Annotated in this window: 115 protein-coding genes, 1 tRNA gene and 4 pseudogenes (1 of these 120 cut by a window edge); 46 read left to right on the top strand and 74 right to left on the bottom strand. The window is 50.8% G+C overall.

Annotation, left to right across the window (positions count from 1 at the left end; all coding sequences use genetic code 11):
* Positions 1–993 carry the 3' portion of a LamG domain-containing protein gene (locus tag MCON_RS13750; RefSeq protein WP_232844295.1) on the top strand. The gene continues 315 nt to the left of window position 1, outside the view, so 993 of the gene's 1,308 nt are visible here — the last part of the coding sequence; the start codon falls outside the window, past its left edge; its stop codon occupies positions 991–993.
* On the opposite strand, the gene MCON_RS13745 is transcribed toward MCON_RS13750, so the two are convergent.
* The gene (locus MCON_RS13745) at positions 950–2,548 is read right to left on the bottom strand and encodes an IS1634 family transposase (RefSeq protein ID WP_083804763.1); all 1,599 of its coding nucleotides are present in this window, start codon (positions 2,546–2,548) and stop codon (positions 950–952) included. The two genes, MCON_RS13750 and MCON_RS13745, sit on opposite strands and share 44 nt — an antisense overlap.
* Positions 2,549–2,616: 68 nt before the next feature.
* Here MCON_RS13745 and MCON_RS13740 point away from each other — a divergent pair, with 68 nt between their 5' ends.
* Entirely contained in the window at positions 2,617–2,814 is a 198-nt protein-coding gene (locus MCON_RS13740) for a hypothetical protein (RefSeq protein WP_048132551.1), read from the top strand.
* 226 nt (positions 2,815–3,040) lie between these two features.
* On the opposite strand, the gene MCON_RS16425 is transcribed toward MCON_RS13740, so the two are convergent.
* From MCON_RS16425 to MCON_RS13700, 9 genes are all read right to left on the bottom strand, one after another.
* Positions 3,041–3,214 carry a hypothetical protein gene (locus MCON_RS16425; protein WP_162145025.1) on the bottom strand — a complete coding sequence of 58 codons (174 nt, stop codon included), beginning with the start codon at positions 3,212–3,214 and terminating at the stop codon, positions 3,041–3,043.
* 147 nt (positions 3,215–3,361) lie between these two features.
* The gene (locus MCON_RS13735) at positions 3,362–6,541 is read right to left on the bottom strand and encodes an AAA family ATPase (protein WP_013720542.1); all 3,180 of its coding nucleotides are present in this window, start codon (positions 6,539–6,541) and stop codon (positions 3,362–3,364) included.
* Positions 6,528–7,676: a metallophosphoesterase family protein gene (locus MCON_RS13730; RefSeq protein WP_013720541.1), complete on the bottom strand. Its 1,149-nt coding sequence runs from the start codon at positions 7,674–7,676 to the stop codon at positions 6,528–6,530. The genes MCON_RS13735 and MCON_RS13730 overlap by 14 nt, the downstream gene beginning before the upstream one ends.
* Before the next feature lie 20 nt (positions 7,677–7,696).
* Positions 7,697–9,319, bottom strand: a complete 1,623-nt coding sequence (locus tag MCON_RS13725; protein ID WP_013720540.1) for an ATP-binding protein — start codon at positions 9,317–9,319, stop codon at positions 7,697–7,699.
* On the bottom strand, positions 9,316–10,353 hold the full coding sequence (locus MCON_RS13720; RefSeq protein ID WP_013720539.1) for a DNA double-strand break repair nuclease NurA: 1,038 nt from the start codon (positions 10,351–10,353) through the stop codon (positions 9,316–9,318). The genes MCON_RS13725 and MCON_RS13720 overlap by 4 nt, the downstream gene beginning before the upstream one ends.
* Positions 10,354–10,403: 50 nt before the next feature.
* Complete coding sequence (locus tag MCON_RS13715; protein WP_013720538.1) at positions 10,404–11,123, bottom strand: DNA double-strand break repair nuclease NurA; 720 nt, start codon at positions 11,121–11,123, stop codon at positions 10,404–10,406.
* 325 nt (positions 11,124–11,448) lie between these two features.
* Positions 11,449–12,519, bottom strand: coding sequence for an AI-2E family transporter (locus MCON_RS13710; RefSeq protein WP_013720537.1), 1,071 nt, complete (start codon positions 12,517–12,519; stop codon positions 11,449–11,451).
* A 69-nt stretch (positions 12,520–12,588) separates the two neighbouring features.
* A complete protein-coding gene (locus MCON_RS13705; protein ID WP_013720536.1) occupies positions 12,589–13,815 on the bottom strand; it encodes an AI-2E family transporter in 1,227 nt (408 codons plus the stop codon).
* 51 nt (positions 13,816–13,866) lie between these two features.
* Entirely contained in the window at positions 13,867–14,910 is a 1,044-nt protein-coding gene (locus tag MCON_RS13700) for a YihY/virulence factor BrkB family protein (RefSeq protein WP_013720535.1), read from the bottom strand.
* 86 nt (positions 14,911–14,996) lie between these two features.
* On the opposite strand from MCON_RS13700, the gene MCON_RS13695 reads away from it, so the two are divergent.
* Complete coding sequence (locus MCON_RS13695) at positions 14,997–16,307, top strand: APC family permease (protein WP_013720534.1); 1,311 nt, start codon at positions 14,997–14,999, stop codon at positions 16,305–16,307.
* 139 nt (positions 16,308–16,446) lie between these two features.
* On the opposite strand, the gene MCON_RS13690 is transcribed toward MCON_RS13695, so the two are convergent.
* Together MCON_RS13690 and MCON_RS13685 are read right to left on the bottom strand one after the other, a co-directional pair.
* Positions 16,447–17,529, bottom strand: a complete 1,083-nt coding sequence (locus MCON_RS13690; RefSeq protein WP_013720533.1) for a COG1361 S-layer family protein — start codon at positions 17,527–17,529, stop codon at positions 16,447–16,449.
* A gap of 77 nt (positions 17,530–17,606) precedes the next feature.
* Positions 17,607–18,410, bottom strand: coding sequence for a 2-amino-3,7-dideoxy-D-threo-hept-6-ulosonate synthase (locus MCON_RS13685; protein ID WP_269798817.1), 804 nt, complete (start codon positions 18,408–18,410; stop codon positions 17,607–17,609).
* 251 nt (positions 18,411–18,661) lie between these two features.
* Here MCON_RS13685 and MCON_RS13680 point away from each other — a divergent pair, with 251 nt between their 5' ends.
* The gene (locus tag MCON_RS13680; RefSeq protein WP_013720531.1) at positions 18,662–19,690 is read left to right on the top strand and encodes a sulfurtransferase; all 1,029 of its coding nucleotides are present in this window, start codon (positions 18,662–18,664) and stop codon (positions 19,688–19,690) included.
* Between the two features lie 53 nt (positions 19,691–19,743).
* On the opposite strand, the gene MCON_RS13675 is transcribed toward MCON_RS13680, so the two are convergent.
* Together MCON_RS13675 and MCON_RS13670 are read right to left on the bottom strand one after the other, a co-directional pair.
* Complete coding sequence (locus tag MCON_RS13675) at positions 19,744–20,700, bottom strand: NAD-dependent epimerase/dehydratase family protein (RefSeq protein ID WP_013720530.1); 957 nt, start codon at positions 20,698–20,700, stop codon at positions 19,744–19,746.
* Positions 20,701–20,762: 62 nt separating this feature from the next.
* Positions 20,763–21,542, bottom strand: coding sequence for a sulfide-dependent adenosine diphosphate thiazole synthase (locus MCON_RS13670; RefSeq protein WP_013720529.1), 780 nt, complete (start codon positions 21,540–21,542; stop codon positions 20,763–20,765).
* Positions 21,543–21,804: 262 nt separating this feature from the next.
* On the opposite strand from MCON_RS13670, the gene MCON_RS13665 reads away from it, so the two are divergent.
* Complete coding sequence (locus tag MCON_RS13665; protein ID WP_013720528.1) at positions 21,805–22,290, top strand: Tfx family DNA-binding protein; 486 nt, start codon at positions 21,805–21,807, stop codon at positions 22,288–22,290.
* Between the two features lie 12 nt (positions 22,291–22,302).
* Here the strand turns inward: MCON_RS13665 and MCON_RS15760 are convergent.
* From MCON_RS15760 to MCON_RS17205, 6 genes and pseudogenes are all read right to left on the bottom strand, one after another.
* Positions 22,303–22,551, bottom strand: a pseudogene (locus tag MCON_RS15760) (zinc ribbon domain-containing protein); the annotation flags it as partial.
* A 24-nt stretch (positions 22,552–22,575) separates the two neighbouring features.
* Positions 22,576–23,196 carry a transposase gene (locus MCON_RS13660; protein ID WP_202795792.1) on the bottom strand — a complete coding sequence of 207 codons (621 nt, stop codon included), beginning with the start codon at positions 23,194–23,196 and terminating at the stop codon, positions 22,576–22,578.
* A 110-nt stretch (positions 23,197–23,306) separates the two neighbouring features.
* Entirely contained in the window at positions 23,307–23,756 is a 450-nt protein-coding gene (locus tag MCON_RS13655) for a helix-turn-helix domain-containing protein (RefSeq protein ID WP_157863667.1), read from the bottom strand.
* Positions 23,757–23,863: 107 nt separating this feature from the next.
* Positions 23,864–24,721, bottom strand: a pseudogene (locus MCON_RS13650) (RNA-guided endonuclease InsQ/TnpB family protein); the annotation flags it as partial.
* 32 nt (positions 24,722–24,753) lie between these two features.
* Entirely contained in the window at positions 24,754–26,007 is a 1,254-nt protein-coding gene (locus MCON_RS13645; RefSeq protein ID WP_013719824.1) for an IS110 family RNA-guided transposase, read from the bottom strand.
* 211 nt (positions 26,008–26,218) lie between these two features.
* Entirely contained in the window at positions 26,219–26,266 is a 48-nt protein-coding gene (locus tag MCON_RS17205; RefSeq protein ID WP_157863879.1) for a helix-turn-helix domain-containing protein, read from the bottom strand.
* 502 nt (positions 26,267–26,768) lie between these two features.
* Here MCON_RS17205 and MCON_RS13640 point away from each other — a divergent pair.
* Positions 26,769–27,395 carry a hypothetical protein gene (locus tag MCON_RS13640; protein WP_013720525.1) on the top strand — a complete coding sequence of 209 codons (627 nt, stop codon included), beginning with the start codon at positions 26,769–26,771 and terminating at the stop codon, positions 27,393–27,395.
* On the opposite strand, the gene MCON_RS13635 is transcribed toward MCON_RS13640, so the two are convergent.
* Together MCON_RS13635 and MCON_RS15385 are read right to left on the bottom strand one after the other, a co-directional pair.
* Positions 27,388–28,149 (bottom strand): histone deacetylase family protein, encoded by a 762-nt coding sequence (locus tag MCON_RS13635; RefSeq protein ID WP_048132547.1) that lies wholly within the window; start codon positions 28,147–28,149, stop codon positions 27,388–27,390. The two genes, MCON_RS13640 and MCON_RS13635, sit on opposite strands and share 8 nt — an antisense overlap.
* A gap of 594 nt (positions 28,150–28,743) precedes the next feature.
* Positions 28,744–31,311 (bottom strand): hybrid sensor histidine kinase/response regulator, encoded by a 2,568-nt coding sequence (locus tag MCON_RS15385; RefSeq protein WP_162145024.1) that lies wholly within the window; start codon positions 31,309–31,311, stop codon positions 28,744–28,746.
* A 508-nt stretch (positions 31,312–31,819) separates the two neighbouring features.
* On the opposite strand from MCON_RS15385, the gene MCON_RS13625 reads away from it, so the two are divergent.
* A complete protein-coding gene (locus tag MCON_RS13625; RefSeq protein WP_048132545.1) occupies positions 31,820–32,455 on the top strand; it encodes a hypothetical protein in 636 nt (211 codons plus the stop codon).
* Positions 32,456–32,499: 44 nt separating this feature from the next.
* Here the strand turns inward: MCON_RS13625 and MCON_RS13620 are convergent, their stop codons facing one another.
* Both MCON_RS13620 and MCON_RS13615 read right to left on the bottom strand, forming a co-directional pair.
* Positions 32,500–33,417 (bottom strand): ribonuclease Z, encoded by a 918-nt coding sequence (locus tag MCON_RS13620; protein ID WP_013720521.1) that lies wholly within the window; start codon positions 33,415–33,417, stop codon positions 32,500–32,502.
* Positions 33,418–33,507: 90 nt separating this feature from the next.
* Positions 33,508–34,716, bottom strand: coding sequence for a transposase (locus tag MCON_RS13615; RefSeq protein WP_013720520.1), 1,209 nt, complete (start codon positions 34,714–34,716; stop codon positions 33,508–33,510).
* An 88-nt stretch (positions 34,717–34,804) separates the two neighbouring features.
* On the opposite strand from MCON_RS13615, the gene MCON_RS13610 reads away from it, so the two are divergent.
* Positions 34,805–34,990, top strand: a complete 186-nt coding sequence (locus MCON_RS13610) for a ribbon-helix-helix domain-containing protein (RefSeq protein WP_013720519.1) — start codon at positions 34,805–34,807, stop codon at positions 34,988–34,990.
* On the opposite strand, the gene MCON_RS13605 is transcribed toward MCON_RS13610, so the two are convergent.
* The 5 genes from MCON_RS13605 to MCON_RS13585 all read right to left on the bottom strand — a co-directional run bounded on the left by MCON_RS13605 (position 34,987) and on the right by MCON_RS13585 (position 38,822).
* Positions 34,987–35,235 carry a hypothetical protein gene (locus MCON_RS13605; protein ID WP_048132543.1) on the bottom strand — a complete coding sequence of 83 codons (249 nt, stop codon included), beginning with the start codon at positions 35,233–35,235 and terminating at the stop codon, positions 34,987–34,989. The two genes, MCON_RS13610 and MCON_RS13605, sit on opposite strands and share 4 nt — an antisense overlap.
* The gene (locus tag MCON_RS13600) at positions 35,222–36,163 is read right to left on the bottom strand and encodes an SDH family Clp fold serine proteinase (RefSeq protein ID WP_013720518.1); all 942 of its coding nucleotides are present in this window, start codon (positions 36,161–36,163) and stop codon (positions 35,222–35,224) included. Before MCON_RS13600 ends, MCON_RS13605 begins: the two co-directional genes overlap by 14 nt.
* A 156-nt stretch (positions 36,164–36,319) precedes the next feature.
* Positions 36,320–36,925 (bottom strand): hypothetical protein, encoded by a 606-nt coding sequence (locus MCON_RS13595; RefSeq protein ID WP_048132542.1) that lies wholly within the window; start codon positions 36,923–36,925, stop codon positions 36,320–36,322.
* Positions 36,922–37,458: a hypothetical protein gene (locus MCON_RS13590; RefSeq protein ID WP_048132540.1), complete on the bottom strand. Its 537-nt coding sequence runs from the start codon at positions 37,456–37,458 to the stop codon at positions 36,922–36,924. Before MCON_RS13590 ends, MCON_RS13595 begins: the two co-directional genes overlap by 4 nt.
* Before the next feature lie 422 nt (positions 37,459–37,880).
* Positions 37,881–38,822, bottom strand: coding sequence for an EamA family transporter (locus MCON_RS13585; protein ID WP_013720516.1), 942 nt, complete (start codon positions 38,820–38,822; stop codon positions 37,881–37,883).
* A 415-nt stretch (positions 38,823–39,237) separates the two neighbouring features.
* Here MCON_RS13585 and MCON_RS13580 point away from each other — a divergent pair, with 415 nt between their 5' ends.
* The 4 genes and pseudogenes from MCON_RS13580 (at position 39,238) to MCON_RS13565 (ending at position 43,432) form a co-directional block, all read left to right on the top strand.
* Entirely contained in the window at positions 39,238–40,308 is a 1,071-nt protein-coding gene (locus tag MCON_RS13580; protein ID WP_013720515.1) for a formate--phosphoribosylaminoimidazolecarboxamide ligase, read from the top strand.
* 95 nt (positions 40,309–40,403) lie between these two features.
* Positions 40,404–41,575 (top strand): annotated as a pseudogene (locus MCON_RS13575) (RNA-guided endonuclease InsQ/TnpB family protein).
* Between the two features lie 64 nt (positions 41,576–41,639).
* On the top strand, positions 41,640–42,830 hold the full coding sequence (locus MCON_RS13570) for a phosphoheptose isomerase family protein (protein ID WP_013720513.1): 1,191 nt from the start codon (positions 41,640–41,642) through the stop codon (positions 42,828–42,830).
* 56 nt (positions 42,831–42,886) lie between these two features.
* The gene (locus MCON_RS13565; RefSeq protein ID WP_013720512.1) at positions 42,887–43,432 is read left to right on the top strand and encodes a metallophosphoesterase; all 546 of its coding nucleotides are present in this window, start codon (positions 42,887–42,889) and stop codon (positions 43,430–43,432) included.
* A 115-nt stretch (positions 43,433–43,547) separates the two neighbouring features.
* Here MCON_RS13565 and MCON_RS16340 read toward each other — a convergent pair whose 3' ends face one another.
* The 7 genes from MCON_RS16340 to MCON_RS13530 form a co-directional block, all read right to left on the bottom strand.
* Positions 43,548–44,417 carry a hypothetical protein gene (locus MCON_RS16340; protein ID WP_157863835.1) on the bottom strand — a complete coding sequence of 290 codons (870 nt, stop codon included), beginning with the start codon at positions 44,415–44,417 and terminating at the stop codon, positions 43,548–43,550.
* A 754-nt stretch (positions 44,418–45,171) separates the two neighbouring features.
* Positions 45,172–45,714: a GtrA family protein gene (locus MCON_RS13555; protein WP_083804735.1), complete on the bottom strand. Its 543-nt coding sequence runs from the start codon at positions 45,712–45,714 to the stop codon at positions 45,172–45,174.
* Positions 45,708–46,373 carry a glycosyltransferase gene (locus tag MCON_RS13550; RefSeq protein ID WP_048132538.1) on the bottom strand — a complete coding sequence of 222 codons (666 nt, stop codon included), beginning with the start codon at positions 46,371–46,373 and terminating at the stop codon, positions 45,708–45,710. The genes MCON_RS13555 and MCON_RS13550 overlap by 7 nt, the downstream gene beginning before the upstream one ends.
* Before the next feature lie 129 nt (positions 46,374–46,502).
* A complete protein-coding gene (locus MCON_RS13545; protein WP_013720510.1) occupies positions 46,503–48,182 on the bottom strand; it encodes a sulfurtransferase in 1,680 nt (559 codons plus the stop codon).
* Complete coding sequence (locus MCON_RS13540; RefSeq protein ID WP_157863834.1) at positions 48,166–49,335, bottom strand: sulfurtransferase; 1,170 nt, start codon at positions 49,333–49,335, stop codon at positions 48,166–48,168. Before MCON_RS13540 ends, MCON_RS13545 begins: the two co-directional genes overlap by 17 nt.
* Before the next feature lie 16 nt (positions 49,336–49,351).
* Positions 49,352–49,732, bottom strand: a complete 381-nt coding sequence (locus tag MCON_RS13535) for a putative zinc-binding protein (RefSeq protein ID WP_013720508.1) — start codon at positions 49,730–49,732, stop codon at positions 49,352–49,354.
* Positions 49,733–49,766: 34 nt separating this feature from the next.
* Positions 49,767–50,003, bottom strand: a complete 237-nt coding sequence (locus MCON_RS13530) for a thioredoxin family protein (RefSeq protein WP_013720507.1) — start codon at positions 50,001–50,003, stop codon at positions 49,767–49,769.
* A 578-nt stretch (positions 50,004–50,581) separates the two neighbouring features.
* Here MCON_RS13530 and MCON_RS13525 point away from each other — a divergent pair.
* The 4 genes and pseudogenes from MCON_RS13525 (at position 50,582) to MCON_RS13510 (ending at position 54,175) form a co-directional block, all read left to right on the top strand.
* Positions 50,582–52,081 (top strand): DUF2193 domain-containing protein, encoded by a 1,500-nt coding sequence (locus tag MCON_RS13525; protein WP_013720506.1) that lies wholly within the window; start codon positions 50,582–50,584, stop codon positions 52,079–52,081.
* Between the two features lie 62 nt (positions 52,082–52,143).
* Positions 52,144–52,353: a DUF2180 family protein gene (locus tag MCON_RS13520; RefSeq protein ID WP_013720505.1), complete on the top strand. Its 210-nt coding sequence runs from the start codon at positions 52,144–52,146 to the stop codon at positions 52,351–52,353.
* Complete coding sequence (locus MCON_RS13515) at positions 52,350–53,093, top strand: MIP family channel protein (protein ID WP_157863833.1); 744 nt, start codon at positions 52,350–52,352, stop codon at positions 53,091–53,093. The genes MCON_RS13520 and MCON_RS13515 overlap by 4 nt, the downstream gene beginning before the upstream one ends.
* A 138-nt stretch (positions 53,094–53,231) precedes the next feature.
* Positions 53,232–54,175, top strand: a pseudogene (locus MCON_RS13510) (RNA-guided endonuclease InsQ/TnpB family protein).
* A gap of 13 nt (positions 54,176–54,188) precedes the next feature.
* On the opposite strand, the gene thiL reads toward MCON_RS13510, so the two are convergent.
* Positions 54,189–55,118, bottom strand: coding sequence for a thiamine-phosphate kinase (gene thiL, locus MCON_RS13505; protein WP_013720501.1), 930 nt, complete (start codon positions 55,116–55,118; stop codon positions 54,189–54,191).
* Between the two features lie 78 nt (positions 55,119–55,196).
* Between thiL and MCON_RS15380 the strand changes: the two genes are divergently transcribed.
* The 16 genes from MCON_RS15380 to truD all read left to right on the top strand — a co-directional run bounded on the left by MCON_RS15380 (position 55,197) and on the right by truD (position 69,263).
* Positions 55,197–56,159 (top strand): protease inhibitor I42 family protein, encoded by a 963-nt coding sequence (locus tag MCON_RS15380; RefSeq protein WP_013720500.1) that lies wholly within the window; start codon positions 55,197–55,199, stop codon positions 56,157–56,159.
* Between the two features lie 85 nt (positions 56,160–56,244).
* The gene (locus MCON_RS13495; RefSeq protein ID WP_276621075.1) at positions 56,245–57,525 is read left to right on the top strand and encodes a translation initiation factor IF-2 subunit gamma; all 1,281 of its coding nucleotides are present in this window, start codon (positions 56,245–56,247) and stop codon (positions 57,523–57,525) included.
* A 9-nt stretch (positions 57,526–57,534) separates the two neighbouring features.
* The gene (locus tag MCON_RS13490) at positions 57,535–57,942 is read left to right on the top strand and encodes a type II toxin-antitoxin system VapC family toxin (protein ID WP_013720498.1); all 408 of its coding nucleotides are present in this window, start codon (positions 57,535–57,537) and stop codon (positions 57,940–57,942) included.
* Positions 57,942–58,526, top strand: a complete 585-nt coding sequence (locus tag MCON_RS13485; RefSeq protein WP_013720497.1) for a DNA-directed RNA polymerase — start codon at positions 57,942–57,944, stop codon at positions 58,524–58,526. Before MCON_RS13490 ends, MCON_RS13485 begins: the two co-directional genes overlap by 1 nt.
* Positions 58,523–58,708 (top strand): transcription elongation factor subunit Spt4, encoded by a 186-nt coding sequence (gene spt4 / locus MCON_RS13480; RefSeq protein ID WP_013720496.1) that lies wholly within the window; start codon positions 58,523–58,525, stop codon positions 58,706–58,708. Before MCON_RS13485 ends, spt4 begins: the two co-directional genes overlap by 4 nt.
* 37 nt (positions 58,709–58,745) lie before the next feature.
* Positions 58,746–59,240 carry a GTP-dependent dephospho-CoA kinase family protein gene (locus MCON_RS13475; protein ID WP_013720495.1) on the top strand — a complete coding sequence of 165 codons (495 nt, stop codon included), beginning with the start codon at positions 58,746–58,748 and terminating at the stop codon, positions 59,238–59,240.
* Positions 59,241–59,242: 2 nt separating this feature from the next.
* Positions 59,243–59,551, top strand: coding sequence for a 30S ribosomal protein S24e (locus MCON_RS13470; RefSeq protein ID WP_013720494.1), 309 nt, complete (start codon positions 59,243–59,245; stop codon positions 59,549–59,551).
* Entirely contained in the window at positions 59,552–59,734 is a 183-nt protein-coding gene (locus MCON_RS13465) for a 30S ribosomal protein S27ae (protein ID WP_013720493.1), read from the top strand. It begins immediately after the preceding gene.
* A gap of 297 nt (positions 59,735–60,031) precedes the next feature.
* Complete coding sequence (locus MCON_RS13460) at positions 60,032–60,883, top strand: slipin family protein (RefSeq protein WP_013720492.1); 852 nt, start codon at positions 60,032–60,034, stop codon at positions 60,881–60,883.
* A 76-nt stretch (positions 60,884–60,959) separates the two neighbouring features.
* Positions 60,960–62,261, top strand: coding sequence for an NfeD family protein (locus tag MCON_RS13455; protein WP_232844293.1), 1,302 nt, complete (start codon positions 60,960–60,962; stop codon positions 62,259–62,261).
* A 62-nt stretch (positions 62,262–62,323) separates the two neighbouring features.
* Positions 62,324–64,408 (top strand): minichromosome maintenance protein MCM, encoded by a 2,085-nt coding sequence (locus MCON_RS13450; RefSeq protein ID WP_013720490.1) that lies wholly within the window; start codon positions 62,324–62,326, stop codon positions 64,406–64,408.
* Positions 64,409–64,418: 10 nt separating this feature from the next.
* Positions 64,419–64,784: a DUF424 domain-containing protein gene (locus tag MCON_RS13445; protein ID WP_013720489.1), complete on the top strand. Its 366-nt coding sequence runs from the start codon at positions 64,419–64,421 to the stop codon at positions 64,782–64,784.
* Positions 64,784–65,821, top strand: coding sequence for a 60S ribosomal export protein NMD3 (locus MCON_RS13440; protein WP_013720488.1), 1,038 nt, complete (start codon positions 64,784–64,786; stop codon positions 65,819–65,821). Before MCON_RS13445 ends, MCON_RS13440 begins: the two co-directional genes overlap by 1 nt.
* Before the next feature lie 424 nt (positions 65,822–66,245).
* Complete coding sequence (gene dnaG / locus MCON_RS13435) at positions 66,246–67,568, top strand: DNA primase DnaG (protein ID WP_013720487.1); 1,323 nt, start codon at positions 66,246–66,248, stop codon at positions 67,566–67,568.
* Positions 67,569–67,625: 57 nt separating this feature from the next.
* Positions 67,626–67,979 carry a peptidyl-tRNA hydrolase Pth2 gene (gene pth2 / locus MCON_RS13430; RefSeq protein ID WP_013720486.1) on the top strand — a complete coding sequence of 118 codons (354 nt, stop codon included), beginning with the start codon at positions 67,626–67,628 and terminating at the stop codon, positions 67,977–67,979.
* Between the two features lie 6 nt (positions 67,980–67,985).
* Positions 67,986–69,263: a tRNA pseudouridine(13) synthase TruD gene (gene truD / locus MCON_RS13425; protein ID WP_013720485.1), complete on the top strand. Its 1,278-nt coding sequence runs from the start codon at positions 67,986–67,988 to the stop codon at positions 69,261–69,263.
* A 58-nt stretch (positions 69,264–69,321) separates the two neighbouring features.
* Here truD and MCON_RS13420 read toward each other — a convergent pair whose 3' ends face one another.
* A complete protein-coding gene (locus tag MCON_RS13420) occupies positions 69,322–69,651 on the bottom strand; it encodes a type II toxin-antitoxin system PemK/MazF family toxin (protein ID WP_013720484.1) in 330 nt (109 codons plus the stop codon).
* Positions 69,648–69,836: a hypothetical protein gene (locus MCON_RS13415; protein WP_013720483.1), complete on the bottom strand. Its 189-nt coding sequence runs from the start codon at positions 69,834–69,836 to the stop codon at positions 69,648–69,650. The genes MCON_RS13420 and MCON_RS13415 overlap by 4 nt, the downstream gene beginning before the upstream one ends.
* 863 nt (positions 69,837–70,699) lie before the next feature.
* Here MCON_RS13415 and mmp11 point away from each other — a divergent pair.
* On the top strand, positions 70,700–71,599 hold the full coding sequence (gene mmp11 / locus MCON_RS13410) for a methanogenesis marker protein 11 (RefSeq protein WP_013720482.1): 900 nt from the start codon (positions 70,700–70,702) through the stop codon (positions 71,597–71,599).
* A complete protein-coding gene (locus MCON_RS13405) occupies positions 71,596–73,152 on the top strand; it encodes a thiamine pyrophosphate-dependent enzyme (protein WP_013720481.1) in 1,557 nt (518 codons plus the stop codon). The genes mmp11 and MCON_RS13405 overlap by 4 nt, the downstream gene beginning before the upstream one ends.
* On the opposite strand, the gene MCON_RS13400 is transcribed toward MCON_RS13405, so the two are convergent.
* Both MCON_RS13400 and speA read right to left on the bottom strand, forming a co-directional pair.
* Entirely contained in the window at positions 73,091–74,974 is a 1,884-nt protein-coding gene (locus MCON_RS13400; RefSeq protein ID WP_048132532.1) for a hypothetical protein, read from the bottom strand. The two genes, MCON_RS13405 and MCON_RS13400, sit on opposite strands and share 62 nt — an antisense overlap.
* Positions 74,975–75,038: 64 nt before the next feature.
* On the bottom strand, positions 75,039–76,997 hold the full coding sequence (speA, locus tag MCON_RS13395; protein WP_013720479.1) for a biosynthetic arginine decarboxylase: 1,959 nt from the start codon (positions 76,995–76,997) through the stop codon (positions 75,039–75,041).
* A 267-nt stretch (positions 76,998–77,264) separates the two neighbouring features.
* On the opposite strand from speA, the gene MCON_RS13390 reads away from it, so the two are divergent.
* Entirely contained in the window at positions 77,265–78,374 is a 1,110-nt protein-coding gene (locus MCON_RS13390; RefSeq protein WP_048132530.1) for an RNA-guided endonuclease InsQ/TnpB family protein, read from the top strand.
* A 66-nt stretch (positions 78,375–78,440) separates the two neighbouring features.
* Complete coding sequence (locus MCON_RS13385; protein WP_013720477.1) at positions 78,441–79,466, top strand: deoxyhypusine synthase; 1,026 nt, start codon at positions 78,441–78,443, stop codon at positions 79,464–79,466.
* A gap of 10 nt (positions 79,467–79,476) precedes the next feature.
* Here the strand turns inward: MCON_RS13385 and MCON_RS13380 are convergent, their stop codons facing one another.
* From MCON_RS13380 to MCON_RS13285, 20 genes are all read right to left on the bottom strand, one after another.
* Positions 79,477–80,046, bottom strand: coding sequence for a hypothetical protein (locus MCON_RS13380; RefSeq protein ID WP_013720476.1), 570 nt, complete (start codon positions 80,044–80,046; stop codon positions 79,477–79,479).
* A gap of 54 nt (positions 80,047–80,100) precedes the next feature.
* Positions 80,101–80,286, bottom strand: coding sequence for a CooT family nickel-binding protein (locus MCON_RS13375; RefSeq protein WP_013720475.1), 186 nt, complete (start codon positions 80,284–80,286; stop codon positions 80,101–80,103).
* Positions 80,287–80,307: 21 nt separating this feature from the next.
* Positions 80,308–80,382 (bottom strand) — tRNA-Arg (locus tag MCON_RS13370).
* A 10-nt stretch (positions 80,383–80,392) separates the two neighbouring features.
* Positions 80,393–80,755, bottom strand: coding sequence for a prefoldin subunit beta (locus MCON_RS13365; RefSeq protein ID WP_013720474.1), 363 nt, complete (start codon positions 80,753–80,755; stop codon positions 80,393–80,395).
* Positions 80,752–80,979: a KEOPS complex subunit Pcc1 gene (locus tag MCON_RS13360; protein ID WP_013720473.1), complete on the bottom strand. Its 228-nt coding sequence runs from the start codon at positions 80,977–80,979 to the stop codon at positions 80,752–80,754. Before MCON_RS13360 ends, MCON_RS13365 begins: the two co-directional genes overlap by 4 nt.
* Positions 80,976–81,386 (bottom strand): Brix domain-containing protein, encoded by a 411-nt coding sequence (locus MCON_RS13355; protein WP_013720472.1) that lies wholly within the window; start codon positions 81,384–81,386, stop codon positions 80,976–80,978. The genes MCON_RS13360 and MCON_RS13355 overlap by 4 nt, the downstream gene beginning before the upstream one ends.
* A complete protein-coding gene (locus MCON_RS13350) occupies positions 81,386–81,523 on the bottom strand; it encodes a DNA-directed RNA polymerase subunit P (protein WP_013720471.1) in 138 nt (45 codons plus the stop codon). The genes MCON_RS13355 and MCON_RS13350 overlap by 1 nt, the downstream gene beginning before the upstream one ends.
* Positions 81,524–81,526: 3 nt before the next feature.
* On the bottom strand, positions 81,527–81,808 hold the full coding sequence (locus MCON_RS13345; protein ID WP_013720470.1) for a 50S ribosomal protein L37ae: 282 nt from the start codon (positions 81,806–81,808) through the stop codon (positions 81,527–81,529).
* 15 nt (positions 81,809–81,823) lie between these two features.
* Positions 81,824–82,600 carry an exosome complex protein Rrp42 gene (gene rrp42, locus MCON_RS13340; protein WP_013720469.1) on the bottom strand — a complete coding sequence of 259 codons (777 nt, stop codon included), beginning with the start codon at positions 82,598–82,600 and terminating at the stop codon, positions 81,824–81,826.
* Complete coding sequence (gene rrp41, locus MCON_RS13335) at positions 82,593–83,345, bottom strand: exosome complex exonuclease Rrp41 (RefSeq protein ID WP_048133357.1); 753 nt, start codon at positions 83,343–83,345, stop codon at positions 82,593–82,595. The genes rrp42 and rrp41 overlap by 8 nt, the downstream gene beginning before the upstream one ends.
* Positions 83,346–83,350: 5 nt before the next feature.
* A complete protein-coding gene (gene rrp4 / locus MCON_RS13330; RefSeq protein ID WP_013720467.1) occupies positions 83,351–84,016 on the bottom strand; it encodes an exosome complex RNA-binding protein Rrp4 in 666 nt (221 codons plus the stop codon).
* An 18-nt stretch (positions 84,017–84,034) separates the two neighbouring features.
* Positions 84,035–84,733 carry a ribosome assembly factor SBDS gene (locus MCON_RS13325; protein ID WP_048132528.1) on the bottom strand — a complete coding sequence of 233 codons (699 nt, stop codon included), beginning with the start codon at positions 84,731–84,733 and terminating at the stop codon, positions 84,035–84,037.
* Between the two features lie 2 nt (positions 84,734–84,735).
* The gene (gene psmA, locus MCON_RS13320; RefSeq protein WP_048132526.1) at positions 84,736–85,509 is read right to left on the bottom strand and encodes an archaeal proteasome endopeptidase complex subunit alpha; all 774 of its coding nucleotides are present in this window, start codon (positions 85,507–85,509) and stop codon (positions 84,736–84,738) included.
* Positions 85,481–86,020: an Rpp14/Pop5 family protein gene (locus MCON_RS13315; protein WP_013720466.1), complete on the bottom strand. Its 540-nt coding sequence runs from the start codon at positions 86,018–86,020 to the stop codon at positions 85,481–85,483. The genes psmA and MCON_RS13315 overlap by 29 nt, the downstream gene beginning before the upstream one ends.
* Positions 86,017–86,694, bottom strand: a complete 678-nt coding sequence (locus tag MCON_RS15375) for an RNase P subunit p30 family protein (protein WP_013720465.1) — start codon at positions 86,692–86,694, stop codon at positions 86,017–86,019. The genes MCON_RS13315 and MCON_RS15375 overlap by 4 nt, the downstream gene beginning before the upstream one ends.
* Positions 86,691–87,107 carry an RNA-binding domain-containing protein gene (locus tag MCON_RS13305; RefSeq protein WP_013720464.1) on the bottom strand — a complete coding sequence of 139 codons (417 nt, stop codon included), beginning with the start codon at positions 87,105–87,107 and terminating at the stop codon, positions 86,691–86,693. Before MCON_RS13305 ends, MCON_RS15375 begins: the two co-directional genes overlap by 4 nt.
* A complete protein-coding gene (locus tag MCON_RS13300; protein WP_013720463.1) occupies positions 87,104–87,691 on the bottom strand; it encodes a 50S ribosomal protein L15e in 588 nt (195 codons plus the stop codon). Before MCON_RS13300 ends, MCON_RS13305 begins: the two co-directional genes overlap by 4 nt.
* Positions 87,692–87,808: 117 nt before the next feature.
* The gene (locus MCON_RS13295) at positions 87,809–88,651 is read right to left on the bottom strand and encodes a hypothetical protein (RefSeq protein ID WP_013720462.1); all 843 of its coding nucleotides are present in this window, start codon (positions 88,649–88,651) and stop codon (positions 87,809–87,811) included.
* Between the two features lie 43 nt (positions 88,652–88,694).
* On the bottom strand, positions 88,695–88,967 hold the full coding sequence (locus MCON_RS13290; RefSeq protein WP_013720461.1) for a winged helix-turn-helix domain-containing protein: 273 nt from the start codon (positions 88,965–88,967) through the stop codon (positions 88,695–88,697).
* Positions 88,968–89,363: 396 nt separating this feature from the next.
* Entirely contained in the window at positions 89,364–89,828 is a 465-nt protein-coding gene (locus tag MCON_RS13285) for a hypothetical protein (RefSeq protein ID WP_013720460.1), read from the bottom strand.
* A gap of 142 nt (positions 89,829–89,970) precedes the next feature.
* On the opposite strand from MCON_RS13285, the gene MCON_RS13280 reads away from it, so the two are divergent.
* Positions 89,971–90,645: a YkgJ family cysteine cluster protein gene (locus MCON_RS13280; protein ID WP_013720459.1), complete on the top strand. Its 675-nt coding sequence runs from the start codon at positions 89,971–89,973 to the stop codon at positions 90,643–90,645.
* On the opposite strand, the gene MCON_RS13275 is transcribed toward MCON_RS13280, so the two are convergent.
* The 9 genes from MCON_RS13275 to prf1 all read right to left on the bottom strand — a co-directional run bounded on the left by MCON_RS13275 (position 90,642) and on the right by prf1 (position 98,801).
* Positions 90,642–91,337 carry a phosphoglycolate phosphatase gene (locus MCON_RS13275; protein ID WP_013720458.1) on the bottom strand — a complete coding sequence of 232 codons (696 nt, stop codon included), beginning with the start codon at positions 91,335–91,337 and terminating at the stop codon, positions 90,642–90,644. The genes MCON_RS13280 and MCON_RS13275 overlap by 4 nt on opposite strands.
* A gap of 16 nt (positions 91,338–91,353) precedes the next feature.
* Entirely contained in the window at positions 91,354–92,097 is a 744-nt protein-coding gene (locus tag MCON_RS13270) for an MBL fold metallo-hydrolase (RefSeq protein ID WP_013720457.1), read from the bottom strand.
* 24 nt (positions 92,098–92,121) lie between these two features.
* Entirely contained in the window at positions 92,122–92,457 is a 336-nt protein-coding gene (locus tag MCON_RS13265; RefSeq protein WP_013720456.1) for a cupin domain-containing protein, read from the bottom strand.
* A 767-nt stretch (positions 92,458–93,224) separates the two neighbouring features.
* Positions 93,225–93,923 (bottom strand): ribose-5-phosphate isomerase RpiA, encoded by a 699-nt coding sequence (gene rpiA / locus MCON_RS13260; protein ID WP_013720455.1) that lies wholly within the window; start codon positions 93,921–93,923, stop codon positions 93,225–93,227.
* A gap of 52 nt (positions 93,924–93,975) precedes the next feature.
* Positions 93,976–95,586, bottom strand: a complete 1,611-nt coding sequence (sepS, locus tag MCON_RS13255; RefSeq protein WP_013720454.1) for an O-phosphoserine--tRNA ligase — start codon at positions 95,584–95,586, stop codon at positions 93,976–93,978.
* A gap of 41 nt (positions 95,587–95,627) precedes the next feature.
* Positions 95,628–96,254, bottom strand: a complete 627-nt coding sequence (locus MCON_RS13250) for a translin family protein (protein ID WP_013720453.1) — start codon at positions 96,252–96,254, stop codon at positions 95,628–95,630.
* A 30-nt stretch (positions 96,255–96,284) separates the two neighbouring features.
* A complete protein-coding gene (locus MCON_RS13245; RefSeq protein ID WP_013720452.1) occupies positions 96,285–97,061 on the bottom strand; it encodes a sugar phosphate isomerase/epimerase family protein in 777 nt (258 codons plus the stop codon).
* Positions 97,054–97,554: an RNA-binding domain-containing protein gene (locus MCON_RS13240; protein ID WP_013720451.1), complete on the bottom strand. Its 501-nt coding sequence runs from the start codon at positions 97,552–97,554 to the stop codon at positions 97,054–97,056. Before MCON_RS13240 ends, MCON_RS13245 begins: the two co-directional genes overlap by 8 nt.
* 5 nt (positions 97,555–97,559) lie before the next feature.
* The gene (prf1, locus tag MCON_RS13235) at positions 97,560–98,801 is read right to left on the bottom strand and encodes a peptide chain release factor aRF-1 (protein WP_013720450.1); all 1,242 of its coding nucleotides are present in this window, start codon (positions 98,799–98,801) and stop codon (positions 97,560–97,562) included.
* 285 nt (positions 98,802–99,086) lie between these two features.
* Between prf1 and MCON_RS13230 the strand changes: the two genes are divergently transcribed.
* The 4 genes from MCON_RS13230 (at position 99,087) to MCON_RS13215 (ending at position 103,043) form a co-directional block, all read left to right on the top strand.
* The gene (locus MCON_RS13230) at positions 99,087–101,447 is read left to right on the top strand and encodes a tetratricopeptide repeat protein (protein ID WP_013720449.1); all 2,361 of its coding nucleotides are present in this window, start codon (positions 99,087–99,089) and stop codon (positions 101,445–101,447) included.
* A gap of 24 nt (positions 101,448–101,471) precedes the next feature.
* Positions 101,472–102,068: an METTL5 family protein gene (locus MCON_RS13225; RefSeq protein WP_013720448.1), complete on the top strand. Its 597-nt coding sequence runs from the start codon at positions 101,472–101,474 to the stop codon at positions 102,066–102,068.
* A gap of 138 nt (positions 102,069–102,206) precedes the next feature.
* Positions 102,207–102,767, top strand: coding sequence for an exosome complex RNA-binding protein Csl4 (locus MCON_RS13220; protein ID WP_013720447.1), 561 nt, complete (start codon positions 102,207–102,209; stop codon positions 102,765–102,767).
* On the top strand, positions 102,768–103,043 hold the full coding sequence (locus MCON_RS13215) for a DNA-directed RNA polymerase subunit L (RefSeq protein ID WP_013720446.1): 276 nt from the start codon (positions 102,768–102,770) through the stop codon (positions 103,041–103,043). It begins immediately after the preceding gene.
* 12 nt (positions 103,044–103,055) lie between these two features.
* Here MCON_RS13215 and MCON_RS13210 read toward each other — a convergent pair whose 3' ends face one another.
* From MCON_RS13210 to ypfJ, 3 genes are all read right to left on the bottom strand, one after another.
* A complete protein-coding gene (locus MCON_RS13210) occupies positions 103,056–104,186 on the bottom strand; it encodes an RNA-guided endonuclease InsQ/TnpB family protein (protein ID WP_013720445.1) in 1,131 nt (376 codons plus the stop codon).
* 40 nt (positions 104,187–104,226) lie between these two features.
* Positions 104,227–104,358 carry a hypothetical protein gene (locus MCON_RS16980; RefSeq protein WP_269798816.1) on the bottom strand — a complete coding sequence of 44 codons (132 nt, stop codon included), beginning with the start codon at positions 104,356–104,358 and terminating at the stop codon, positions 104,227–104,229.
* A gap of 171 nt (positions 104,359–104,529) precedes the next feature.
* A complete protein-coding gene (gene ypfJ, locus MCON_RS13205; RefSeq protein ID WP_013720444.1) occupies positions 104,530–105,390 on the bottom strand; it encodes a KPN_02809 family neutral zinc metallopeptidase in 861 nt (286 codons plus the stop codon).
* A 181-nt stretch (positions 105,391–105,571) separates the two neighbouring features.
* Here ypfJ and MCON_RS13200 point away from each other — a divergent pair, with 181 nt between their 5' ends.
* From MCON_RS13200 to MCON_RS13180, 5 genes are all read left to right on the top strand, one after another.
* Positions 105,572–105,964: a TM2 domain-containing protein gene (locus MCON_RS13200; protein ID WP_202795804.1), complete on the top strand. Its 393-nt coding sequence runs from the start codon at positions 105,572–105,574 to the stop codon at positions 105,962–105,964.
* A gap of 689 nt (positions 105,965–106,653) precedes the next feature.
* Entirely contained in the window at positions 106,654–107,061 is a 408-nt protein-coding gene (locus tag MCON_RS13195; RefSeq protein WP_013720442.1) for a hypothetical protein, read from the top strand.
* Between the two features lie 203 nt (positions 107,062–107,264).
* Complete coding sequence (locus tag MCON_RS13190; RefSeq protein WP_013720441.1) at positions 107,265–108,872, top strand: TrkH family potassium uptake protein; 1,608 nt, start codon at positions 107,265–107,267, stop codon at positions 108,870–108,872.
* Between the two features lie 354 nt (positions 108,873–109,226).
* Positions 109,227–109,967 carry a mechanosensitive ion channel family protein gene (locus tag MCON_RS13185; protein WP_232844292.1) on the top strand — a complete coding sequence of 247 codons (741 nt, stop codon included), beginning with the start codon at positions 109,227–109,229 and terminating at the stop codon, positions 109,965–109,967.
* 347 nt (positions 109,968–110,314) lie between these two features.
* A complete protein-coding gene (locus tag MCON_RS13180; RefSeq protein WP_048132522.1) occupies positions 110,315–112,111 on the top strand; it encodes a KamA family radical SAM protein in 1,797 nt (598 codons plus the stop codon).
* Between the two features lie 48 nt (positions 112,112–112,159).
* Here the strand turns inward: MCON_RS13180 and MCON_RS13175 are convergent, their stop codons facing one another.
* Complete coding sequence (locus tag MCON_RS13175) at positions 112,160–113,452, bottom strand: pyridoxal phosphate-dependent aminotransferase (RefSeq protein WP_013720438.1); 1,293 nt, start codon at positions 113,450–113,452, stop codon at positions 112,160–112,162.
* Between the last annotated feature and the right edge of the window lie 162 nt (positions 113,453–113,614).

Below are 113,614 nucleotides of genomic sequence, written 5' to 3'. Positions count from 1 at the left end.
ACCTTCTCTGTGGTGCGGAGGGAGGCTTCCCCCGCCGCAAACGGAGAGATCGAAGAAACCGTCGTTGCCCTTTACTACTTCGATGGGGATGCCGACGATGCGACCGGACAGCATCCCGGAGAATTATTTGGTAACGTATCCATCGTCGCAGAAGAGGGATACGCTCCTGCCCTGAAGCTGGACGGGAGCGGAGATTATGTGAGGGTAGGGAACGTCCACCAGAACCCGACGAGGGACCTCAAGCAAGGGTCTATAGAGATGTGGGTCAGACTTGAGTCGGCCCCTAAGGACTTCGTCCTAGCGGCGTCAGGGAGGGAGTACGGCGGAAGCTATGATGACGGATTCTACCTGGGTACGCACAGCAGGTACTCCAAAAACCTGGTCTTCATGATATGGGCTGGCGGATGGAAGGTGGCAGATAGCGGCATACCTCCAGAAGATCTTATCGGAGAATGGCGACATGTCATGGGGACCTGGGGGCCCCGGGGGGTGGAGATCTGGGTCGATGGGATCCTGAAGGGAACTAATCCCCACACTGGCGGGCTTCCAAACCCGAATTATGCGACGGTCCTCATCGGAACAGACTCTTGGAGATCTGACACTCATGGGCTGATAGGAAGCGTAGTAATATGGGATGATCAGAGATCCTTATCTGATGGGGACTTCGACAGGTCGGAAGAGGTGGGGCTCGTTGAAGGAAGGCCGAAGTGTGCCGACTTCGATTGCAGGGAGGGTGCACCATGCCAGAGCCTCGACCTTCTACCCTGGCCGGCGGTCGATTATACCGATCTCGGGGCCAGCTCCACTGATAGGAACACAGCAGGATGCCTCTTAGACCCCGGGAGATACATAATCTGGAGCGGAAAGAGAGTCTCCGGATACATCGGGGTATCCGACGATTGGAAGGCCTATGGACCGTTTACCCTGAAGCCCACATCCCGCATGTCTCTCATCCGATATAGCATTTTTCACATCCTAGGCCGAACAACTTGATAATTTTAATTTGTTCTTCATTTAGATTAATGACCTCTCGATGAACCGATCCCTTCAGTTCAATAATTGCCTCATTTATATTCCTGAACTTTTGGAATATCCATTTCAACGTAGGACATTGCGTGGGTTTCCCTAGCTGGTTTAACACAGTTTCTCCTGATTCTTTCAGCCTCTTCCGAATCATCCATTCTGCAATCGAATAGATCAACAGAGATAGAACCATTATCATGGATAGAGCTTCGATCCTTTCCTCTTTCTTGAGATAGACTTCTGCCACTCGGAAGCTTTTGTCTTTTAGGAATCGAAAGCCTTTCTCGACAGCGTTTTGGCCTTTGTAATATTGAAGCATCAATTCCCCCTCGAGAGTCTTATCGTTACTCGCCAGGACGAATCTGCCAAGTCTAGATCTCTCGTTAGCGATCGTTGCCTCATTTCGCTGAACTTCTCCTTCAATGAGATAGCCTTTCTCAAGCTGCTCATCCTTCTTTGGACGGCCTCTCTTTGAGTCGATGCGTTTGGAGATTTCACATATACTTAAGCCAGTTAGTGTGAAATGAGGATTTTCCGATATCCATCGATCTGCAGCCTTTCTGGCATCAGCTTCACACGCAAAAACTATATATCCCAGTTTCTTAAGCGATTTTCGCGCTTCAGTGAACTCTTTGCCGATCCGTCTATCGAAAGTCTTTGCCTTACTAGCATGCATTTCTCTGGAATCGACCACAACCCACTTCTGATCTATTCCACCATAGTTAATTTCCGTCTCAAAGATACTATATCGATCATCAGAGCATGTTTTCATCTCTAGATCTAGTCTCTGAAGATCTTTAACCTCACGAACGGTTGTTGGAACGCGAGTTATCCATAGAGTGCTATCGCCAAGAAGACGAATATTCTCGGAACTGAAGAGGGCGCTATCTGCCGCAAAGTAGTTCTTTCCGGAGAAGTCCAGATTAGACTTGAACATCTGAATCGTCTCAATAAGAGTTTTCTTATCCGATTTATTTCCTGAATGGGCCTGGACAAAGAGAGGAATACCGCATTGATTGGTCACCATGCTCACAATGAACTGTTTTAGATCCCAGCGACCGTCTTTAGGATGACCAAGAGTTATCTCCATAGCAGGATTGCAGTCCAGTCCTTCGTAATCGCCATGAACACCAAAACTCGTGGTATCAACATGGTAGATATTAGTGCCAAAAGCGAGCTGTTGCATGCATTTCATGGCTATATTATTGAAAAGAGCCGTCGAGCCAAATTTATTGATCCGGTCGAGGGTTCTGCCGACAACATCCTCGTTAAAATCTTCTGGGACAACACCAGGATTAAAAAGACGTTCTAGCGCTAAATTTTCAAAGTAGCTGGGAAATATATACAGTCTGCGTTCCGCGAAACCCAATCCGTTGATCACCATTGCTTTTATTATCGCAGAATGGCTCAGTTTGCAGTTACGAGTCTTAGGAATCGATTCATCAATCACCTCTGAAATTCCCAAAGCATCGAATATCGCGGCAACTAAACCTAAGTGGTCAAGCGATAGCGTTGATAATTTCATTTCAAGCCCCTTCATATCCCTTTTCCACTTAAAAGATCATGTCAACATAAAAATGTTTCATAAAAGAAATGCCACCTGCGGGATGTGGGCTGAAGGGAGGGACAAGCTACCTCTTCGACGTCAGCGCCGGAACGCTGAAGCCGGTGGCACCGGAGGAGCTGAACTCCATGCTGAAGGAGGTGGGACTCAGTCAGGCGAGGCTCTGGTACAAGCGCTCTACGGCGGATCCCCATGTCCTCTGTGTCGAGATGGGCGATGCCCCTTGAGGAATTGGCAGCCATCCATAAACAGACCCAAACCTATCTTGGATGGGGTGTCTGACACCCCCCCAGATTTTATTTAAAAAAATCCGCCTTGCATCGGGGATAAAGGGAGTACGTGATCAACATTACATGTCTCCGGATCAGTTCGAATTGGAGGTTGCTTTAAATACTGTTGCTTAACTACCTGTCTACTATCAGGGGTTCACTCCTGGCTCTAGGGCTATCTTAATTATTTTTGAAGTTTAATGCCTGCTTTCCTGCAAAACTCCTCAAAAGGCATAGGCTCTTCATCACCGCCTTCATCGGCGTTCAACTCATCAATCTCTTTGTCGGTCAAGGAGTCTATGAAGGCATCAAGCTTTCGGGAACTTTTGTTCTTTATGATTTCAACTGACGAAGCCATCTTTTATAAACTCACATCGATGTCTTGGGATCATTTTTTAGCTCAAATATATCCATTACTACTTCTGACGCTGCATCCGGATTTTTCTTTTTTAGCTTCTTAAGGAACCGCTGTGCTTTCAGCTGGATGGTGAGTTGATAGATCAAATCAAATTGCCTCTACCCGGCTGTTGCCCAGCTCGTCCTCCACCACCAGCAATGTATTGTCGAACTGCCCCTGCACGTCGCTGATGTGGCTGATGGCGATTATCTGGGGAAAACGCTCTTCTAAGCTTCTTAACATCTGGATCATCTTCTCCCGGTGCTCGATATCCTGGCTGCCGAAGACCTCGTCTAAGATCAGGAAGGAGTAGCTCTCACCATCCGGGCCGAAGCGCATCAAGTACTCGCTTATGGCCACCCGCACCGATACGGCGATCATATCGATCTCCCCGCCGGAGTAGCGGGAGATGGGGTAGTAATTGCCGCCGTCCTCCACCTGAATGTTGAAGTCGTCGTCGATCTTCAGCAGGCTGTACTTGCCTGAGACCTCCTCCAGGATTTCGCTGGCCGCTTTGGCGATATCGTTTTTCACCCTGATCAGAACCTGATCCATAAAATCGTTGACAAGGCCTCGGGTCATCTCCACCACCTCCAGCCTCCTCGAGGTCTCTTCCAGCCTCTTTTGGTGCTCCTTCTTTCTCTTCTCCTCTTCTTTCAGCCTTGCCAGTTCCGCTTCCAGGACGCCAAGGCGAATCCTTTTGTCGGACAGTTCCTTTTGCGATGCCACGAGATTCCTCTCCGCCTCGGCCAGGGCAAGTTTTGCCATCTCATGGGTCCTCTGGCTGTAGGCCAATGACTCCATCTCCGCCCTTATCCGGGCGATATCCAATTGCCTGGCTTCCAGGGCACCTTGAGACTCGGCCAGCTTTTCTTTGACCTCGGGCTCAAGAGCCAGCCGGATTTTTATTTTATTGGCTTCTTCCTCCGCCTGGGCCAGCCTCTTTCTCTCTGCCAGTAAAGAGCTGTACTCTTCCGGATCAAAGCCCAGATCCTTGACAGATCTCTCCAGCTCCACCAGGGACCGGGAGGCTTTTTCTATCTCGCTCCTCTGAAGAGCAATCTTCTCCTCCAGAGCCGGGATCTCCTTTGTCCTCTCCAGAAGGGTGATAAACTGCTCGTGCGGGAACTTGCAGCTCTCCCACAATCTTTTAGCCTCGATATATTGAGATTCTGAGTAGCCCAGCTCTCTGATCTGCTCCTCCAGATGCTCCCCTCTCTTGGCCAGTGTCTCTATCTCTTCTTTTATCGCCTCCCGTTCCAGTACCCTCCGGGGCAGCTCCTCTTTTCGCACTGCCAGGCCCTGGCACTCCTCCGCCATTGGCGCGAGCTTTGTCAGAGCGGCTTCGACATCCTGGAGCCTTTTGGCGTCAAAGGAGACAGGACCAAAAGATCCGACCATAGCCATGATCCCTTCCATCTCTTCAGTGGCCTCTTTTATCTGCAAATCGGCATTTCTCATATCCGCCTGCAGAGCAGAGCGCAGGCTCTTTTTGGCATTCAGATCCTCGAAGGCCCCGGCCAGCCGGCTACGAGAGCTTGCCACCCCCTCGATCTTCTCAGTGAGTGAGGCCGCCATTCCCTTCAGCTTCTCCCTCTCCTCTTTTGCCTGGGCCAGAGCGAACTGGTACTTTCCGAGGAGCAGATCCCTCTGGCCCTCTATTGGCCTCTCGCAGGTGGGACAGAGCCCCTCCCTTCCCAGAGTACTGACCTTTTTAAGTGCCCTCTCATTTTCCAGATACGTATTCTCCTGAACCTTCAGGCTCCCCCTGAGGTCGGCCAAAGCGTTGTTCAGCTCGGATCCGAGAGAATCAAGGTCCCTATCCTGCCGGCGCAGCTCTCCCTCTCTTCCTTCCAGGTCTCCCAGGCCCAGAAGATTCTCCCGGATTTTTGCTGCTGCCTCCCGCAGGGCTGCTATCCTGCCCGCCAGGGCCTTTTTCTGGCTCTCCAGAAGGTCAAGCTCTCGTTGCCTCTCCTTCTCTCCGGAAAGCTTCGTCTGCTCAACTTTCAGCCTCTTCTCTTCTTCTATTGCCGGCCAAAGCTCTTCGTACCTGGCAGACGCTCTTTGCAGATCCTCTATAGATCTGTCCGCTCGGACCAGGTTCGACCTTGCTCCTTGTAGCCTGATAGCATCCTCTTTCTGGCTCAGGCTGATTTTGGCATACCTCTCTCGCAGCTCTTCCAACCTGGCCAGGAGCACTTGAACCTCTTTGTAATCCTCTTCCTGGGGCAGAAGCTCATCGAGCCTGGCCCTATCCCCTTCAAGCTGCACGAGCCTCTTCTCATCCTTCTCCAGAGCAGCTCTATCTCCCTCCAGTCGAGACTTTGCCACTGCTATTTTCCTGGAGATCTCCTCGTACAGGTTCCTCCTGGGCTCAAGCAGCTCGAGCCTTGACAGGACTCCGGTCAGCCTATCCAGAGCGGGACCGATCTTTTCGAGAAGCCTCTTTGATGCCTCGATCTCCTTCAGACGCCCTTCATCTCTGGCTATGAGAACCTCCAGGCTCCTGGCTTCCTCCTGCAGCCGGGAGGCCCTCTCCGCCAGAATGCCATAAGAGTTCATCTTCTGGTTAAGAACATCCAGTTCCATGAGCCGCAACTCCTTCTCCCCCAGCAATTGGGCTTCGCATCTTTCCCCCTCCACCAGCCCCTCTCTGACAAAGGATATCTCCCGTGACGCCTCCATCAGCCGGGCCTGGACCTCCCCGATCTCCCCCAAGGCTCCGGCCAGCCGGCTTCTCTGGTCTTCAAGGCTTGATCGATCGGATTTGATCTGCTCCAGGGCGCTCTCCTTTATGTCCTCCAATCCCAGGAGCTTGAGCAGATACTCCCTCTTTCCCATTCCTCCCTCTTTGAGGAGGTTGTCCAGGTCCTTTTGCCGGGCGTAGAAGGTCTTCATGAAATCCTGATAGCTGATATTGAGAATTTCTTCAAGCATTTTATCTACATCTCGTGTTCCAGAAGATATTATATCATCATTTATATATAGTGTTGCATCAGGAATCAGGTTTTTTCCTTTCATGTTCCTAATTATTTTCATATCTATATTATCTTGACTAATAAATAGTGTTATTTCAACGGGCTCATTTTCATTAGCATGGGTATTTTTTATAAGATTTCTCTTGATTAATGATGCCTTATTACCATATAGTGCCCATGCGATTGCTTCTACTATTGTACTTTTTCCTGAACCATTACTACCAATGATACCTGTCAATCCTTCCTGAAATTCAATTGTCGCGCGTCTATACTTTTTAAAATTACGTAAAACAAGTTTATTCAGAAGCATGAAGTCTCCCTAAGTTATGAATTGAAATTGCTCTTTTCATAACATCTCTTCCATATGTAGTAACATCTTTTGATATTTCGCTACTAATCTTATTTTTTTGTGATTCTTCTTCTAAAAATCTTGAAAAAGCCTCATCGAGTTGTGTGGAATCCAATTGAATATTATCGTTTTCTTCATCATCGTAATATTCGACTCTTATCTTTAGAAATAACGCAGAGGAACCCAACCTTGTTCTGTATGAAGGATCAATACTCTTAAATGCGGCTCTTGAAACATTTTTCAAATTTATCCTGACTATTTTGTCCTTAATATCCTCTTCGTTGCATAAGTCTAAGAGTTCTTCCGCCAAATCCGCAGTTGAAAATCCGGTGCAATCTATTGCAGGATGGTCAATCATATACTTTGGCCTTAAATCTATTTGTTCCACATTATTTGTATCAAGATCTACAAGAAGAATTCCTTTCTTATCAGATGACTCGCCAAAATTAAAATATTCAATAGATCCGCTATACCATGCATTCTCTGCAATTTGAGCTTGGTTATGATAATGCCCTAGCGCTATGTATGAAAAATAACTCTTGAGAAAGCTATCACTAAGTTCATGTTCGCCAACTGTCCTAAGGCGTTTATCTTTCAGTGATTCGATAAGACCATGCATAACGAGAACGTCAGAACCTGTTGGTTTTATTTTGCTGAATTCATCCAAGTATGCCCTATTATCAAGGCAGAATGGTATGCAATGAAAGACATAGTCTCTAATTGGAATGCTTTCATATTCATTGCGATGTACTACATGAATATGCTCTAGACCTTCAAAGAGAGAGAAAGGACTGGTAGTTGATGACGACTTAGGAGCATCATGATTTCCACTAATAATAATTGTGGGTATCTTTTTTTTATCTAGCTTTTCTATTGCACTTTTAAATACGTATAGCGTTCGTATTCTAGGTCTTACATGATGAAATACATCCCCTGCATGCACAATTGCATCTGGTTTTATATCTTTAATTATTTTGTCTATTGCATGCTCAAAACCTTGATAGATTTTTTCTTCAATGATATTTCTGCCGTATTGATCTACCTTATTATAGGCAGAAAAACCTAGATGCGAATCTGACATGTGAACTATCTTCATTTTTCTTAATGCTCCGCAATTTAATTAGGTGGTCTAACTAGCTTCTTGCCTCTGCTACTGCGATTCAGGTCTTTATCCTGCTCTTTCAATTGCTTTATGTAATCTTCATACAAATGAATGGTGACAGGAATAGGGAAAGGCACCTTTAGTGTGCTTATTATTGCTTCACCTTTTTCCAAAGTTTGGATTTCTACATCAAGAGTTGTCAAATCCTGTTTTGCAGATTCCTCTAAGCATTTTCTATCATTTCTATCACCAAGGCCCATTATAACTAATGTATTGAACTGAGATAACAATAGCTTGTCTACTAATTTCGGCTGCTGAGTTATCGCGCATAGGCCAACGCCAAACTTTCTTCCTTCTCTGGCTATAATTTCGAATCCAGAGATGCTGCCATCTCCGCCACCAAGGACTCTTTGCGCCTCTTCAATTGCTATAAGGCAAGTATTTTTATCATTATCCAGACTATCTTTTTGATATTCATCAAGGATGCGACGAGAAAGTAGCGAAAGAAGGAATAGCTCGCTTCTTTCCTTAATTCCTTCCATATCTATAAGAATAACCTTTCCTTCTTTGAGTTGCTTGATAATTTTATCGATGCTGGAATTTTTTTCATCTATATAGCTGTATCGAAGAAGCAAATTCAGTCTTCTTTTAATTACTTCAATTGTTTTTTCATGAATATCCTTTATTACTAACTCTCTATTCTCTTTAAAACTCTCAAGCCAATCGGCCGCGTTTTCAGAATCCATGATTTCGATAGCTTCTTTTTGAGCGGGCCGCCATTCCCCAAATAGTGGCAAGATATCAGTTGGATTTATATCTCTTATTCCTATCTTTAAAGTCTCAACTTCGGCATTTTCTTTTGCATTTTTGTTGTTGGTGGAATAGCATCTTAAACCATTTTTGTACTCACTTAAATGAAGTAAGCCTTTAGTATTATTTTTGGCACTTCCCATGAGATATTCCCCATGTGGATCTGCAAGTAGAAGGCCTAGTTTTGATTCACCCATTGAGGCTTTCTTCATGCATGAAGCCGCAAAAACCTTCATAAAATTTGATTTTCCCATTCCGGTGGTCGCGAAAACGCCCATATGATGATCCATGATCTCACTATTTAGTTTTACGCCTATCTCTTCAACGACTTGACTTCCATTTCTCAAATACCCTACTTCCAAGTCGCCCATCTTCTCCGTTAAAAACCTAAATTCGTCAAGACTTGCTTTCTCTACTTCAGAGAACTTTAAGGGGATTGTCTTTGATTTTTTGAACTCTTTTTTTCCCATTTTTTTATTGAATGTTATGCATCCAAGCGGCTCGGCTACAACTCTATTGAATATCTGGTCCTCGTCATAGAATGCCGTTCCTTTAAGCGTTGTATCCCATTTTCCATCATAATTTGAATCATGTTGAATATCCGTAACCCTTGCTAGGAATGTAATTTCGTCATCTTTCACGCTGTAATCCTTGATAGAAAATATTTGGCCCAGTTCGACCCTTTCGTCATATGGAATTATAAAATGGAATTCTCTGACATCTTTTGATATAATCTTATAAGTAGTTGTTTTCGTTTTGTCTACTATCTTTCTTTCTAATAGATTCGAACCTATGTCGTCTCCAATGATTGATAATTGATTTTTCATATTATTCTCCTCCCATGCTTCATTTCTAATATCATATGATAGTTCAATGAGTTGCGGATGTATTTGTCATTTACACCTCTATCACTCAGTTCATCTAATAGGAGATTATTGAGATGCACTCTTTCCAAATCTTTTATGGCTATATCTCTATGAGCTCTAAATAGGGCATGCGGGTAGCCCAAGCATTCTGATGATTTTGAATATGCAGATAGATGTCCCAAAGCATTATCAATTCGAACTGAAACATACTGCGGCGCGTCAAGCCGGAAAACAAATTCAGAATTTGGATGCAGTTTTACAACGTAGATCTTTCCGTTCCAATTCTTGCCTCTTGGCTGTGGCTTTATATTTTTCTCACTCAATTCTATATGCCATGGATTATTTGATATCAATTGACTTCCAACGTAGCCGGTATGAAGGATAAAAGGTTTTGAAAAGCTTTTGCCCCATGAGAAAGTGCTAGATTTACTGATCGCCAGCAAATCCAAGTCTTTGTCCTCTGCTTCATCAAATATCATTTTGAGGACTTCTCCAAATGGATCCATCCAATACGCGAAATCTCCATCATAGAGCACAAGGTCTCCTTTTTTGGCGTCAGAAATGGCTTCGTAAAGAGCTATATACTCTTGGAGTTCTCTATAGTATGTTGAAAGTCTATCCAGCTCTGTTTTGGCCAAGACAAAATTGCTATTGATATTAAAACTCTTGCTAAGATCTGCCTCGAACTGATACCGATAGTTATCTGGATCTGCTTTAAAGACTTTATCGAAAAGGATGGTTTTTTGCCAATTTTTAGCGATATAGGATACATATCCTGCTCGTATTAGATTGAAACTAACAGATGGCAGATCAAAGATGATACCATTGCTTCCATCCACCGCATAAATATTTCCTTCAAATTTATCTTCAGAAATAATTTCTTTAAAATCGTTATCTCTAACGCCAGTTTCTTCAAAATATTGACTTATGCTATCCATCAATACATAATTCTTGACCTGTTCGGCAATTGCTCCGAGTGAAGTCTTGTCTATCATCCAATCCTCATTTGTCTATCATCCAATCCTCATATTGTATTCGTGAATATCTAACCGGATTGAATTTGAAATCCATTTGCACCAGGTGCTCGGTCGCTTATCCTACTAATTCGAATTATCCTGCAATCGTCTAAATTAGCTCTATACAATCCTGCTCCATATTCCAATAAATGAAGCGATATGCCCTCGCCCCAATAGAGCGAACTGGACTTGGCCACTGCCAGGAGGGCGACCCCTTTCTCCTCCGCTCGCTCAAAGACACGAGAGAGAGCTGCTCGCAGGGGCTCGAAGACATCGAAGCTGCCGTCATAGAGGATTATGTCGCCGGGATTTGCCTCGGTGATGGCGTCGTCTATGGATATGTACTCCTGAAGCTCGCGGAAGTAAGTGGAGAGCCTATCTAAATCCTCTTCCGCAAGGCGGATCTGATTTTGGCCCAGGCGCCTCAAGTGGGGCTCGAACTGGTCGGCTGAAATTGCCGGATCGGCAAAGAAGATATCATTAAAGGTGATGACCGTCCTCTTCCAGTCTCTTCCCTGATAGACCACATAGCCCGAACGGATCAGATTGATGCTTGCTACAGACCAGCCGCAGACGGAGACATTGGAGCCGTCTATGGCCAGTATCCTCCCCTGGAAGTCAGCCGGCTCGATGGGGATAAAATCAAAGCATTGCACTCCCGTCTCCTGGCAATATCCATCGATCCCGTCTAAGGCGACGTGATCCTTTATCAGCTCTGCCACAATGGAGAGGCGCAAGTCGCTCAACATTCAGGCCAAGTTGAAAACGGCAAGGCATATATGGATTGCCGTCTTGGTTTTTTTTGCGACTAAAAAATAATGGATGATCGGGGCAGTCGATCAGCTTCAGGCAATCGGCCCGTCACAAGGCAGTGAAAGGGCAATAAGGAGGGAGGCAAAAGTCTGTGATGTAGGAGGGAAAAAGAATTCTGACTTTTGCCAATACGCTATACTGCGATTAACGAATATATACTTTTCGGTATTCGTTCATTAACGAGGCCGAAATATATAGATGAAAATATCTTTGGCACAAGAATTATTAATGCGCAGAATTCATTACATTATTGGAGTTTTATTAATTATTTTGAATGGCCGCAAAAGCATCCACTTTCTCCAGCTGATGCCCTCTCTTAATCCCTGTCAGTTCTGATTTTATCATCTGATAGATGCCAGAGATCGTTCCCAGCATTGCGGGAGCGAGAAAGAATCCAAAGACCCCGCCCACAAGCCCTCCGCCCAGAAATGCGAGCAGCACCAGCATGGGATGGATCGACGATCTGGCATAGACGATATAGGGCCGGACGACCAGCTCCACTGCTGCCACCAGAACCGAGGCCGCGAAGAAGAAGACTGCTGCCTCCATCGGCCCCATCTCAATATATCTGGATACGGCGGTCAAGAGGAAGACAAGCCAGGTTAAAAACGGCACCACCCCTGCCAGGAGTATTATGCTGGCCATAGCCAGGGGCCTGGGAATGTCGAAGAGATAGAATATGGGAACGGAGGCGATCGCATAGACCATGGCGGTGGAGATGCTGCCCGTATAGATGCCGCTTAAGATGCCATCAATTCTGCCCAGGCATCGAAGCTCAAAATCCCCCTTCTTCTGCCTCAAGAAATCTATCGTTGCCCCGAGGAGCCTATCGCCATCCACCAGCAGGTAGTAGCATACACAAAAGGCTATTAAGAGATTCAGAAGCCCGAGGGTCAGCGTCGTTCCCAGATCGAATACCGGCAAGCTGGTGAGCATCGATAGTCCTATTCCCATCAGATTGTCCATGCCTCTGGAAAGCTCATCGAAGATGAATTGAGGAATGTAAATGCTGGATATGAACTCCTGGCCAGTGGCTACGATCTGCGCCCGATGGCTCTGCAGCCATCTGAGCTGAGATGCTGCCTCAAAGACCCCGGCAGCAAATATAATGGATAATGGGGCGATGATGCAGATAATAGCCGCCAGAGAGCCAATCTGTCTTCTCTTTCCAAACAGATCCCTCACCGGACGGCCTAGATAAGTGAAGACTATTCCCAAGACAATGCCGTCCTGCAGCGGCCAGAGGAAGTAAGAGGAGAGAAGTATGAGAAGCAATGTTACGGCGAAGAGCCAATTTCTATGGCTCCATAGACATGACAGATCATTCTCCATCTCTGATTCTCAATTAGAGCTGCAACGATATGAACTTTGGGATGAACAGGACTTGCCCAGCCATTTGCCTCAAGTACGGTAGCGTCTCAGCCATTCCAGAGCCGATCTGGCCTTCAAGCCCAGACCGCAAAATCTGGCTCCAGGAGGCAGGCCTTCTCCCTCTGAGAGCTCGACAAGCTCCTTTTCGTCTATTGCGCCCTCCTCCTTCAGCATATAGACTCTGGTCCTGAATGCCGCCAGAAGAAATCCGTAAAGGAGCGGCCCTATTATGAATCCGAGAAATCCCACCACAAAGATCGGCGCAGCGAAAGCGAGGAGGGTGATGGAGGGATGGATCTTTGCGCCCTGGCTGGCGAGCTTTGGACGGATGACGTTCTCAGGGATGGTATTGATGAAGATCAGACTATAGATGAACAGACCTATGCCCGACAAGTAGTTCCCGATCAGGAGGAAATAGATGCATATGGGCACGAAGATGATCGGCGGTCCGATCATGGGCAATAGGGCAAATATGGCCGTTGTCAAGCCCCATAAGAAGGGATATGAAACCCCAAAGAGGGCAAATCCAATTGCAGCAAGCAGTCCGGTTATCAGGGAGGTCAATAGGTAAACATTGAAAAGATTATTATAAATTTTATTCAGCTCCCCCATAAAATAATTCATCAATTCCCTCTCAGGAAGGATAAGCAAGAATCCCTTTACCGCGCTGGAACCTCCGATGAGAAGGTAATAGGTGATCATTATGGCCACAAAGAACTGGGACATAAGCACAGGCAGCTCGCTGATGAAGCCTGTGGCTAAATTGGTGGCTTCAAATGCAATCTGTGGCAGCAGATCGGAGAGGATCCTGTCTCTGGGGGCCTCGATGAAAGGCCTCACCATCTCCCTCAATCGCTCTACAGTCTCATCTGCGGTTGACTCTGAGACGAGATTATTCAAGACGACATGCAGGGTGTCAAAGGATTCTTCGGTCTTCTGGGTGATATAAATGTCAATGGACTGAACGATATCCTCCTGAGAGGAAAACAGGCCCGATGTCTCTGTGGCAATGGCGTTAAGGGCACTGGAAAGAAAGATCATGAAAAACAGGACGACCAGGAGCAAAGACATGAACGCCGATAAATTCTTCCTTCCAGTCAGGCAATAAATCCGAGAGTAGACCGGAAGCAGGACGAAAGCGAAAAAAAAGCTCAGAAGCAGAGGAGCAATGAATGCTTTTGTGACATACACTGTGCTGATAAAGACAATGAGAAGTACAGCGGATGCTAATAAGTTGAATCTCTTTGACCCCGGCATGTAAGCTATCCTTTAGCTATTCTAAAATATATAATTTTTTGAGGGGCACCATTATGCTCCACCAGCCTTTGAATCTTTATTTATATGGCTCTCTCTTGGTGCTGCCTTCGCCTGCCTCCGTCCCACCATCTGGGCGACAAGGTGCGCTCCAAAGAGGCAGATCAAACCGCTCAGATAGATCCACAACATCAGGATGACTACAGTGCCCAGTGAGCCGTAGACCAGCATATGATTGGAAAGGCCGCTCTCCAGATACCAGGCAAAGCCCATCTTGGAAAGCTCCCAGCATAAAGTGGCCACAAATGCCCCAAAAGCGGCGTCAGACCATCTAATATCCACCTTTGGAGCCCACCAGTAAAGGATGGTGAAGGCGATGAAGATCACAACATCGGGAAACAGTCTGTACAAGAGCTTCGACTCCAATGGCATATGATAAACACCCCCTTCGCCCAGCAACAGGCCCAGGCTAAAGTCCAGGAGTCCGATCAGGGAGACTACCACCATGGAGAGGATGATCAGTCCGATAAGGAGGCTCCCGACCATGGCAATGCCTACTAAACGCCATTCCAGAGGATTTCGCCCTTCGGAGTTGCTCCATGCGCGATCTATGTTCTTGGACAGAATCACAAACACACCAGTCGCCGACCACAAAAGACCTGCCCCCGCAGCTATCCCCACCGGCAGCCTCAAGTGAAGGATCTGATTGACATTTTCCTGCAATAGATCCTTGAGGGGCAGATGCATATTCAGCTTATCCCCCAGATCCTGGATCACCTGAATGTTCTCTCTTGCCAGGCTCTCTGCCGGGGGGAGAATCCCGCCAATAAAATTCATCAGCTGATGGTAGTTTTCTTTGGTCTGGAGAAACGAAGTCCCTAAAATCACCAGCAATATCAGCATTGGAAAGAGGGAGAAGAGGGAATAGTAGGCAATCGCTGCTGCTGCATCCCAGCTTTCCGTCTCAGACATGCGGCTGAATGTGGCGGCTAGAAGTCGAAGAGCTCCGCGACTGTGCCGGTCGGCATGATCAAATCGCCTCAAAAAATTTTCCGCCATTCTCTTTCTAAAAGCTGAGGCGCTATCTTTCATGCTCATTGCAATTGATTCCTCCGCTCCAGGCTTATATCTTTTAGCAGTTGCTCCCGAAAAGCCATAAATAGATTATTTCCTATCTTAGGCCTGTGGCAAAGAAGATAGGGCTTCGGCGCACCCTGGGATTGCTTGAAGTCACCATATCCGGGGTCGGCATAATTTTAGGAGCTGGGATCTATGCCCTTATCGGCGAGGCAGCGGGTCTGGCGGGCAATGCGGTCTGGATATCCTTTGCTCTATCGGCATTGATCGCCCTATTGACCGGCCTCTCTTATGCCGAGCTGGCCAGCATGTTTCCTAAAGCTGCCGCTGAATACGAATACACCTCTCAGGCCTTTGGAGGGTTCTTGGCCTTCCTCGTCGGCTGGATGATCATATTCAGCGGAGTGGTGGGGGCGGCTACGGTCTCTCTTGGCTTTGCCGGCTACTTCCAGGCGCTCACCGGCACGCCCATATTGCCCTCTGCCATCGCTTTGCTGGCGGTTCTCTCTTTAGTCCTCCTCTTCGGCATCACTCATTCCACCCGGCTGGCCATCGTCCTGACCACTGTGGAAGCCCTGGGACTGGTGCTTGTGATCTATATGGGCATTCCCTATCTTGGCAGTGTGGACCTATTGGAGATGTCTCCTTTAGGCAGCGCGGGCATTCTGCAGGCATCTGCCCTGATATTCTTTGCTTTCATTGGCTTTGAGGAGATAGTAAAGCTCTCTGAAGAAGCGAAGGATCCGGAGATAAACATCCCACGGGGGCTGGTTCTGGCAATATCCGCAAGCATCATACTCTATATACTGGTGGCCATCTCTGCGGTTAGCGTCCTGGGCTGGGAGGAGCTGAGCTGCTCCTCTGCCCCCTTCTCTGACATCGCCCGTTATGCCCTGGGGCCGAATGCCTCTGCCATCATATCCATCATGGCGCTCTTTGCTACCACCAACACCGTTCTGCTCATGCTCCTCGCCTCATCCCGGATCATCTACGGCATGGCCAGTTCCGGATCGCTTCCCCCAATCCTGGCATCTGTCCACCCTCGAACCCATGCTCCCTGGATTGCTACAATCCTCTCCATGATCATAGCCATGTCCTTTGTCTTCCTGGAGGATATCGCCTTCGTGGCCAATGTCAACAACTTCACCGTATTTGTGACCTTCATTGTGATCAATGCCGTCCTGATATCCCTGCGATACAAAAAGCCCCAGATCGCTCGCCCCTTCCGGGTGCCAATATCTTTGGGGAAGCTTGCGGTCCTTCCCGTTCTGGGGATATTATTCAATCTTCTGATGCTGATTCAGCTGGAGACCAGGGTTATGGCCATCGGCCTGGGCCTGGGCGGCCTGGGAGCATTAGCTGCCCTAATTAGCATGCGCTATATCAAGTCCGATGATCCGCAAAGAAAAGGGGAATAAGATCAGGCTCTTAGCTGAATTATGTGGGTGAGTTAAGGCAGAGAATATGGCCTTTTGTTCCTCTGCGCCTCTGTGGTTGGGTCAGAGCATCGCGGTTCACCACAGAGGCGAAAAGATACAGAGAGTTTCCGATTCAATTTCACCCATGCAAAATAGCGAGGAGCCTTTTCTTTTTGCCAAAGTCGCTCCTGCCTGACCCATTTCGCTTGAAATTCTTGAAATAAATGTATGCCGCCGCCAGGATGAGAATAATGAGAATGCCAGCAAAAAAGAGCATCCATGCCTCAAGATGAGAGTCCTCTTCTACCATCACCAGGAGAGCAATATCCTCCCGCCTCTCGCTACCCTTGCCTATCTGGTCCATATCCTCCCCGGGTGGTGAAATCCGGTAAGAGATACTGCAGGGAAGGGGAGCGTATCCGGACGTGGTATTGCCCTCGGTGAGAACCATGAGTTCAAAGGATGCCTCAGATCCCGCCTCGAGGTCCTTATAGTTTTGTTTTTCATCCGATTCATTTACCAATTCATCCCCTGCCCGGAGGAATGGCGAATTGGCTCTTGCCTCCAGCCGGAGGTCAATGGCGGCCTCGTCCCCCTCGTTGGCCACCACAACCTCAAGCTCAGTTGCCTCCCCCGGCCTTGCCGCTCCTTCGATCTCCTGTATCATTATCTTCGGCCCGAGGACCACCTTGACCGGCAAAGGCAGCTGTTCGGATAGATCCTCATAGACAAATATGATGTCAGGGGCTATGTCCTCGCTGGAGATCGAAACCCTCTCCAGGCGAGAGTAGCTCAGCCTGAGCCTGGCGGGATAGATGCCCACCTCTGCCCCCTCTGCCAGGGCCATGAACTCCACCGTGGTGTTCTCACCCGGACCAAGGGAGCCGGCCATCTGGGGCCCGGACAAAACCCTCACCCGCTCGTCATCGCTAACAAGCTCTGCTGTAATTCCCCTGGCTTTTGCCGGATCAAGATCCAACTCTTGGGATTCTTGTCTCTCGGTGGCTTGTGCAGTAGCATTGTTATGCAGCAGGACGTACAATGTCGAAGGGCCATTTGTATCCAGCCTGCCATAGACCGAGGAGATATCCAGATCGGGACGCCCGTTCTCTTCGTCCTCTGCAGAAACGGAATATGAAAAAGAGACAGCCGCCAGGAGGAATAAGAAGAGAATAACCGCTGATGCTATCCTTGAGATCGAAACATTCCCTGGCCCTTTCATCGAACTAATGGAGGCTTTTAGATCTTTTTATATTTGCTGGCCCCTCCGGCTTTAAGTTGAATGGCCTCCGCAGGAGGTCAGTCTTTTATAGATCTCTCTAAGGATGCCGCCTCTTCCGCCTTGAGCCCTTTGTGCACCACCCCGCAGATCCTTCTGGTGATCAGCTCGGGATCCTGGTGCTGGAAGACGTTCCTCCCAATGGCAACCCCCCGCGCTCCTGAGGCGATCGCCCCCTCCACCATGCGGAGCAGGTCCAGTTCCGTCTCCACCTTGGGGCCGCCTGCGATCACCACTGGAACCGGGCAGCTATCGACCACACTGGCAAAGCTATCCGGATCTCCTGAGTAGTTGGTCTTGACGATATCCGCCCCCAGCTCCGCACCCACCCGGGCAGCATGGGCGATGCTCTCTGCAGAGTACTCGTCCTTGATCTTTCTTCCCCGGGGGTACATCATCGCTAAGAGAGGCATGCCCCATTCCTGGCAATGGCGGGAGATCTCGCCCAGCGTGGAGAGCATTCTGCTCTCGTCCTCTGCACCCACATTGACGTGAATGCTAACCGCATCCGCTCCGATCTTTAAAGCCTCCTCCACCGTCGCCACCAGGACCTTGTTGTTCGGATCAGGTCCCAGAGCAGTGGAAGCGGAAAGGTGAATTATCAGGCCGAGATCCCGGCCGTAGCCTCGATGGCCGAAGGTGGCCGCGCCCTTGTGAACCACAGCAGCATCCGCTCCCCCCCGAGCTACGGCATCGGCGATGTTCTTGACGCTCTTGATTCCCTTGATGGGTCCAACGGTAACCCCGTGATCCATGGGTATTATGACTGCGTTTCCGGTACTGCGGTTGAATATCCTCTCCATACGTATCGATGTTCCTCTCAATCTCGGCAACTCCTAAGTCGTGGCTTATTCAGCGTTTTTGTTTGATGCGCATTTTAGTACATTATAGTATATTACACTGCTACAATGAGCAATATTGTGTATTTATAGTTTCTGTTAAGGATTTGGGAGGATGATCTGGCGATGATCAATGGAAGGGGGGAGGAGGAGGAGCAAAGGCGAAAGGCAGGGGTGGGCAAAGGATTAGCAAGCCTGAAATAGTGGAAAAAATCCATACCTTCTGAGTGATTTGGATGGGTTTGGGTGTATCTGGTCAAAAGCAGCAGCGAGAGATTGCAGGAACTGCTTTTTTCATATCCCTGCTGGCAGCCACTTCTCTGATTATCCTATTTGGCACTGCACTGGCAGGCACGGAGACAGGGGAGTTCTGTCCCGACTGCCCGGACTGGACGAACCTGGATGGCTGGTATGCCCAGAAGGAATCCTATGAGAACAGCATGCTGAGCCCAAGTCCTCCTGTCGAGCAGAACATGCCGAATTCACAAGCCCAGGCCGAATCGAATACCATTGAAGATAAGTCTGCCGATTATCCTGTAGCTTCGATCCTCACCCGGGCGAATCTGATCGAAAACGATCGAATTGTTCTGGATGTGCGCTCTGCTCAAAAGTACCAGGAGGGACATATCCCAGGCGCTCGCAACCTTTACTGGAAGGACCTGCAAAAGGATGGAGTCCTGGATCCGATCCTGGCCCAGGAGGCTCTGGGCCAGGCGGGAATAATCGCAAGCGATCGGCTCCTCATCTATGGCGATTCCAGCGATCATGGTGCACCCTTTGTCTTCTGGGCCCTCTCATACCTGGGGCATGAGGACATCAGCCTGCTTGACGGAGGAATTGATGCCGCCCTGAATGCAGGATTGGATCTGAGCGCAAATGCACCGTCTATTACGCCTACCAACTACACCAGCCACGTGGTGCCAGGGCTCCTGGTAACTCCCGAGAGTCTTGATGGCCTGCTTGGGCTATCCGATATCAGCATTCTGGATGCGCGGGACTTTTCTGAGTACGGCAAGAACAGAATCACCAATGAGGCCATGCCCCTGAGCCTGGATAGGATCTATAAAGATTCAGGGATTAAAGATGCCAGCATCCTGGAGGATCTATTCGGCAGCCGGCTGGATGAGTCCGGGACCGCCGTGGTCTACGGGACGCCAGAGGCCTACAGCCTCTTTTTCAGCCTGCGGCTCATGGGCTACAATGCCACTCTGCTGGAGGGCGACTGGTGGAAGGAGACCAGGTGGGCAGTTAGCAATGTGAAATAATCCAGCTGAAAAAAAGGGCTGGCAATTTTTTATCTTTGTTTATATCAATTTCATCAATCATCCTTGAGAAGCGCCCTAACCGCCACTTCCAGGGCCCTGGCCGATCCCAGCTCTGGACTCCAGCCCAGCCTTTTGATCTTCTCAATGGAGAGAAGCATCAGTTTTACGTCCCCCCTCCAGCCCCGGCCATCGATCCCACCGGTGTAGTTATACTCGACCCTATCAAGGCCCATCTGCCCGACCACAATATCTGCAATCTCGGTGACATCCACCGAGTCCTCAGATCCTATGTTGAAGACATTGACCTCGCCCGAGGAATGCTCGACTGCATGAATCATGGCCCGGATGCAATCTTTCACCTCCAGATAGGACTTGCGTTGCTTTCCTGAGCCCAGGATCTCCAGCTTCCCCGAATTCTCTCGTAGCTTTCTGATGAAGTCCACCAGCACCCCATGTGTCCCCCGCTCGCCCACGATATTAGCAAACCGGTAGATCCAGGACTGCATCTGGAAGGTATGGCAGTAAGAGGAGATCAGCGCCTCGCAGGAGAGCTTGGAGGCTCCATAGAGGGAGATGGGCAGAAGCGGGCCGTAGTCCTCTGGAGTGGGGACCTGTGCCGCCTCGCCGTAGACGGTGGAGGTGGAGGTGAATGCCATCTGGCGCACGTCATTTTTTCTCATAGCCTCCAGGAGATTGTAGGTTGCCAGCACATTCTGCTCCAGATGAACATGAGTGTCCTCTGACCCCAGCTTCACATCGGGATTGGCGGCCAGATGGAAGATGAAGTCCTTTCCTGATACTGCATTATCCAGAATTTTGGGATTCATGAGGTCGCCTGTTAGCAGATGAAAATCAGGAATATCCCGATAAGGCTCGAGGAACTCGATTCTTCCTGAACTGAAGTTATCCAGCACTGTCACCTCATTATCCAAAAGCAGCCTTTCCACCAGGTGGCTGCCTATGAAGCCTGCACCTCCGGTGACGAGGATGGATCTATTCTTTAGCATCATCAGATGAAGCTCAATTCAGCTTAATCAAGATTGTGGAACTTCCTGTGGGAGAGGATCTTAGATTATTTATTCAGATTCTCGATGACGATTCCTGCCGCTTTTTCGCCTGATTGGAGCATGCCTCCGAAAATAGGCCCCATTCTCGGGCCGCCGCAGACGGCAGCAGCAGCCATGCCTGCCACAACCAGGCCAGGGTAGACTTCCTGCGTCATCTCCACCACGGTTCTCTCACCCACTTCCGCCCACATGGGCTTCTCGCCCTTTACCCCATCTATGCCGATGATCGCTCCCGGAATTTTGCGTGCCACCACCCGGCAGACCGATGCCTCATGGCCTGTGCCGTCGATGACATACCTGGCTCGAATGCAGAGCGGATCAACGTGAATCTGAGCCATCTCTGCTGCAGTCCAGTTTATGACCAGGCCAACCACCCGATCCTGCTCACGAATCATTACATCCTCAACTGTGACCAAATTGACGATCTGTGCGCCTGCATCAATTGCCCTAGCCGTCAGCTTGGCCACGGTCTCTATTGAATTTGCAACATAGTATCCCTTGCAGTGCTCATGATATCGGATGCCATACTCCTCAAGTATGCGAATTGCCGCCTGCTGTACTACGATCCTGGGAAACATCATTCCGCCGCCCCATAGACCGCCACCGACGGAGAGCCTTTTCTCAAAGAGCACTGTTTTGATATTCGCCTCGGCCAAACGCTTGGCCGCTACCAGATTGGCGGGTCCAGCACCCACTAATGCTGCCTCTACCTCTGTATTCTCCAGAAAGCTCTCTAGATAGCCTTCAACAATGGCCTTCGTGACCATAACCTCATCCAGAGACATAGTGCCTCTGCTAGTGGGCGATAAATGATAAAGATAACCCTTATCGGCTCGAAGTGTCCATTATTGCTAAATAATGCGGGTCTTGGGATCTAGAAGCCTCTGGGGGGGCTGCCCTTCTGCAGGATATCAAGAAGGTTGTAGCTGTCGATTACCTCCTGAGGTGCATGGCTGGACAGAGGACTGCGATTATCCTAGTGATGCTATGTCAAAGGATAAAAGGATGAATTTATCTTCTTATACCTCTAGTTTCTGAGATGATAGGATGATTTTTGAACACGAAGAAGGTGCAGAAAAGATGGATGATTCGGAGAGGTCAGATACAGAAGCTGAAGGATCTTCCTATTCATTTCTGACCAAAAGGCAGCTTGCGGTGCTGCAGATGCGCCATCAGGGCCTCTCTCAGCAGGATGTGGCCGATCGGCTGGGGACCACCCGCTCCAATATCAGCATTCTGGAGAAGAGGGCTCACAAGAATATTGCCCGGGCGCAGAGGACCGTTCAGCAGTGGATGATGATTCGCGCCCCGATCTCTTTATTCGTAAAGGAGGGAACGGATGTCTTCGATATCCCCAGGATGATCTTCGCGGCTGCCGATGAAATGGGTATTAAGCTGCATGTGACATCGATGGACATACTGGTCCAACTGCGGCGAAATGAGCCCCGTCTCTTCCATAAGAGAGTTTTGGGGAGGGATGTCCGGATCTATATGAAAGAGAACGGGGAGACGATGGTTGAGGTAGCAGAGTGACTGCTCCCCGCCCTAAAGAGCAGGGCTTCCACGGCTTCCTGTGCCGACAGATTGCAATCCCAATCTGAGAATATTTATCGCTGCGTTCCAATCCCGGTCCATCGACAGCCCGCACAGAGTGCAGTTATGGACTCTATCGGACAGCGACTTTTCAATGAGAGTACCACACCTGGAACACATCTTAGACGTATTCCTTGGATCTACCAGGACCACCACCGAACCGGCACTTGCAGCCTTGTAAGAGGTTAAAGTCACTAGTACAGCCGGGCTTAAATAAGCCCAATTTTAGATAGTAAGTGCCTTCCCTCGATATGTCCATTTGAATGGCTTTGCCATTGTCTTGTTGAAGTACTCGACAAACGCCAGAACCTTGGCGTTCAGATCATTGATAGAAGCAAAGCTGGCCCGCCTGAGCAGCTTCCTGACCAAAATGCTAAACCATATTTCGACCTGGTTCATCCAAGAAGCGTGTATCGGCGTGTAGTGAAAGACAATTGAGTGAGATGGATCGGCCAAGAATGATTCGCGAGTTTCGATTGACTTCAGAATACCATCTCTGCCTTTGATTCCTAAGTCGATGTCCAAGTCGGATACATCTGCCACATACCTCACAAGAGACTCTGATTTATGGATATTGAGATTGTCGGCGACAAAGTGCCAGCGGGATGTGGATAAGGATCTTTCTACCACTTCCTTGATATGGGATACGAAGTCATCTTCATTGCGCGTATCGCCGCAAGAAATGGTGTCAACCTTTCCGTTGGCTACCGCAAAGCTCACGATGAATGATTGAGTTCCATGCCTGATGTATTCAAACTCCCTGCGTTCCACTTTTCCTGGTGCCATTGGCAATCCAGGGTGTTTGCGTTCGAGAGCTTGTACCCCAGTCATTTCATCGATGCTCATTACGACTTCACCTTTTTGAGCCAAATTAATGGCTTGTTGATACAGTGAATTGATATCGTCTACCTTTTCGTCGAATTGATCGTCCGGAGCAGGTGTTAGCCAGTAACGAATCAAGTGCGGTTGGAGGTCATTTTTTTTAGAATCCTGGCAGAATGACGAGCTGAAATCGTATCTACAATGCCCCGCTTTATTACTTCTGCTGCAATCTCACGGCTTGTCCATTGGCTAATTGGACGTCCCGATTCTTCAGGTTTCTCACAAGCCAGCTGTTGGATCTGACAAATCTGGTTTGCAGTTAAACGAGGTGGTACTCCTGGTCTTGGCAGGTCATCCAAGCGTTCTTCAATACTCAGATCATCCAAAGAAATCGGCTGCAAGTCCAGCCATCGTCGTCGCCATAATCGAGCAGTGTCCAAGGAAACCTCTAATTCATTAGCGATTTCACGATTGTTCTTACCCATCGCAGCCAGCAAAACAATCCGTGCTCGGATAACTTTTTGCTGCCCTGTAGTATACCGACGAACAAGCAATTCCAACCCTTGGCGCTCGACGTCGTTCAAGTTGATTGCTGGTGGTTTCGGACCCGGCATTGATACTCCCCTGTTGTAGAGTATCTGTCAATGATTATATATAAAACCTTATCGTCAGGTTCATCTCAGCCCGGCTGTACTAGCATGGTCCAAGCTACGTCTGAGATGCTTTTAGCCAGGCAATGATTATGAACCATGCCTTTGATGTTAAGATCTTCAAAAGCTATTAGACCAAATCTATCTACCAAGTTATGACTAACCTGATGGGCAAACTCATATCGCTTGTTAGCTATCCGCTCATGGACTCGCTCAACAACCTTAAGAGCTTTCTTGCGATCTGGAGTTCCTTTAGGAGCCTTAGAGAGTTTCCTTTGGGCTCTAGCTAACTCGTGTTCTTCTTCTCGGAAGAATCGAGGATTAGCTATCGTCTCACCATTGGAAAAGGTGGCGAAGCTCTCAAGGCCGACATCAATACCTACTACAGCCCCATCTTTCCAGGGGGGGAGAGGAACATCTTCAGTTTCGACGGAGAAGCATGCAAACCATTTGCCTGTGGCTGTCCTTCTGACGGTCAGCCGTTTGATCTTGCCTTCTATCTGGCGATGGAGCTTGATCTTGATATCGCCTATCTTGGGAAGACGTACCATGCCGTTAACAAGATTGCCGCCCTTCTCAGGTTGTGGATAAGTAAATGAATCGTACCAACCCTTCCCTCGGAATCTGGGATATCCGGGTTCTTCTCCCGCCTTAAACCTTCTGAAAAAGGCTTTAAAGGCTAGATCTACCCGCTCCTGAACATTCTGAAGGGTCTGAGCATATACGTCTCTCAGTTCGGGTTTATCCTCTTTCCAACCAGGAAGAAGAGCGTTCGTTTCATATTTGGAAACTGATTTGCCTTCATTCTCCCAGGCGTTCTTTCTGTATGCTAGAGTCTGGTTGTATGTCCATCGGCACAAGTCCAGCGTTCGCTCCATCTTGGTTATCTGAGACTTCACATGAAAAACTTAAAAAAACAAGATGCTGCGGATCATCCGCATCCCTCCTTCAAATCTTTCTCCACCAAGTATCCTGCCTGACTGATGATCTTTATCATCTCGTCGATATCCATCATTCTTATGGGCGAAACAGAGCTGGGAATTTTTGGTTTGGTTTTCGTGACCTCTGGTTCTTGATAATTCTCGTGATTCATAAGCAAATGATAGATGATGCAGAGCACTTTTCTGGCGAGCGCAACGGTTGCAATATTCTTCTTTCCGCACCTTGCCAATATCCTCTGGAAGAATCTCATTAACCTTGAATTCTTCTTGGTCCTGGATATGGCTTTTGCAACTTCCACCAAGATCCTTCGCATATGCTTAGATCCCGTCTTAGTGATCTTCCCAGTTCGCAGCTTCCCTGCCGATTGGTAGACCGAAGGCACAATACCGAAGTACTTTGCCATCTTATCCGCACTCGGAAAGTCCCTGTAATCTCCCATTTCTGCAATAATGGTAGCTGCCGAAATGAATCCAACACCTGGAACAGACAAAATAATTTTCAAATCATCCTCGAAGGGTTTGACTTTTTCGGCGATCTCAGCTTCCAGAATTTTTATCTTCTTGCTAATATCATCTATGACATCAAGATTTGCCTTGATCAAAAATACCTGAACGGGATCTAATCCATTCTTGATGGCTTCTCTGAGTTCGTCCTCCTTTTTCCGAATCCTCTTCGAAGGTATTCCAGATATGATCTGATCGATCGTCTTTCCTTCCAGAAGCCTATCAATGATATATCTTCCAGATTTGCCAAAAGAGTCGGATATGACTGAGGAGAGCTTGATGCAGCAGGTCGAAAGTGATTGATGAATCTGGTTCTTGATTTTGGACCTTGCATTGACCAGTGTCTCACGAGCACGAGTTATGCTTCTTAGATCTCGGTAGTCTTTTGGATAGATTCTGGAGGGCGTGATGAGATTATTGAGACAATATATCGCGATTCGTTCCGAATCAAGTTTATCGGTTTTCTTGTGCTCAATATTCCGGATCTGATATGCATTGGCCAGGATAAATTCGACATGACCTTCTAGAATGGTGAAGATAGGATACCAAAAACCTCCCGTGGATTCTACAGCCAGCCTCTGGCATCTGTGGTTTATTATCCAGGATCTGAATGCCAAGAGGCCATCTTGGTTCATATTAAAACGTTCTTGGAGCTTCAATCCACTTCGGGATATCATTGTAGCAATAAGAAAATCCTTGTGGATATCTGCTCCGCAAACTATTTCCTTATCTGAGTCCATCGTCTCACTTGCCTGATATGGGCAGATGATGATCACTCGTGCGTGCAACTTCACATACGCGTTCAAAGACGCATTTGGGCATCCACGAGATCATGGTTGTCTTTGTGTCGAGATCATGTCTCAGGTCACAGATCAACCTTCACTGCCCATATCAGCCTTGCCTATGGCTCTATGGGTTTTTCATGCTTTGGGCATGATCCCCGCCTGAGGATCATGGGCTCTTTGTGGGATAAAGCCTGAACTTGTAAGCCTTAAGCATGTACAGTTCTAAGCCGTTATTAGTATATTAAGGTTCATAGCGTAGGGCGGGGTACGATTCATCTCCGGCCTGAAGACCGGAGCCCTCTCTACCCCTGCGCCCCAGCACTGTAGAAAAAATCAGGCTCTTCGCTGTATCGAGTGAGTAGCGGGATAATTAACCCTGGTGGTTTACGGAATACGGAATAAAAACCGCAGAGTCACAGAGCGCACAGAGGATCATGAAAAAATGTCGAATTCCTGACTAGCGCACGAACCCACACCAAATAGCGAGGAGCCAAAAATCATTTATGAAGTGCTCTCTGCAGGGAAAAGGTAGGCCCTTCGCTGAATTATGTGGGTGAGGCAGGAAATATAGCCTCTGTTCCCCTGTGATTGGGTCAGAGCATAGCGGTTCACCACAGAAGGCACGGAGACATAGAGTTGTTCCGATTCAAGTTCACCCATACAAAATAGCGAGGAGCCAAAAGCTATTTCTCTCCTCCAATTGCATTATCAGAATCGTGAATAGAATATCCGTCTTCCCCACACTCATCTTTGCATTTATCCTGCTCGCCATCGCCTCGAATACCCCCGCCTTTGGCTCAGTCACTGAGTACGGCCGAAGCGTAGAGGACCTGATAGGCGCTTTTTCCATCGAGAAGACCATCCAGATTGGTGGCAGCAGCCAGGACTTCCTCTCTGGAAGCGAGGCCGATCCCCTGAGCCCGCCCAGGAGACTCTCCTCCAGCCTGATGGCAGACGATCAGGCCCCCAGCCTTGCGGGCCTTGTCATCGAGCCACCATCGATCCCGGCCAATTACTCCCAGCCGGTCAATATCACCCTTCATGCTATAGATGACCAGGCTTTCTTTGGAGCTGAAGCCAGGTTCACCGGGCCCGGTGGAATGGAAGCAGTAGCTCTCTTCCCTTCGGCAAGCATCACCGCCGGATCGGCGAAGGATGGGTGGTATAATGCCAGCATAATCTTGCCAGCCAATCAGACCGGCGAGTGGCGCCTGGAGAGCCTGACGATGGTAGACCGGGAGGGAAATAGAAGGATTTTGCTGGAAAAAGAGCTGGAAGAGCGCGGATTTGATGCGAATATATTCGTGGTTCAGCCTGATAGCACTCTCAGCCAATTCACCTGAATCCCTCGATGAAGCTCTTTATGCACCATCCCAGGTCCGGGTGATATCCTCCCTCGAGCAGGGCGAACCTCCTGCCCATGCACTCTTCCTCTGATCCTTCCCGGATGGCCTTGCCTATCTCTCTGTAATCCTCTCTTTTCAAGAGGCCTCCCCAGTCCTCCAGATATGTATCAAAGCCGGCCGAGACTCCAACAATGTCGCAGTCGAATCCCAAAAAGGCCTCTTTCACCTGTGCCAAATACCGGCTCTGGTCCATGTTCAAATACTCGAAGTTCTCGTCTACCGACCAGGGGTTGACGATTTTCACATTGCGATCTCCCCGGAAGATGCTCACTGTGCCATCGCCAAAGTGAAGATCGATGTCGATTATCAGCACCCGTTCCGCTTTGGGCCGGATCTTCTGCACCGCTATGGCCATATTATTGAAAAAGCACATTCCCCAGGCCCGGTTGGATGATGCATGGTGGCCTGGCGGGCGGATGAGGGCGAAGGCCGGATCTCCTCCGACAGCCTGCTCGGCTGCGCAGATAGCCCCGCCGGCGGCAAGAACCGCAGCATCGTAAAGCCCAGAGGTCTTCACCCGGCCGATGTGCTCAGGCCCGTGCACTCTGGCGATATCCTCCAGATCTGCCGGAATGGGCTCAATAAACTCCAATCCCTCAAGCATTTCTGCGGGAAGGGAGACCCTGTCCGGATTCTCCACCGGGTTTGTCGGATACCTTTTCTCCATCTCTCTGCTATATACTATCTTCACAGGCTTTGATTGATGTCTAGCCACTTAATTCATTCGATTTGGCTTGATCGACTCGACGGTGCAGTTCCGACCGAAAACTACAAATAACTATAATGATTATATAGATAGATTGCCGCGTCAAAAAGCTGCATAAGCGATAAAAGCTTGACGGCTTTGCTCTCAAGGCCATAGGTATCGGACGTATCTCACCATAGATACGCCGCAGACCAATAAGACCTGAGAGGTGCTGTTATCGGGACAGCATCCGAAAAAGCACCAAAAAGGCCGATAAGACCCCGCAGGTCAAAGAGATACGCGCCTTGATCGGCGTAGTATGCCTTAATCGGCTTAATATGGGAAATATCGCTCCGGCTTTATGGCGCGGCACAATGCCGCAGACAGTGCAATTGAATGACCCGGCATCTGGCGATGATTTCGGGTTCCCGCAAAAAGGACGCTGTGTAAGGGCCCAGTGCTTAGATTGCATTATAGCCCGGCATTGAATCGGTCTCGGGACGTGGCAGGCTGTCACAATGTGACTAGCTCCTCCTGAAAGGGCGCTGTGGATCGGCGCTGGCCCGTCCGAGACTCGATTTTTCTGCGGAATCCCAAGATCTATCCTGCTATCGCACAACCTTGGATGCATGACTCCAGAACACGTGCCAGCTCCTCTATCTCTATAGGCTTGCTTATGTACGCGTTCATTCCCGCGTCCAAACACTCGTCCCTACTTTCGCCCATTGAATGGGCAGTCATGGCGATGATGCAGGTGTTGTATCCTGAATCTCGAATGCGACGGGTTGCCTCCAGGCCGTCCATCTCCGGCATCTGCACATCCATCAAGACGATATCGTAAGGCTTCTCCTGCAAAGCCTGCAAGACCTTCAATCCATTTTCCGCCACATCTGCCTGATATCCAAGCCGTTTGAGCATGCTGAGTGCTACCTTCCGATTGACGGGATTGTCCTCTGCCATCAGAATGCGAATGGTGCGAGCTTCAGCAATGGGACCTTCCAGGAAAGCATTATTCTCTGCTATTGGCGTCTCGTTTTCTGAGTGCGATATGAGATCCTCTAGAAGATTGCGGAGCTGAAGAGCTTTCACCGGCTTGTTCAGCCAGCCATCGGCCATAACCTTGGAACTAGAGCCCCGACCCAGGGGTGAGAGGAGAACCAGCCAGACCTCTCCATATCTTTTGCTCTTGATTTTTTCTGCCAGATCCTGACCATCCTCATCCGTCATCATGGCATCCATGAGCACGACATCATATTCCTCTCTCTCAAGGTGGGTCTTGCCCTCCTGCAGGCTCGAAGCCCCATTGGTGATCATTCCCAGCGACCGGGTAGCGCGAATCAGCATCTCTAAAGCAGAACCATTGTCATCTATGATAAGCGCCCTCTTGTTCTCCAATCTCGATCGAGGGGTAGGTGAACCGCCATCGAGATCCTGTAGATCTGCTGAAATATCTGCCACATCAGCAGCAAAATCGAAGTAAAAGGAGCTGCCAGTTCCAATCTCGCTCTCCGCCCATATCCTCCCACCCATTCGCTCCACAATCCCCCGGCTGATGGCTAATCCCAGGCCTGTCCCTCCATAGCTCCTGGTCTTTGAGGAGTCAACCTGAGTGAAGGACTGGAAGAGCTCGCTTTGGTTCTCAGGGGAGATGCCTATTCCCGTGTCCCTGACTGCAAAGTGAAGCTCAACCTTGTCGTCACTCCCTTCAAGCCGTCTGGAGCTGACCTTTAGCACAACATCTCCTCGATCTGTGAACTTAACAGCATTTCCCAGAAGGTTGACCAGGACTTGCCTTAAGCGATTGACATCTCCCACAATCCTCTTTGGAACGTCATTCTCCAGCAGATAAGCCAGCTCCAGACCCTTCTCCGATGCCTTTATCGCCACCAGATCCAAAGAGTCCTCAATGCAGATCTGAAGGTCAAAAGGCACATTCACCAATTCCATCTTATCCCCGTCGATCTTGGAGTAGTCCAGGATATCGTCGATGATGGCAAGCAGGGCACTGCCGCTCTTTTGAATGGTATCGAGGAAGTCTCGCTGCTCAGGCTTTATATCCGTTCCTTGCAGGAGACGGGCCATGCCAATTATCGCATTCATGGGCGTTCTTATCTCATGGCTCATATTGTCCAGAAAATTGGATTTGGCCCTTGCAGCTGCTTCCGCCTTGGCCTTGGCCACTAAAAGATCCTTGTTGGTGGCCTCTAGCTCTGCAGTGCGAAGCCTTACCCTCTCCTCCAGATCCTCGTTGAGCCGCTTGACCTCTTCCTCCGCTTTTCTTCTCTCTGCTATCTCAAGCTGAGCCTCCCGATATAGCAGGGCATTTTCATTAAGGATTATCATTTGCCGGATGAACACCAGGCCTATTATCACCCCCACGCTGAGGGAGAGGCTGCCAAAGGATATGGCAAAATTATGATCGCGACTCCAGACGAGCATGAAAAATGCCCCGGCTGCGCATAGGTATGGAAGATAAAGAGGCCACCCGGCCCGGTCGTAGCGCACTTCAATATCCCGATTGGCGCTAAATGCGCCCCTCTTCGCTGCCTCTCCCTGGGCTATTCCGGCTAGGCCCATCAATAGGTATCCTGCAACCCAACCGCTATCCAGGAGTCCACCCGGCTGATAGGTTTCGTTTAGAATCTGCATAAAATATATAGTATCTGTGGCGATCCAAACACCTGCTCCCAGAGCGAGGAACTTCAGAGCTTCATTTCCGGGGAGGCTCAGCTTTAGAAAGAGCATCTCTGCCACTAAGAAGACCAAGATCAGATCAAAAATCGGATAGGCTACGATCAACGCCATGTCTAAGGGACTCAAATTGCTGTTCTGATAGATGACGGGCTGAAAGATAAGCGACCAGAAGAATAGGCCGGAGGTTACGATCACAATGGCTGCATCCAATAGGATCCTTGTCCTCTCTCGCGGGGTTATCTTAATGGAAGGCAAAAGCAGTATGCCTATTATGAAAAGGACATAGGTCATGAGCCATGGTATATCTGCAATTGAGCTGAACAGCGCTTGATTTTTAAACGTCTCCATCAATGCCCATAGTCCGTCCCCCAGGGTGAAACAGAGCTGGCCGATGGCCATCATCAGCCAGGCGAGGAAGACATTTCGGCTGATCTTCCTGGATTGGCTGGCGCCATAAAACAGGCATAGAGTCATGAAACCATTGATGATAAATGCAATCCAATCGGTGAAAAAAATCACCGCATAGGTGTCATTTCTGAGCTGCTGGCTGATGATCAGGTAAATTGTATATATAGCAACTGCTATAATTGTGAAGTTAAAAACCTTCGAATCCCTCTTTGGAATAATAGCAGCCCGATCATGCTGATAATATGAAGATACAGCCGCCTTTATTCTATCCATCATCATCATCTCTTGAGGGATGTCTTAGGAGATACGTTCCCATACATGTTCTCTCATCGCCATTCGATCCCGTTCAGTCCTTGTGATTACTGATGGCATTTAGCATGTAGTTGCAGCTATATATCTTTTTGTAGATTTAAATGCTTTTGCGTGCTACTCGCTGCCGATAGTTTATGAGCACAATTTCAATTTTTGACATATAAAATGATGAAATATTATGCATTTTTTTAAAGGTATCTTCAAGTTGCATGGATGCTGACAAAAGCCTTATTTGTTGATGCCATCATTTCATTCTGGAGATATGAGCTTGAGAGATGAATTTGAGAGGATGAACTTCGAAGAAAAGGTCTCCTATCTTATGGAAAGAGAAAACCGCATTGAACTGCCGGACGACCTGGCAAAAGAGGGCGTGGCTGTTCTGGCCCAGGCGGGTGAGATCGAGTATGCTGCAGCCATGGCAAGGGACAGAGGAATGATAGATGAGGCCATCAGCATCCTGGTGGACGCAGGAGATTACCTCTGGGCTGCCCTCATAGCCAAGAATGCGGGAAGAACGAGCCAATCCGAGATGCTATACCAGGACGGTATGCAGTTTTATATCGACATGGAGATGTTTGGAAGGGCCATCTCAGCTGCAACTGCCCTCGGCATGCCAGCAGACAGGATCGATGACCTCTTCCGCCGGGGCGTCGAGTCGGAGAGCAGGGGCATGGACCTGGAACACAGCAGGGGGATGATCGAATCCGCCATGGAATCTTTGGACATCTCCCTCATCGGTAGAGAGGATGAGATAGCTGTGCAGATTACCAAGGCCCTGAGCGAGGAGCGAGAAAGAAGGATGAAGGAGGAAGCCAGGGCATTGGAATTACTCAGAGCAGATAACCTGAGCGCTGACGACGATCTCAATATCGATGATCAGGAGAAAAATGGGGAATAGACGGATTGATGAATCGAGAGCGATGACTCCTAAAAGCTGGATCTTCATTCATCCTTGAACCTTATCTCCAGGGACATCAGGTCCTCTGCTACATCCGTTTTCTCAAAGATGAGCCTCGCCTCATTCAATAGCTGGGAGCTGTCCTCAGAGTAACGGGAGCTTATATGGGTCAGGATCAGGTGTCTGACCCCGGCACGCCTGGCCAGCTCTGCCGCCTCTTTTGCCGTGCTGTGTTTTGTCTCCATCGCCCATTCTATCATATCGCTGGCCAGAGCAGAGTCATGGATCAGGAGATCCGCTCCCCGACCAGCATCCTCCACCGACCGGCAGGGCCTGGTATCCCCGGTGTATACAACCTTTCTGCCCGGCCTTGGCGGCCCCATAACCTGCTGAGGCTGAACCACTCTTCCCTCCACCGCCACCTCATGGCCATGCTGCAGCCTGCCAAATAAGGGCCCTGGAGGAACGCCCAGGGAGATAGCAGCATCACGGTCAAATCTGCCGAGCCGTTGATCTTCCTCCAGAACGTAGCCCAGGCTGGGCACGCTGTGACGGGTCTCTATGGCCCTCACCTGATATCCCTTCATCTTCACCACGTCCTCCGGCGACAGCTCCAGGGCGATGACCTCGAAGTTGCGGGAGAAGTAGCATACCGACTTGAAGCACTCCACCAGCCGGGCGGTATGTATCGGTCCGGCTATGGTTATGGGCTCAACTCTTCCCTGAAAGGCCATGGTCTCCAGGAGACCGGGAATGCCCAGGATATGATCGGCATGAAGATGGGTTAAAAAGATATAGTTCAAGCGCATCATGCCGGTTCTGGCGCGCATCATCTGCCTTTGCGTTCCCTCTCCGCAGTCGAAAAGGAGCATTTCTCCTTCGCGGTTGATCAGTATGGCTGAAGGATTCCTCTCCGGAGTGGGTAGCGATCCGGCGGTTCCGAGGAAGGTCACATTGAGCATAACAGGCCTCTTAGCGTTTCTCCCGGAATGATAACCTCACCCCATATCATCTTTTGCATCCGGCTTTGCACGTAAAAGGGGAATTTGGCCCTACTTTACGTGCAAGAATTCTGGTTGTATCCCATTTTCGTACATCTCATGGATTACTACCGTCAGGTTGTACGCAATAATTTTAGCCAGTAGCTCGTTTACTTGGGCTACAGGATTCTTGGATTTCAGAGTTTCACCAAACTTGCGTTTAATGGCGGCATTGGTAGCCTCAATATTACTTCTCTTATGGTAGTGCTCCATGAACTCATCACGGTTAAGCTGGAAATAGTGAAACATCTTGCTCCAAAGGGCAGAACCTCTGGATTTACCAGTAGCGTTTTTCCTGTATGGGATGAAGGCCATACCGCCAACGTTCTTGACTTCTTCCAGATTAGCACGCGAAGAATATGCCAAATCTGCTGTAACCTCATTGATAGTGAATCCATTGGAGGTCTTTTTGATCAAAGGCCCGAATTGAGGAGAGTCATTGCTATAGGCATCAGTAATCGCTACAGCGGCAACTACGTTGGTTTTCACGCCAGCGCAAAGATGAGCCTTGACCCATTGATGCTCTTTCTTTTGGCCATGCTTAACACCATTATAGGCACTGAATGTGGTTGTGCGAAATCCAGTTGAATCTACTGAGAAATCTTCCTCGATTCCAGCTACAGGCAACGCCGATAGAGTGACAAGCTTATGCAAGATTTGGGTCGTCTCTGGTTGGTTGAAAAAGGCAGATGGTGCGTTGAAGTAAGGTGCACGGCTTATTTGCCCTCTTTCGGTCGCGTTCTGGAAGAGGCTATGAGCGCGGCGGCTGGATAGCTGAGAGTAGACCTTCTGGATCGCGCAGAACATGGTTTCTTGAAGAGATAAGCGCGGCCTGCCGTTGGTTTGCTCTGGCTCTGGAATTGCCTTAACCAAGTCCTTAAGCAGATCATCAAACAGATTAACCTCTGCCTTCTGAGCCTCGTTGTATGCGTTCCAAGCCTGCGCGTAGGTCAGATGGACTTTCTCAGTAACTACGCCTTCTGGCGTGTCATTCTCGATTTCTAAGTAATATCGCGTTGCTGCTATGTGTTTACACTTTCCGCCGCGATAAACGAAATCTGGGCAGGTGCAAGTCATGCCTGTTTGTGTAGATTTGACTTCATAGGCACCTTTGCCTGATTGAGATTTCACTTTGAAAGAGTGGTCGTTGACCTTTTTGACGTTGCCGTTCTCTGCTATTTCTTTGCCTCGGAGTTCGCGGGATTTGGGGGCATTTGTCATAGATACTAATAGGTATTATTAGTATTTATAAGTTACTAAAAGTAACTGTACATAACTTATTTATCCTTTGACTGCGCAATGAGACACTATGGCTGAATATATGCAATCCAAACGCGTGGCCGTGACATTGCCGGATGACGCTAGAGAGTTCTTAGAGCAAGAAGCAAAGGAAACAGGAGTTCCTTTGAGCAACTTGATGAGCTACATAGCAGTTAAATATGTAAGAGAGGAGAAAAGGAGACGATTGTCAACAGCCACGGATTTTAAAGATTAAACAACTGAATTTAATACAATCAACTCATCCCAATCGCTCAGATCTCCTTTTTGGCCACAGATTATATGCCTTCTCGCTCCAAATTTTGCTCGTAGGTGATCAGCTATCAACTCCGCATCTCTGTCATTGTCAAGAAATGGCATAGCTTTTATATCTTCTATGGATATTCGGCCAGTATGCAATAAGATAGCCTCTGCTAGTGTTAGTGTCAACGCGCTCATATCCAATTCTTCAATCTTCATCATTAATAACACCAGTACTTTCAGGTAATTCAGCGGTTTTCCTTAATTTATCTAATACTTCGGGTGGCAAGCTACTTATTAATTTCCCTAAAGATTCACTTCGTTTATCCCGTTTCAATTTTTCTCTTAGTTTATAATTTGTATATATATCCCACACAAGGTCTAAAAGTTCTCCATCTAGTTCATCTGCATTTAAACCTATACTTCTGGCTTCATTCAGATTTATACAAAATCCATGATCAGTATATTCTCTTGAAAGGCATCTTGCTATTTTTGAGGGTTCTTGAACCAATTTTCCTGTTTTTCCCATACGTTCTTTTAATACTTTCGTAAGATATTGCTCACTAATCTCTATAGCCTTGGCGAAACTCCCTAGCGTCAAAGGAAATTGTAACCGCTTCAATAGTCCTTCTGCAAAATCCTTATTTCCACTGGCAAACTCATTGCGAATCATTTCAAAAGTAGTGCTTATATGCACCGGAGAGAATTTCTCAATGCGTTCTTCTGCGGGATTGATTTGAGTTATTTGGGGGTCAAGTGGTCCAAGTTCACCCACCGGTGTCATCAAAATTGTCTCTCCAGAACAAGCAATCAGTGTAGCCGCGCTTTTTGCCCATCGTGGGATAAAGAACGTCAGTTCGCTGTTACCATATTTTTGAAATAAGCTTGCAATATTGTACGCCGCATTTATATCTCCACCAGCTGAATCAATAATTACATCCAATTTGCCATCTATATTTGTATATTTTGTTCTAAGTTCATCATATACTTTGTCAACAAACGGCTGCGTTATATTTGCCCATAATATGAAGCAGCGACGTTCTCTTTTCGCCTCAATTTTCTGGACTAGTTCTGTTATTTTCACATCTAACTCTTTAATCTGCTCATCGACCTCTTTAGATTCTAGTTTCAGATCTCCGCATTCACCCAAACCAATCTCTCCTCTTCAACTTCAACGTCTTTGGTCGTTATGTGATTATACAGTATATACAATGCACGCTCTGAGCAAGCGGGTCATGTTGGTTGAGATGCGAAGGAAATTAGACAAAGACCGATGCCAAGCATTGGAAATCCTAAATCCATTCTTTTAGCCAAACCAATATGTGATATTGGTAGCCACTTGGATGAGTTCTATAGGTCTTATTCTCAATAAAGAAAAATTATTCAACATATCATTATAAGCCTGACATATTGCGAAGGCAATCATTCCAATAACTAGAGACGAAACCGCCGCAAGCATTACTTTTACTGCTCTGTTTGTCCACTTATTTTCATTGTCTGTTGTCTCCTGCATTGCATTAATGAATTCAATATTTTCTAGAATATATCTAGATTTTATTTTAAGTGTGAAAATGCTAACAAAAATGGCAAGTCCTAGTAAAATAGACGAAATGAATAGGAAAAGTTTTGTAAACCTCGGAATAGTATCGGAATTATCAAAACTGAAATATATTGCACCAAGAGTTACAGTCAATAATAAACCAGAGATGCGCAAAATCGAATCATTAACAATTCGGACATCTTTATGCTCGTCTTTTAGTACATCTAAAGAATCAGACATCGGCGACAGTCTTTGGAGATCCTGCGCCCATAATGAAGTTGTACCACCATTTAAATTCCCACTAATCGCACTAACATCATCGTCGCGAGGAGCGCTACTATCGTCGTCAGGATCAAAGAACGTATATGTCATCTTCTAACCACAAACTCTGGATAGAAGTAAAGTCGTTCTGTTTTGCTGTTAATAAATTTCTCTAGTTTATCTCCCATTTTCAATACATACGGTGTCTTTTCGTCGCTTACCGCAATAAGAACCCATTTGTCTTTATTAACTCGGAGCTTTGAAGCGAGTTCCCCAATTAACTCTTTAGCCGTCGTGTCTTTTTTTACACATTCTTCCATGACGTTGGGGGTTTTTTGATCCTTGGAACTCGGAGGCAAGCCAATTAGCAAATTATTTCTAGCGACTGCGCAAGGTGCGCGACCTATTCCAGAAGCGGAATATCTGGTTGTTTCATAGTCTGAATGATAGCTCGACACTCCACCTGCTAAATGACCCGACGTACAGTAGCTTTGGCGGGTGATGGGTTCTTGATAATGCTCAAATTTTTGTGGTGACTTGGATAGTCCTTTTGACCACAAGTTAATACCCTTGAACATAGTCGCATCACCTTTACTAAAGGTATCTCCTATCCAACGTATAAGCTTACCGATAAGATTGCTCATATCAATCCTTTATAACCAGCAACCGGGTTTTGACAGTAAGTGCGGGCTAAAGCCGAAATAATAATGTGCTTTACTCGTTATTATTTATTATTAAGTTAAGTCAAATTGCCTATAATTAGATATAACTAATGCTATGATAGTATTTGTCACTTTTCGTGCAGAAACCACTTTACGTGCAAAGCCTTTGCATCCAAAACCTTTATCAGATAAAAGAGAAGGCACTCAAATGGTGTAGGTATGGATGCAATTACTATCGTGGAGTGGCTTCAGGCTTTGTTGGTACTGGTTATATTCCTGGGGATAATTGCGGTGAGCTTCAAGATTTGGCGCTGGAACTACGTAATCCCACCCAAGTAGGTGGGGCGTTTCTAGAGCATATCCTGCCGCTGCTTTGCAGTTGAACTTTTTTTCTGGCAAGGGATTCAGCTCACGAAATATACTCCCACTATTACCATCATGAAAGCGGCGCCCTTTTGCATCAGCGACGATCTGTCTGTCCTCTCATTCAGCTCTTTGGCCAGCCTTGGCGCTAGGGCACCGAGGATCATGATCAGCATCACCGTCAGGATGGGCTGGAGGGCTCCTACGCTGGATACCAGGGTGACTGATCCAATAGCATAGGCGAAGATGGAGAAGATCAGCCCGAGAAACTGGAAGGCCTCCTCTGAGATCAATGCTCCTATGGCAAAGCTTCCCCGGCCAAAGAAGCCAAAAACCTCTTCGCGAATGGAGCGCACGGCCATGAGAGGCATTGCCACTATCAAGGTGCCAAGCGATGACCAGATGTAAAGGCTCCACTCATCGATCGAGAACAGGAGATATTTTAGGGAGAGATAATACGCAGCGGTAAGGATCCAAAATGACATGAATGGCCTGATCGATGGGGATAAGCCCTTGATGCTGCCTTTAATCTTTGGATAGATGCCAACTGAAACCCTGCTGATTCCTCGGTCCCTTTTATAGGATAAAAAAAGGGTGCCGATTATGAGCAATAGCCCGCCTGCATAGCATTTTGGGCTTAAGATCTCGCCGAAAAGGAAGATGGAGCCAATTAATACGAATACAGGGTATGCATATTCCATCGCGGAGACCTTTGAAGCCTCTTCGATCTGCAGAGCTTTCATGTAAAAGAAAGTGGGAAATATCTGCAAGCAACCAAGTAACAGAGCGAAAAGGGATTCAGGGTATGTGAATTTGACTCCTACAAATAGCATAACCGGGATGATGAATATAAGCTGGACCAATGCCTGGCAGACTATATAGGCCTTAGAATCATACGTATAATTTTCCAACAGAAGCTTGTCGAGCACTCCTGCGATGGAAAAAAATACCGTCCCCAGGAATGCTAATATGAGCCAATCCATTTTGAACTTCCCCACAGTTTGTGCAAGCCGATAAGCTCTGCAGATCGCTTTTCGTTCCTGTACGCGGTTTATTTTAGACTATTTAGTAATATTTATGGTACTAGTTATACTTATCTGAAATACCAATCCAATCGTCAATCTGATTAAACTTCTGCCTAAATAATTTATTAAATAATTATAACTGAGATTGCCATAAACCTACTCAGAAGTTGTATGCCCTAAGAAGAAGATTGGCATAAAACTCAAAGAATAAACTCTCATAGCCAGCAAAGCCCTTGTTTTTCAAATCCCTAAATGCGCTCCAATCCCTCATGCCCAAGCAATCCCTTCTGCGAGATTCTGCCTCTCCGAAGGGCTTATCTACCTTTGAGCCAACCCTACTATTTCAAAGGTCATAATTCAAAGGGATATCACCATGATTTCAAAAGAGGAGATTTCGGAGATTCTGAAGGGATACGATAAGAAAAATATCACTATTGCCACCATCTGCTCGCACAGCAGCCTGCAAATCTTTCATGGCGCCCGTCGGGAGGGATTCAAGACCCTGGGCATCTGCATCGGCCAGCCGCCTAGGTTCTATGATGCATTTCCACTAGCTAAGCCAGATAAATTCATCTGCGTTGAGAGTTATAAGGCTCTGCTGGATTATGCCGACGATCTAGTGGCAGATAGCGCCATTGTAATTCCCCATGGGTCACTGGTCGAGTATTTGGGAATCGAACGGTTCGAGTCCCTGGCTGTTCCCACCTTCGGCAACCGTCGCGTTCTGGCCTGGGAGAGCGACAGAGAGATGGAGAGGGAGTGGATGCTGAAGGCCGGAGTCAACGTACCCATGAGGTTTGAGAAAGCAGATGACATCGACCGTCCGGTCATTGTAAAGTATCACGGCGCCAAAGGCGGTCGGGGCTTTTTCATTGCCAAGACCAAAGAGGAGCTCCAGAGCAAGATGAGCAGCCAGGAAAAGTACACCATCCAGGAGTTCATCCTGGGCACCAGGTACTACATCCATTTCTTCTACTCGCCCATAAAGCCGGACGGATACAGGCTGAGCAAGGGATCGCTGGAGATGCTGGGCATAGACCGGCGAGTGGAGTCGAATGCCGATGAGATATTCCGCATCGGCAGTATGAAGGAGCTGGCGGATGCGGGCATTTATCCCAGCTTCGTGGTAACCGGAAACCTTCCCCTGGTGCTTCGCGAGTCTCTCCTGCCTAGGGCCTTTGAGCTGGGGGAAAGGGTTGTAGAAACCAGCCTGGATCTATTCGGAGGGATGATCGGCGCTTTCAGCCTGGAGACCATTGTCACCGACGAGCTGGAGTTCAAGGTCTTTGAGATATCTGCCAGAATCGTCGCCGGAACCAACCTCTATATCAATGGCTCGCCTTACTCCGATTTCGTTGAGCCGGGACTATCAAACGGCAGGCGCATCGCCCAGGAGATAAAGCGAGCCAATGAGCTCGATCTGCTGGAAGAGATTGTCACATAAACACAGGCTGGAAGCCCCGCTCTTCAGGGCGGGGAGGAAAGCCGCAAGTAGCCCACCAAAACCTATATATCACTCAGTGAATATACTGCCTACTGATGACTGAGCAGGTGTTAACCGTCCAATGCAAGTTAAGTCCAACAGACTCCCAGGCCGAAGAGATGGAGGATACTCTGAAAGCCTTTGCGGATGCCTGCAATTGGATAAAACAGAATACGCCTGCTAAGCTCAGAAATAAGGTCCGTATTCAGGGCATTGTATACCAAGATGTTCGAGCTAAGTTTGGTCTTTCTGCCAATCTGGCAATCAGGGCTATCAATCGCGTTGCATCTAACCGTAAGACTGCCATGAAGGATCATTCATCAGTTAAGAACTTTGAACCAACCAGTATAGATTATGATACTAGGATCTTTGCTTTCAGAGAGAAAGACGAAGAAATCAGCGTGACTCTTCTTAGATCGAGACAACGAATCAAGTTGGTTCTAGGCGACTATCAGCGAACCAGACTCAAGGATTCTAAACCGACAAGCGCAACGCTTTGTAAGAAAGGATCTGAATACTATATCAACATCCAGGCTAAAAGCGAAGCACCGGAGCAGATACATGTTGATACGGTCCTTGGTGTCGATCTTGGTATAACTGATATAGCTGTGACCTCCGAAGGCCAGAAGTTTGGCGGAAAGACTATCAAGCTAATCAAGAATCATTATGCGTCTATGCGTGCTGTTCTTCAACAGAAAGCCGTGAAAGGTACAAGGAGTTCAAGGCGAAGATGCCGAGAGCTTCAGCAACGACTATCAGGCAAAGAAGCACGCTACCAACGGCAGATCAACCACGAAATCGGCAAAGCCATTGTGACCAGAGCCCAGGAGATTCCTGCAAAGATAGCTCTGGAAGATCTAACCGGAATTAGAGAAGGCGTCAACCAGAAAGCAGGAAAAAACCATAGACGAAGAGTCAATGGTTGGGCCTTCTACCAGCTTAAGGAGTTCCTTAGCTATAAGGCTCTCGTGGCGGGTGTTCCTCTGGTTCTGGTGGACCCCGCATACACCAGCCGACGTGCCATCAGTGCGGTGAGCATGGAATCAGGAATGGCAAGAGCTTCAAGTGTCCTGTGTGTGGTTGGTCTGGCGATGCTGATTTCAATGGTGCTAAGAATATAGCTTTCTTGGGCCGCTATGTAGACCGGCCTGGAGGCTCGGAAGGACTTCCAAGTATCAAGGCTGTCCTTTCAGGGCTACTGAAAGCTCCGGTCTTTAGGCCGGAGTAGTTTACCTGATGGTATTGGGCTGTCCCAGAAGGCTTATCTCTGCCGGGCCATAAAATGAGCCACTATGTCAGGCCTGATAGAAACCTTCCGCGAATCCACAAACTTACAGTGCAGCTTCCTGGAGAAGCTGCTGGATCTGGATATGCCAAGCGTAGCTGCATTCTCCGAGTCCATGGTGGACTTTCTCAAGCCCATCCCGGAGAACAAGTTCGTCTACGGCCTTGCGGCGGGACGATCCGCTCTTGCCCTCTACAGCTTCATGCAGCTCATCCAGAACCATTTTGAGAACGTTTTTCCTTTTACCCTGGAGGACCCAGTTCAGAGGCACTACCGCAAGGGAATGAACCTCGGCATTGCCATATCAGGCTCTGGAGAGACGCAGTCAGTAAATAAATATATAAGCGACTTTATCACTCGCGGCGGGGACATCAAGCTCATTACTGCCAATAAAGAGGGAACCGCTTACAAGATGGTGAGCGAGTATGAGAAAGGGGACGTTCTGGTAATCGAAGCCAGGACGAAGCATGCCACGGACAAGGATATGCGTTCCAGGCTCTCTCCTCTTGGCACGGAGTTCGAGCTGGAGGTCCTGGCTTTTTTGAATGCCCTTTTCGCGGATATTCAGTGCCGGCTCAAGGGGATCTGCGATCCTAACTGTCCGGAGTATCGATCCATAATCATGGACCTGATGGAGAATGCCAGCCTCATCTCCCGCATGGATCCTGAGCACCTGGAGAACTGGTTGATCAGGCTCCTTCCCCGCAGCGGAAGATACATAATTGGAGGAGTGGGCAGATCCGGTCTGGTGGCAAGGGCCTTTGAGATGAGGTTCACCCATCTGAACAAGATCAGCTATTGGGAGAGGGATTTCAATACTCCGAGCTTTCAGATAGGCGATGTATACATACCGATAACCGGAACAGGCAACACCTATGAAGCCCTGGAAGGGACGACATTGGCCCTGAAGAAGGGTGCTGATGTGATGCCCATAACTGCCAATCCTTCATCCAGGCAGGTCTCCATCCTGAGCAAGTGCAAAAGGAGCAAGGACATAGCAGTAGTGCCGGTAAAAGAGGAGTACCGCAGTCTCTTCAGCGGTGACACGTCCTCGACCACCTGGCTGATGTCCGATTACACCAAATTCAGGTATCCCATCTTTGAGATCAACGCCTCCATATTCACCAACAGCGTGGTGGCCGTGGGCGCGGAGTTTCTGGGCATAGCAGAGGCCGGCATGAGGCGAATGCACGTCTGAGCCCAAGGGCAATAGCTGTCTCAGCTGCACTTTTTCAAGGATGATGTGATGAAAAAATGTCCAGGATAATAGCTCTCTCAGATACCCATCTGATGGAGGATGACAGGCTACCAGAAGCGGTGGTCGCATTAGCAAGCAAAGCGGACATCATCCTTCATGCCGGCGATTTTATCTCAGTCCAGGCCCATTCCGCCCTTAAGGATCTGGGAAGGCTGGTTGCGGTGAGGGGAAACTCCGACTCGCCCCAACTCAAAAGGCTCCTGCCGAAAAGAGAGGTGATAGAAGTGGAAGGAGTGAAGATAGGCCTCGTGCACATGGCTTCACATGGTTCCGATCTGGTGGGGGCGGAGATGATGGCCAGGGAGATGAACTGTGAGGTTCTGGTATTCGGACATATTCACCGTCCACTCATAGAGAAGGGCAGAAGGCTTCTCATCTGTCCCGGGAGCACCTCCCAGCCCAGGATGTCCGCTCCCTCGGTGGCGGAGCTGATGGTTATTGATGGCACTGTGCAGGGAAGGATCATCCCCCTCGGAAGCCCGGCCTGCAACTATCTGAAGTATGCTGAAAGGCTTGGAAGAGAAGAATCTGAAGAGAAATGAGCAAGTGGCTTCCTAAAACCAAAAAATCTGAAAAAATGTGGCATTATTGATCACATTTAGCAGCTATAAAAAAAGGCAGATGTCACTGCAGCAAATGCAGCCCAAATGTTCCTATCTAATTTGGTGCCTCCTCCTCTTCATCCGGCTTTTCTTTCAGAGTGCTTACGGAAATTCCATGCATTACCAAAAGAAGAAGGACGATCAAATAAAAGTACACATTAATGACCCTGTTCATGGCGATGAATAAGACCAGTGCGGTAGCCATCCACCCCCAGCGGTCTTCAGGATCCATTCTTTGCAGTGCCAGCGAAAAGATGGCGACCATAACGATGCCTTGAACAATTATCATCGAATCCCAGGGAATAAAAAGAGATATCAGATAGGAGAGGTTTACAGAAGGGGTGTCAATATAAAACCAGTTGCCGTACACACCAGCGATGAACTCTTCAGGAGAGCCCAAAAGGAATGGAAGTATGAGGATCAAGGCAATTGCTACTGCTATCAATGAATTCACAAAAGCCTTTTTTATTCCCCATCTCTTAAAGGCTGAAACCACAATAAAAGGAAAAATGACCCAGACGAACTGGTAGGCGGCGAGAGCATATCCAGATGCAATAGAACTCGTCCACCATTTGTTGTTTCTATCGAGGAAAAAGACGATTGAAAGAATGAGAAATAGCACCCCGAGATAGATTTCGTGCCGGTACTGAAGATATGGGGTCAGCAGGAATACCGGAACTAGCAGCATGCTATGATTCCTGGAACCATTAGCCGAATATGCCAGAATAAGCGCAGATACCAGCATGCTTATCAGGTTTATAAACCGCAGATCCACTCCAGATGCAGCAGCTGGCAGATAGGCCATCCACATTCCGGGCAGATAAGTGAACACCTGATGGGGTGGATGGTAGAGAAGGTCATGGTAAGCATATGGGCTCATCCCTGCCAGGAAGGACTGACATCCCGAGAGGATGAGAGGGAGCATATCTGACCTCTGTGAATGAAGCGGGAATGAGACAATGCTTAAAAGGTATGTTCCAGTATATGCTGCCAGAGCGATAAGAACAAGAAGGCCCTGGGATGCATCCTTAATAAGTAGATATATGAGTGAAGCTCCAATACATGCGAATAAAAAAATGGCAATTGGGATATTTAGATGATAGCCGAAAAGGGCATATCTGAGATCCTGCACGATCAGAAGGATAAATGCCATCGCTTCAAAAATCAAGATAATGACCGTCGTTAGCTTGACGGCAGAAATGCGGTCGATGGGGGATAGATGAGCATCTCCAACGATTCCGGGCTTTATAAAAATAATAAAAGCAGCAAAAAATAAACAAGTATATGGCAATAGGATTATCTGAAAGATAGGTTCCGGGAGATGATCAGGCAAGGGAAAATACCGGTCGGATTTCACACTTATGAGGAAACCAAGCAATGCGAGAGCCAAAATCCGTATTTTTATTTTTCTCTCTTCATAAGATAATTTCTCGGCATTTTCCTTACCACTATTGAACGCATTCATCTTCGTCTCCGTCACCTTCACAGGCTGCTGATCGGATCGGCATCTGTCCAAATCCAGAAGACCAGCTTTGAACGAGGCGGTTGTAACGCTGATTGATTATTTAAGGGTGATGGAAAAGGAGAGCTGTTTTTATCGACTCTATCATGATATCATGATGTAAATCAGCTTGCCAGGAGAGTTCTCTATATCGACCATAATCGCAATGCTGCTTGCCCTATCCGGCTTCGCGCCATACGTAATTTATGCTTCCTAGGTAATTAAATGTAAATGCAATCAATATTGCCAGAAATTCGGATGCTACATAGTGAATTCCTGCAACTTCCGTAAAAGCAAGCAGCGCGGAAAGGTTAATCAGTATGCCTCCAAATGAGACAGCATGATACCTGGCCATTGCACGAACAATTGCCGTCCCCTCTGGGAAACTGTAATTGAACGTCGCCCTGGTATTCAAGAAAAAGTTCCATATTATGCTTATCTCTATCGCTATCAATGCAGATATGATATAATATATATGAACATAGGCGGTTAGAAGCCAGAGCAAGGTCAGATTAATTACCGCCCCTGTAGCCCCAACGAATGCAAACTTAAAAACAAATCTCCATCGCCCTCTTGCAATCAAATTGTCAAGAATACTTGAAGGAAGGATTCTTAATGCCTGATTCCAGGAATGATCTACGGGCTTGCTTTGCAGGCTTATCCCTTGGATTGATTCCGAGCATTGAGCCAGCAGATTATGTAGGGCGATATGCATTACCATTCCCCTCTTATTCGTCCCAGCTTGAGCTCGAGCAGAAGCTCAAAGATCCTGGCCATCTCCCGGAGGCCGTTCGTATTGAACCCTACCTTTGAAGAGCCCGTTTTCCTCTTATAGAAGGATATGGGGGCTTCCAACACCTTCGCCTTCGATTTATATACAATCTCAATGACTATCTTGAATCCCTTGGGTTTAAGCTCCAGATTATCGAATACATTCTTCTTTGCCACCATAAAACCTGTCATGGGATCCCTTAGATCTACGCCCAGGATCAATCTGGTCAATTGAGCAAAGGCGAGGGTTACTAATTTCCTTCCTAAAGTGTCACTGCACTCTCCACCCTCAATGAGCTTCGATCCGAGGACGATATCATGATTCTCTATCAGCTTGAGCATTTTCTGGAGATCTTCTGGCCGATGAGAGCCGTCGCCATCCATGAGAGCGATTATATTTCCTTTGGATCTGGACAAGCCTTCAACAAAAGCGTTGCCCAAACCATCCGATCTCTGTATCATAACCTCCGCCCCTTTAACCTTTGGCGCGGTGCGGCTCTTGTCTACTATCAGTATTTCGTGGTTTTCCTTAATTGTTGCATTGATATTATCTACAAGCTCTTGAATGGTTGGTTCATCCTTTGTGGGAATTATAATCGAGGTCAACATCTGCCTATCCTTGTCATGAGGTCTATCGCAATTTTTCAGTATCGATCTGCTGATCTTTATAGATCTTTTCACCCTGAACACGATCCAATGGATCGGTCCAAGATCGGGATGACAGAGGCCCAGGCCCCTTCATCCCTTCCTTGTCACCTCCACCTGCAGCACATCAGTAAATGCCTCTGCATTCCCATCCAGGGATGCGACTATGCTCACCTTATACAACCCGGGAGCGACATTGGCATTCCAGATGCCCATGTACCTGCCCCCAGATGTCTGCAGCAGGCTGGTCCTTGTCTCTTCACCGCCATCCGGTGCATATATCACTGCAGTGCACCTCAAAATGCCATCGGAGGAGGACTGGTCGGATGCATTTGTGGAAGAGGCAGAGCTCTGGCCCGCCTTTCTGTTCGAGCCGATCTGCACATATCCATCCTTGCGATCCAGGTTGGCAAAGCCCTGGGGAGAGCCAAATCCGCAGGTAGCGCATCCCTTAACCGTCAGCTTCGGTTCCTGGTTGGCGGAGGAATTGGCTGAGGAAGAGCTGTACTGTGATGAGTCTGTCCTCTCCGTCCTCTCATGGAAGGATGCTGTTATGGTCGTCGCCTCTCCTGATCTGACCGGATTGGGCTGGGCAGAGACCTCCGCCAGCTCATAGGGGAACTTGGGCTGGTTTTCCAGCCAGTCCCTCCAGGTGTAGAGCCGGGCATCGTAGCCGGACTCGTTCAGAGCGAACCAGAGCAAAGCGGCCTCAACCCCGATATTGGTGTAAACCACAACCGATCGGTTCTTGTCAAGATCCAGGAAACGCTCTTTCAGCATCTCTTTGGGCATCATGCTATCATTGACCAGCACATTCTCATAGGGTATGTTGATCGCCCCGGGAATTGAGCCCAGCTCATAAGCATTTGCCGGCCTGGCGTCAACTATCTGCGCCCCGCCAGTGACTACATATTCATAGGTGGCAAGAAGCTCTGGCCTTATATGGGGGATATACTCGGCCTTGGACCTGATGGCAGAAGTGTTGCTGATGTTCAATCCCCCAGCCTTCCAGTCCTCGATCGTGCCCTCCAGCACCCTTACCTTCTCATGTCCCAGGTATTTTAGGGCCCAGTAGGTGAAGAACGCCGGCGACGGTCCTCCGCCACAGGGCAGGCACTCCCCGGCGATCAGCAGGGAATCGTTGCTGCTGATGCCCGCATCTCCCAGCAGCCGCGCCATCTCCGATGCCGGCACTATCTCCCCGCCTTCGGAGAAGAAGCGATCGTAATTGAGATTGACAGCGCCCTCGATGTATGCGGCCGCACTGGGGCTGATGTCCAATACAACCTCATCCGAAAAGATCGAATCCGGGGATGCTATCGCCCCGACCAGCTCGCTGCTTCTGCTCAGAGCGGATGCTGTGCTGTTGCTCATGCCGTTGCTGGCGCTATTGTTGCTGCTATTGCCCATATGGGTGGAAGAGGATGAATTCCGACTCCCATTCAGCCCAATCTCTGCTTCAGCAGTCTTTATCTTCAACTCATTATTGTTCATTTCATTCTGCAGGCCATTCTGCTGAACATTTTTCATATCCTCTTCATAGGCAGCCTTCTTTTCCAGCCAGCCGTCCAGATTGGTCCAATCAGGGCAGGTGGGGCAGAACTCCCCAGTCTCTGTGCCTGCGCTGGCCGATCCTGCCAATAGAATAAAAGAGGTGGACAGTATGAACAGCAGAACCGCAATCGCTCCAGAAATGGCCACTGTCCCGCCGGCAGTTGCCGGCCTTTCTCCCTCAGCCGCAAGAGGGACGGAAAGATCAGATTGCAGTCTCATTTAACCCCCCGGACCCATCCACCTCTCGGAGATCTGGCTGTTGATTTGCCATCCAGTCCTGGTAGCTGTAGAGCCGGGCATCGTAGCCCATCATCTCCAGGGCGAACCAGACCACAGAGCCCTTCATCCCGGTATTGGTGAAGACGACCACTGGCTGGTTTTTGTTCAGCACCATGAAGACCATATCCAGCCGGTCCTCGCCGGTGATCTTCTTATCGGCAAGAACGCTCTCATAGGGCATGCTGATCGATCCGGGTATGGTTCCCATGGCAAACTCGGGCGGCGTGCGGGCATCGATGATCTGCACCTGGCCGCTCTTGACCAGATCGAAGGTGGCGGTGTAGTTTGAATTCACCAGAGGGATATACTCCTTCCGAGGAAGCACTTCAGCACTCCCTGAGGTAGCCCCTCCCGCTGTCGCCCAGTCCTCAGCCGTCCCGTCCAGGACTTTTGCTTTCTCATGGCCCAGGCTCTTCATCATCCAGTAGACGTAGGTGGCCACCGATGGTCCTCCGCCGCAGGGCAGGCATTCCCCATAGATGACAACCGAATCCTCTCTGGAGATTCCAGCCTCGCCCAAGATGCTGGCGACCTCATCTGCCGGCTTCAGAATCCCCGGCTGAAGGAAGAACTCCATATAGGGAATGTAAATTGAACCTTCGATATGGAGGCTCGAGTTCTCGCTCACATCCAGCAGGATATCTGCATCATCGACCCCATCCAGCGACAAGAGCATCTCTCTTGCCTTAAGGCTGCGGGTCATGTTGATCTGCAATTCCTTCAGCTTTAGCGGGGCGGCAATCTGAACATCCTTGGCCTCTTCTGCCTCTGCCTGCGGGACGCTATCGGGCGCCACTGCACTCTCGTTTTCCTCACCTTTTTCATCCTCTGCGCCCTGGGAGGAGTTCATCCCCCAGCGGATCTCCCTGGACTTCTTGGCCCAGTTGGTTCCAGCTGACTGCTGGGTAGCGGTTACATTGCCTATCTCATCCAGCTTGGCCATAGGATCCCAGCCGCCGTTGGAGTCGTCGCACCCCCCTCCTAAAGATGCGCATTCCGCACCGGCAGATGCGCTCTCTATGAGGACCAGGGCCGCCAAAAGCGTCCCGCAGAGAACGCCCATCGTAATCAAAATTGGTCTCAGTTTACTCATCCAATTCACCTCGACTTCAGGCGGCCAGCTCCTCTTTAACCTGCTCTACCACCTTAGAGCACACGTCCTGGTCAATAGAGAGGTCCTGAGTCTTCTCTATGCCCAGCTCAGTCACAATGATCTGTATGGCCGGCTCTATTTCCAGATGCTGCAGGGTCTTGGCAGCACATTGCACCGGACAGCCATCAATGGATATCATCATTCCTGCTTCCCGTGCCGACTTTACCATTGCCTCGATATGAGCGGCCACTGCCGCCAGGCAGAAGAATCCTGCCACGTCCTCTTTCGACAGATCGACTGCCGCCTGATTAGCGATCTGGCCGACATTGCACGCTCCGGAGCAGGCCACCACCCGCACGTCCGAGGAGCTGCAACTGCACTTTTTTTTCTCGTCCATTGGTGACACCATTATATTTTCCAATTATGCGCATTTATCTCTTGAGCATCCGTTTAAGCTCTTCCACAGTTGCCGTTCTCCCTGTCAAGACCGATTTTCCATCTATATATAGGGCTGGTGTCATCATCACTCCTCGATCCATGATCTCCTGGATGCTGTCCACCTTGATGATCTCTGCATCAGTCCCCGATTCTTCCACTGCCTTCTGTACGTTCTTCAGCAGGCTCTTGCACTTAGCACAACCTGTTCCCATTACCTCGATCTTCACCATCTGATTTCACCGTTGGAGGTTAATTGTTCATTCTCTTGTTGTCTGATTCTCAGCCTCTTCTATTGTCTTCTGCCATCTCGCTCCGAATCCCGGATCTACAATTCCAGTATTTTAGCCAATCGAAAGTGCGAGATGGCTATTCTTATATTAGCTTATCGCAATAACACGATGATAAGATCATCGATCATTTGCAGCCAGAGCTCAAAACACAAGCTCTTTGTTCTCCGCATCATCGGATAGGTTCGGCGCCGCGATCCATTATGCTTGCCAAGTCTTGCTCATCCTCTGAGCTGATTGATGCAGATGCTAGTCGATTATCATGAAACTGGAATCTCGGCACATAAAATATGATCCAAGCCCAAAAAGGAGAGCAACTCGCAATCCCCTACCTTTCAAATATTGGATAATGGTAATACATATATCTGATCAGCTCCATATAGTAATAATGGTATCCTCAGGAGGCAGGATACAACCAATCGGAACTGAGGCTTTAAGAATGTTTTATTGCTGATGCTCAGGATATGGTGCTCAGGATATCATGGGAGAATTGCGGCCTCCGATTGATAGGGGTGAGGAAGATGTCTGAACTATACCGTAAGATGGTAGAAGAGGCCATGGCAGCCCAGCGGGCAGATGTGGAGACGGTCAAGAGAAAGAGAGGGCAGAGCTTTGAGGTAGAGGATGCCAAGGCCTATCTGGATGTAGTGAACAAGATGAAGGCCATTGAAGGCCAGTCCAAATCGGTCATCGCTCTGCATGTGGACTCGGTCAACTCTCATTATGAGGTCATGAAGTCCCTGACCAAGACCATAAGACCGGAGGACGATCCGTTTGTCGAGCATTACCAGACCCCTGCCATCCTCGAAATATTGTGTGAGCAGGACGAGAGCTTCAAAAAGAGCCTTAAGGCCTTCATCGATGGGGTGGGAAGATCAGAGGCTCTGATCGGGCTTGAGGCAGCCCGCAGATATGCAGGATTTTACGGTCCGACCTGTGTGGTGGACTTTGCCCTGATTCCAGGCAGCACGAGCAACGTGGTCAACAGGATCCTGAAGACCATTGATATTCCTGACGTCCATAAGCAGGCAATACTGGCTGCCAAATCCTGGGGCATGAACACCTCCTATGGCATAGGCGAGGTCTTTGCCCAGGAAGCAGAGAAAGGAACCAGTCTGGCAGAAGCGGTAAGAAAGGAGATCGATGAGATCAAGTACATCTACGAGAGTCCCATTGAGGCCCAGGGAAAGCTCATGGATGCCGCAGGCCACCAGTCCTTTGATGTTCGCAAATACATGACCGAGTACAAGAAGAGGATGATGCCCGCGGTCAGGGCGGCGATGAATGAAGGGGTTCACTATGGGAACATCCTCACAATTCCTGCTTATTGTGTGGGGGATATCGCCCATCATATATCCCAGTCCACCTTCAACATGTGCAAGGATGACGTCATAATGGCTGTCATCGAGGCAGTCACTGAGGTCATGGGCTCCACCCTCAATAACTCTCTGGACAGTTTCAAGAACGAGCACCAGCCTCTGAACCTGGCCACTGGTGCCGCCGCTTCCGCAGTCGAGTATATAGCAGAGCTGGACGGCTTCAACGCCATAGGCATAGTGGACCTTCTCACCAAGAGGTTCCATAACTATGTGCAGCTCTATCCCACCAGAGGAGCAGCAGCTGAGCTGCATAACTGCGACTTCATGGATATGATCTACCGGGGATGGAAGGTGCTTGACAAGGCCAGAAGACTGAAGAACGGCCTGGGCGGCAAGCTCGTCCCCAGGATATCGGGCTTCGATGTGGACCTTGAGCCCATTCACAGAAATGAGGTTCTCATGAATCCCCAGCGTTATGCCTATCCGGCCTGCGCCATCACCGTGCGCTTCTCTGCTCTGATGAGGCTGTCTGACTATCCCTGCCTCCTTACCAGCGAGCCGGTGACGGCTACGATGATGACCAACATCATCGCCCTGCATAAGGAGATTCCAGCATCACCCGCCAGGGTATGCAAGAACTGCGCTTCTGCGGCGCTGGTCGACTTCAGGCACTCCTACTGCCAGTACAGAGAAGCAGTATGAGGCAGCATCAAACAGCAAGAAAAGAAGCTTATTGAATTCCAATCAAGGTTGATGGTGGATATATGAAATGCTATCTTTGTGCTCTGGCTCAAAAGGATACTGATGCGGTGGCCATCTGCATACTCTGCGGAATGGGGGTCTGCATGGATCACCTGGTCAGAGAGGAGCTGGAAATTTGGGAGGGAGGCTATCCCTTCCCCTCCAAGAAGATGAAGCGAACGCTGCCCCGTATTCTCTGCAAGCCATGCTATGCTGCATATCATGAGGGATGAACATGTCACTGGCAAAAAGGTCCATTGCCGAGGCGGTCGGGACTTTCATCCTGGTTTACTTCGGGGCAGGCGCAGCAGCGATAACCCTGATGATCTCCCAGGGATCAAGCCCGCCCAACCCATTTAACATAGGCATAGGCACCCTGGGAGGACTGGGGGATTGGTTTGCCATAGGAATGGCTTTTGCCATCGCCATTGCAGCTTCTATATATGCATTGGGCAGGATCTCAGGAGCCCATCTGAACCCAGCTGTGACGATAGCCCTCTTGGCCACGAGGAGATTTTCCCTGGGAGATGCCATTCCTTATATCCTGGCCCAGCTGGTGGGCGCATCCGTCGCCAGTTTCCTGTTTGCCGCCAGCGTGGGCATGGATGCCGTCACAGTAGGTGGTCTGGGAGCCACAGCGCCATTTCCAGGAATCGGATACTGGCAGGCGGTAATGGTGGAGGCCATAGGCACCTTTCTGCTCATGCTGACCATCATGGGAGTGGCTGTGGACAGGCAAGCTCCGCCGGGATTTGCGGGGCTGGTGATCGGCCTGGTGGTAGGGGGGATAATCACCACCATCGGGAACATCACAGGCTCATCTCTCAACCCGGCAAGAACCTTCGGGCCCTACATTGGGGATTACATCCTGGGCGGAAATAGCCTGTGGCATTTCTTCCCTATATACATCATCGGGCCGGTAGCAGGAGCTCTGATCGCCGCCTTCCTGTACGACTATCTCTCGGCAGAATAATTTTTTTTGATATTTTTTTTGCTTATAACGTCGGGGTGTAGGGGCAGAGAAGACCCCTCTCCTTCAGGGGAGGGGATGAATCGTGCCCCACCGTTGTGCAGAAAACTATAAACACAATCAACCGCATAAAAAGCATCTATGCTCAAGGCATATAAATTTAGGATCTATCCAACAAAGTCCCAAAGGACGAAGATGGAGAGGACCCTAGATCTATGCCGGTGGACATACAATCAGACCTTAGCATACCGAAAAGATGCTTGGGAGAAAGAAGGCAAATCCGTATCCAAGTACGAGACGCACAATCTTCTTCCAACTTGGAAAGAAGAGAAGCCTGAACTTAACGATGTCTTTTCCCAAACCCTTCAGAATGCCCAGGAAAGGGTGGATCTTGCTTTGAAGGCGTTCTTCCGAAGAGTCAAAGCCGGAGAGAATCCTGGATATCCAAGATTTCGGGGAAGAGGTTGGTACGATTCTTTTACCTATCCTCAGAAAGACGGTTCTCTCGTTGGTGTAGATGTTGGTCTGGAAAGCTTTGCGACTCTTTCCAATGGTGAGACGATAGCTAATCCTCGATTCTTCCGAGAAGAGGAAACGGAACTCGCCAGAGTCCAAAGGAAGCTCTCAAAAGTACCGAAAGGCACTCCAGAAAGAAAGCTCTTCGGATGGTTGAGCGGGTCCATGAGAGGATCGCTAACAAGCGATGCGATTTTGCCCATAAGGTTAGTCGGTATCTGGTTAACAGGTTCGGTTTGATTGCCTTTGAAGATCTTAGTATTCAAAATATGCTCAAAAACCATTGCCTGGCAAAATCCATCTCAGACGTGGCTTGGAATATGCTTGTGACTCTGACCTCGTACAAGGCTGCAAGTGCCGGTTCGATGGTAGTACTGGTAGATCCAAGAAATACGTCTAAGATGTGCTCCAGGTGTGGCATTCTGGTTGAAAAGACGCTTTCTGATCGCGTCCATAACTGCACTCAGTGCGGGCTATCCTTGGATCGAGATTGGAATGCGGCAATCAATATACTCAGATTGGGACTACAATCTGTCGGAATAAAAACCGTAGAAGCCTGCCCCTTTTAAGGGGTGGGAGTAGTCACAGCCCTATCCGATGCTCATAGCCCAATCTTTCGATCTGTCTTCTCTTCCCTGCCCTTTCCATCCAGATTCCCTCCTCCACCACCTCGCCTATAACCGTCAGATCGCAAGCTCTTCGGGCCGCCTCCAGGCCCGAGGAGCGCAGGGTGAATACCAGCTCATAGTCCCCTCCCGCGCTCAATGCCATATCTATAGCATTCTCCTGCCCCACCATCTCCACCAGGCCGGGAGCCAGGGGCAGCTTATCCTGATAGACCAGAAAGCCCACTCCGCTCACCTCTGAAAGATCGGAGAGGGACAGAGCCAGGCCATCGCTGTTATCCATCATTGCCGTAACGCTTCCGCTCTTCGCCAAAGCCCGGGCCTCCTTCAGCCGGGGCTCGGGCTCCAGCAGACTGGTTATAAGCTCGCTTTTCGCGCCGTTCTGCCAGGCCCACAGCCCGCCTCCAGCTGCCCCCAGAGAGCCGGTGGTGCAGAGCAAGTCCCCCGCTCGTGCTCCCCGGCGGCGCAGAATCAGCTCCTTTTCAACAAAGCCCAAAGATGTGCCAGTGATGGTCAATTCCAGGTGGCTGTCGGTGTCCCCTCCCAGAATTCGAGTACCATAGAGAGCAGCACAATCGCCAAATCCTGAAAAGAGCTCATCGATAAAATACTGATCCGCCTCCGGCGGGAGTCCGGCAGCGATGAGGACTCCCGCGGGCTCTGCCCCCATGGCAGCAATATCGCTCAGGTTGACTGCTACCGCCATCCAGCCCATCTGCCAGGGGTTCATGATATCAGGAAAGTCGGTCTTCTGGTGGAGCATATCGGTGCTTGCCACAAGATAACGCTCTCCCGCATCGATAACCGCGCAGTCGTCGTTCTCCAGCCCACCCAGGATCACAGAGATGCGCCGAATAAGATCCCTCTCGCCAATGGCCCCGTTCATTCTTTCTTGCTCCCTCTAATTGTATAGATCGCCTCAGCTCCGAAAGTTATTAAGATTCAAAGATGCATTAATTGTGATATGCTCGATTACAAAAGGTTGTTCATCCAGGCATCGATTGCCCTCCTGCTTTCCCTCATGCTCTCTAGCTCGCTTTCTGGAGCTGGAGCAGCCCAGATGATGCGTATCTGTCCACAAGGCTGCAGCAATCTGAGCATCCAGGAGGCACTTGTTAATGCCTCTGCTGGAGATACGATCATTGTGGAAAGCGGAATCTACGCTAATCCCTTCATAATGGGCCGGCCGGTGAACCTGCAGGGCAGGGACACAGGCAGCGGAAACCCGATCCTCAATCCGGAGAAAGGGAGAGCTATCCTGGCCGCTCAAGGAGCGGTGCTGTCGGGATTCGACTTTTCCAGTGCTCGTGACGGCGATGAAAGGAGCGCAGGCTGCAGGTTGGAGGTCGTCCTTCCCGCTACCATATACCTGAACGATTTTCCGGGCAAAAACAGCGTCTGCCCGGAGGATGTTGCCACCTGGAACTCGAGCCGGATGATCAGCTACCAGTATAACAGCCGGGTACAGCGCAGTTTTTTGGGCAACTACTGGGCGGACTATGCCGGCGAGGATAAGAACGGCGATGGAATCGGCGACGAGCCGGTGGTTTTAAATCAGGACAATATCGACAACTACCCCTTGATGCAGCCGGCGGAAAGTTATCTCATCTCCGATGAGGCCGATGCTCTTGGGAAAAGTGAGATGGAGCTTTTGGATGCTCGAGTGGGTGAGGAGTTCATCATCTCCCTCTCCGCCAATCCGACCACGGGATATGGCTGGAATGTGGATTACGACCATTCCCTCTTAAACCTCAAGAGCTCTGACTTTAGGGCCTCCTCCTCAAAGGCACTTGGTGCTAGCGGCACATCGATCTTTGTCTTCGAGCCCCTAATGCCCGGCAAGACCACCATTTACTTCGTCTATAAACGCTCCTGGGAGAACATTGTGGCAGACGCTCGAGCATTTCAGGTGGAAATATCGGCTTGAAGGCCATGAACTATTTATACGGTGATGCCCATCAAGCCCTGATCATTACAATCCTTAAGGAGATCTCAATTTGGCAAAATCCGATATCAAATCTGAGGACAAATCAGATCAAAAAACAGAGGCGAAGACGCCTGCCTCCAAAAAACCGGAGGTTAATATCGGCATGGTTGGACATGTCGATCACGGCAAAACCACTCTTGTCCGAGCGCTATCCGGAAGCTGGACCGATCAGCATAGCGAGGAGGTCAAGAGAGGCATCTCCATCCGTCTGGGCTATGCAGATGCCACCTTCAGAAAGTGCCCCAGCTGCCCAGATCCGGATGCTTTTACAGTAGAAGAAAAGTGCCCCCACTGCGGTGCTGATACAGAGATATTACGTACCGTCTCCTTTGTAGATTCTCCGGGGCATGAGACCCTCATGGCCACCATGCTATGCGGAGCGGCGATCATGGATGGCGCAGTACTGGTCATCTCCGCCAATGAACCCTGCCCTCAGCCGCAGACAAAAGAGCATCTCATGGCCCTGGACATCACAGGCATCGACAGAATTGTGATAGTACAGAACAAGATCGATCTGGTATCCAGGGAAGAGGTGATGGAGCACTACCAGCAGATCAAGGATTTCATAAAGGGCACCGTAGCCGAGAAGGCGCCAATTGTGCCCATCTCCGCTCAGCAGAACCTGAATGTCGATCTGGTCATCAAGGCCATAGAGGAGTACATACCTACCCCCCATAGAGACATCGAGAAGCCTGCTCTGCTCAAGATAGCCCGATCTTTCGATGTCAACCGTCCCGGAGCCTCCCCTGATGCTCTCAAAGGCGGGGTCATTGGCGGCTCCCTAAACCAGGGTGTGCTTCATGCAGGCGATAAGATCGAGATCTGCCCGGGCAGGCTGGTGGATTATGAGGGGCGGAAACAGTGGGTCCCCATTCAGACCAAGGTGGTGACCCTCCTGGCAGGAAGCCAGAGCCAGGAAGAGATCACACCCGGCGGCCTGATCGGCGTGGGCACCCTGCTGGACCCCATAATGACCAAGAGCGATGCTCTGGTGGGCCAGGTGGCAGGTGAACCGGGCAAGCTCCCTCCCGTCAGGAACGCATTCACCATGAACATGCAGCTCCTGGAGAGGGTGGTAGGAGTGACCGATGAGTCCAGCGTCGAGCCCATACATTCCAGCGAGCCCCTGATGCTTAACGTGGGAACTGCCACCACTGTAGGGGTGGTGACCAGCGCCCGGGAGGGGGGCGTGGTCCAGGTTCAGCTAAAGAGGCCGGTCTGTGCCGAGAAAGGCGATCGTGTGGCTGTCAGCAGGCGCATTGGCGCCAGGTGGCGGCTCATTGGCGTCGGCTCCATAATCGACTGAAGATAGAATATGCAGCAAATCGATGCCGATAGCGTAAAGGTGATAATCGACACCAACGCCTTGATGACAGCAGAGCAGTTCGGAGTGGACATCTTCGGCGAGCTATTGCGCCTGGGATACGTTGAGTGGCTTGTGCCGGCCCAGGTGAAGGGAGAACTGCGCTCCTTAGCGGATGGGGCAGATAAAGGGCGGGACAAGACCGCGGCCAGGGTAGCCCTGGGCCTGGCTGAACGATGCACAATCGTTGGCATTGACAACTGCCCTGCTGACCGGGCCATTGAGGAACTGGCAGAGAAAGAGGGGGCAGCAGTCTTTACCAACGACAAAGCCCTGAAGAAAAGATTATTTAGTAAAGGCATCACCGTAATATACCTGCGCCAAGGTCGGTACCTAGAGGCGATGAAGAAGGAGTATTGATGTACAAGAAGATGAAGCTTAAGGGTGTGGCCAGGATAGAGCCGGATCATCTGGGAGATCCCCTCGAAGCGGCAGTGGAAAGGGCACTGCGGGATAAATATGAGGGGGTTGTGGACAAGTCTCTGGGGACCATCGTGGCCGTGCTCGGAGCGGATGATATAGGTGAAGGCCATATCCTGGCGGGAGACGGATCCATTTACTACGAGGTCAACTTCGATACCCTCGTCTTCAAGCCTGAGATGCAGGAGATCATTGAGGGCGAGGTGGTGGAGATTGTGAAGTTTGGCGCATTTCTCTCCCTGGGGCCGTTCGACGGCCTTCTGCACGTCAGCCAGATAACCAATGAGTATATATCTTATGATGAGAAGAACGCGCGCCTGGTCAGCAAAGAGTCCAATAAATCCTTAGGAGAAGGAGATCGGGTTCGAGCCAGAGTAATAGCGGTTAGCCTGAATGAGAAGGAGCCCAGAGAGAGCAAGATCGGACTGACCATGAGGCAGACGGGCCTGGGGAAGCTGGAATGGCTTGATGCTGCAGACGAGACAGAGAAGGAGAATGCGAGCGTCCAGGCAGAGGCAAAATGACTGAACAGGCATGCAGAGAATGTCGCAGAATAGTAGAGGGGCAGGTCTGTCCCATATGCAATTCAGCCTCGCTAAGCAAGGACTGGAGCGGATATGTGGTTATCATCGATCCCAAGGAATCCATCATCGCGGAGAAGCTGGAGATCAAGCTTCCCGGCAAGTACGCTTTGAAGGTGCGATAGATTGCGTACACTTCTTCTGCCGGAAGATTTGCGGCTATTGCTCAAGAGTCCTCTGGGCAAGTTGTGCAAGGGCAACGGGACCGAATGCGTAGAGGCTATGAGAGATGAATTGCAGGGGGCTAAAAAGGTGGCCGCGATCGGTGACATGACCGCATTTTATCTTTTGAAGTCATCAATAGTCCCGGACCTGGCAGTTGTGGACAACAAGACCAAGAGGGCTCAGCTTCCAGATCACATTCTTCAAAGCCTCGAGCACAATAGCTATAAGAGGGTTGAGGTGAAGAATCCGCCCGCCACTCTGACCGAAGAACTAATAGACCAGATCAAGGATTCTCTTGCCGGAAAGGAGCGGGTGAAGATTGTGGTAGAGGGTGAGGAGGATCTAGCGACCCTTCCTGCAATTCTCTATGCCCCACCTGGCTCTGTGGTGATTTATGGGCAGCCCGATGAGGGAAGCGTCCTGGTCAAAGCAACTCCTGAAATGAAGATGTATATTGATGAATTAATGAAGAAAATGATTGTGGAGGAATGAAATTGGAGATAAAGGTTATTGATGAGAAGAACAATCCCTTGCTGAAGCGCAGGGAGATAGTCTTCAAGGTTATTCACGATGAGTCCACGCCATCCAGAAAGAGCGTGGTGGAGAGGCTGGCGGCGACCATGAACTCCAAGGTTGGCTTAGTCTATGTCGACAGCCTTAAGACCGAGTTCGGAAAGCGCGAGACCCAGGGATATGCCAAGATCTATGAGACGGCTGAGAGGGCAGAACAGGTGGAGCGAGCCCATATCATAGAGCGCAACACATTCACCAAGCCTGAGGAAGCCAAGCCGGAGGCAAGCTAAATGGCAGCAAAGAAGGGCAAGACCGGTGAGGTGAAGGGCGTATCCAAATATTACGAGCTTGGCGGAGACACCATCAAATCCAGGAAGTCGGTCTGCCCGAGATGCGGCAATGGCGTCTTCCTGGCGGACCACGGCGACAGACAGAGCTGCGGCAAATGCGGCTATACTGAGTTCAAGAAATAATTTCCGGAATCCAGGTCTCGATTCCGGACCTGATTTCACTCTTTTAAAGATAATTCGGCTCCTCGCTATTATATGTGGGTGAACTTAAATCGCAAAAACTCTATGTCACCGTGCCTTCTGTAGTGAACCGGTATGCTCTGACCCAACCACAGAGACACAGAGGAACAAAAGGCCATATTCTCTGCCGGAACTAAACCACATAATTCGGAAGGAGCCGATAATTCCTCGCTCGTTTACGGGCAATCGTGCCGGGCATCTATTTAAGCCTTGAAGACGAATAACATCCAAGGTGTTCACTTGGATCTATTCAATACTCTTATACCTCTGTTTATCGTATTGGTGATACTGTCTCAGGCGATCAAGATCGTCCGCGAATATGAGAGGGTGGTCATATTCCGTTTAGGCCGTTTCAGCGGAGTGAAGGGGCCGGGCATATTCTTCATCATCCCCATCATTGACCGGGTCATACTCCTCGACCTGAGGGTTTTCACCATCGACGTTGCCAAGCAGGTGGTCATAACCAGGGATAATGTGAGCGTGGAGGTGGATGCAGTCATCTACTACCGGGTGGTCGATCCGGCAAAGGCGGTCATTCAGGTGGAGAACTACCGGGTGGCTACATCCCTCCTCTCTCAGACCACATTGCGCGATGTCTTGGGCCAGATCGAATTGGATGACCTGCTCAGCAAGCGTGACGAACTGAACAAGAAGCTGCAAGAGATCTTGGACAAGCATACCGATCCCTGGGGGATTAAGGTTACCGCAGTCACCTTAAGGGATGTATCTCTGCCTGAATCGATGAGGAGAGCTATAGCCAAGCAGGCGGAGTCCGAGAGGGAGAAGAGGTCACGCATCATCCTGGCAGACGGCGAGTTCCAGGCGTCCAAGACCATGACCGATGCTGCCCGGCTCTATGAAGAGGTGCCCGCTGCCCTTAAGCTCAGGGAGCTGCAGACCCTGGTGGATATCGCCCGGGAGAAGACGCTAATCGTCGTCACTCCCAGCACTGACGCCGGAACGGGATCGGTAGCCGGCCTGACCGCCGCCCTGAACCGCGAGCTATCGGAAAGGGATGCAGACCGGGCGGATGAGGAGAGAAGAGCGGCCACGAAGGATTCCTCTCTGGATTCAATCAGATTAAGGAGATGAATGGCCAAGAAAGGCAGGCCGACCCGAAGAGTCTCGGGCCTGCCTCACCGATCAGGATCAAATGGATGAGTATTGTATGAATAGCAGGGTGCGGGTCATGCTATCCAGGATACTGGAAATTGTTTTGCTCTTAGCCCTCGTCCTCGGCCAGGCACAGGCAGCAGGCACCGTCCTGACGGTGGATATGAAGGGGACCATAACCCCTGCGAGCGACGATATCGTCTTAGCCGCCCTGGAGAGGGCAGAGGCAGAGGATGCCCGGGCTTTGATGCTTCTCCTGGACACGCCGGGTGGAGGTCTGGCCGAGACCACTGAGATCCTGAGGCTCATAGATGAGTCGGATATTCCGGTCATCGGCTATGTCCATCCGGAGGGAGCTGCAGCCTGGTCTGCAGGCACGATCATCCTGATCGGCTCCGATATAGCGGCGATGGCTCCCCATACCATCATCGGTTCGGCTCAGCCGGTACAGTTCTCGCCTACCGGAAGCACCGTGCCGGTAAATGATAGCAAGACCACCAATGCCATAGTGGCGATGATAGAGGAGAAGGCGCGAAAGCATGGCCGGAACACCACCGCTGCCAGGGAGTTTGTCCTCTCCAACCTGAACCTCAATGCCGATGAGGCAATGAAATACCGGGTGGTCGAGCACATCGCCCCCACCCCAGAGGAGCTCCTGGCCCAGATCAATGGCACCAGTATCAAAGACGCCACACTGATCACCAAGGATGCGAAGCTCGAGGCCTTCGAGCCACCGCTGAATCTGCAATTCCTAAAGATGCTCTCCGATCCCACTATTGCCGGGCTTTTAATGCTGATCGGCCTTTATTCCCTCATCTTCGGCATCTCCAGCCCAGGAATGGGAGCGGAGGTCTTCGGCCTGATCGCTCTGGCCATGGGGCTTATCGGTCTCGGATTCAATGTGAACATCGGCGCCATATTTCTCATTCTCCTGGGATTGGGACTGATCCTGGCGGAGCTGCACAGTCATACCTTCGGCATCCTGGCGGTGGCGGGGCTTGTCTGTGTGATAGCGGGCAGCATATTGTTTGTGCCGACCAGCTTTCCGGAATGGTACGTCCCAGGAAGCTACCAGCGGTCAATGGCCCTGGCCCTGATCCTGCCCTCGCTCATATTGGGATTGTTCATGGCCTTTGCCATTTACAAGGTGGCTCAAGCCCGTTTTGCTCCTATGGTGATCGATGTCTTCGAGGGAGAGGAGGCAGTGGCCATAGACCGGCTGGATCCCAAGGGCTATGTTCTCTTTCAGGGAGAATACTGGCTGGCAGAGGCGGAAGGGACGGTGGAGAAGGGAGAGAAGGTGATTATAGTGGCCAGGGGAGGGGGCCAGCTGAAGGTTAGAGCCGGGCCGAAGTAAGCTGCTCTCTCCAGTATTCCCCCAAATGCTTTAGATACCTGGCCAGCGTAACTCGTCTCAGAATGCCCGCAGATCCTGTTGCCAAATGGGAGGAGTTCCTCCGGTCCCGATATTGGGATGATATCTTAAAGCTAGCTGACTCCTATCCGGACGAGCGCAGCCTCAAAATCCAGTTCTCAGACCTGGAAAAGTTCGATCCGGATTTCGCAGAGGAGCTTATGGAGAATCCGGATGAGACCATAGAGGCTGCCCGGACCGCCATCCTGGAGCTGGATCTGCCCATGGACGTCTATTTGGATCGAGCCCATGTGCGAATAGTCGAGCTTCCAAGGAATTTCAAGACCCGCGAGCTTCGCTCTGACCATATAGGCAAGCTCCTGGCCATAGACGGGCTGGTGAGGACGGCCACCGAGGTCAGGCCGAAGATAGTATCCGCCGCATTCCAGTGCCAAAGATGCGGCTTTACCTTCTTTAAAGAGCAGACAGGAAACAAATTCGAGGACCAGAACCTGAAGTGCATGAACCAGGCCTGTGATCGGGGCGGCCCCTTCAAGCTCTTGCTCGCTCAGTCCAAGTTCGTCGATGCCCAGAAGATCAGAGTGCAGGAGTCGCCCGAGGACCTGCGCGGCGGCCAGCAGCCCCAAACCCTGGATGTCGAATTGGAGGACGACCTCGCAGGCCGGATCTTTCCTGGCGATAGGGTGATTGTGAATGGTGTTTTGAAGTCCTATCAGAGGACCAATCCCCAGCAGGGAAAGAGCACCTACTTCGATCTATTCCATAAGGGGGTATCGGTGGAGATGAAAGACCAGGAGTTCGAGGAGATAGATATCTCTGCTGAGGACGAGGAGGCGATCATGGAGATGTCTCGCGATCCCGAGATCTATGAGAAGATCAAGGACTCCATTGCCCCCTCCATATACGGCTATGATGATGTCAAAGAGGCTCTGGGCCTGCAGCTGGTATCGGGGTTCGAGAAGCATCTCCCGGACGGAGCGCGCATCAGAGGAGACATTCACATCCTGCTGGTGGGCGATCCGGGCATCGCAAAATCGCAGCTCTTGAGGTATATGGTAAAGCTCTCCCCCCGGGGGATTTACACCTCGGGAAAGAGCTCTACCTCTGCCGGCCTTACTGCCACTGCGGTCAAGGACGAGCTGGGTGACGGTCGCTGGACCATAGAGGCCGGGGCCCTGGTCCTGGCAGATAAGGGGATCGCCGCTATCGATGAGATGGACAAGATGAACAACGAGGACAAGAGCGCCCTGCATGAGGCCATGGAGCAGCAGACGATAAGCGTCGCCAAAGCCGGGGTGATGGCCACCCTGAAGTCCCGCTGCTCGCTTTTAGCCGCGGCCAATCCGAAGCTGGGGAGGTTCGATAAATACGAGCCCATAGCCCCTCAGATCAACCTCACCCCAGCTCTCATGTCCCGTTTCGATCTGATCTTTGTTCTCACCGATGACCCGGACACCAAGAGGGATTCTGCTATCGCCGAGCATATCCTGAAGAGCAATTACGCCGGAGAGCTCTCTACCCAAAAGCCCTGGAACCCGGAGATATCCCAGGAGGACATCGATAATGCCCTCACTGTGATCGAGCCGGCGATCGATCCCGAGATGCTGAGAAAATATGTGGCCTACGCTCGCAAGAACGTTTTTCCCACCCTTACCGAGGAGGCAAAGGAGTTTTTCCTGAACTATTATGTCGGCCTCAGGACCCAGGGGCAGGACTCGAACAAGCCCGTTCCGGTCACCGCCCGGCAGCTGGAGGCGCTCATAAGATTGGGCGAGGCAAGCGCCAGGCTGCGGCTGAGCCGTGAGGTGACTGGAGTTGATGCCCAGCGTGTGGTCAAAATCCTTGAGGCCTGTCTTCGTAAGGTGGGGGTAGATCCGGAGACGGGCTTTTTGGATGCGGATATCATCGCCTCGGGCACCACCAAGAGCACCCGGGATAGAACAAAATCGGTGATGGACATCATAAAAGAGGTCAGCCGGGAGAACCAGGGCCCTGCGCCAAGAGAGGACGTTCTGAATAGAGCAGAGGAGCTGGGCATAGAAAGGTCTAAAGCGGAGGAGATCATCGACCGGATGAGAAGAGATGGAGACGTCTTCGAGCCCAGGCCAGGGATGCTGAAGCTGCCCTGAGGTTGAAGAGATGGAAATGGAAGATAGCAATATACAGTTCCGCAGGAAAGCGGTGGATGAGAGAGATGAGGAAGAGACTGCCCAGATATGCCTCAAGACCTACAGGCATGGAGCAGAGACTCTGATTGCCGTCTGTGATTGCGATATACTTGGACGTGAGTTTAGAGAAGGTAATTTGCATATCGAGGTTTGTTCCGATTTTTATGGAGATGAAAAGGCCAGCTTGTCCGAGGTTGAGGACGCCCTCCGGGGGGCGACCATGGCCAATCTCGTTGGATGCAAAGTGGTAAAGCATGCCATTCTTTTGGGCTGGGTGGATGAAGATAACGTCCTCTCCATCGATGGAGTCCTCTATGCCCAAATGGTGAGAATGTGATGCAGACCCTATGTCCCAAATGCGGCCAGCCTGCAGAAGACGGGCTCTGTCCGCAGTGTCGCATGAATTCTATAAGGCTTATCCAGTTCCCGGATGTGGTGGAGGTTGTGATCTGCTCTGTATGTGGCTCCCAGCAGATAAAGGGAAAGTGGCAGTTCCCAGACAGCCGCTCCATAGAGGATCTGGCCGCGGGAGCAGCTGCTGATTCTGTTTGGCTTCACCATGAGTTCATTCATCCGAATATCGAGGTTGACCTCCGAAAGGTGGGAGCCACTCGTTATATTGCCGGGATGAGGATCCGGGGAAGCTTCATGGAGCAGATGGTGGAGGAGACCGGCGAGGTCCCCGTGAGGATCAAGCTGGTGGCCTGCGAGCGCTGCAGCCGCATGGCAGGGAAGTACTTCCAGTCCACAGTGCAGCTGCGAGGAAATGGCAGCAGACCCATTTCCTCCCGGGAGATGGAGGAGTGCCGGAGGATGGCTCAGGATATGGCCGATGCAGGCTATCGGGGAGGCGATCAGCTATCCTTCATCCAGGATATGAAAGAGGTCAAGGGCGGACTGGACATAATTTTGGGATCGACCCAACTGGGCAGGCGCATGGCCAGGGCAGTGCAGGAGCGGTTCGGCGGCAAGCTGCTGGAAACATGCAAGCTGGTGGGGAAGAAGGAGAATCGCGATGTTTACCGCTCCACATTGCTGGTCAGGTTTCCCCGACTTAGAAGAGGAGATATCGTATCCCACCGCGGCTCGCTCTGCATGGTCACGGGATTTGATGGCAAGAACACTCTGTCGACCTCCCTGAACGAAGGTCACCGGTCCTGCATGTCCGAGGAGGTCTCTGGCGAGGTACGTGTGCTGGGGAACAGGGCAGATGCCATGAAGGCAGTAGTCATCTCCAAAGATGATGATGTCCTGGAGATCATGGACCCGGAGACATTCCGCTCTGCCCTCGCGTCTCGTCCCCGAGGCCTGGAGGTGGAGCCTGGAGAAGAGGTGGAGGTAGTACGAACAGCGGACGGATTTATAGTATTGTAGGAGCTTTTATATATCTTGAGTCGATCTGCCCCTCTCCTCTTCACTTCCTCTCTACCACAAAGTTCTTAAACTAGATTCGTGCAATTTTACTTGGTAGAAGTACACATTTGAGCTTCAAATCTCATAATAATTAAGCCTCCAGTAAACTTGAGGCGATGAAATGCCAGCAAAGCGAGGAAGAAAATGCTCATGTGTGGGCATTTCTATCAGATGTTCCATGATGATGACAATTGGACGCTGAAGTAGTTGGATAAATTCACATTCACCATCATTCAATGCTCATTGCCTGCCTGAGATTAGGCATGGCCGGAACGGCGACATTTGGTCGCGAAAAATGGCCCCCTTTGGTTATTGGTAGCTTTGGCTGTAAGATGTTGGTGTGACTTTTATTTAACTATTAAAAATTAAAAGGGGTCATATAATCATGCAGAATGTTGATACCACTAAATATGTCATTTATGCGGATATAACTGCAGAGGGGATAGTGGAGCGGCCAGATGTGGTCGGCGCCATCTTTGGTCAGACGGAAGGTCTCCTCGGAAGCGACCTTGACCTGCGAGACCTTCAAAAGACAGGAAGGTTGGGCAGAATCGATGTGCAAATCACATCCAGCGGGGGAAAGTCGAGCGGCACCATTTCAATTCCCTCAAGCTTCGATAAGGTCGAGACTGCCATACTTGCTGCCGCTCTGGAGACCATTGACCGGGTTGGGCCTTGCATTGCCAGAATCGCCATCAATCGCATCGAGGACGTTCGCGCCTCCAAGAGGAGATACGTAATAGAGAGGGCCAAGCGGATCCTGGTGGAGATGTTCGATGAGAACATCCTGGAGACGGAGGAGATCACAGAGGAGATAAAGCAGTCCGTCCGGGTGGAGGAGATAATCCATTTGGGCAAGGACAACCTCCCCGCCGGACCCAATGTCCTCGACTCGGACGCAATTTTAGTGGTTGAGGGCAGGGCGGATGTGCTCAATCTGCTCAAGTACGGCATCAAGAACGCCGTAGCTGTGGGCGGAACCAATGTTCCTCCCACCATTGCCGACCTCTGCGCTAAGAAGGTGGTGACCGCCTTTACCGATGGCGACCGGGGCGGCGAGCTGATAGTAAAAGAGCTACTCCAGGTAGCAGATATCGATTATGTGGCCAGGGCACCGGACGGGAAGAGCGTCGAGGATATGACCCAGAAGGAGATCGTCCGCGCTCTGCGCCAGAAGATCCCGGTGGAGCAGGTGCTCGATCAGTACAAGATAAAGAACCAGCCCCGGAAGAGAAGGGAGATCACCACCAAGAGGAAGAGCCTAATCCGGGAGAGGCCGCTATGCGTGAGAAATGCCGCGGAGAGGGCAGAGGCCATACCCCCCCGCAGAATCGTCCCCAGGGAGGTAGTGCCCAAATCGGCTCCCGTGGTGGAGGAGATAGTGGTCGCCGCCCCGCAGGAGCCTGCTCCCAAGCCCGAGCCGGAACGGGAATGGTTCCGGCAGCATATGGATGAGCTGGACGGGACACTTTGCGCGAGACTCATGGACAAGAATCATAACGTCCTCCGGGAGGTGGCAGTGAGGGACCTGGCCAGAGAGCTGAAGGACTCCAATGGAGATGTCAGCGGTGTGATATTCGATGGCGTAGTAACCCAACGCGTCCTGGATATCGCTGTCGATAAGGGCCTGGAGTATCTGATCGGCGCCAAGATGGGCAATATAGTGAAAAGCCCCTCATGCGTAAGAGTGGTCACTAAAGAGGCATAGCATTTCGCCTCTTTTTATTTTTCAAGAACTTTTTTTATCAGTAACGAGGCGGTTTTCATGGAATTCAAGCAGTGCATTGTTATCAGAGAGGATCTAAAGCTATCGGCGGGAAAGCTGGCGGTGCAGGTGGCTCATGCAGCAGTGATGGCAGTGGAGAGGGCGGAGAAGATGGACCGGTCAGTTGTCTCCGAATGGAAAGCAGAGGGCCAGAAGAAGGTGGTCTTGCGGGTTTCGGGCGTCTCTGACCTCTTCCGCCTGCGTGAGGATGCAGAGAGGGCGGGAATACCCTCGGCCATTGTAGCTGATGCTGGCCTGACTGAGATCCCTCCCGGCACCATAACCGCCCTGGGCCTGGGTCCGGCCCACGGAAAATTGATGGATAAGGTTACTGGCAAGCTCAGGCTGGTCTGAGGGACGATGAAACTGGCAAGCGAGCAAGACAGATTTCTGGGCATGGACTACTACATCACCGACAGTCCTGGCTGTGGAGGTATAATCAGAAGAAATCCCGAGGACTTTTTGGTGGTGGAGGTCTTCGAGGACCTCGGCTATGAAGGGGGAAGGTACCTGGTCATAGAAGTAGAGAAGACTGACTGGGATACCCATCACCTCATCCGGGAGATGTCCAGGCATTTGCGTATCAGCCAGAAGAGGTTCGGCTGGGCAGGGACAAAGGACAAGAGGGCAATAACCAGGCAGAGGATCAGCATCATGAATCTGGATGAATCGGAGCTCGATAGGATCCGCCTCCCCGACATCAAGATAAATGTGCTGGGCAGGACGAACAGGGCAGTAGGTCTGGGCGACCTTTTGGGCAACCGCTTCTCCATCACCATTCGAGAGCTCTCCTGCCCCGATCCGGCCCGTAGCCTCGCCTCCGTCAGCGAGGAGATCAAGAGGCACAAGGGGGTTGCCAACTACTTCGGTGTGCAGAGGTTTGGGGACATAAGGCCGATAACCCATCTGGTGGGTGAAGCCCTGGCCAGGGGAAAGGCCGAAGAGGCTGCCCGCATATTCCTCGCCCTGCCCTATGCTGGAGAGCAGGAGAGGACGAGAGAGGCGAGAGAAAGGCTGTGGGAGAGCGGGGATATTCAGGCCGCCCGCAATGATTTTCCTGGCTACTTGCACCATGAGCTGGCCATGCTCAACTATCTGGCCGAGCATCCTGGTGACTATGCCCATTCCTTTGATGTTCTTTCCGTCAATTTGAAGCGGCTCTTTGTGCATGCCTATCAGTCATACCTCTTCAACCGCATACTCAGCCTCCGACTGGCAAAGTCGATGCCCCTGGATGAGGCTCTTGTTGGGGATGTGGTCTGCTTTTCCAAAGGGGGCATGCCAGATATGGACAAAACCCAGGAGGTGACTGAGGATAACCTGGAGGCGATAGCCAGGCTGGTGAATAGAGGCCGGGCATTTGTCACCCTGCCCCTGATCGGATTTGAGAGCCGTCTGGCAGAGGGCAGACAGGGAGAGATCGAAAGACAGGTCCTGCAGGAAGAGGACATTTTGCCGGAGGGCTTCAAAGTTGTGGAGAATCCAGACCTGGGCTCGCGGGGCACGAGAAGAACAGCTCTCTGCCCGGTCGATCCGAAGATCAGGGTGGAAGGGGATTCAGCCCAGCTGGAATTCATCCTGCCCAAAGGGAGCTATGCCACTGTGGTGCTGAGAGAGTATATGAAAGATGCTAGTTGATGATTAAGCGTGACAAGTTGTTGTCTGAAATCAATAAATGCAAAAGACGTCTTATGAATTAGAGCCTGTAACATAAAGCCAGCTTTGTATTGATCTCATGCCTTAGTGTGCCATCAGCCTCTCCAAAAAGCCCCTCAATGAACCATTTCTTCAAAGTTGCAAGCACACTCAGCTTTATAACGGAATCGCGCTTTAGTCCAGTTGCTTCAAAAAAGGAGTCACTTCTCAAGACCAAAACATCTGTTTTCGTGGGTACGATTGGAACTCTGGAAGATATGTAGGCCAAAACTACCTCATCCTTCTCTTCATGAAGCACCAGAGCTGGCCTGGGCTTGGCATTAGTCATATCAGTGTATGGGAACCGCACGAAAACAATATCGCCCTTCATTTGTATCTTATTTTTACATCTTCGATTGAATAGGTATCAGGTTCATCCTCAATGAGCTTGGCTATTGTGGATGCGGAGAGCTTGGTGAAGGCTTCTCTGATATTCTCCTCCGGTTCTTCTGCACCTTCATCGGCGATGAAAACTTTGCCCCGGGAGTATTTCCTAGGATCTATGCCCTCACACATGAGCTAACCCATGCGAGTCTTTTAATAAATACCTTTTCTGCCAGATATAGCCAGAAGACATAGACATCTTGTACATCCCATCAATTTTAAGACCGATAGAATCGTATAATCTGCTCTCGGACCTGTCGTTTTCTGCTCCACTCATAGCCAGGCTGGGCGGGGATGATGCATTGCGGGAGACAATAGAGGCCATAAAAGACGTGGGGCGATGGTGGCCTCAATGGATGATATCGCCATATTTATTGGCCGAGAGAATATCATTCTTCTTTTTTTAAGGTGCCACACCAGTCAGCCCGCTGGAATTTAGCAATCGTTTTGGCGCACTGGAGGCCATAGTCATGCGGCATATCCACGGGTATAAGCTATGTTACCGCTGATCTCATCTGCTATTAAGCATTTATCAAGCGCCTTTTTTCTGAAGCCCCGCGAGTCGGCCCTTCGGGGCTCCCGCGGTTGTGCTCTTAGCGCACTCCAGGCAGTGCGGGCCCCTCTAACCTCGCGTCCGCGGGGGACAATCTATGCTGCTATGCCCTTTATCCTTGAGCGAATTCGAGACGCATCAAGACATAAAGATGCAAAAACTGACCGCCGACATCAGGATTATCCTGAGGAGCAAGTGCATCAATCCTGCTCAATCTTAAGCTGCCTAGGTATCCGAGCCTGCCCGGCGTTGAGGGCGCCAACCGTGGGAGGGCCAGCAGGCTAGACTCGCGGGCGCTCAGTAAGAATGTGCAAAAACGGATGTTAACTGGTCAAAACCTTTTGTGACAATCTAAAAACCAAAAGAGCAAATGCTTCAACTTCATTGTGCATCAGAGGATTTATGAGAGGAGATCATCAATACAGCTTTCGAGGTTCAAGGCGTGCAACTAGAATTAGAAGATCCTTATGTGGTGGTCTACAAGCAGATCCATGCCGTAGTCGATGATGATGCTAAAAGGGTGGAGCTTTTGGAGAGGTCCTCATGCTATGGCGGATCGGCCTGGGCCAGATATCATTACTCCCGCGGTCCCCTGGTCATAAGCTCATGCAACCAGGGCGAGTGGTTCCGCTATATGCTCAACCCCGGAAACGTTGACCTGGACCTTGTCTCATCCAAGCGGTCCGCAGGTATCGAATCGGTTAAAGTGTCCGGCTCAGAGGTGGAGGTCACTTACGCCGGTTTGGGCGGCGGCGGTGTGGGGGCCACCCTATCCCGTGCCCGGGCTGAGGATGTGCTGAGATACGATGCTACTGAATGCGGCGGGGGTAGGGTAGCCCGGGGGGCCATAGTCCTGCCCAGAAGGGAGAGGATGATCATCGGGGTTGATGACACCGACTCCAAGACCGTGGGAGCCACCTGGTCTTTGATTCATAACATCGCCCAGAAGGTCGACCGGCCTGAGGCCCGCTATATCTCCCACTCCCTGGTGCAGCTATTTCCCGTGCCCACCAAGACCCAGAACTGCGTCTCCACGGTGGTGGAGTTCGCCTGCTTGCCGGGAAGAGGAGAGGGCATGCTGGGTGATTTCCGGGCATTGTTGCAGAAATACACCGTATCCGAGCAGACGGGGATGGCAGTGTTCAGGGATTTCGATCCCTCAGAGCTGCTGGCTTTCGGTCTGAGATGCAAAAAGGAGAGGGTGAGTTATGAGGATGCGGTCAAGGTCGCACAGGAGGCGGGAGTGCAGATCATCATGAAAGGTCAGGGCCTGATCGGTGCTATTGCTGCTCTGCCCTTCAATGCCCGGCCGGACGAGTCCATAATCCCCGGAACGGCATGAAGGGGCTGGACGATCTGAAGGGCCTAAACGGCCTCAAGGCCGTCATGCAAGCAGCAGATGATGCAGGAGCTGCATCTCGAACCTATGTGCCAGGCTACCCCATAACCGACCTGGCTGCTGGCCTGAATGCGGAGATCTCCATTAATGAGAAGGTGGCTCTTGAGATCGCCCTGGGGGCTTCAGCCACTGGATTGCGGTCTATGGTGGTGGTCAAGCAGGTGGGGATGAACGCCCTGGCCGACCCCCTGGTGATATCCGCCACCCATAACATCGGCTCAGGACTGGTGTTGATCGCTGGGGACGACCTCGGTCCCCGTGGCTCCCAGGTGGAGATGGACAGCCGGTTTTACGGGCCGCTGGCAAAGCTCCCCCTGCTCGATCCGCGAGATCCCGAGAATCTGTACGCCTCGATCCTGGAGGCCTATTCCCTTTCAGAAGGGCTCAGAGTGCCGGTCATCGTCCGGGTGACAGCCCCTCTCCTGGCAGAAGAGTGTCCCCAGATCTCCTCCCGGCCCACTTTCGGGACGGGGCAGCGATTTAGAAGGCTGGACATGGATCTTACCATGCGGGGCTTGAATCAGAGGCATCATGAAAAAACCATGGCCCGAGCGGCGGGAGCTGCTTTTTCCTCTTCTCTGAACCGGATGAAAAAATGCGCGGGCGGTGTGGGGATCATCGCAAGCGGACGGCCTGCTGTTCTGGCGGAAGGGCTGGAGGTTTCCGGTCTTTATTTGACCTATGTCAACCCACTGCCCTGGGGGCTCATTCGCCAGTTTCTGGATGATCACCAGACCATCCTGGTGGCTGAGGAGCCCGAGCCATTCATCGAATCCATGCTAGGCGGATTGGAAAAGGTGAAAGGAAAGCTAACCCGCCACCTGCCCTCGGGAGAGCTGAAACGAGAAGATCTCATTCAGGCAGTGGAGGCTCTAAAGGATGATGCGGACATGCCAGGTGGACCGGTAAATGAGTACGAGACCGTGGCCGGGGGGAGAGGGGGAGTCTGCGAGGACTGCCCCTTCGCCTCCCTCTTTTATGCCCTGCGGGATCTGCATGTGCCTGTGGCAGGCGATGCCGGCTGCTCCATTCGCGCCAGCAGGCTTCCCTATCAGTCGGTGGATGTGGTATACGGCCTGGGCTCCTCGATTGGAGTGGCCTCTGGCTTCAGTACCAAGGGGATCGCCCTGGTGGGTGATTACGCCCTGGCCCATTCCGGGCTGCAGGGCCTGATCAATGCCCTCTGGCAGAAGCGGGATCTATTGGCGGTCGTCTTAAAGAACGATGTGGCGGCCATGACCGGAGGCCAGGAGGTGCCGGATCTCACTGCCCTTTTAGAGGGATTGCTGCCCACGCGAGGCTTCGATCTTCCTGCAACGGTCCAGGAGGCGGAACAGATCCTCCAGGAGGAGCTGGCCAGAAATGGGCCCTCAGCCATCGTGGCGCGGGGGATCTGCCCCAGATACGCCTCTGATTTGTCCAATCATCAGCCGATCAGCCCGGACATCCGCAGATCTCCGCGCTCGCGGGCGCCTTCACGCTGCCCAGATCATTGAATCCATAGGGCGAGATCTTGCTGCAGTAGCCCACCCACCAGTCAAAGACCCGGATCCGGACAGGCTGGTTCATGAAGTTCCCCACAAACCAGAAGTAATGCGGCAATCCCTCCGGATTTATGCCCTCCCCGTTGCCGGTGGTGTCCACGATATGATATCCCTCCTCTCCGGGAAGCTTCACCAGGTTATAGGCATGGCCGGGATGGTCTCCCAGCAAGGGCAGATCATATCCCAGGCTGGCGGCAACCATGGCCTCGCTCTTGTTGTAGCCCGCTTTGCGCAGGGCAGTGGTCAGAGCGGCGGCATAATCCACGCACACTCCAGTCTGCAGGATATTGACTGTGGCATGGGCGGGAAAGAGCCCCAGCACAGCACTGTTCTCGCTCATATTCGTGTCTGAGCGCCAGGCGGAAACTCCCCACTCCTCCTGCCGACAGGAGAGGTTAGCTACATTCTGGTTGAACCCCTCCCGGAAGGATACTGTCCCGGCGAGGCTCGGCCAGGAGGTGCGGGTGCATTCCGGATAGCCGGAGCAGCAGGCCTTGAAAAGTGCATAACCCTGCATATAAACCGCGTCCGGCCCGAAGGCGCGAATGATGTAAAGCCCCCTGCATCTCTTATTGTCGCCATCGGCATGGGCGCGCGCCCAGGCGCAGGCCGGGCTGGAGGCGGTACCGTTACAGCAGCGCACAGCGTCCAGCACGATGTAGTCCAGGTCGGGATGGCAGACCTCGATCTCCTGGCAGGATTCAGTTCCATTGGGCCAGATATCCCGGCAGGGGGTGTCCACCGGATAGTATCTGGGCAGAGGAGACACATCGCTGCAGGCCGATGGTGGGGCCACTCCCAACTCTATGGAATCCCGGCTGGCGCAGCCGGATCCGTCGGTGACGGTGAGAGTGACGGAATGCCATCCAGCTGTCATGCCCCTGCGGGAAAAGGACTGATTGCTGTCCAGGATGCCGTCCCGGTCAGACCACCAGAGATACTGACATGGCTCATTCTCGCAGGCTTTAGCTTGAAAGAGTATGCTCTCCTCCTGAGGAAATGTCCGCACATCCTCCGGCGCGATGATCTCCTCTCGAAGGTCTTGGGAGGATCCTGGATCCAGGGATACAGCGGTGCCGGACGCAGAGAGATTCGAGCCGTTGCAGCCACAAGCATTTGAAATTCTCCCACCAGCATCATGAGGAACCTGCATGAGCAGAGCGATGGCCCCGAATGCGACCAGGGAAAAAAAGAGGGCATAGAGAAGCCGGCTGCCAAACCTTGCTCCCCGGCCCCGGCCAGTGGGAAGGAGAGCCAGATAGCCATTCAGCAGAACGATCAGTCCGGCAAGGACGAAGAGCACCCCGGGGATGGCCCAGGCCTTCCAGCCATAAGGGAGGGTGGTTATGGCCAGCTGGGCGACCAGAAAGCCGACCAGGCCGGAAAAGAGGAGCAAGGGTGCGCTGCTCATTCTTTGGGACGAATAATAGACCGCAGCAGCGATAGCAATCAAGAAGATGCCGCCTAGCCACTCCCGAAAGTATGCAAAGATGATAAGGGATGGTAGACCGCCCAGAGCTATTGAGATCTGGAGACATCTTGCCCCCTTCTCCTGCTCCAGATAGATGGCCATTCCCACCATTCCTGCAATAGCGAGATGAATGAACAGAATTCCGCCTGCTCCGGGGGAGATGAGATATCCATACTCTGCCTGGCGGCCAAAGGAGGCAAGGGAGGTCAAGAGAGCCACCAGACCTATGGCCAGAGAAAAAATGCTGGCCAGAACTCCAGGAATGGCCAGTAAAGGGCTGCTGACCCGGGACGTGGATTGCATCAGCAACCTGATAAAGCCGTCAGGAACTTAAGATTATTGCCACCTGGGATGCGGCAATGGCTTTTCAGCCTTTCAGTGCTTCAGGACGCCGCTGACCCAGATCCCTTTCCGTCTCTTTCTTCTTCTTCTTCGACTGCCGCGGGGGACGGGTGATGAAGTAGGTATAACCCTTGAGGGTGCGGTTCAGCTCTGCTTCGATCTGCTCCAGCTCTCGCTTGCGGATGCTCTCTTTTCTGGTCACGCAGCGGTCCATGATCTCCCAGATGTAGTCCTTGGTCTCGTAGTTGAAGAAATCCAGCAATTTTTTGCAGGTGTCGCCCTCCACCTTCTGGCAGATATACCACTCGCCATCCTCTGCCATGACATGCACCTCATGAGCGCAGCCCAGAAGGTTATGAAAATCTCCCAGGGTATCCTGATATGCTCCCAGGAGGAAGATGCCCAGATAATAGTCCTGGTTCTCCAGCAGGGGATGCATCTCCAGGTACTCCAGGCCCTCGCTGTCTCCAGCATACCTCTTGATCTCCCCGTCTGAATCGCAGGTGATATCCACGATCCTGCCCCGTTCGCTGGGCATCTCATCCAGGCGGTGCAGAGGAATGGTTGGGAATATCTGTTCCACCCCCCACATGTCTGGAACGGACTGGAAGAGAGAGAAGTTGCCGATATACTTCTGGCTGACCAGCTTTTTCAGCTCTAAAAACTCATCGGACTCGTCCCCTGCCTCCTTGGCCAGGAATGCCGCCTTTTTGCAGACCATCCAGAATAGGGTCTCGCCCTTAGCCCTCTCCTCAAGGCCGATGTTCCCCAGATTGAAGGAGTCGTAAAGCTCGTCTCTATACTGCAGAGCATCATGGTAGTGCTCCTTGTAGTTATCGATGTTGATCTCTTTGAAGGCGCTGCAGAGGTCATCGATCTGCATGGGTGCCTCATCATCCGGGGGCCGGAGAGGGGAGCTTTTGGCGTTCTTTCTGCCGATTATCTTGAAGATGAGCATGCTGTGGTAGGCGGCGATGGCCCTTCCACTCTCGGAGACTATGGTGGGACAGGGGACCTCCTCATCATCACAGATCTTCTGCACCGTATAGACGATGTCGTTCGCGTACTCCTGCAGAGAATAGTTGGCGCTGGAAGGGGTAGCGGTGTTCGAGCCGTTGTAGTCCACAGAGAGGCCGCCGCCCACATTCAGATACTCGATATCTGCCATCTTTCGCGCTTTGGCATAAACCCTCGCAGCCTCGTTCATTGCGTTCTTGACCGTCCGGATGTCGGTGATCTGCGAGCCGATATGGAAGTGGAGCATCTTCAGGCTGCTAGTAAGCCCTCTCTCCTCGAGGATTCTCATCAATTCCAGGGCCTCGCTGGTAGAGAGGCCGAACTTGGCAGACTCCCCACCCGACTCCACCCACCGGCCGGAGCCGCGGGCAAAGAGCTTCACCCTCATCCCGACTCTTGGCACCACGCCCATGGCATCGGCGTACTTCAGGATGTCGTAGATCTCCTCGAAAAGGTCTACCACTATGATTATATTGTTCAGATTGTGAATGCTCAGGGCGAGGCGGAGATAATCCTCATCCTTGTAGCCATTGCAGATCAGGGGAGCATATCTTGGCAGGCCTAAAGAGAGAGCGGCCAGTAGCTCTGCCTTGGTTCCCACCTCCATACCGATCTTATGCTTGGCTCCGTATTTGATGATATACTCGATGACCTCTTTTCTCTGGTTGACCTTCATGGGAAAGATGGGCTGATAAGTGCCGGAATAATTGAACTCCTCTATAGCTCCCATAAATGCGCCTGTGATCTCATCTATCCGGTCCTCCAGCATCTGGGGAAAGCGGAGGAGGACGGGGAACTCCAGATCCCTGGATTTCTCTATCTCCTCAATGAGATCCATGATATCCACGGATTGATACAAATTCTTATTGGGAAGAACGACGACATTTCCCTTCTCGTTAACAGAAAAATAGCCGTTCCCCCATTTTTCTATTCCGTAGAGCTCAATAGAATCCTCAGCTTTCCACATAGATCTCCGCCTTCTTCATCTGCTGTCTGCCCCCAGATCCCTGTATGCCTTCATCTGCTGCCATCCCCTGCCTGCCAGTCAAAATCACAATCATCTAGCATTTAGACTCTGCATTCTCGTGATGCGGAGCCCGTTCTCTTCGAACCTTGCTTAAGAGATCCTATAGGTATATAATACTTCACCTCAATTCGGCAGGAGCCCCCGTCCTTCAGGGTGGGGAGGAATGCCGAAAGTTCTATATGTATATGGATCGTTATTATCTATGCAATGATGCAAACCCTCAAAGTCAAACTGGATACCTCGGCTGAAAATAACCGTGCGCTCCTTGAGACTATGCATCAGTTCAACGCCGCCTGCAATTACGTGGGGGAAAAGGCTTTTGAACTCCATACAGCCAACAAAATCGAATTGCAGAAGATTGTTTATCGTGATATTCGGGAAATGTTTGGCATCTCTGCTCAGATGGCTGTTAGGGCCATATCCAAGTCCTGCGAAGCCTACAAGAGAGATAAGTCCATTAAGCCCAAATTTGATCCCAATGGAGCTGTTATCTATGATCAGAGAATCATGTCCTGGAAGGGACTCGATAGGGTATCCTTGCTGACGCTCGATGGCAGAATTAAGCTGCCTGTCGTGATCTGTGATTACCATGCTCCAAGGCTTGACAGAATCCGAGGTCAGGCCGATCTCATCTTCCAGAATGGGACATTCTATCTTTGTGTTGTGGTAGATGTTCCCGAGCCAAAGAAGTCTGTTCCTCAAAATGTTCTTGGTGTTGATCTTGGAATCAAGAATATTGCAGTAGATTCTTCGGGTGAAGAGTTCTCTGGTGAGAAGATTGAAAAGGTTAGATCCAAAATCGATAACCTCAAAGCCGATCTTCAGAGCTGTGGAACAGATAGCGCAAAACGTCATCTGAAGAAGCTTTCCGGTAAAGAAGCTAGGTTCCATAGAGACGTTAATCATTGCATCTCTAAGAAGCTGGTTGCGAAGGCCATAGACACCTCGTCTGCTATCGTGTTGGAAGATCTTTATGGCATAAGAGAGAGGATAACGGTTCCAAAGGCTCAGAGGCGCAAACAGCATAACTGGAGCTTCTATCAACTCAGGCAATATATCGACTACAAGGCTGCCATAGCTGGTGTGCCCTTGATCTGCATTGATCCTGCTTATACTTCCCAGGAATGCCCTATCTGTCATCTTATATCTCGATCCAACCGTCCTACAAGGGACGAATTTTCGTGTGTCTGCTGCGGCTTCTCTGGTCCGGCTGACACAATCGCAGCGCGGAATATTGCGGCAAGGGTATCAGTCAATATGCCCATCGTGGCCCGACTTTTTGCGGAGCTACAAGCCCATCCCTTCAGGGAGGGGTAGTTGACGAGTGGATAATCTTTAAGAGTCTCCAGTCCGATTTATAACCAGAGGCTGAAGAGGGATAGAATGGAACATAGTCACGGTCATGATTTGATATGCAATAAAGAGAGGACGACGATCCCCATGAAGGACCGGGGCGTCGCTGAGCTGGTTGGAGATATGGGCAGGATGGGCTTTCAGGGTGGCCAGCTTGGCGCATCTCTGCGCGTCTGGGAGAGGATGATGGACGAGGATGTAACCATCTTCCTGGGACTGGCGGGAGCTATGGTCCCAGCGGGGCTCGGGGAGTTCATTGCATATCTATTGAGGGAGAGGAAGGTTGACTGTCTGGTAAGCACTGGGGCCAATCTATTCCATGATCTGTGCGAGGGATTGGGGATAATTCACTTTCGGGGGAGCTCGTGTGCTGACGACGCCTACCTGAACGAATGCAAGATCGACCGGATATACGATGTATTCGTCTCGGAGATCGAGTTGCATAAGGCAGACAACTACATATCGGATTTCGTTAAGGGCTTAGACCAGGACCGCCGCTACTCCTCCCGCGAGCTGATGGAGATGGTGGGCAAGGGGCTGCCCGATACCACCATCCTCGGTGCTGCCCATAAAGCTGGTGTCCCCATATTCGTTCCTGCTCTGGGAGATAGCTCCTGGGGCATTGGGATGGTTATTGCCCTGCGCGAAGGCTGCAGGGTTTTGGTCGATCAGATCAAGGATGTGGATGAGATCACAAGGATAGTGGAGAGGTCCGCCCAGACTGGTGTGATATATATCGGTGGCGGGGTCCCCAAGAACTTCATCCAGCAGACCGAGGTCATAGCGGAGCTCATAGGCAACTACTCCGGAGGGCATAGCTATGCCATTCAGTATACCGCTGACTCTCCCCATTGGGGAGGGCTATCAGGCTGCACATTTGAGGAGGCGGTCTCCTGGGGCAAGGTGAAAAAGGAGGCAAGCAAGGTGCAGGTCTTCTCCGATGCCACCATCACTGTGCCCCTGGTGGTGCAGGCATTGCAGGCATCGGGCCATAGGAGAAAGAGCTATCCGGTTTACAACTGGCGCGAGGGAGATCTCGAGCTGAACTACAGGTAAAAAAAGATTTTCAGAGGCCTGTGGCAGAAGCAAGCTGCAGGCTCTGATTTTTATCATTGTTGCCTTCGACCAGTACCACCAGATCTAAATTGTTCCAGAGATAAATATATTTGTAGCTGTTGCTATTTTGGATGTGTCTTATCTCCAGAGCATCGTGGTCGTTGATTGTGGCATTTCCGAATATCTTAAGGCCTCTGGCGATCTGATCGGCGTAATCCTCCTGGGACCTGAAGTTATTGATGGCTGCTAGTGCCTGTTCCTGATCAGGCAATCGGATATATGTGACCTTGGCATCATAGGGCTGGCCGCCTTCCTTGGCCTCCCATTGATATATTCCTACAGAGATATTGATCGGCTTGATCTCTTTTTCTCCATAGAACTCGGTTATATAATCGGTCATATTCACATTGGAGTCCATCTCAGGGAGGGCAGCCAACAGCTCGAATCCATCCGGCAGCATCGTTTTTGGAATATCCGGATTGCCTTCAAGGGAACCAGTGCTATCCTCTGCCAGGCAGCCCATTATCGATGCTAAAAGCAGGGATATGGACAGCACACAAATGGTCTCAATTGGTCTCATAGCTTTTCTCATCCATTTTCAAGTCCATAAGCTTTATGAGCCGAATTGGGATCTTCATCCGATTATGGTGGCCGATTGGGACATTATATTCACTTCGGAGATCCTTCCCTCAACTTCCATGGAATCGCCGAATATGCCTTCCAGGATCACCTTGCCGTCATGGACCATCAGTCTGACCACGCTCTCCATGACCTTTTCCCGGACTCCACCTTTCAGGGTATAAACCGTCAGTTCGCACATATATCCTCAAAAAATATAAAACGGACCCGGCGGGATTCGAACCCGCGACCCCCGGGTTAGAAGCCCGGTGCTATATCCTGGCTAAGCCACGGGTCCGCGAGTTTGTTTAGCCGCCCTTGGGCGGCATCTGACCTAATGACTGCTTAAGCTGTTCCTGAAGCTGTGTAAAGCGCCCTTGAATGCGCTCTTCTTGCTTTGCCATCGTCTTAAGCCTGATATCCATCATGTCCTTTCTCTCTTTCAATTCCTCAGTCAGCTTCAATTTGTCCGCTCTGAATAGAAGTTCGCCGACGCTCTTGTATATAACAGCGTCGTCTGCGCTCTTCTCCAGCTCTTTTAGCGCTGCTTCGGTCTCTCTGATCAGACCCTCTATCTGGGTCTTCTGAGTCATAACAGCCTGAGCCTGCTGCTGAAGCTGCTGAAGCTGAGCCAACTGGTTTTGTATCTGCGGAGGCAATTCGCCACTCATAAACTCACCATCTCAATTGCGATCTTGACCAACCTTATCCAGGTATTTAAGGCTGCCCGAAGGGAGACCACATCCTCGCCCAGGATCTTCAATCGAACAAAGCCAGGTCCTTCGACCAACTCGATATTCGACCGGTGGATCTCATCGTTCAACTCCGGTGCCAGCGCCTCATAGATCTCCTGGGAATGAGGCGTCTCTATGACCAGCTCTGTCCAGCCCTTCATAGCCTCAGACTGAACCTGGTCGCGCCTTCATCCATGAAATCTATCCTGCCAGATGCCACGGAAATCGTTCTCGCCTCTGGATCGGGAAGATGCGACCACCTCAGCTCAAAGAACTGAGCAATCGCTTTTGATTCAGTCGACCGTCCCGTAACCACAGGCACATCCTTCTTCAGCCGTCCCGCCAGCGGCTCGCCCAGCAGCCGAAAGGCAAGCAATTCTTCTCCTGCTATAGAACGCTTGACCAGGCCCCGGGGGTTGCCATGATCCTCCACCACCACCAGCCAGGTATCCTCTCCTCCAGAGCTATGCTTTCCCCGGTTGAGATAGGGGACGGAGAGGAAGGCCGCTAGCGCCCGCCCAAACCTTCTCGCTTTGGAAGAAGGGTCTCGCGCGGTGGTGACCAGCATCAGACGGCTTTCATCTTCTTGACCGTGGTGGGCCGCTCCTTCATAAGGATCCTATGGCCGCAGTAAGGACAGCGTATGCCGCTGTACTCGTAGTCAATCTCCACGATCTTCTTGCATCTGGTACACTTGTAGGCCATCCTTTAATCCGCCTCAAGGCTCTTCTTGAGAGACCGCAAGACAGAGCGGCCTAAAGAGGTCTCGGGCAAAAAGGACCCGCCTGCGAAGGTATATCCACATTTTCTGCAGCTCCATATGGCTGTGCTTGTCCTTTTTACCTTATTCCTTCCACACTGGGGGCAATCATAAGAGGCCTTGCTCTTCTCCTCCAGATCGGCCACGAGCTTCCTCGACTTGCGGCCGTATCTCGCGCCAAACCTGGCTGCCGATCTGCTCTTCTTTCCCTTTGTAGTCTGCTTTGCCATGATCTTTACTTCCGTTTAAGCTTCCAGAAACTTTTCCCGGATTTCTTTCGCCTTCTCACATGCTATATCAATGATGCGGTAGACCTGCTCTGGATTCAGCATTCCTGTGCCGCTCTTCTGCATTCCGCAGATATCTCCGTTTGTGGTGGTGATGACTGTGAGCTTGGTGTTGGCTATCGCCTCCTCTTCCACTCCGGGATCGAACATCAGCACATCGGAAAATTCAATCGCGGTCGTGGCTATGGGAATGTCCCTTATGGGCAGGATATAATCCTCGCCCAGGCCAAACCTGGATGCAGGTACCTTGGTGCATAAAAGGGCAGATATTGCCCCCAGCGAGGCTGCATCGAGAATGTTTCCGCAGTCATCCAGAATATGCACATCGATGAACACTATCCAGACCTTCTTTCCCGGCTCGATGCAGAGAGCTTCAAGGTCCACCGCCTTCGATTCGCGCACCCCCCGATCCACCAACCGGGCCAGCTCGATTCCCACCTCATTGGGCGGCCCAGGCTCGAAAGAGGGCGAGGCCAGGGGCACAAGCTCTGCATTGGTGATTATGACTCCCCGGTTGGGAGAATCCTGGAAGGGCTCTCCGGGCTGCATCTTCACTCCTACCAGGACCTGGCTGGATCCCAGCTTCACCAGAGCGCTTCCCTCAGCCTTGCGAATGACATCCCTCTCAATAGAGATCTCCCGGTATTGATCGAATTTCCTGCCATCGATCCTCTCCCCCTTGATAAGGAGATTGTATATGAAATCCTTCTTGATCTCGGAGATGACGCTACTCACAGAGATGCACCTCCTCTCGAGCTGAGTCTGTTGAGATCTGGCTATACTTTGCCACTAAAGCCCTCCGTTGCAGCTCATAGATGTCCTTTGCCCCTTTCATGGCCATCGTTACTGCTTGTCCGAACTCGTCCGGCGTCAGGTTGCCATCCATCTGCATCAGGGTGATATCGCCATTGGGGGTCATGGCGATGGGCAGATCGGCCTGTCCGAAGTTGTCCTCCTCTTTCATTGGGTCCAGGACAATGGTATCTCCTACCTTTCCTGCCGCACAGGAGGATATCATGCTCTTCATAGGAATTCCCGCATCCGCAAGAGCTACAGCCGCAGCATTTATGCCCGCGGTCCTCGTTCCTGCATCCGCCTGAAGAACCTCCACGAAGACGTCGATCACCGAACGGGGGAAAAATGAGGTCAGGATCACCGGCTCCAGCGCCTCCCGGCTCACCTTGGAGAGCTCGTAAGACCGTCGATCCGGCCCGGGACGCTTTCTCTCCTCCACGGAGAAGGATGCCATGTTGTATCTGTAGCGCACGATGGCTCTCGTTACCTCCTGCAGATGTCTGGGGTGGACCTCTCTGGGCCCATATACTGCAGCTATTACCTTATTTCCTCCCATCTCGATGTAACACGAGCCATCAGCTCTGGCCAGGATCCCCACCTCTATCTTCACCGGCCTGAGCTCGTCGGCTCGCCGGCCGTCCAGGCGGAGTCCGTCTTTGAAAAATGATATATCATTCTCATCCATAGCGATCAACTTCTGGCCTCTTTCTCTGCCTTAAGGAAGCTCACAATCCTGTCCGTCAGGCCATTGGTATGGGCTTCTCTCTCTATCAGGGCAATCGTCTTGAGTGCCAGATCCGTATCGTCTGCACAGCCGTTGATCCAGATTCTGCCGTTCTGGCCAACGAATATGCTGCAGTTTACCTCTTTTTTCAGCATGCTGATCATGGAGCCGCCCTTGCCTATCAGCCTGGGTACCCGGGTATGGCTGATCTCTATGACCTGTCCTGTCCTGATCGGGCCCAGCTTTCGGTCGTTTAAGGTTAGCTCCACCTTCATCGTGGGGTCCACATCCTTTACCCGGGTCATAATCGAGCTGCCGATGCGCAGATATTTAGACATCTCATCCGATTCGATCCTCTTGGGAAACTCCGAGATGTGCAAAAGCCCGTCATATGGCGAATTGATGTCCACGATCCAGTTGGAGAAGGTTATGTCCTTCACCACTCCTATGACATTATCCCCTGGCGCAGGCATATACTTTCCCGCCAGAGGTATGACATTTATCTTATCCCTGTAGTTCGCAAGTCCGTAAAGCAAGGAGTAGACGCTTCCATCTTTAATGTAAGTCCCCTCGCCCGATCTCTTGGCATCCTCAGAGAGAAGATCACCTGGTACTACCACCTTGCGATCCATGCGCTTCCTACTCCATTCTTAATGCTTAAGAAGCTTCGTCTCGGCCTCGCCTTTAGTTAGCCGGTTGACCAGGTCGTAAAACTCCGTCTGCATGCCCGCAGGTATCTGAACCACGCCGATCCAGGCGCCGTTGTTCTGCCAGGCTTCCCGAGTTAGTCTGCCAAAGGCGGAGATCTCTCCGTAGGCCTTGGGAGCAAATTCAGGCGGAACCTTGACCGCCACCTCCACCTCCTCGAATCTTATGGGAATGAGAGGACGAATGGCCTTCATCACTATCTTGACCAGCTCGTCGGTGGATTTGGTGGGATCGATGTTGACGCGGGCCTCGGTCATGGCCTGATCGATCCGGCCTGGTGGATGAGGGGTTTTTGTCTGGGGATTGATGGCATTTCTGGCAATGACCTCAATGACCTGCCGCCTTTTGTTCTCCAAGAACCTCTTCCTCTGATCAGCGGTAAGGCTTATCTCTCCTTTCTTGATGATGACGGGAGCGATGGAGAGGGGATCAGTGGTTCCGAAGGCCTTTTGCAGATCTTCTTCCGGGCTTCTGTCTCCCCGAGAGGCATTCTCGAAGACATCCTCCACCGCCAGGATGTCTTCCAGGTTGACGCTATCGCCTCTCTTCAGGGCAAGCGCTCCGTCCGGGTCTACCAAAACCTCAAAGGTGGTTCCGTGGGTCTTCAGCCTGGCAGGTACTGCGTCATCCAGTCTGACCATCCTTATGCCTCTCCTTCCTCTCCCTTGCCTGGTTCGACCTTATTGGAGGCGACTATTGCCTTCATGCGTTCTACGTAGTCGCTGACCTCTTTCTCTGTCAACTTATAAAATAGCTTATCAGAGAGCTTGATGATGCCGATCTCAGTGGTTGATGCCTCCACCTTGCCTTCAGCTGCTCTGTGAAGAGCCTCCAAGCCCAGGAGGACCGCCTCGTCCATGGTCAGGTCTTCTCTGTACTTCTCCTCGAAGACCTCCATCACTGAGGATCTGCCTGCTCCGATGCCTGTGGCTTTGTACTCCAGCAGAGCTCCAGAGGGGTCGGTCTCAAAGAGCCGGGCCCTGTCCTCTTCTGCGCCGATGATGAGAAGGGCGGTTCCGAAGGGACGCACACCGCCGTACTGGGTGTACTGCTGCTTGAAGTCGCAGATCTTCTTGGCCAGGGCCTCAACCCCTATCGGCTCGTCATAAACCAGGCGGTTGATCTGGCTTTCAACCCTGGCCCGGTCAATCAGCACCCTGGCATCGGCTACCAGGCCAGATGTGGCTGCGCCGATGTGGCTGTCAATTTGGAATATCTTCTCAATCGATTTGGGTTCCATTAGCCTGCTAGTGATTCTTTTATCCACCAGCACAGCTACGCCGTCCTTTACCTTAATGCCTACTGCCGTAGTTCCTCTACGGACTGCCTCGCGGGCATATTCAACTTGAAATAGTCTGCCATCAGGGCTGAATACAGTAATAGCCCTATCATAACCCATCTGCGGTGCCATCTGCATCCTCGTGTCCTCCACATAAATCGAAAGAGGTCAGTCCCAGATATCTGGTATCTGAACCTCGGGTCCATTCGCTGTCATCTGGACAGAGATCGACCTCTAGGCCTTGGGTGCGAATAATGCACCCGGAAACTTCTTTCAGCTCGATTCTTCTTCTGTCGCAATCACCGTTTATTTTACATAGACGTGGTAAATACTTTTCTGTGGCCGATTTAATCGTCCCCGAGACCCCTTTTGCCTGCAGAGCCGCTCTAGTTCCCTGGATGGAATGAATTGAGGCTAAAGTGGCCCTGGCCTGGTCCATGTGCTTATGATGAAAGCGCAATATGCCCTGGCGGCCATCGAAGGAGATCAGATGGAGCCTGTTTTTTGCGCTGCCGATATCGCCGAAGAGGGTATGCTGGCTGGCTATGATCTCTTTGATCAAATCCTTGCCCTCTATCTCTCCTTCTGCCTCCAGCTGGAATATCATATATCTCCTCCTCATCCGGAGGACGGGCAGTCTGCTTCTCAAAGTAGCTCTACCCCCGGGGAAGGCCAGCATCTGCGATTCAGAGCCATGATATCACCGGCCAGGGACAGGGCCCGGCAGGCCTCCTGGTGCTCGAAGCCCATCACCTCCGCCAGGGCGATGATGTCACGGGGAGAACGAAGGTCCAGGTGGGACCTGGCCCCGACTGTGAGCAGAAGGCGCAGATCGAACTTGCGTGCTAGCTGCAGGTTCCGTCCCAGTGACTCAAGCCATCTGGAGCGATGCCGACCCGATAGACGAAAGAAAGGACCGAGGTCAAATCCTATTGCCACCTGGTTTAGCTTGGCGGCGCGGGCGGCAGCTATGCCCAGCGGCCGGCGGCTGCTATATGAGGGGATTAATACGTCGACGTTGGGGTCCTCGCTGGCTGTGCGCACCAGCTCCTCCGTTGCAGCCCGAATCAGGAGGAGATGGTATCTCGGCCGAAGAGATGTAATCCTGCTGCGAAGGGATTTGACATCCTTTGCCATCACCTCCGCCCCGATGGCAACCTCAATCCCTCTTATCCTCTCTGCTGCTTCTGGCCGGAAGAGATTGCCGGGGGCTGTGTTGCATATTATGATTCCCCCGTAGCCCAGGCTTTTTGCCTTCAATGCCATGCGGCTGGCGGAGGACGATCCTTCAGGATAGGCTCTCAGGCACTCAAAGTAGCTCATATGAGCTCACTTAGGATCTTGATGGCCTGCTGGCGATTGGAGGGATAGGTCTTGACCAGAGCGCAGATGTCCAGAGCGTCCTTGGATTCCGTCAGGCGGAAGAGGCCTTTGTAGGCGGCCTGCTTGTCCAAGCGAAGATGGAAGTGGCTCGCTCCCTCCAGCCGCTCTGGTATCTCATGGTGAAGGCGAAAGCTGTCCTCTGAGGGCAGCTGCTCATGCAAAATTTGAAAGAAAGCCTGAGCCTCCTTTCTTCTCAGAGAAGCCTCGAGGATTTTGATCTCATTTCCGAAATGGCCTAAAGCAGTCTGGGAGGATATATGGTCCAGAGGGACGAAGATGCTCAGAGCTTCGCGCACACGCCCCTCGTCCTCCGTCACTGCCACAAAGGCCCGAATAGAGATTTTATCGATCACTTACCTCTGCCATCGTGGGCTCTGATGCCGGGCCTGGTCTTCTCAGTGCCAAAGCCCTTGTGCCTCTGGCCCCTGCCCTTGCGGCCAGCGCTGGTCTTGCCACGCACCGCTCTGCCCCGGTGGACGTTGTCTGCGACCCAGCAGAGGTCCTTGTCGCTCTTGATGGAGGTGGAGTGGGGATCTACCAAGATGACCTCATAGAACTTCTGTTTGCCGTCCTCTGCCACCCAGTAAGAGTTCAGGACCTCCATGTTGCGGTACCTTCTGCCCGCTCGCTCCTCGGCGATCCTCTGGATGGACTTGGCCATGGTGATGGTGTTTACTCCCATCTTGCTGGTCTTTCTGTTTCTCTCATAGCGGGACTTTCTTCTGCCGCCCCTTCTTACCTTGACACGCGCCACGATTATGCCCTGCTTGGCCTTATAGCCGAGTGCCCGCGCCCTGTCCAGTCTGGTGGGCCGCTCGATCTTTTGCACTGTGCTCTCCTGGCGCCAGGCCTTGAGCCTGTCCTGCCTCAGCGCGCCCACGTATCCCTCTCGAGGAGAGGACCAGGCATCGCCGATATAGCTGTAAAAAGATCTCATCTATCTTCACCTTGGCCGGTTCGACCTAATGGTCACATTCCGGAACTAGAGGGGGAGAATGGCTGATAGAAGATAAAGGTTTGCCAGGATCGATCATCCCCAATCATTCGTCTCGAGCTATGCCTTCCACTTTATGGTGTTGCCCTTGATCTTCAGCATTCCCCTTTTTTCCAGGGAGCGGGCTATCTCCTCTGCCACCAGGCTGGCGTCAACGCTCATGGTGAATCTACTGCCAACATCAAGAATGCACCTTTCGGCAAAATCCTCGATATCCATCTTTCCCTTCTCTGGGCACTCCAATAGATCCTCCACCACCAATCCCAGAGCCGTGATCAGTTGATACTCCTGGTAATAATTCTCCTGAAAATCCTCATCGATATCCCGGAAGAGCGCTGAGGAGGACTCATCTATGCTGACCACATACATTTTTTCCAGATCCACCTCCAATCGCTCATTGAGCAGAGGATCCTCGGGATCTGCCTCTTGGGATTTCAGATGAATATTGATCACAGGATCATCCAGCAGGTCACCTATTGGCTCACCCGGCTTGATATCGTTGAGATTGTAGAGATCCTTGGCGAAATCCAGAGCCACTATTGAGTATGCCAAGGATTCGAATAACTCATCTCTGGTTTTTTCGTCCGCCTCCTCCAAATCCTTCTCGTTCATCCTCTCTCTCTTGGTTCTCCAATCCGGGTCCAGCTCAGCCAGATACAGATCCATGAGCTCCTCATCATTGGATGCCTTTTCCAGCACGGCCTTCATGGCGGAGATAAATTTCTCATGCCTCTCTAATATTCTGTTCCGCTCTCTAAGCTCGCTGGCTTTGCCTTGCAGAAAGGCCACAAACTCCGATTGGGCAGTGACCAGGCCTTTGACATCCACCTTGAAGCCCGCATCCCTCAGATAGTTGGCGACGCGAGTGGCTTCTTCTTCATAATATTCTCCCAGCTTGAACATAATGCTGGAATTTCAATCATTGCATATGAGGCTTGCTGAAGGTTCAAGCATATGAAAATAGCTTGTCGATCTCGCTATGGAACTGACCGAATACCCGAGATAGCTCCGCTCCTTTAGGGGTGGTGCGGTAGATGACTTTTGAGCCAGTGGGAACGGCCTCCATCAGCCCATTATTCATCAGACTTTCGATGTGGGATTTAGCGCTCAAGAAATTCAGATTTGCCTTATGAATGATCCGGGTCTTGCTCGCGCCATTCATGCATAGCTTCAGGATCTCTGAAGCGATTATGTCATTGGTTCTTCTCTTCTGGTTCATTTAGCTTCAACCTCGCTGCATTGATGAGCCACCTGGAATTAAATAGACGATTACGTTCATTCTGATCAGAACACTGTGCAAATCCATCTTATAAACCATAAAAATCGACAATAAGAAACATCGCGCAGCCAGAATTAATCATACTACTAATTTAAATTAATTTACTTTCTTATTAGTTCCACAATAAATTATAGCACACTCATAAAATATAGGGCTCCTCGCTATTTGGCATGGGTGGACTTGAAGCGGAAATTCTCTGTATCTTTTCACCTCTGTGGAAAGCCACTATTCTTTGACCCAACCACAGAGGCACAGAGGAACAGAGGCCATATTCTCTGCCTGAACTCACCCAGATAATTCAGCGAAGTGCCAAATATAGCACTGGCCTGAATCATATCAGGCCGATACCGAAGCTGCATCTGAGCGGTTGAGACTCTTTTTCATGGTCCCCTCCAATGCGACTCTCATCTCTTCTTTCTGTGTCTGCTCGAACTCTCCATTCTCCAGAAGGTCCTCCATCATGCCGTTCAGAACATCATCCATTATCTCCATCTTGGCATAGAGCCTCTGGCTTTGGGCCTGGTAATAATTGACCTGCAGCTGCAGAACGGGGTTGGCAGTGGCGAGATCGCTATTCAGCAGATCTGAGGCCTCATCTTCCGTCCTCTTTGCCGCATCCTTGATCTTGTTGTACAAGCCCAGCCACAGGAGGATGGAGGAGGAATCGAGCTTCTGCAGCCGGGGCATCATCCTCCCAAACCTCTGGGAGAGCTTGATCAGATCCTCATTGGCAGATCGAATGGCATCCTGATAGGCGGCAAGGCCGGATGCAAGCCGGGCAATCTCTGGATTCTTGGACATCTATATCACCAAAATCTGGATTATCAATCACAGGATGGTAACGCCATCCATCTGGAGAAAGATAAAGGCAAGCCGCGCGGGGCGAAAGTATCCAAGACGGTATTAATAGCAGAAAAAACAGAGAGGGACTGGAAGATCAGAGATGAAAAAACCCAGCGATCGGATAGACCAGGTTCGCAGGCTCTGCCACCAGCTCTGTCGCAGCTCATGCATTGAGGATAAGAGACAGGAACGCCATAAAGAACTGCTGCGGAATCGCGCCCACTGGTCGGTGTTGAAAAAGGCAGAGCAGTTCCGCCAGATAGATCGGGGAGAGAAGGTGCCCTTTGACATCTCCCTCCCCCTGCCGGCCAGAGATGGTGAGGAGGGCTCAAACCAGGGGGTCGAGCTTTTCTGGGAGCGGTTTCGTTGCCAGCAGTGTGGCCTGTGCTGCTTTACCCCGGGAGCGGGACTGCTGCTCGAAAAGGAGGATTTCGACCGGATCGCTGCGAAGATCGGGAAGAGGAAGCTAGAAAGGCTTTCCAGATTTGACAGAGCTCTGGACGGCTGGATTCTCAAGCAGCCCTGCCCGTTTTATGATCATGCCAAAAGAGGCTGCAAGATCTATGAGATCAGACCCCTAACCTGCCGCAAGTATCCTCTTCATCCCCCTCTGGCCCAGCTGCCTTACAATCTGGCGGTGGACGCCTTCTGCCCCGCCGCCCGCCTCTTTGCCAAGGAGACACTGGAGTGGTGGATCATCTGCGAGAACAACTGGGCGAGGCTCTTGGCCAGGATGGAGGAGTCCGGAAAGGCTCCGCCAAAAAAGGATGGCTAAAGGCTGTCTGAGAGCATTTCCTCTTCTATCATATAATCTACAATCTCGGCGAACCCCGCGCCAAAATCCTTTTTGGCCACATAGTCGGAGATCTCCTTCAGCCCCGGGCGGCCATTGCCCACGGAGGCCCGAAAGCCCGCCACCTCGAACATGGGCCGGTCGCTCATGCTGTCTCCAATGGCAGCAAAATCCATCGGGTCCAGATTCAAATGCTGGGCAATTCTGGTCAGGCCTGTTCCCTTGTTCACCCTTCGATCCTTGATGTGCACCGCAAAGGCAGTGTCCACGATATCCACTGGCAGGCCGAGCTCATCCGCACGCCTGACCAGCGCTCCCAGGTCGAAGTTCCTCTCCAGGATGACATCGGTGAAGCGGTACTTGTGCCGGGAGGAGTCGTACTTTTTCAGGATGAACTCCTCCGACAGCCTCAAAAAAGCATCCTCGCAGACCTGCTGATCTGCCAGGATCTCCAGCTCATCCTCGGAGTAGGACAGAACTCCTCCGTTCTCAGCGATGAATATGCGTGGGGTGCCCAGGATAACGGAGACCGTTCTGGAGAAGCAATGGGTGTTTCCTGTGCTCAAAATCACAGGCACAAACAGCCTTTTTATGGCCAGCAGGGATTCCGGACAAAGCACCCGGTTCATATCGGTCAGGGTGCCGTCGATATCGACTGCTATTGCTTTTATCATTGGTTCTCCATTTCCATCAGATCTCCATGATCATCATATCCCATCCCACAATGGTGGGCGCTCCAGATAGCTCTATCACCTGCTGAGCCATCTCGTCCTCATGCCCCTCTGCCTGGGGATATAGATGGGTGAGGACCACCCTTTTCAGATCATGATTGCTGAGCATATTTCCCAGCTTCAATGGAGTGGTATGGTTGGTGACATCGAAGGGCTCGGGAAACGAACACTCGTGAATGAGCAGATCTGAGCCATCGGCTAAAGCTGCCACCCGGGCAGAGGGCTCGGTGTCACCGGAATAGACGATCACCCTCTCCTCCGCTTCCAGGCGATAGGCGAGAGCAGTAACGCTGTGGAGCGCCTCCTCGGCAAAGATGTCAAAGCCCTTGATGGAGAAGGAGTCCATGGCCTTGAGCTCCTGCACATGAGACTCCATCCTCTCCAGGTTTGGATAGGCGGCCTGGAGGCTCTCGAACCATTCTCTCGTGCCCGCGGGGCCGAAGATCGATAATCCCTGAAGGCCGGATAGGTAGCGCCCATTGGCCAGGGCGAGAAGATCGTGGACATGGTCCAGGTGAAGATGGCTGAGCACTACAGTGTCAATCGCTTCTGGGCCTGCTCCCACTTGATCCAGGCGCAAGAGGGTGCCCGCACCGCAATCGAGGAGCAGAGGCAGATCATTCTCTATCAATATCGCTGCCTGAGAGCGGCCGGGCTGGGGGATGCCAACGCCGGTGCCAAGGAGAGTAACTTTGAGGCTCATTGCATTACCTTATGATATTGCTTCTCAGGATCTGATCATCACCAACAGCATCTTGAATCTGCTGATTGCCTTGAGGGCATGGGGCTCGCCCGCAGGCAGGATTATGCAGTCTCCTTTTGCCAGTCTATAGGCTTTTCCCGATATTGTGATCTCAACCTCACCATCGACGATGTTCACCAGGGCGTCAAAGGGGGCAGTATGCTCGCTCAGCCCCTGGCCGATGTCGAAGGCGAAGATGGTAGCCGTTCCCGTGCTCTTGTGGATTATCTCCCGGCTGACCACGGAGCCGTCCTGGTATGCCACCAGGTCCTCCAGCCTCTTGACTCTGGGCGCAGCCTTCTCGTTTTCAGTTTCCGTCATTTTAGTCGCACCTCTTTATGCTCTCCAAGACCGTCGAACAAAACCTTTTCCCACCGTTTTTCATCGTTCTCTGTCCAGGGTCAAAAGGCTTGCCTCATTCTACTCAGCATTCTCCCCTTCAGACCGGTTCCGCTGCGACAGGCAACGAATTCTGGCTGCCGGTCGGCTGTCAATTCCAGGGCGGGCAATATCAGCCGGTCTGATGGCTGGGGAGGTTGAGGATCTATTGCTATGACACAATCAGTAATGCTATAAAATTAGTCTCTTCGTATTGCAGATCTATTCCAGCTCTTCGCTGAATTATCTGAGTGAGTTCAGGCAGAGAATATTGCCTTTTATTCCTCTGTGCCTCTGAGGTTGGGTCAGAGCATAGCGGCTTTCCACAAACTCGAATGATCCTCAGGACAGGGATCATACAAGCAGGATGAAAACTGTGATAAGCCTGGTATCCCTGTTATGCTTGATATGGGCAGTGAAGGCTGCTGCCTCATTGGAACTCTGATTCCAACCCACAAACTAACCATGTTTACCTCTCGTAGACAAGCATGCGTCTTGAACGCGAATGGAAAATTTGTCCCACGAGGGATTGTGTCATCTGCCCATATCAGGACAGCATCAGTTATGGCTAAAGAGTTAGATAAAGGTGGTGGACTGGATATTCACAAGAAGTCGGTTGCTGCTGCGATAGCAAGCGAAATTACCGTTCAGCTTGATGATACGCAGGTCTTTCTTATGAGAAAAGCTCTGCTTGAACTCACCCACATAATTCAGCGAAGAGCTCTTTTAATTCTTTCCATACCTCCCGCCCGGGCGAGATAAAGCTCATCCAAGTTATCGAATATGCCGTGCTCCACCACTCCAGGAATGAGGCTGATCTTGGCCGCAAGAGACCTGGGATCCTCGATGGTCCCGAAGTCCACGTCCATAACGAAATTCCCGTTATCGGTGATCACCGGCCCGTCCTTCCTCAATCCCTGTCGCAGCACCGGCTTGCCTCCCAGTTCCTCCAGCCTCCTTCCTGTTAGCCTAAAGGCGATGGGAATCACCTCCACAGGCACCGGCCAGGTTAGTCTTTCTACAAACTTGGACTGATCGGCAACGATCACGAACCACTTGGCCGAGCAGGATACCACCTTCTCCCGGGTATGCGCCGCTCCGCCGCCCTTGATCACCATCAGGTTTATGTCCACCTGGTCTGCCCCGTCGATGGCCAGATCAAGAACTGGATGCTGGTTTAAGCTGGTGAGCCTTATATTTGATTCTATGGCCAGCTGTTCGGCCTGAAAAGAGGTGGGAACGCCACAAAAGTCCAGATCCTCCTCTCTGACCCTCTCTCCCAGCCTCTTTATCGTCCAGGCCACAGTGGAGCCCGTGCCCAGGCCAACCACCATACCGTTCCTGACCAGCTCTGCCGCTGCCTCACCTGCCGCCTTCTTGGCAGCGGAATTGGATGATGCGTCCTTCATGCTCCTCTCAATTCCCCTTTATTTCCTCTCAAAATTCCCGCAATCCATCCGGTCAGAGCAGCTTGCTCTTCACCGTGGTGAAGACCGGTCCCCTCAGGTCGATCTTGTGCTTGTAGCTGGTGATGTACCTCTCGAGAGCTGGGTGAATCTTGATGTTTATATCCGCCGGGCTTCTCACAATCCTCGCTCTGGTCTCAGACTCATTGCCTTTCATTGCCGCCGCCTCGATCTCATAGGCAGAAAGAGCAGCAAAGGAATCGATGAATCGAATGCCTGTGCTCACTCCCTCATTGAACGCCTCCTCCCAGCGGGAGGTGCGGGGGATGCCCATGACGTTCTGCTTATGGACCACGATCTCATTGAGGGCAGCCGGGCCGCAGAGCTTGGTGTTCTCCTCCGGCTCGACCACCCAGACCTGAATATGCCTTCCGAAGAGCTCTCCCTCCCAGGCAGGAAACTCGCAGGGAGAGGCGGCATCACCATGCTCAAGGCACACCCCGATCACAGATTCGGCTATCGCCTGCCCCTCTGGCGTGCTGGGGGTCATTTCAACAGCGATCATCTGGGCCATCTCCCGGGCAGTGAGCTCCCAATTGGCCTGGAACTGGGGGTAGGAGAGAGCTCTCACATCCTGAGAGTTATGCAGAATCATGGCGATCCGCTCCACTCCCAGCCCCAGGTTCATGACCGGATAGGGGATATCATATTGGGACAGGGCAGTGGGCGAGTAGATGCCGAATGTAGCCACCTCAACCCAGCCGCTGCTGTACTTGGTGGCCGAGCCGACCAGTCCCGGATGATAAGCATAGACCTCGATCTGAGTTCCGGGAACGTAGTACTTGCTCCTCTTGTCATCCGGTCGGAACTGGAACTTCTGGAAACCGAACTGGCTGAGGAGGCCGTCTGCAACCGCCTTCCCATCTTCTATGGATACATCCTCATCCATGATCACACAGCTGGCCGAATAGTAGCTCATCAGGCGGGCGGCATCCTCCGCCTGCTCCCGGCGGAAGCATCGGTCCACAGAGAAGAGTCTGATGGGCAGCCTCTGGCGGTAATGGAGGTTGGAGAGGGACAGAAACCAGCCACTTGTCATATGGCTTCTCAAGGTGCGACTGGTGGCCTCTGCTTTCAGTCCTTTGAACTCCGGAAACACCTTCTCCAGGACAGTGCCTATCAGAGCATCGTGAGCAGAAAGGGCATGAGCGATCTCTCCCACCAGGTCGTCGCCCTCAACCTTCCCCTTTTTGTAGGAATGGAGGATCTGACGGAGCGCCTCCACCTCCTCTGCCGAGAGCTCCCGACCCAGGAGGGCGTTTATCTGGGCGATCCTCTCGTCCGATATGCCGATGTCCGGCCGGGGAAGGCCGGCGAGATAAAAGCACCTGTCCAGAACGGCAAGAGCCTCGGAGCCGAACTGGCGGTAGACATCCTGGGCCTCGACCATCACCGGATTCATGGCCTCATTGAAGCCGAGGCGAATATAGGCCTCTCGTAGCTTCTGAACGGTATCGAAGATAGGATGAACTGAGCCGAAGGAATAGCTATTTCGCGGATATCTCTCATTCAAGGATGGCCGGCCAAGGTACTCTCTTCCTTCCTGCCAGGTCTTATCGAAATCCTTCCGGGCCGCCTCCCGGATCTGATTGGGATCGAACTTCATGACTTAAACTCCATGATCTATTGATTTAAGGCTTTTTGAGTTTATTTTGTTTTAAGAAATAATGATTCCATTCTGGATATCTCCAGGGCATTGGTGAGGTCCCCTCGGGTCCTTTCCAGCATGGACCTGGCAAGATCGCTCTTCCTCCGCAGACCCCTGGTTATAGCATCCGGATAGTCGAATAGCATCAGCAGATAATAGATCTCTTCCATGACCTCCAGGAAGTATTCGCCATCTTTTGCCCTGCCGGAGCGAATGAGGTCCAGAATATGACGGCGAAGCTCACCGCACACGTCGCCCAAACCCGCCAGATAGTTCGCCAATTCCACACCCACCTCAGCCGGGGTGAGGATCTCATTTCTGGTGATGATGGAGTAGACGGAGATGGCCTCGGCGTACTCCTGCTCTGCTCCGTCCACAAAGCCTGCATAGCGTACATCCTGATGGTTCCCTAAAAGCTCCCGGATCTTCTCCAGCTCTTCTGCTGCCTCATCGACCAGCCTCTTTGCCGCGGGAAATTCGTTTCTGTGCATCGATCTGATTGATGAAGAGCACAGGCGTATCACCCTCCGGGAGAGGGACAGAGCCTCCTCGCGAGCCCGGTCTTTGTCATCGAAGCTTCTGAGCAATCCCTCAGAGATGTTCTCAAATGTGGACGGTCCGGACATAATCCCAGTCTCTTATTCCTAAAGAAGATATCATTTCCGGGTATCATCCAGCAGCCTTTTGAGCCTCTTGACCGATCTCTGGCCCTCTTCCAAAGAGCGCGATTCGGTTACTATCCGGCCACTGTAGCCGTTCAGAGCAGCCAGCACCTTCTTCCAGGGTACAGTGCCATTTCCCACCGGCAGATGCTCGTCTCTCTCCCCATGGTTGTCATGGGCATGGATGTGGATCATCATATCCTTAAGCCTCAAAAAATCCTCTACATTTCCATTGGTATTGGCATGTCCCACATCGAAGATGAATCCGAGGTTATCCCGGTCCACAGTCTCAATTATGCCTTCGATCTCCTCCGGGCGCCTCCCCAGGATTGCAGGCATGTTCACCATATTCTCGACTGCCACTCTCATGTCCAGATTCGAGGCATGATCGCAGATCTCCTGGATTCCCTTTATGTTCTGCAGCCAGGCAGCGTCTGGCATATGCATTCCCAGGGGAGAGAAGTGGCCGGGATGAACCACCGCCAGGCGGGCAAAATCGCTTGCCAGGTCCAGGCAGGTCTTCATCTGTCGCACCGTCTCCTCCCATATGGGCTGGTTGACTGAGGCTAAATTCAGGTCCGAGTAGGGCAGGTGAATGGTTATGACCAGTCCTGTCGTCTCTACGATCTTCCTGGCCTCGGGGAGATTTCCCTCAGTCAACCTCTGTCTTCCTTCGTTGACTATCTCCCAGCCGCTATATCCCAGATCCTCCAGCTGGTAGGCCCAGTCAAAGGGCCGGTCCACCAGCTTGCTGGACGAAAAGCTAAACATCCTCCTCCATCGCACCATTTGATGCGCCATCTAACGGGCTATCTATTGCGCTGCTATTTGATGCACTATCCGATGTGCCTTCGAATAAATCGATCTCCTCGACTGCCACTCCATTCTCCGTGACAGGTGCCAGCCAGTCGATGACCCTCTCTGGATCTGTGGCCTGAATCTGGATATGCAATGAACCCAGGGACTCCTCTTGAGGGGGAAAGCTCACCATTCCCATATAGGCTGCCTGCTTGCTGAGCTGAAAATGGATTATATTGCAGCTTCGGCCTCGCTCTAAAACAGACCTGGCAGCATCCAGAATCTCCTGGCTTCTCAGGAGGCGATGCAATCTTCTCAAGGATTGAGGGCCATCATAAGCGTCGATACGATCGGTGCGAATGTCCATTATCAGACCGGGAAAGATGTTCTCAATCGCCAAGACTACCCTATCAACCCTTTCCGTAAGCTGAACGGCTGAATAGACTGTGACCTCGATCGTTCTCATCGCCCCTATATGTGGCTGGTCTTGTATCTGAGGATAGCAGCTATGCCGCCAAAGGCCCGGAAGAGCTGTGCTCCTTCCTCAAATTCAGTAGAGATGATCTTGACCTCTGCCCCGCTCAGCTCTGCCAGCTTGGACAGGTCGGACACTATATCCACCTCTTCCTCAATGGTCAGCGGGCTGGAGCATTTCAAGCAGGTTCCTACCGGCTCAGATGAGCCACTCCTGGTCTGGCTGTCGGTATAGTCGCAACTGCGATTGGTGCAAACGATCTTGGCCCTGGTCTTTCTGAGGTCCTCGGATAGGAGAAGAACATCAACCGCCCCAAGCTCCAGGTTGTGGCGGACCTCCTTTTCCCCGTATGCCGCCAGGCCTTTATCTGATACCAGCTCCTTCATGAACCGGCGCATTATCTCTTTATCCTGGGTGACCTCCAGGTCCGCGAGCTGCTCTTGAGCAGTATCCACCAGCTCATACAGACCTGACTCATCGGTGTAGGAGACATCCAACGCCGCCAGGACCTTTCGCTGCAGCTCATGGTGCAGAAAGCCTCCTTCCACAAACTCCTCTTTGGTGGGAGAAGGCCCACCGATCAGGATTCCTTCAAGGTCCTTGGGATCAATGGGCAGAAATGCGTCATTGGCCGACTCACCTATTCTTTTATAGAAATCGTGAATGGCAATCAGACGAAGCTGCTGGAACCTGTGGCTGGACTGGCCGCCCTTTCTCTGCTTGCCTGGAACGGTAGATGTCAGGGTCTTGAGGGACTCGATATATTTCCCTTTCAATAGGCCAATTGCAGCCTCGCGCCTGTCCAGGACGATGAGACCAAAGGTCCTCTTGTCTGCCAGCATCTCCTCCAAAGGCTCGAGATAAAAGGAGGAGTCGCAGTGATATCTGTAGGTTACTATGGGATCAGGCGGCTCTAAAGCTGCGCTGAAGAGCTCTGTGCGATTGGCCCCTATGTCCACGCTACCGATAAATAGGACGACGCCATTCTCCGGAGGTTTTGGTATGAGCTTGAGCCTGGACATGGCTGACTCGAGGGAGCCCTGGACGCTAAGCCTTGTCACTCTCGACTTTATATTGGATGCTTGCCCGTATTCCTCCCGCAACTGACTGGTAACATCAGATATCTGCTTATCAGGAGGGATATACAGGGAAATGAGCTCTGTGCCCCTGCCCTTCTTGCTCCGGAGGCCGTCAAGAAGACGCTTAAATTCATACCTTTCCTGCGCTGTAAACTCCATTCTAGCCGATCTCCAAAATTGCTCCTGGATCAAGGTATAAAAGGCTTCTTCAAAAGGATTTCGGATGATAATCCTTGATTTGGAGGAAAATTTTTTTCGATTCTGGATTTTCAAAGGGAGGCACCAATTATTACTATCTTAATAATACTAGTCAGATTTGGCTGAAATAATTACTCAATTTATCAAATTTTTCCAATTAATCAGTAGTCTTAAAATCAGTCAATAGAAATGGCAAAATTTGATCTATTCAAAAACTATATAAAGATATAAGTTATCTTATAATCCATGGATCAATTAGTCGTTCTCCAGGAGATCTATGAATCGTTTTCCAAGGGAGGGGATGGCCTGCAAAAGATCAGCAGCAAGGCTATCGAGGGGAGTTGCCCGGAGCTGACCGCCAAGCTGCTGGAAAGCGCCAAGAATGGCGAGATCGATGAGGATATCTGTCGCCAGCTTTCCGGCTGCCTTGAGGATATCTACGAGATCAAGCGGCTGGGCGATATCTGTCGCAGCACCGGATTATATTCCCTTGCCATAAGCGCTTATAACCGGGCCTTATCTCTCTGCAGCGATCCGGTTTTGAGGCCGGTTCTTCAAAACAATCTCGGTCAAGCCTATGCCCGCCAGGGAGATTTGGCCCGAGCAGCCTTCTACTACAAAAAATCCGCTTGTTGCTTTGAAAAATCAGAGGATCTCCTAGGCCTTGCCCATGTCCTGGGAAACCTGGGATCTGCCTACCGTCAGAACCGGGATTGGGATCGGGCCATAGAGTACTGCTACCGCAGTCTGAAGACCTTTGAGGAACAGGGTGATGATCTCGGCATTGCCCAGATGACTGGGAGCCTTGGAAGGATCTATGCGGACATGGGAGAGAGGGATCTGGCAACTCGATACTTTGAGAAAAGCCTCGAGGATTTCCAGAGGCTCGGCGACAAGAAGAGCGCTGCCTGGATTATGGATAGGATGGGACGGATTGCCAGCGACAGATACGACTGGGATAGCGCTAAGAGCTACTTCAGCCAGAGCCTCGACCTGTTCGAAGAGTATGGCCAGACCCAAAGCAAGGGGATCGTCCTCTCTAATATGGGACGGATGCAGCTAGAGAAGGGAGATGCATCTTCTGCTCGCGAATCTTTGGAAAAGGCCATCCATCTCATAAGCCGCAATGCCCAACCTGGTTATCAGAATGCTCTGTCCTCACTGGCCGCGGCTTACAGCACCCTGGCAAAGGGCTCTTTGGAAGAGGCAGAGGATAATGAGGACCTGGGTCTGGGCTCAGGCCGCCTGCAAAGGCAAGAGGCATCCAAGAATTTCGGCCGGGCATCAGATCGCTTCCTAGAGCTAGCTTCCTCTCTTCCCAAGATGCAGGCGGATATAAAAACAAAGTCAGAGATTGCTAAATGTCGGTCCTATCTTGCCAGGATATCCGGATACACCTCTGACCAGGAGGCAGTGGAAATTGCACAGAAGGCTCTGTCATCGCTGGATATGGCTGCAGAGAATGCAGCTGAGACTAAAAAGGCCGGAATCAGAGGTCTGGCGAAGGCCGTATCCGGGATGAGAGAGGCAAGGTCGATAGGCCTGCTGGGAGACGAGCCCTGGCGATTGGCAAAGGCAGTCAGCAGCTCAATCGAGCATCTGCTGGCAGGTGCCAGGGAATGCAATGCCACGATTGTCGACACCAGCTTCGTCTCCGCTCTGGAGAACCTCAAGGCAAGCATGACTGCTGAGAGAAAGACTGAAGATCCGATAGCTAAGCTCCACGCAGCTGCGGGGGACCTGCGCCACTCTGGAAAGCACCTTTCATCTCTGGAAAAGGATCCAAAAGAGAGAGATGCCCGCAGATTGATCGAGGCAGCAGCGATACTGGAAGGGCAGATGGTAGGGGATGACACTGCCAGCGAGGAGGGGCCGCGCCGCAATGAGTTGGGCTTCGGTCCGGAGAAAGATGCGTTACTGCTAATCGCTGGGGCCATGGCCAACAGCCTGCTGGAGCTGATAGATGATACCCGGGAGGTTCTCACCTGGGATGAATCGCTGAATCTGATTTCCAGTGAGAAGAGGATACAGCCAGATATCATCGATGGGATGGATGAACTGATCGAGTCCGATCTGGAAGAGGATTTCGATGGGCTGCCGGATCTGGAGATCTCAGAGGATGGGGCGCGGGCCAGGAACATGATTTTGACTGACGGCACCGTGGAGCCCTCTGAGCTATATGTCTCAGAGATAATGCATCCAGAAGACAGCTGGCTTGTTCCTGTCATGGCTAGTACTCCCTGCAAGAAAGAAAATCCAATTGGCTTTAATTCCTGGAGGCAGGCACAATTTTATGGAGCCAAGGGCTTTGACCACCTGGAGAAGCCAGAGGATGATATCGAAAAGATCGAGGGGGTCATAGATACTGGGCTGATAGAAGAGCTAAACCGCCATGATCTTGGCGGAATGCAGGGGGGGGAGTGGCCGGAGAGAGGGCTTGAGGATTCTGGTCCAGACTTTCGCGAGGCAGTACCGGAGTTTAAGGAATCAACCTCCAGCTATGGCAGCGGTCTATTCAGCCAGGAAAAGGCGGTAATGCTGATCAAGGCCATGAGCGTGCTGGTGATCATTCTCTTGGCGGTTGAGGCGGTGCTATATTTGATATAGGCTGAGCGGGAATCCTCTATCGAGATGAAAAAGAAGCAGCTTGAGATGACCCTGGAACGACTGGAGGGCTTTTCCGAGCCCTCATTTATTAGAGAGCAGTATGCAACGCCCGCCTCAGTGGCGGCGGAGATTCTCTTCTTAGCTGCTCTGCGCAATGATCTGGGTACGGTATGCGACCTGGGATGTGGGACGGGCGTTCTTGCCATCGGCGCGGCGCTCATGGGTGCAAGGGCGGTAGGAGTGGAGATCGATAAAGATGCCCTGGCCACGGCGAGAAAAAATGCAGAAAATCTGGGCGTGCATGTAGACTTCATCCGGGCGGACGTGAGAAAGCTGGAGCTTGAAGGCATAGATACAGTGATCATGAATCCCCCCTTTGGAGCTCAGAAGGCCAGCGAGGGAGATCGCGCTTTCCTCTCCACTGCTCAGAGGATCGCTCGGAATATTTATACTCTGCACAACCGGGGAAGCCATGATTTCATTAAAAAATATATATTTCCCAATGTGGTGCAGGAGGTCTATTGCATCCCATTTCCTTTGAAGAGATGCTTCGAGTTTCACAGCAAGGACATCAAGGTCATTGAGGTTGAGCTATACAGAATAACCTGCCAGCATTCCTAGAGGAGCCAAGCTTTTGAGACCAAGCCTTTATACCAGGCTTTAGATACTAGTAATTTCTAATTGAGCCATAGCGATGAAAAAAGAGACGGAAATGATGCGGCGATTCTCGAGCCGTATATTGAATTTACAGAGGAATAAATGATGGAAGATAGCTTTGTGCTTCCCGGCGATACGGTGGGATCTTTGGAGGAGTTCGTTCCTGGAGACTACACCTATGCCAGGGAAGGAATGATATTTGCCACCACTGCCGGCCTGGTTAAGGTCGATCCCAAGACCAGGTCTGCCAGTGTCATACCCAAGACCAACGCCCCAGTCAAGCTTAACCACGGCGATATAGTAGTGGGCGAGGTAATCGATCTCAAAGACAGCCTGGTGATAGTATCCCTGGCCTTCAAGAAAGGCTACGAGGACCGGCCAATCTCAGATGAGGAGGCCACCATTCACATATCCAATGTGAAGAACTCTTATGTCAAGGATCTGCGCTCGCTCTTTTCCATGCGCGACATCCTCAAGGCAAAGATCGTCGATGAGCGGCAGATGAGGCTCTCGACTGGAGACGAGGATCTGGGAGTGATAAAGGCTTACTGCAACCGCTGTCTTACCGGCTTGATGCGAAAGGAGGGAAAGCTCATCTGCCCCAATTGCGGCAACAACGAGACGCGAAAGATGAGCTCCGCCTATGGGCTGGGGGTAGTGTAGATGAACCTGAAGATAATATCCAAGACCGAGAATGAGGCAGTCATTGAGTTCGTGGGAGAGGGTCATACCATTCTCAACTTGCTCCGAACGGAGCTGTTGAAGGACAAGAGAGTCCTCATGGCAACATATGACACAAAGTTTCCGGTAATGGACAACCCCGTCTTCCGCCTCGTAACCAATGGGGCCGATCCCATTATTGCTCTGAAAGAGGCCACGTCCAGAATAATAGATCAGTGCGATGAGTTTTCCAGCAAGTACGCAGAAGCGGTAAAGTGACTGCTCCCCGCCCTAAAGAGCGGGGCTTCCACGGCTTCCTGTGCCGACAGATTGCAATCCCAATCTGAGAATATTTATCGCTGCGTTCCAATCCCGGTCCATCGACAGCCCGCACTGAGTGCAGTTATGGACTCTATCGGACAGCGACTTTTCAATGAGAGTACCACACCTGGAACACATCTTAGACGTATTCCTTGGATCTACCAGGACCACCACCGAACCGGCACTTGCAGCCTTGTAAGAGGTTAAAGTCACTAGCATGTTCCAAGCTACGTCTGAGATGCTTTTAGCCAGGCAATGATTATGAACCATGCCTTTGATGTTAAGATCTTCAAAAGATATTAGACCAAATCTATCTACCAAGTTATGACTAACCTGATGGGCAAACTCATATCGCTTGTTAGCTATCCGCTCATGGACTCGCTCAACAACCTTAAGAGCTTTCTTGCGATCTGGAGTTCCTTTAGGAGCCTTAGAGAGTTTCCTTTGGGCTCTAGCTAACTCGTGTTCTTCTTCTCGGAAGAATCGAGGATTAGCTATCGTCTCACCATTGGAAAAGGTGGCGAAGCTCTCAAGGCCGACATCAATACCTACTACAGCCCCATCTTTCCAGGGGGGGAGAGGAACATCTTCCGTTTCGACGGAGAAGCATGCAAACCATTTGCCTGTGGCTGTCCTTCTGACGGTCAGCCGTTTGATCTTGCCTTCTATCTGGCGATGGAGCTTGATCTTGATATCGCCTATCTTGGGAAGACGTACCATGCCGTTAACAAGATTGCCGCCCTTCTCAGGTTGTGGATAAGTAAATGAATCGTACCAACCCTTCCCTCGGAATCTGGGATATCCGGGTTCTTCTCCCGCCTTAACCCTTCTGAAAAAGGCTTTAAAGGCTAGATCTACCCGCTCCTGAACATTCTGAAGGGTCTGAGCATATACGTCTCTCAGTTCGGGTTTATCCTCTTTCCAACCAGGAAGAAGAGCGTTCGTTTCATATTTGGAAACTGATTTGCCTTCATTCTCCCAGGCGTTCTTTCTGTATGCTAGAGTCTGGTTGTATGTCCATCGGCACAAGTTCGGCGTTCGCTCCATCTTGGTTATCTGAGACTTTGTGGGATAAAGCCTGAACTTGCAAGCCTTAAGCATGTACAGTTCTACGCTGTTATAGTATATTAAGGTTCATAGCTTAGGGCGGGGTACGATTCATCTCCGGCCTGAAGACCGGAGCCCTCTCTACCCCTGCGCCCCAGCACTGCAGGTCCGTTCTCTGTAGCTCACGGCAGCTTGGCTTATGGAACGGCTCCTCGCCATTTAGCATGGGTGAACCTGAATCGCAAAATCTCTGTATCTCTTCGCCTTAGTGGTGAAACGCGATGCTCTGACCCAACAGCAGAGGCGCAGAGGAACAGAGGCCTTAAGACAAAAGAAAAAAAGAAATCAGGAGGGCTCGAATTTCATCCCTCTCTTATTTTGATCTCTCCTCATGCTCTTATTTTACCGGCGGAAGCAGAGAGCTGTCACATGCAAATAAATCCCCAGACTCAAGTCCTTTTCTGAAGGATGCCACCCGCTGGGCAGATGTGCCATGGGTGAAGGAGTCAGGCACCACATATCCCTGTGACTGCTTCTGCAGGCGGTCGTCTCCTACGGCGCTGGCGGCGTTGAGGCCCTCTTCGATATCCCCTGGCTCAAGAATGAGGTCCTGCTGGGATGCGCGATTGGCCCAAACACCGGCATAACAGTCAGCCTGGAGTTCCAAGGCTACCGATAGCTCATTGGCCTCCTTCTGGCTCACCCTCTTATTCATCGTATCCACGTATTGCAGGGTGCCAGTGAGGGTCTGAACATGGTGGCCGACCTCATGAGATATGACATAGGCCTGAGCAAAGTCTCCTGTAGCTCCCAGTCTATCCTGGAGTTCTTTTAAAAATTCAAGATCGAGATAGACCTTCTGGTCGCTGGGACAGTAAAATGGCCCCACCTGAGAGCTAGCCTGTCCGCAAGCAGACTGCACACCGCCGGAAAATAGAACCAGCTTTGGTTCTATGTAGGTTCGGCCCAGGTCCTCGGCAAAGATATCGCTCCAGGTAGCTTCTGTATCGCCCAGGACTAGAGATACGAACTCAGCACTCTCGTTCTGCTCCTCCGTCGACATCTGTGACCCCTGACTTGAGGCTCCGGTTGAGTCTATTCCCTGGATGATCTGACCGGGATCCACTCCTAAAAACATGGATATGAGAAGGAGCAACAAAATCCCAAGACCTCCGATGCCCCCTGCAGCCTTGCCAGAAATTCCAGAGGATCTGCGATCCTCAATATTCTCGCTCTTTCTGCCCGTGCGCCACTTCATTCATCAATCTCCTGCAAACTACCTCAAATGATATTGGATGCTCTTAAATGATCTCATCGATGAATGATAATAAATGATGCTTTCGCTGAAATAATGGAGCCAGTACAGCGGCTTGTCCAGCAGCAACATATTTAGGCGGAGAAGGAGAAATCAGATCATCCGTGCAGATGAGGTTGTGGCCTTGAATGAAGACAGCGAGAATATTGGTGGCTCTGAAGATGGAGAGAATGCCGGAGGAGAGAAGATTCTTGTCAAGACTGCAATGATTTGTCCTGAATGCAAATCCTGCATCGATAATGCGGCCAAGATATGCCCCATTTGCGGCCTGCGGATAAAGCATCTCCCCCGCCCGGCCAATGAGGGACGAAGCAGAATCACTGCCGCATTGCTTGCCCTGTTTTTGGGGATAGCTGGAGCGCATAAGTTCTATCTTGGAAGCATAAAGATGGGAATAATATATATCCTGATTAGCCTGACGGCAATCGGATTTGCCATAACACTCGCTCTTAGCATATATGATGCTATCATCCTTTTCACCATGTCAGATGAGGAATTTGCCAGGAATTATGATTGAAATCATAATAAGAGAGGCCGACCGGCCCAAATCTCCTCCTGGATTGAGTGATCGGCGATTCGGCCCTATCTGCTCAAAAGGCTGATTTCCATTGCCAGAGCCCTAGCTCCATCAACCTGTTCCGTCACTCTGCTGCATCACTAATCTCCATCTCTCTGTTCCGTAAACAATATCCATCACCCTGTTGCATAAGCAAATTCCATCACTTTTGCATCATATCATTCCATCTCCATAAAGGAAGATCCGATCCTCTTGCTTTCGCGATGTTCAAATGTGAGCAGTATATGCACGAGGGTATCAAGATATGCGCAGGATGTCTTTTTTGCGCATTAATCCCCATTTCCTCAAGGCTGGTTTTATTCTCATCCTTATTCTTATCCTCAGTCTGTCCTTCTCAGGAATATGGCCCATCCTCTCTTTGACGCAGCGAGCAGGCTGAGATTAATCTATATGTATATAAAAATTAAAAATAAACTCTATTGGATGGCATTCCCATGAGCCTAAGGTTTTCTGGCAAAATAAATGCCTTGTTTCCACCTGCTTCTACCAAGAAAATTTAACATAAAAGCCCACAATAAAATATATTTATCTAATAAAAATAACTCCAGTCCAAACTTTGAGCATACATCATTCATTAGATATATATACAACCGTCTTCGTGGTTTCGCGCAAAACACTGAGGCAAAAGCATGAAGAATGTTGTGGTGATCTTAGCAGCAGCATTAATGCTGTTGGTTGCAGTTACAACTGCAAGCGCAGAGGAGACTGACAAAGTTGCTGAGGCAGCTATGCAAGTGGAAGAGTCTGCAAAACAGGTGGAAATAGCGGCACAGCTAACGGAGAACGCAACAGCAGATCTCAAATCTGCCGCTGAGCATGTGGAGAATCTGACCGCCAACACCACTGCAGCAGAAAACATAACTAAAGCAGCAGAGAAGGTCGAGCAGAAAGCCGAAGAAGCTAGCCAAGCAGCAGAAAAGGTAGATGAGGCTGCCCAGAAGGCAGAGGAAGCAGCAGAAAAGGTACCAGGATTTGCAGCAGCGCTTGCCGCCTTAGGATTCCTGGCTGTAGCCTTCATAGCTCTGAGAAGAGCCTAAGTAAATTGAATTTTAAAATCTTTTTTATATATCCAATTAGAAAAGACCTTGCCCGATGAAAGGCCTTTCCGCGCTATGGTTGCAATCCTTTAAAAAAATAATCCAAGATCAGGAATTCTTATACGGTCTCCTTCTCTTCTCCTTTGTTATATCAGACGGATATGGCAATTGTTATTAACATCCTTAACCGATCTCTCGACATAATGAAGATAAGGATCATCCTGAGGATCCTGGGCATGCTGGCTATGCTGCTGGGTACACTTATGCTCATACCAGGAATCGTCTCCGCCATCTACAAGGAGCCCCTGGGGGTGGTGGCCTTTGGCATCAGCTCTCTTCTGGCAATTATCGTCGGCCTGATCCTGAAGCATTTTGGGGAGAAATCCGATATGGGACGTAAGGATGCATTTGCTGCCGTCTCATTCGGCTGGCTCATGGCAGGGCTGATCGGAGCTCTTCCCTACTTGCTGCTGGGATTGGGGCTGGTCGATGCATTCTTTGAATCGATGTCCGGTTTTACTACAACGGGAGCTACCATCCTCAGCGAGTATGATTCACAGCACTATTGGACTCTAAGCAAGGAGGCAGTGCATAGCAGCCTGGCCTATGCACTCGTAGAGAGAACCACACATCAGCTTATCCACTGGTCCCCTATAGGGATAATCGAGCTCGATTTCGGCCTGACACTGAATTTTATCGATCTTCTCACTATAAAGGAAACCTACTTCGGCCTTCTATTCTGGAGATCTTTCTCCCAGTTCCTGGGCGGTATGGGTATAATCCTGCTGTTCATCGCCATTCTTCCCAATCTGGGCGTGGCAGGAAGAGAGCTTTATTCCGTTGAGGGCCTGGGCCTTATGAAAGAGGCGCTGACACCCAGGGTTAAGAGCACGGCTAAAGCCTTCTGGGGGATTTATCTTGGATTGACAGGAATGGAAGCTCTGCTGCTAGTGGCAGCAGGCCTCCCGGTCTATGACTCCCTATGCACATCATTTTCAAGCATTTCAACTGCAGGTTTTTCCCCAAGGGCCTACAGTATTGCGGAATACAATAGCATTCTGGTGGAGGCCATCATCTGCATCTTTCTCTTGCTCGGAGGAACCAATTTCATCATATATCATCAGATTATACTAAAGAAAAATTTAAATTATCTGATCAGAGATGCAGAGTTCAGGTTCTATATCATAATAGTGTTTATTTCGATTATTATATTGATGATCTTCGGGCAAATACCGGGAGGCTTCTTCGATGCCCTTCGCTCATCCGTATTTCAGGTGATCACCACTATGACCACCACCGGCTTTGTGAACAACTTCAATTATGACTCCTGGTCCCTGGCAGCAAAGCTCGTCCTGATGCTATTGATGATAATTGGTGGATGCACAGGATCGACAGGAGGAGGAATGAAGGTGGGAAGGGTGCTGATAGTCCTGAAATATGTGCACGCTGAGCTGATCCGAAGCCTCCACCCAAAGGCAGTTATCACCATAAGGATGGCAGATAAGGTGGTCAAGGAGAATACAGTCAAGTCCGTTATTCTTTTTATTCAGCTGTATGTAATGATCTTCATCCTTGCAGCCGTTGCCTTTTCCATCACCGAGGCATCAAACCCCCAGTTTGGTTCCTTATCTGCTATTTCCGCAGCAGCATGCTGTCTTGGTGTTGTGGGTCCGGGATTCGGGGTGGTGGCAATGGATTTCAATGCTATATCCGAATCCGGAAAGGTTCTGGCCACGTTTTGTATGTACATCGGCCGGCTGGAGATCCTTCCCGTGGTACTGATGTTCTTGCCCGAGACCTGGTCGGATTAGAGAGGTATAGGAAGGAATAGACTGGATGAGGATAGAGATGATACTGATATATACTTTGATCCTCTTAAAATAGTCAAGGACGATATCCTCATGGCTCGAAGCTGGTTTATCCCCGCATCCCTGGCGGTCTTCGCATTTGTGCTGTGGCTTACTACATTTATTTATCAGAGTAGCTATATCAACCGCACAATCATCACTATCATAGCGATTTTGATGATCTATATCGTATTCCGAGTACTTCTGGAAGATCGTATCATCAAAAATTTCACCTCCACCGATAAAAGATATTATTTCTCAAAGATGCTCTATTCCATATATTTATTAATTAATTTTATTATTATTTGGATTATTTGGGTGGAAGATATAAGAACTCTGCTGCTAGGATTCGGCCTGGTGGCAGCCGCATTTACCATCTCCATTCAGGATGTGGCAAAGAACCTAGTGGGTGGGCTGGTGATCATGTTCAATAGCATCTATAAAGTTGGAGATAGGATAGAGGTAGCAGGAAAGAAAGGGGATGTAATAGATATCAATTTGCTCCATACCACCATCATGGAGATGAGCGAATGGGTTTCCTCAGATCAGCATACCGGCAGGCTCTCCTCTCTGCCCAACTTTCTGGTATTATCCAATGCTGTGAATAATTATACTAAAGACTTTAGCTTTGTGTGGGATGAGATAACCCTCCCAATAAGCTATGACAGCGATTGGAGAGCTGCTGAATCATTGATCATGGATATCGTCATCCAGGAGACGCATATGATGAAAGAGTACGCTGAAGAGGAGATATCCCATATGCAAAGAAAGTATTACATCTTAAAAAGCTCAACCGATCCGGGGATCTTCTTTAAGCTCACTGACAACTGGATCGAATTGACGGCAAGATATGTGGCTCCAGCCAGGCAGAGAAGGATCTTAAGAACCAAAATCAGCAGAAGAATCCTGGAGGAGATACAGAGATCAGAAGGAATAAGAATAGCTTCGGAGAGCATCGAAATAGCCAGGTTTCCTGATACTGGCCTTCAGAGATCATCTATAGATCATTCGTCTCTCGATAATTCATCTTTTGATCATTCCCCTTTTGAGCATAAATGAAAATATTCATTAACCACATCGGGAGCGAATGACTCCGGGCTGCAAAAATGGGCTCTTCGCTGAATTATGTGGGTGAGGTCCGGGCAGAGATTATAGCCTCTGTTCCTCTGTGTCTCTGTGGTTGGGTTAGAGCATCGCGGTTTACCATAGAGGCACTGAGACATAGAGTTTTTGCGATTCAAGTTCACCCATTCTAGATAGCGAGGAGCCCAAAAATGTGATCTTTACTTGATCTTCTTGGCCTTGGTCGGGCATTGCATATGAATTTTTATATAAATATGATGCTTTCTTAAAGACTCCATATCTAAGAAAAATTAAAGTAAAATGCGGCAAGAAGAACACATGACATGACTGCGAGATGGGATACATGCTGGGACGCAGCACCAGAGCTGTATGTGCTGCTCAAGGAGAGCAAATCGTTAGAAAGCGCCCGCAATAAGGTGGCTCGATACATCGAGGCCAGAGAATGGACTTATGCATGCGATGTAAGTGAGATCGAGACATGGGATTACGTTCTTTTCAAAGAAGCCATACGAACACTCAAGAATGTAATATCTCCGAAAAATGAACGCATCTCCGGCACCTCTTCCCTGGAAAACCTCTGGAAGGCGGCCACCGATGGTGATTCTGACGTTGGTGACGACTTCATCGATGAGTTCGCCCATTTCTTTAAAGCGCTGAAAATGAAGGCGGATGTATATCCTTCCCGATTGATGGAAGGAATAGACATACCGAATTTCGATGAATTTGAGGGCCGGACCGCAGGAGTGATGCGCTCCGATTACCTGGACCAAATGGGAGAGCGAATGGACAGATACCTGTCAAGGTATAAATCGGGCCTCGATCCGGGCATTATCGAAAAGCGAGATGAGAATAGAAGGAGGATCCTGGATATCCTCAACTCCAACGAGGATGATTGGCAGGATTGGCGATGGCAATTTCGGCATGTTTTTAAAGATATTCAGGGATTAGAAACAATCAAAAGAGCAATAAAATTAGACGAAGAGCATGAAGCATCCATCAGACTGGCCCTGGAGAACCATGTGCCTTTCGGCGTTACTCCCCATTATCTCCATCTAATGGACAAAGAGCCCTCTGACATGGATTATGCTGTTCGCAGGCAGGTCTTTCCTCCGCTCAGCTATGTGGAGAATATGATCGCCCACAGAAAGGACAAGAAGTGGGCCTTCGACTTCATGAGGGAGAGGGACACTTCTCCCATAGATCTGATAACCCGACGCTACCCCCGGGTGGCCATTGTTAAGCCCTATGAGTCTTGCCCGCAGATCTGCGTCTACTGCCAGCGCAACTGGGAGATCTCTTCTCCTCTCATGGCCTCCGCCCTCGCTCCAATGGAGAAGATCGAGGCGGCAATAGATTGGTTTTATGAGCATGAAGAGATGATGGATGTCCTTCTAACCGGTGGAGACCCCCTGGTGATGGATGACTCGTTGATCGACAGGATCCTGAACAGGCTCTCCCAGATCCCTCACCTGAAGAGCATAAGAGTGGCCAGCAGGACGCCAGCTACTGTCCCCCAGAGGCTCACCGAAGAGCTCTGCGAGATCTTGGGCAGCTACCAGGAGCTTGGAAGGAGAAACCTCTGCCTGGTGACTCATTTCATGCATCCCTATGAGGTGACACCAGAGACGCTGGCCGCGATAATAAGGGTGAAGAAGACGGGAATTGAGATCTATAACCAGCAGGTCTTCACCTTTGCCAACAGCCGCAAATTTGAGACGTCGTCTCTGAGGATTATCTTGAAACAGATCGGAGTGGACCCCTATTATACCTTTAATATGAAGGGCAAGACGGAGATGGAGGACTATGCTGTTCCCATAGCTCGCATCCTGCAGGAGCGCAAGGAAGAGGCAAGGCTGCTTCCGGGCATATTCCGCACCGATGAGCCGGTATTCAATGTCCCGGGGCTGGGCAAGGACCACCTTCGGGCCTGGCAGAATCATGAGCTGATTGGCATTACCTCTGAGGGGCGAAGGGTATACTCCTTCCTTCCCTGGGAGAAGAACATAGCCAGGGTGTTGCCCTACATCTACACGGATGTCTCCATTCACCGATACCTTCAGAGGCTGATCAAAAGAGGCGAGAACCCGGAGGATTACAGAAGCATATGGTATTATTATTAAGAGGATCGTTATGCGACACAATGGATGGCCTAAAAAAATCGGGACTGGCTACTCTTCCAGCCAGTCGACGATCGCCTCTATGCCTGCAAGGGTATCTTCGCAGTGAGCCTGGATGAAATCAGCTGGAAGCTCCTGGTGAGGGGGAATGGTCTCTCCCGCTGCCAGGGATCTGTTGCCGACAAAATTGATGTAGGATATCCGGGCAGTGAGCTCCTCATGGGGCCTCTCGAACGCTCTTCCCGGCAGCATAGCAACGCCTTTTTCCTGCAGCAGCCTCTCGCAGAGCATGGTGCTGTTCAGCACATTCTTCTTAGCGAGCCTTCTGGAGAAGGGAGAGAAATCCGGGAACATGTAGAATGCACCCTCGGGCGCATGGACCCTGACCCCAGCATCTGCCAAATTTCGGTAGCACCTTTGTCCCAGGACGGAAAGGATACGGCGGGCGTTCCAGAGGTAGCGCTCGATGGCCATTGATCCCCGGAATGCCTGCACACCGGCATACTGGATGGGTGCGCTCACCGAGGTGTACGTCTCGCTGGCTACAGCTGCCATCGACTCCATCAGCCAGTCCAGGCTCTGAGGAAAGGTGAATGTTCCCAACCTCCAGCCACCAGCACCGCACCACTTGGACAGGCCGGAGCTGATTATGGTCCCCTCTGGATAGTAGCGGGCAACTGAGACATGACCGCCCTTGTGATGAAGCTGCCCATAGATCTCGTCAGAGAGGAGGATGATCTCATACTCCCGGGCAACCCTGGCGATCTCTTTGAGCTCATCTGCGGTATAGGTGAGGCCATCAGGATTTCCAGGATAGTTTAGAACCAATATCCTTGGACGGTATAGATCCTGCTCCCCTTCCAGATGCTGGCGGAGGCGATCAGCACTTATGTGCCATTTATCCTCAAAAGAGGTATGAAGCAGGCTTATCTTTTTTCCCAAGATCTGAGCCTGAGGGACATAGGAGACCCAGCAGGGTGTGGGCACGATGATCTCACCATAGAATACCAGCTGCAGCAAGAACATGAGCTCCTTTGAGCCAGGGCCCACAAGGACGCAATCAGAGTTAGCCTCCACCAGATCTTTTTGTCTGTGGAATCCAGCCACAGCTTCTTTGAGGGCAGAAAGGCCTTTGACGGGCAGATAATCTTTTTCATGAGCATGCAGCCGCAGAGCCTCGACCACCGGCGCCGGCACAGGGAAAGGGGATTGACCCAGTCCGAAGTTGTAGATCTTTTTCCCCTGTCCCTGCAATAGCTTTACCCTCTCATTGATAGCGAGGGTCGGTGATTCGCCCAGGCCGCGAACGTTGATATTCAGGCTGACGTGCTTTTGCAGGTTCATCTTAAGGACTCCTTGTTTTTTAACATTTTATGATTTGTTGATCATAGCTGGCGGGCCATCATTTAAATAGATGGTCAATCGATGAACCCTTAATTCAATTTTGTTTGAGCTAATATGGGTGCGAAATGCGTCCAGGATTCTGCACTCCAGTCCCTATTGCAG

The sequence above is a fragment of the Methanothrix soehngenii GP6 genome (assembly GCF_000204415.1).
Classification (GTDB): Archaea; Halobacteriota; Methanosarcinia; order Methanotrichales; family Methanotrichaceae; genus Methanothrix; species Methanothrix soehngenii.
This window is presented reverse-complemented; position numbering and strand designations above follow the sequence as displayed.

Excerpts from the sequence above, each read along its gene's own strand:
- MCON_RS13745 (WP_083804763.1), bottom strand. The coding sequence starts at position 2,548 with ATGAAATTATCAACGCTATCGCTTGACCACTTAGGTTTAGTTGCCGCG.
- MCON_RS13740 (WP_048132551.1), top strand. The coding sequence starts at position 2,617 with ATGCCACCTGCGGGATGTGGGCTGAAGGGAGGGACAAGCTACCTCTTC.
- MCON_RS16425 (WP_162145025.1), bottom strand. The coding sequence starts at position 3,214 with ATGGCTTCGTCAGTTGAAATCATAAAGAACAAAAGTTCCCGAAAGCTT.
- MCON_RS13735 (WP_013720542.1), bottom strand. The coding sequence starts at position 6,541 with ATGCTTCTGAATAAACTTGTTTTACGTAATTTTAAAAAGTATAGACGC.
- MCON_RS13730 (WP_013720541.1), bottom strand. The coding sequence starts at position 7,676 with ATGAAGATAGTTCACATGTCAGATTCGCATCTAGGTTTTTCTGCCTAT.
- MCON_RS13725 (WP_013720540.1), bottom strand. The coding sequence starts at position 9,319 with ATGAAAAATCAATTATCAATCATTGGAGACGACATAGGTTCGAATCTA.
- MCON_RS13720 (WP_013720539.1), bottom strand. The coding sequence starts at position 10,353 with ATGATAGACAAGACTTCACTCGGAGCAATTGCCGAACAGGTCAAGAAT.
- MCON_RS13715 (WP_013720538.1), bottom strand. The coding sequence starts at position 11,123 with ATGTTGAGCGACTTGCGCCTCTCCATTGTGGCAGAGCTGATAAAGGAT.
- MCON_RS13710 (WP_013720537.1), bottom strand. The coding sequence starts at position 12,519 with ATGGAGAATGATCTGTCATGTCTATGGAGCCATAGAAATTGGCTCTTC.
- MCON_RS13705 (WP_013720536.1), bottom strand. The coding sequence starts at position 13,815 with ATGCCGGGGTCAAAGAGATTCAACTTATTAGCATCCGCTGTACTTCTC.
- MCON_RS13700 (WP_013720535.1), bottom strand. The coding sequence starts at position 14,910 with ATGAGCATGAAAGATAGCGCCTCAGCTTTTAGAAAGAGAATGGCGGAA.
- MCON_RS13690 (WP_013720533.1), bottom strand. The coding sequence starts at position 17,529 with ATGAAAGGGCCAGGGAATGTTTCGATCTCAAGGATAGCATCAGCGGTT.
- MCON_RS13680 (WP_013720531.1), top strand. The coding sequence starts at position 18,662 with ATGGGTTTGGGTGTATCTGGTCAAAAGCAGCAGCGAGAGATTGCAGGA.
- MCON_RS13675 (WP_013720530.1), bottom strand. The coding sequence starts at position 20,700 with ATGATGCTAAAGAATAGATCCATCCTCGTCACCGGAGGTGCAGGCTTC.
- MCON_RS13670 (WP_013720529.1), bottom strand. The coding sequence starts at position 21,542 with ATGTCTCTGGATGAGGTTATGGTCACGAAGGCCATTGTTGAAGGCTAT.
- MCON_RS13665 (WP_013720528.1), top strand. The coding sequence starts at position 21,805 with ATGATTTTTGAACACGAAGAAGGTGCAGAAAAGATGGATGATTCGGAG.
- MCON_RS13660 (WP_202795792.1), bottom strand. The coding sequence starts at position 23,196 with ATGAGCATCGATGAAATGACTGGGGTACAAGCTCTCGAACGCAAACAC.
- MCON_RS13645 (WP_013719824.1), bottom strand. The coding sequence starts at position 26,007 with ATGGACTCAGATAAGGAAATAGTTTGCGGAGCAGATATCCACAAGGAT.
- MCON_RS15385 (WP_162145024.1), bottom strand. The coding sequence starts at position 31,311 with ATGACTCTATGCCTGTTTTATGGCGCCAGCCAATCCAGGAAGATCAGC.
- MCON_RS13625 (WP_048132545.1), top strand. The coding sequence starts at position 31,820 with ATGAGCTTGAGAGATGAATTTGAGAGGATGAACTTCGAAGAAAAGGTC.
- MCON_RS13620 (WP_013720521.1), bottom strand. The coding sequence starts at position 33,417 with ATGCTCAATGTGACCTTCCTCGGAACCGCCGGATCGCTACCCACTCCG.
- MCON_RS13615 (WP_013720520.1), bottom strand. The coding sequence starts at position 34,716 with ATGACAAATGCCCCCAAATCCCGCGAACTCCGAGGCAAAGAAATAGCA.
- MCON_RS13610 (WP_013720519.1), top strand. The coding sequence starts at position 34,805 with ATGGCTGAATATATGCAATCCAAACGCGTGGCCGTGACATTGCCGGAT.
- MCON_RS13605 (WP_048132543.1), bottom strand. The coding sequence starts at position 35,235 with ATGATGAAGATTGAAGAATTGGATATGAGCGCGTTGACACTAACACTA.
- MCON_RS13595 (WP_048132542.1), bottom strand. The coding sequence starts at position 36,925 with ATGACATATACGTTCTTTGATCCTGACGACGATAGTAGCGCTCCTCGC.
- MCON_RS13590 (WP_048132540.1), bottom strand. The coding sequence starts at position 37,458 with ATGAGCAATCTTATCGGTAAGCTTATACGTTGGATAGGAGATACCTTT.
- MCON_RS13585 (WP_013720516.1), bottom strand. The coding sequence starts at position 38,822 with ATGGATTGGCTCATATTAGCATTCCTGGGGACGGTATTTTTTTCCATC.
- MCON_RS13580 (WP_013720515.1), top strand. The coding sequence starts at position 39,238 with ATGATTTCAAAAGAGGAGATTTCGGAGATTCTGAAGGGATACGATAAG.
- MCON_RS13570 (WP_013720513.1), top strand. The coding sequence starts at position 41,640 with ATGTCAGGCCTGATAGAAACCTTCCGCGAATCCACAAACTTACAGTGC.
- MCON_RS13565 (WP_013720512.1), top strand. The coding sequence starts at position 42,887 with ATGTCCAGGATAATAGCTCTCTCAGATACCCATCTGATGGAGGATGAC.
- MCON_RS16340 (WP_157863835.1), bottom strand. The coding sequence starts at position 44,417 with ATGCTCCCTCTCATCCTCTCGGGATGTCAGTCCTTCCTGGCAGGGATG.
- MCON_RS13555 (WP_083804735.1), bottom strand. The coding sequence starts at position 45,714 with ATGGTAATGCATATCGCCCTACATAATCTGCTGGCTCAATGCTCGGAA.
- MCON_RS13550 (WP_048132538.1), bottom strand. The coding sequence starts at position 46,373 with ATGTTGACCTCGATTATAATTCCCACAAAGGATGAACCAACCATTCAA.
- MCON_RS13545 (WP_013720510.1), bottom strand. The coding sequence starts at position 48,182 with ATGAGACTGCAATCTGATCTTTCCGTCCCTCTTGCGGCTGAGGGAGAA.
- MCON_RS13540 (WP_157863834.1), bottom strand. The coding sequence starts at position 49,335 with ATGAGTAAACTGAGACCAATTTTGATTACGATGGGCGTTCTCTGCGGG.
- MCON_RS13535 (WP_013720508.1), bottom strand. The coding sequence starts at position 49,732 with ATGGACGAGAAAAAAAAGTGCAGTTGCAGCTCCTCGGACGTGCGGGTG.
- MCON_RS13530 (WP_013720507.1), bottom strand. The coding sequence starts at position 50,003 with ATGGTGAAGATCGAGGTAATGGGAACAGGTTGTGCTAAGTGCAAGAGC.
- MCON_RS13525 (WP_013720506.1), top strand. The coding sequence starts at position 50,582 with ATGTCTGAACTATACCGTAAGATGGTAGAAGAGGCCATGGCAGCCCAG.
- MCON_RS13520 (WP_013720505.1), top strand. The coding sequence starts at position 52,144 with ATGAAATGCTATCTTTGTGCTCTGGCTCAAAAGGATACTGATGCGGTG.
- MCON_RS13515 (WP_157863833.1), top strand. The coding sequence starts at position 52,350 with ATGAACATGTCACTGGCAAAAAGGTCCATTGCCGAGGCGGTCGGGACT.
- thiL (WP_013720501.1), bottom strand. The coding sequence starts at position 55,118 with ATGAACGGGGCCATTGGCGAGAGGGATCTTATTCGGCGCATCTCTGTG.
- MCON_RS15380 (WP_013720500.1), top strand. The coding sequence starts at position 55,197 with ATGCTCGATTACAAAAGGTTGTTCATCCAGGCATCGATTGCCCTCCTG.
- MCON_RS13490 (WP_013720498.1), top strand. The coding sequence starts at position 57,535 with ATGCAGCAAATCGATGCCGATAGCGTAAAGGTGATAATCGACACCAAC.
- MCON_RS13485 (WP_013720497.1), top strand. The coding sequence starts at position 57,942 with ATGTACAAGAAGATGAAGCTTAAGGGTGTGGCCAGGATAGAGCCGGAT.
- spt4 (WP_013720496.1), top strand. The coding sequence starts at position 58,523 with ATGACTGAACAGGCATGCAGAGAATGTCGCAGAATAGTAGAGGGGCAG.
- MCON_RS13465 (WP_013720493.1), top strand. The coding sequence starts at position 59,552 with ATGGCAGCAAAGAAGGGCAAGACCGGTGAGGTGAAGGGCGTATCCAAA.
- MCON_RS13455 (WP_232844293.1), top strand. The coding sequence starts at position 60,960 with ATGAATAGCAGGGTGCGGGTCATGCTATCCAGGATACTGGAAATTGTT.
- MCON_RS13450 (WP_013720490.1), top strand. The coding sequence starts at position 62,324 with ATGCCCGCAGATCCTGTTGCCAAATGGGAGGAGTTCCTCCGGTCCCGA.
- MCON_RS13445 (WP_013720489.1), top strand. The coding sequence starts at position 64,419 with ATGGAAATGGAAGATAGCAATATACAGTTCCGCAGGAAAGCGGTGGAT.
- MCON_RS13440 (WP_013720488.1), top strand. The coding sequence starts at position 64,784 with ATGCAGACCCTATGTCCCAAATGCGGCCAGCCTGCAGAAGACGGGCTC.
- dnaG (WP_013720487.1), top strand. The coding sequence starts at position 66,246 with ATGCAGAATGTTGATACCACTAAATATGTCATTTATGCGGATATAACT.
- pth2 (WP_013720486.1), top strand. The coding sequence starts at position 67,626 with ATGGAATTCAAGCAGTGCATTGTTATCAGAGAGGATCTAAAGCTATCG.
- truD (WP_013720485.1), top strand. The coding sequence starts at position 67,986 with ATGAAACTGGCAAGCGAGCAAGACAGATTTCTGGGCATGGACTACTAC.
- MCON_RS13420 (WP_013720484.1), bottom strand. The coding sequence starts at position 69,651 with ATGAAGGGCGATATTGTTTTCGTGCGGTTCCCATACACTGATATGACT.
- MCON_RS13415 (WP_013720483.1), bottom strand. The coding sequence starts at position 69,836 with ATGTGTGAGGGCATAGATCCTAGGAAATACTCCCGGGGCAAAGTTTTC.
- MCON_RS13405 (WP_013720481.1), top strand. The coding sequence starts at position 71,596 with ATGAAGGGGCTGGACGATCTGAAGGGCCTAAACGGCCTCAAGGCCGTC.
- MCON_RS13400 (WP_048132532.1), bottom strand. The coding sequence starts at position 74,974 with ATGCAATCCACGTCCCGGGTCAGCAGCCCTTTACTGGCCATTCCTGGA.
- speA (WP_013720479.1), bottom strand. The coding sequence starts at position 76,997 with ATGTGGAAAGCTGAGGATTCTATTGAGCTCTACGGAATAGAAAAATGG.
- MCON_RS13390 (WP_048132530.1), top strand. The coding sequence starts at position 77,265 with ATGATGCAAACCCTCAAAGTCAAACTGGATACCTCGGCTGAAAATAAC.
- MCON_RS13385 (WP_013720477.1), top strand. The coding sequence starts at position 78,441 with ATGGAACATAGTCACGGTCATGATTTGATATGCAATAAAGAGAGGACG.
- MCON_RS13380 (WP_013720476.1), bottom strand. The coding sequence starts at position 80,046 with ATGAGACCAATTGAGACCATTTGTGTGCTGTCCATATCCCTGCTTTTA.
- MCON_RS13375 (WP_013720475.1), bottom strand. The coding sequence starts at position 80,286 with ATGTGCGAACTGACGGTTTATACCCTGAAAGGTGGAGTCCGGGAAAAG.
- MCON_RS13365 (WP_013720474.1), bottom strand. The coding sequence starts at position 80,755 with ATGAGTGGCGAATTGCCTCCGCAGATACAAAACCAGTTGGCTCAGCTT.
- MCON_RS13360 (WP_013720473.1), bottom strand. The coding sequence starts at position 80,979 with ATGAAGGGCTGGACAGAGCTGGTCATAGAGACGCCTCATTCCCAGGAG.
- MCON_RS13355 (WP_013720472.1), bottom strand. The coding sequence starts at position 81,386 with ATGCTGGTCACCACCGCGCGAGACCCTTCTTCCAAAGCGAGAAGGTTT.
- MCON_RS13350 (WP_013720471.1), bottom strand. The coding sequence starts at position 81,523 with ATGGCCTACAAGTGTACCAGATGCAAGAAGATCGTGGAGATTGACTAC.
- MCON_RS13345 (WP_013720470.1), bottom strand. The coding sequence starts at position 81,808 with ATGGCAAAGCAGACTACAAAGGGAAAGAAGAGCAGATCGGCAGCCAGG.
- rrp41 (WP_048133357.1), bottom strand. The coding sequence starts at position 83,345 with ATGGATGAGAATGATATATCATTTTTCAAAGACGGACTCCGCCTGGAC.
- rrp4 (WP_013720467.1), bottom strand. The coding sequence starts at position 84,016 with ATGGATCGCAAGGTGGTAGTACCAGGTGATCTTCTCTCTGAGGATGCC.
- MCON_RS13325 (WP_048132528.1), bottom strand. The coding sequence starts at position 84,733 with ATGGTCAGACTGGATGACGCAGTACCTGCCAGGCTGAAGACCCACGGA.
- psmA (WP_048132526.1), bottom strand. The coding sequence starts at position 85,509 with ATGCAGATGGCACCGCAGATGGGTTATGATAGGGCTATTACTGTATTC.
- MCON_RS15375 (WP_013720465.1), bottom strand. The coding sequence starts at position 86,694 with ATGAGCTACTTTGAGTGCCTGAGAGCCTATCCTGAAGGATCGTCCTCC.
- MCON_RS13300 (WP_013720463.1), bottom strand. The coding sequence starts at position 87,691 with ATGAGATCTTTTTACAGCTATATCGGCGATGCCTGGTCCTCTCCTCGA.
- MCON_RS13295 (WP_013720462.1), bottom strand. The coding sequence starts at position 88,651 with ATGTTCAAGCTGGGAGAATATTATGAAGAAGAAGCCACTCGCGTCGCC.
- MCON_RS13290 (WP_013720461.1), bottom strand. The coding sequence starts at position 88,967 with ATGAACCAGAAGAGAAGAACCAATGACATAATCGCTTCAGAGATCCTG.
- MCON_RS13285 (WP_013720460.1), bottom strand. The coding sequence starts at position 89,828 with ATGTCCAAGAATCCAGAGATTGCCCGGCTTGCATCCGGCCTTGCCGCC.
- MCON_RS13280 (WP_013720459.1), top strand. The coding sequence starts at position 89,971 with ATGAAAAAACCCAGCGATCGGATAGACCAGGTTCGCAGGCTCTGCCAC.
- MCON_RS13275 (WP_013720458.1), bottom strand. The coding sequence starts at position 91,337 with ATGATAAAAGCAATAGCAGTCGATATCGACGGCACCCTGACCGATATG.
- MCON_RS13270 (WP_013720457.1), bottom strand. The coding sequence starts at position 92,097 with ATGAGCCTCAAAGTTACTCTCCTTGGCACCGGCGTTGGCATCCCCCAG.
- MCON_RS13265 (WP_013720456.1), bottom strand. The coding sequence starts at position 92,457 with ATGACGGAAACTGAAAACGAGAAGGCTGCGCCCAGAGTCAAGAGGCTG.
- rpiA (WP_013720455.1), bottom strand. The coding sequence starts at position 93,923 with ATGAAGGACGCATCATCCAATTCCGCTGCCAAGAAGGCGGCAGGTGAG.
- sepS (WP_013720454.1), bottom strand. The coding sequence starts at position 95,586 with ATGAAGTTCGATCCCAATCAGATCCGGGAGGCGGCCCGGAAGGATTTC.
- MCON_RS13250 (WP_013720453.1), bottom strand. The coding sequence starts at position 96,254 with ATGTCCGGACCGTCCACATTTGAGAACATCTCTGAGGGATTGCTCAGA.
- MCON_RS13245 (WP_013720452.1), bottom strand. The coding sequence starts at position 97,061 with ATGTTTAGCTTTTCGTCCAGCAAGCTGGTGGACCGGCCCTTTGACTGG.
- MCON_RS13240 (WP_013720451.1), bottom strand. The coding sequence starts at position 97,554 with ATGAGAACGATCGAGGTCACAGTCTATTCAGCCGTTCAGCTTACGGAA.
- prf1 (WP_013720450.1), bottom strand. The coding sequence starts at position 98,801 with ATGGAGTTTACAGCGCAGGAAAGGTATGAATTTAAGCGTCTTCTTGAC.
- MCON_RS13230 (WP_013720449.1), top strand. The coding sequence starts at position 99,087 with ATGGATCAATTAGTCGTTCTCCAGGAGATCTATGAATCGTTTTCCAAG.
- MCON_RS13225 (WP_013720448.1), top strand. The coding sequence starts at position 101,472 with ATGAAAAAGAAGCAGCTTGAGATGACCCTGGAACGACTGGAGGGCTTT.
- MCON_RS13220 (WP_013720447.1), top strand. The coding sequence starts at position 102,207 with ATGATGGAAGATAGCTTTGTGCTTCCCGGCGATACGGTGGGATCTTTG.
- MCON_RS13215 (WP_013720446.1), top strand. The coding sequence starts at position 102,768 with ATGAACCTGAAGATAATATCCAAGACCGAGAATGAGGCAGTCATTGAG.
- MCON_RS13210 (WP_013720445.1), bottom strand. The coding sequence starts at position 104,186 with ATGCTTAAGGCTTGCAAGTTCAGGCTTTATCCCACAAAGTCTCAGATA.
- MCON_RS16980 (WP_269798816.1), bottom strand. The coding sequence starts at position 104,358 with ATGCTAAATGGCGAGGAGCCGTTCCATAAGCCAAGCTGCCGTGAGCTA.
- ypfJ (WP_013720444.1), bottom strand. The coding sequence starts at position 105,390 with ATGAAGTGGCGCACGGGCAGAAAGAGCGAGAATATTGAGGATCGCAGA.
- MCON_RS13195 (WP_013720442.1), top strand. The coding sequence starts at position 106,654 with ATGAAGAATGTTGTGGTGATCTTAGCAGCAGCATTAATGCTGTTGGTT.
- MCON_RS13190 (WP_013720441.1), top strand. The coding sequence starts at position 107,265 with ATGAAGATAAGGATCATCCTGAGGATCCTGGGCATGCTGGCTATGCTG.
- MCON_RS13180 (WP_048132522.1), top strand. The coding sequence starts at position 110,315 with ATGACTGCGAGATGGGATACATGCTGGGACGCAGCACCAGAGCTGTAT.
- MCON_RS13175 (WP_013720438.1), bottom strand. The coding sequence starts at position 113,452 with ATGAACCTGCAAAAGCACGTCAGCCTGAATATCAACGTTCGCGGCCTG.